The 115343-nt window shown below is 41.3% G+C and carries 100 protein-coding genes and 1 riboswitch (1 of these 101 running past the window's edge); of the genes, 66 read left to right on the top strand and 34 right to left on the bottom strand.

The window, feature by feature from the left end; all coding sequences use genetic code 11:
* From BLQ57_RS03425 to polA, 3 genes are all read right to left on the bottom strand, one after another.
* Positions 1-1718, bottom strand: partial view of a putative monovalent cation/H+ antiporter subunit A gene (locus BLQ57_RS03425; RefSeq protein ID WP_087937874.1) — the 5' portion only. The gene continues 589 nt to the left of window position 1, outside the view; 1718 of the gene's 2307 nt are visible here — the first part of the coding sequence; the start codon lies at positions 1716-1718; the stop codon falls past the left edge of the window.
* Positions 1719-2119: 401 nt separating this feature from the next.
* Positions 2120-3493, bottom strand: coding sequence for a DNA repair protein RadA (gene radA / locus BLQ57_RS03420; RefSeq protein ID WP_087937875.1), 1374 nt, complete (start codon positions 3491-3493; stop codon positions 2120-2122).
* A gap of 94 nt (positions 3494-3587) precedes the next feature.
* Positions 3588-6413 (bottom strand): DNA polymerase I, encoded by a 2826-nt coding sequence (polA, locus tag BLQ57_RS03415; RefSeq protein WP_087937876.1) that lies wholly within the window; start codon positions 6411-6413, stop codon positions 3588-3590.
* 149 nt (positions 6414-6562) lie between these two features.
* Between polA and BLQ57_RS03410 the strand changes: the two genes are divergently transcribed.
* Positions 6563-6871 (top strand): hypothetical protein, encoded by a 309-nt coding sequence (locus BLQ57_RS03410; RefSeq protein ID WP_087937974.1) that lies wholly within the window; start codon positions 6563-6565, stop codon positions 6869-6871.
* A gap of 63 nt (positions 6872-6934) precedes the next feature.
* Here BLQ57_RS03410 and BLQ57_RS03405 read toward each other — a convergent pair whose 3' ends face one another.
* Entirely contained in the window at positions 6935-7381 is a 447-nt protein-coding gene (locus tag BLQ57_RS03405) for a hypothetical protein (RefSeq protein ID WP_087937877.1), read from the bottom strand.
* 74 nt (positions 7382-7455) lie between these two features.
* On the opposite strand from BLQ57_RS03405, the gene BLQ57_RS03400 reads away from it, so the two are divergent.
* On the top strand, positions 7456-9132 hold the full coding sequence (locus BLQ57_RS03400) for an amidase family protein (RefSeq protein WP_087937878.1): 1677 nt from the start codon (positions 7456-7458) through the stop codon (positions 9130-9132).
* A 69-nt stretch (positions 9133-9201) separates the two neighbouring features.
* On the opposite strand, the gene BLQ57_RS03395 is transcribed toward BLQ57_RS03400, so the two are convergent.
* Together BLQ57_RS03395 and gpmI are read right to left on the bottom strand one after the other, a co-directional pair.
* The gene (locus BLQ57_RS03395) at positions 9202-9768 is read right to left on the bottom strand and encodes a hypothetical protein (RefSeq protein ID WP_087937879.1); all 567 of its coding nucleotides are present in this window, start codon (positions 9766-9768) and stop codon (positions 9202-9204) included.
* Positions 9768-11291, bottom strand: a complete 1524-nt coding sequence (gene gpmI / locus BLQ57_RS03390) for a 2,3-bisphosphoglycerate-independent phosphoglycerate mutase (RefSeq protein ID WP_087937880.1) — start codon at positions 11289-11291, stop codon at positions 9768-9770. The genes BLQ57_RS03395 and gpmI overlap by 1 nt, the downstream gene beginning before the upstream one ends.
* Before the next feature lie 153 nt (positions 11292-11444).
* On the opposite strand from gpmI, the gene BLQ57_RS03385 reads away from it, so the two are divergent.
* Positions 11445-11810, top strand: coding sequence for a DUF4783 domain-containing protein (locus BLQ57_RS03385; protein WP_169712697.1), 366 nt, complete (start codon positions 11445-11447; stop codon positions 11808-11810).
* Positions 11811-11862: 52 nt separating this feature from the next.
* Complete coding sequence (gene nadC, locus BLQ57_RS03380) at positions 11863-12720, top strand: carboxylating nicotinate-nucleotide diphosphorylase (RefSeq protein WP_087937882.1); 858 nt, start codon at positions 11863-11865, stop codon at positions 12718-12720.
* On the opposite strand, the gene corA is transcribed toward nadC, so the two are convergent.
* Both corA and queG read right to left on the bottom strand, forming a co-directional pair.
* Positions 12717-13823 (bottom strand): magnesium/cobalt transporter CorA, encoded by a 1107-nt coding sequence (gene corA, locus BLQ57_RS03375; protein ID WP_087937883.1) that lies wholly within the window; start codon positions 13821-13823, stop codon positions 12717-12719. The two genes, nadC and corA, sit on opposite strands and share 4 nt — an antisense overlap.
* Positions 13824-13827: 4 nt before the next feature.
* Positions 13828-14772 carry a tRNA epoxyqueuosine(34) reductase QueG gene (gene queG, locus BLQ57_RS03370; protein ID WP_087937975.1) on the bottom strand — a complete coding sequence of 315 codons (945 nt, stop codon included), beginning with the start codon at positions 14770-14772 and terminating at the stop codon, positions 13828-13830.
* A gap of 92 nt (positions 14773-14864) precedes the next feature.
* Between queG and BLQ57_RS03365 the strand changes: the two genes are divergently transcribed.
* Together BLQ57_RS03365 and BLQ57_RS03360 are read left to right on the top strand one after the other, a co-directional pair.
* Positions 14865-15122, top strand: coding sequence for a DUF6364 family protein (locus BLQ57_RS03365; RefSeq protein ID WP_087937884.1), 258 nt, complete (start codon positions 14865-14867; stop codon positions 15120-15122).
* A complete protein-coding gene (locus BLQ57_RS03360) occupies positions 15115-15525 on the top strand; it encodes a type II toxin-antitoxin system VapC family toxin (protein WP_087937885.1) in 411 nt (136 codons plus the stop codon). The genes BLQ57_RS03365 and BLQ57_RS03360 overlap by 8 nt, the downstream gene beginning before the upstream one ends.
* On the opposite strand, the gene BLQ57_RS03355 is transcribed toward BLQ57_RS03360, so the two are convergent.
* Positions 15526-15756, bottom strand: a complete 231-nt coding sequence (locus BLQ57_RS03355; RefSeq protein WP_087937886.1) for a hypothetical protein — start codon at positions 15754-15756, stop codon at positions 15526-15528. It abuts the gene before it with no gap.
* Between the two features lie 143 nt (positions 15757-15899).
* On the opposite strand from BLQ57_RS03355, the gene BLQ57_RS03350 reads away from it, so the two are divergent.
* The 5 genes from BLQ57_RS03350 (at position 15900) to BLQ57_RS03330 (ending at position 21878) form a co-directional block, all read left to right on the top strand.
* Entirely contained in the window at positions 15900-17000 is a 1101-nt protein-coding gene (locus BLQ57_RS03350) for a vWA domain-containing protein (protein WP_087937887.1), read from the top strand.
* Positions 17001-17008: 8 nt separating this feature from the next.
* Complete coding sequence (locus tag BLQ57_RS03345; RefSeq protein WP_087937888.1) at positions 17009-18532, top strand: P-loop NTPase family protein; 1524 nt, start codon at positions 17009-17011, stop codon at positions 18530-18532.
* Between the two features lie 148 nt (positions 18533-18680).
* Entirely contained in the window at positions 18681-18935 is a 255-nt protein-coding gene (locus tag BLQ57_RS03340; protein WP_087937889.1) for a type II toxin-antitoxin system Phd/YefM family antitoxin, read from the top strand.
* Entirely contained in the window at positions 18932-19189 is a 258-nt protein-coding gene (locus BLQ57_RS03335; protein ID WP_087937890.1) for a Txe/YoeB family addiction module toxin, read from the top strand. The genes BLQ57_RS03340 and BLQ57_RS03335 overlap by 4 nt, the downstream gene beginning before the upstream one ends.
* Positions 19190-19259: 70 nt before the next feature.
* Positions 19260-19356, top strand: a riboswitch (TPP riboswitch).
* A gap of 134 nt (positions 19357-19490) precedes the next feature.
* Positions 19491-21878 carry a TonB-dependent receptor gene (locus BLQ57_RS03330; RefSeq protein ID WP_087937891.1) on the top strand — a complete coding sequence of 796 codons (2388 nt, stop codon included), beginning with the start codon at positions 19491-19493 and terminating at the stop codon, positions 21876-21878.
* A 337-nt stretch (positions 21879-22215) separates the two neighbouring features.
* On the opposite strand, the gene BLQ57_RS03325 is transcribed toward BLQ57_RS03330, so the two are convergent.
* The 3 genes from BLQ57_RS03325 to hflX form a co-directional block, all read right to left on the bottom strand.
* The gene (locus BLQ57_RS03325; RefSeq protein ID WP_139162655.1) at positions 22216-22449 is read right to left on the bottom strand and encodes a hypothetical protein; all 234 of its coding nucleotides are present in this window, start codon (positions 22447-22449) and stop codon (positions 22216-22218) included.
* A gap of 101 nt (positions 22450-22550) precedes the next feature.
* A complete protein-coding gene (locus tag BLQ57_RS03320) occupies positions 22551-23615 on the bottom strand; it encodes a PAS domain-containing sensor histidine kinase (protein ID WP_087937893.1) in 1065 nt (354 codons plus the stop codon).
* 27 nt (positions 23616-23642) lie between these two features.
* Positions 23643-24908, bottom strand: a complete 1266-nt coding sequence (hflX, locus tag BLQ57_RS03315; RefSeq protein ID WP_087937894.1) for a GTPase HflX — start codon at positions 24906-24908, stop codon at positions 23643-23645.
* 186 nt (positions 24909-25094) lie between these two features.
* Here hflX and rfbC point away from each other — a divergent pair, with 186 nt between their 5' ends.
* From rfbC to BLQ57_RS03280, 7 genes are all read left to right on the top strand, one after another.
* Positions 25095-25649 (top strand): dTDP-4-dehydrorhamnose 3,5-epimerase, encoded by a 555-nt coding sequence (rfbC, locus tag BLQ57_RS03310; protein WP_087937895.1) that lies wholly within the window; start codon positions 25095-25097, stop codon positions 25647-25649.
* Complete coding sequence (locus BLQ57_RS03305) at positions 25650-26396, top strand: tyrosine-protein phosphatase (RefSeq protein ID WP_087937896.1); 747 nt, start codon at positions 25650-25652, stop codon at positions 26394-26396.
* Between the two features lie 12 nt (positions 26397-26408).
* Positions 26409-27359: an NAD-dependent epimerase/dehydratase family protein gene (locus BLQ57_RS03300; protein WP_087937897.1), complete on the top strand. Its 951-nt coding sequence runs from the start codon at positions 26409-26411 to the stop codon at positions 27357-27359.
* A 132-nt stretch (positions 27360-27491) separates the two neighbouring features.
* Positions 27492-28907 (top strand): tetratricopeptide repeat protein, encoded by a 1416-nt coding sequence (locus BLQ57_RS03295; RefSeq protein WP_087937898.1) that lies wholly within the window; start codon positions 27492-27494, stop codon positions 28905-28907.
* Positions 28908-28924: 17 nt separating this feature from the next.
* On the top strand, positions 28925-29695 hold the full coding sequence (locus BLQ57_RS03290) for a phosphosulfolactate synthase (protein WP_087937899.1): 771 nt from the start codon (positions 28925-28927) through the stop codon (positions 29693-29695).
* A gap of 59 nt (positions 29696-29754) precedes the next feature.
* Positions 29755-30690, top strand: a complete 936-nt coding sequence (locus BLQ57_RS03285) for a DUF368 domain-containing protein (protein ID WP_087937900.1) — start codon at positions 29755-29757, stop codon at positions 30688-30690.
* Positions 30687-31424: a shikimate dehydrogenase family protein gene (locus tag BLQ57_RS03280; RefSeq protein ID WP_087937901.1), complete on the top strand. Its 738-nt coding sequence runs from the start codon at positions 30687-30689 to the stop codon at positions 31422-31424. The genes BLQ57_RS03285 and BLQ57_RS03280 overlap by 4 nt, the downstream gene beginning before the upstream one ends.
* Before the next feature lie 26 nt (positions 31425-31450).
* On the opposite strand, the gene alr is transcribed toward BLQ57_RS03280, so the two are convergent.
* Positions 31451-32605: an alanine racemase gene (alr, locus tag BLQ57_RS03275; RefSeq protein ID WP_087937902.1), complete on the bottom strand. Its 1155-nt coding sequence runs from the start codon at positions 32603-32605 to the stop codon at positions 31451-31453.
* A gap of 86 nt (positions 32606-32691) precedes the next feature.
* Here alr and BLQ57_RS03270 point away from each other — a divergent pair, with 86 nt between their 5' ends.
* Positions 32692-33270, top strand: a complete 579-nt coding sequence (locus tag BLQ57_RS03270) for a DNA-3-methyladenine glycosylase I (RefSeq protein WP_087937903.1) — start codon at positions 32692-32694, stop codon at positions 33268-33270.
* 23 nt (positions 33271-33293) lie between these two features.
* Here BLQ57_RS03270 and BLQ57_RS03265 read toward each other — a convergent pair whose 3' ends face one another.
* The 4 genes from BLQ57_RS03265 to BLQ57_RS03250 all read right to left on the bottom strand — a co-directional run bounded on the left by BLQ57_RS03265 (position 33294) and on the right by BLQ57_RS03250 (position 38120).
* Positions 33294-33872 carry a hypothetical protein gene (locus BLQ57_RS03265; protein WP_139162654.1) on the bottom strand — a complete coding sequence of 193 codons (579 nt, stop codon included), beginning with the start codon at positions 33870-33872 and terminating at the stop codon, positions 33294-33296.
* 169 nt (positions 33873-34041) lie between these two features.
* Positions 34042-35562, bottom strand: coding sequence for a sodium:proton antiporter (locus BLQ57_RS03260; RefSeq protein WP_087937905.1), 1521 nt, complete (start codon positions 35560-35562; stop codon positions 34042-34044).
* Between the two features lie 184 nt (positions 35563-35746).
* Positions 35747-36973, bottom strand: a complete 1227-nt coding sequence (locus tag BLQ57_RS03255) for a Glu/Leu/Phe/Val dehydrogenase dimerization domain-containing protein (protein ID WP_087937906.1) — start codon at positions 36971-36973, stop codon at positions 35747-35749.
* A gap of 73 nt (positions 36974-37046) precedes the next feature.
* A complete protein-coding gene (locus BLQ57_RS03250; protein WP_087937907.1) occupies positions 37047-38120 on the bottom strand; it encodes an anhydro-N-acetylmuramic acid kinase in 1074 nt (357 codons plus the stop codon).
* A 101-nt stretch (positions 38121-38221) separates the two neighbouring features.
* Between BLQ57_RS03250 and BLQ57_RS03245 the strand changes: the two genes are divergently transcribed.
* The 11 genes from BLQ57_RS03245 to BLQ57_RS03195 all read left to right on the top strand — a co-directional run bounded on the left by BLQ57_RS03245 (position 38222) and on the right by BLQ57_RS03195 (position 48062).
* Positions 38222-38938: a type III pantothenate kinase gene (locus tag BLQ57_RS03245; protein ID WP_087937908.1), complete on the top strand. Its 717-nt coding sequence runs from the start codon at positions 38222-38224 to the stop codon at positions 38936-38938.
* Entirely contained in the window at positions 38928-40211 is a 1284-nt protein-coding gene (locus BLQ57_RS03240) for a BamG family beta-barrel-assembly machinery protein (RefSeq protein ID WP_087937909.1), read from the top strand. Before BLQ57_RS03245 ends, BLQ57_RS03240 begins: the two co-directional genes overlap by 11 nt.
* Positions 40212-40281: 70 nt before the next feature.
* Complete coding sequence (locus BLQ57_RS03235) at positions 40282-41583, top strand: tetratricopeptide repeat protein (RefSeq protein WP_087937910.1); 1302 nt, start codon at positions 40282-40284, stop codon at positions 41581-41583.
* 94 nt (positions 41584-41677) lie between these two features.
* Positions 41678-42214, top strand: a complete 537-nt coding sequence (lptC, locus tag BLQ57_RS03230; RefSeq protein WP_087937911.1) for an LPS export ABC transporter periplasmic protein LptC — start codon at positions 41678-41680, stop codon at positions 42212-42214.
* Positions 42211-42423, top strand: coding sequence for a hypothetical protein (locus BLQ57_RS03225; protein WP_087937912.1), 213 nt, complete (start codon positions 42211-42213; stop codon positions 42421-42423). The genes lptC and BLQ57_RS03225 overlap by 4 nt, the downstream gene beginning before the upstream one ends.
* A gap of 2 nt (positions 42424-42425) precedes the next feature.
* On the top strand, positions 42426-43697 hold the full coding sequence (locus BLQ57_RS03220) for a hemolysin family protein (protein WP_087937913.1): 1272 nt from the start codon (positions 42426-42428) through the stop codon (positions 43695-43697).
* A gap of 95 nt (positions 43698-43792) precedes the next feature.
* The gene (locus BLQ57_RS03215) at positions 43793-45901 is read left to right on the top strand and encodes a peptidylprolyl isomerase (RefSeq protein WP_087937914.1); all 2109 of its coding nucleotides are present in this window, start codon (positions 43793-43795) and stop codon (positions 45899-45901) included.
* A gap of 68 nt (positions 45902-45969) precedes the next feature.
* Positions 45970-46236, top strand: a complete 267-nt coding sequence (locus tag BLQ57_RS03210) for a DUF493 domain-containing protein (RefSeq protein WP_087937915.1) — start codon at positions 45970-45972, stop codon at positions 46234-46236.
* A gap of 11 nt (positions 46237-46247) precedes the next feature.
* Positions 46248-46481 (top strand): 4a-hydroxytetrahydrobiopterin dehydratase, encoded by a 234-nt coding sequence (locus BLQ57_RS03205; protein WP_087937916.1) that lies wholly within the window; start codon positions 46248-46250, stop codon positions 46479-46481.
* Positions 46478-47209, top strand: a complete 732-nt coding sequence (rsmI, locus tag BLQ57_RS03200) for a 16S rRNA (cytidine(1402)-2'-O)-methyltransferase (RefSeq protein WP_087937917.1) — start codon at positions 46478-46480, stop codon at positions 47207-47209. Before BLQ57_RS03205 ends, rsmI begins: the two co-directional genes overlap by 4 nt.
* A gap of 49 nt (positions 47210-47258) precedes the next feature.
* Positions 47259-48062 (top strand): inositol monophosphatase family protein, encoded by an 804-nt coding sequence (locus tag BLQ57_RS03195; RefSeq protein ID WP_087937918.1) that lies wholly within the window; start codon positions 47259-47261, stop codon positions 48060-48062.
* Here BLQ57_RS03195 and BLQ57_RS03190 read toward each other — a convergent pair.
* Positions 48054-48962 carry an AEC family transporter gene (locus BLQ57_RS03190; RefSeq protein WP_087937919.1) on the bottom strand — a complete coding sequence of 303 codons (909 nt, stop codon included), beginning with the start codon at positions 48960-48962 and terminating at the stop codon, positions 48054-48056. The genes BLQ57_RS03195 and BLQ57_RS03190 overlap by 9 nt on opposite strands.
* Positions 48963-49067: 105 nt before the next feature.
* Here BLQ57_RS03190 and BLQ57_RS03185 point away from each other — a divergent pair, with 105 nt between their 5' ends.
* Positions 49068-49295 carry a hypothetical protein gene (locus BLQ57_RS03185; protein ID WP_087937920.1) on the top strand — a complete coding sequence of 76 codons (228 nt, stop codon included), beginning with the start codon at positions 49068-49070 and terminating at the stop codon, positions 49293-49295.
* Positions 49296-49331: 36 nt separating this feature from the next.
* Here BLQ57_RS03185 and BLQ57_RS03180 read toward each other — a convergent pair whose 3' ends face one another.
* The gene (locus tag BLQ57_RS03180) at positions 49332-49703 is read right to left on the bottom strand and encodes a UDP-glucuronosyltransferase (protein ID WP_087937921.1); all 372 of its coding nucleotides are present in this window, start codon (positions 49701-49703) and stop codon (positions 49332-49334) included.
* Positions 49704-49869: 166 nt separating this feature from the next.
* Between BLQ57_RS03180 and BLQ57_RS03175 the strand changes: the two genes are divergently transcribed.
* From BLQ57_RS03175 to rpiB, 3 genes are read left to right on the top strand one after another with little or no spacing between them, the layout of a single operon-like run.
* Positions 49870-51138 (top strand): serine hydroxymethyltransferase, encoded by a 1269-nt coding sequence (locus BLQ57_RS03175; protein ID WP_087937922.1) that lies wholly within the window; start codon positions 49870-49872, stop codon positions 51136-51138.
* Between the two features lie 15 nt (positions 51139-51153).
* The gene (tatC, locus tag BLQ57_RS03170; protein WP_087937923.1) at positions 51154-52011 is read left to right on the top strand and encodes a twin-arginine translocase subunit TatC; all 858 of its coding nucleotides are present in this window, start codon (positions 51154-51156) and stop codon (positions 52009-52011) included.
* An 11-nt stretch (positions 52012-52022) separates the two neighbouring features.
* On the top strand, positions 52023-52460 hold the full coding sequence (rpiB, locus tag BLQ57_RS03165) for a ribose 5-phosphate isomerase B (protein WP_087937924.1): 438 nt from the start codon (positions 52023-52025) through the stop codon (positions 52458-52460).
* Positions 52461-52885: 425 nt separating this feature from the next.
* Here rpiB and BLQ57_RS03160 read toward each other — a convergent pair whose 3' ends face one another.
* Positions 52886-55003 carry a protein-disulfide reductase DsbD family protein gene (locus BLQ57_RS03160; RefSeq protein ID WP_087937925.1) on the bottom strand — a complete coding sequence of 706 codons (2118 nt, stop codon included), beginning with the start codon at positions 55001-55003 and terminating at the stop codon, positions 52886-52888.
* 54 nt (positions 55004-55057) lie between these two features.
* Positions 55058-56446, bottom strand: a complete 1389-nt coding sequence (locus BLQ57_RS03155; RefSeq protein ID WP_087937926.1) for a dipeptidase — start codon at positions 56444-56446, stop codon at positions 55058-55060.
* A 99-nt stretch (positions 56447-56545) separates the two neighbouring features.
* Here BLQ57_RS03155 and BLQ57_RS03150 point away from each other — a divergent pair, with 99 nt between their 5' ends.
* On the top strand, positions 56546-57523 hold the full coding sequence (locus BLQ57_RS03150) for an NADPH:quinone oxidoreductase family protein (RefSeq protein ID WP_087937927.1): 978 nt from the start codon (positions 56546-56548) through the stop codon (positions 57521-57523).
* Positions 57524-57578: 55 nt separating this feature from the next.
* Here the strand turns inward: BLQ57_RS03150 and BLQ57_RS03145 are convergent, their stop codons facing one another.
* The 3 genes from BLQ57_RS03145 to BLQ57_RS03130 all read right to left on the bottom strand — a co-directional run bounded on the left by BLQ57_RS03145 (position 57579) and on the right by BLQ57_RS03130 (position 59412).
* Complete coding sequence (locus BLQ57_RS03145) at positions 57579-58001, bottom strand: organic hydroperoxide resistance protein (protein WP_087937928.1); 423 nt, start codon at positions 57999-58001, stop codon at positions 57579-57581.
* A gap of 5 nt (positions 58002-58006) precedes the next feature.
* Positions 58007-58429, bottom strand: coding sequence for a MarR family winged helix-turn-helix transcriptional regulator (locus BLQ57_RS03140; RefSeq protein WP_087937929.1), 423 nt, complete (start codon positions 58427-58429; stop codon positions 58007-58009).
* Positions 58430-58962: 533 nt separating this feature from the next.
* Positions 58963-59412, bottom strand: a complete 450-nt coding sequence (locus BLQ57_RS03130; protein ID WP_240507732.1) for a DUF6702 family protein — start codon at positions 59410-59412, stop codon at positions 58963-58965.
* A 130-nt stretch (positions 59413-59542) separates the two neighbouring features.
* On the opposite strand from BLQ57_RS03130, the gene BLQ57_RS03125 reads away from it, so the two are divergent.
* From BLQ57_RS03125 to BLQ57_RS03100, 5 genes are all read left to right on the top strand, one after another.
* The gene (locus BLQ57_RS03125; protein ID WP_087937932.1) at positions 59543-60124 is read left to right on the top strand and encodes a HupE/UreJ family protein; all 582 of its coding nucleotides are present in this window, start codon (positions 59543-59545) and stop codon (positions 60122-60124) included.
* Between the two features lie 13 nt (positions 60125-60137).
* Positions 60138-62474: a M1 family metallopeptidase gene (locus tag BLQ57_RS03120; RefSeq protein WP_087937933.1), complete on the top strand. Its 2337-nt coding sequence runs from the start codon at positions 60138-60140 to the stop codon at positions 62472-62474.
* A gap of 349 nt (positions 62475-62823) precedes the next feature.
* Positions 62824-63480, top strand: a complete 657-nt coding sequence (locus BLQ57_RS03115; RefSeq protein ID WP_139162653.1) for a hypothetical protein — start codon at positions 62824-62826, stop codon at positions 63478-63480.
* Between the two features lie 226 nt (positions 63481-63706).
* A complete protein-coding gene (locus BLQ57_RS03110; RefSeq protein WP_092824013.1) occupies positions 63707-64252 on the top strand; it encodes a hypothetical protein in 546 nt (181 codons plus the stop codon).
* 488 nt (positions 64253-64740) lie between these two features.
* Positions 64741-65838, top strand: coding sequence for a DUF4221 family protein (locus BLQ57_RS03100; RefSeq protein WP_087937937.1), 1098 nt, complete (start codon positions 64741-64743; stop codon positions 65836-65838).
* Positions 65839-65853: 15 nt separating this feature from the next.
* Here the strand turns inward: BLQ57_RS03100 and BLQ57_RS03095 are convergent, their stop codons facing one another.
* A complete protein-coding gene (locus BLQ57_RS03095; RefSeq protein ID WP_087937938.1) occupies positions 65854-66963 on the bottom strand; it encodes an amidohydrolase in 1110 nt (369 codons plus the stop codon).
* 1176 nt (positions 66964-68139) lie between these two features.
* Positions 68140-68742, bottom strand: coding sequence for a trimeric intracellular cation channel family protein (locus BLQ57_RS03085; protein WP_087937940.1), 603 nt, complete (start codon positions 68740-68742; stop codon positions 68140-68142).
* Between the two features lie 228 nt (positions 68743-68970).
* Between BLQ57_RS03085 and BLQ57_RS03080 the strand changes: the two genes are divergently transcribed.
* The 5 genes from BLQ57_RS03080 to BLQ57_RS03060 all read left to right on the top strand — a co-directional run bounded on the left by BLQ57_RS03080 (position 68971) and on the right by BLQ57_RS03060 (position 76258).
* Positions 68971-70314, top strand: a complete 1344-nt coding sequence (locus tag BLQ57_RS03080) for a hypothetical protein (protein WP_087937941.1) — start codon at positions 68971-68973, stop codon at positions 70312-70314.
* Positions 70315-70325: 11 nt separating this feature from the next.
* Positions 70326-71912, top strand: coding sequence for a BCCT family transporter (locus BLQ57_RS03075; RefSeq protein ID WP_087937942.1), 1587 nt, complete (start codon positions 70326-70328; stop codon positions 71910-71912).
* Positions 71913-71940: 28 nt separating this feature from the next.
* Positions 71941-72801, top strand: coding sequence for a universal stress protein (locus BLQ57_RS03070; protein ID WP_087937943.1), 861 nt, complete (start codon positions 71941-71943; stop codon positions 72799-72801).
* A gap of 252 nt (positions 72802-73053) precedes the next feature.
* The gene (locus tag BLQ57_RS03065) at positions 73054-73821 is read left to right on the top strand and encodes a hypothetical protein (RefSeq protein ID WP_087937944.1); all 768 of its coding nucleotides are present in this window, start codon (positions 73054-73056) and stop codon (positions 73819-73821) included.
* Positions 73811-76258 (top strand): non-ribosomal peptide synthetase, encoded by a 2448-nt coding sequence (locus BLQ57_RS03060; protein ID WP_087937945.1) that lies wholly within the window; start codon positions 73811-73813, stop codon positions 76256-76258. Before BLQ57_RS03065 ends, BLQ57_RS03060 begins: the two co-directional genes overlap by 11 nt.
* Before the next feature lie 9 nt (positions 76259-76267).
* On the opposite strand, the gene BLQ57_RS03055 is transcribed toward BLQ57_RS03060, so the two are convergent.
* Both BLQ57_RS03055 and BLQ57_RS03050 read right to left on the bottom strand, forming a co-directional pair.
* A complete protein-coding gene (locus BLQ57_RS03055) occupies positions 76268-76888 on the bottom strand; it encodes a class I SAM-dependent methyltransferase (protein ID WP_087937946.1) in 621 nt (206 codons plus the stop codon).
* Positions 76878-77780: a patatin-like phospholipase family protein gene (locus BLQ57_RS03050; RefSeq protein WP_087937947.1), complete on the bottom strand. Its 903-nt coding sequence runs from the start codon at positions 77778-77780 to the stop codon at positions 76878-76880. Before BLQ57_RS03050 ends, BLQ57_RS03055 begins: the two co-directional genes overlap by 11 nt.
* A 106-nt stretch (positions 77781-77886) precedes the next feature.
* Between BLQ57_RS03050 and BLQ57_RS03045 the strand changes: the two genes are divergently transcribed.
* From BLQ57_RS03045 to BLQ57_RS03015, 7 genes are all read left to right on the top strand, one after another.
* Positions 77887-78309 (top strand): VOC family protein, encoded by a 423-nt coding sequence (locus BLQ57_RS03045; RefSeq protein WP_087937948.1) that lies wholly within the window; start codon positions 77887-77889, stop codon positions 78307-78309.
* A gap of 6 nt (positions 78310-78315) precedes the next feature.
* Positions 78316-79380, top strand: coding sequence for an aminotransferase class I/II-fold pyridoxal phosphate-dependent enzyme (locus BLQ57_RS03040; RefSeq protein ID WP_087937949.1), 1065 nt, complete (start codon positions 78316-78318; stop codon positions 79378-79380).
* Entirely contained in the window at positions 79377-80609 is a 1233-nt protein-coding gene (locus BLQ57_RS03035; RefSeq protein WP_087937950.1) for a serine hydrolase, read from the top strand. Before BLQ57_RS03040 ends, BLQ57_RS03035 begins: the two co-directional genes overlap by 4 nt.
* 4 nt (positions 80610-80613) lie before the next feature.
* The gene (locus BLQ57_RS03030; protein WP_087937951.1) at positions 80614-80865 is read left to right on the top strand and encodes a hypothetical protein; all 252 of its coding nucleotides are present in this window, start codon (positions 80614-80616) and stop codon (positions 80863-80865) included.
* A gap of 549 nt (positions 80866-81414) precedes the next feature.
* Complete coding sequence (locus BLQ57_RS03025) at positions 81415-86238, top strand: PAS domain-containing protein (protein ID WP_087937952.1); 4824 nt, start codon at positions 81415-81417, stop codon at positions 86236-86238.
* Between the two features lie 245 nt (positions 86239-86483).
* Positions 86484-86873: a response regulator gene (locus tag BLQ57_RS03020; RefSeq protein ID WP_087937953.1), complete on the top strand. Its 390-nt coding sequence runs from the start codon at positions 86484-86486 to the stop codon at positions 86871-86873.
* A complete protein-coding gene (locus tag BLQ57_RS03015; RefSeq protein ID WP_087937976.1) occupies positions 86873-88066 on the top strand; it encodes a sugar transferase in 1194 nt (397 codons plus the stop codon). Before BLQ57_RS03020 ends, BLQ57_RS03015 begins: the two co-directional genes overlap by 1 nt.
* An 8-nt stretch (positions 88067-88074) precedes the next feature.
* Here the strand turns inward: BLQ57_RS03015 and BLQ57_RS03010 are convergent, their stop codons facing one another.
* Positions 88075-89235, bottom strand: a complete 1161-nt coding sequence (locus tag BLQ57_RS03010; protein ID WP_087937954.1) for a glycosyltransferase family 2 protein — start codon at positions 89233-89235, stop codon at positions 88075-88077.
* Between the two features lie 103 nt (positions 89236-89338).
* Between BLQ57_RS03010 and BLQ57_RS03005 the strand changes: the two genes are divergently transcribed.
* The 10 genes from BLQ57_RS03005 to BLQ57_RS02960 are packed head-to-tail and all read left to right on the top strand — an operon-like array spanning position 89339 to position 101861.
* Complete coding sequence (locus tag BLQ57_RS03005) at positions 89339-90115, top strand: TolC family protein (RefSeq protein WP_169712698.1); 777 nt, start codon at positions 89339-89341, stop codon at positions 90113-90115.
* 6 nt (positions 90116-90121) lie between these two features.
* Complete coding sequence (locus tag BLQ57_RS03000; RefSeq protein WP_139162650.1) at positions 90122-92299, top strand: GumC family protein; 2178 nt, start codon at positions 90122-90124, stop codon at positions 92297-92299.
* Complete coding sequence (locus tag BLQ57_RS02995) at positions 92296-93486, top strand: glycosyltransferase family protein (RefSeq protein ID WP_139162649.1); 1191 nt, start codon at positions 92296-92298, stop codon at positions 93484-93486. The genes BLQ57_RS03000 and BLQ57_RS02995 overlap by 4 nt, the downstream gene beginning before the upstream one ends.
* Positions 93479-94897, top strand: a complete 1419-nt coding sequence (locus BLQ57_RS02990) for an O-antigen ligase family protein (protein WP_240507733.1) — start codon at positions 93479-93481, stop codon at positions 94895-94897. Before BLQ57_RS02995 ends, BLQ57_RS02990 begins: the two co-directional genes overlap by 8 nt.
* On the top strand, positions 94879-96573 hold the full coding sequence (locus BLQ57_RS02985) for a right-handed parallel beta-helix repeat-containing protein (RefSeq protein WP_169712699.1): 1695 nt from the start codon (positions 94879-94881) through the stop codon (positions 96571-96573). Before BLQ57_RS02990 ends, BLQ57_RS02985 begins: the two co-directional genes overlap by 19 nt.
* A 3-nt stretch (positions 96574-96576) precedes the next feature.
* On the top strand, positions 96577-97560 hold the full coding sequence (locus BLQ57_RS02980) for a glycosyltransferase family 2 protein (protein ID WP_087937959.1): 984 nt from the start codon (positions 96577-96579) through the stop codon (positions 97558-97560).
* Position 97561: 1 nt separating this feature from the next.
* Positions 97562-98173 (top strand): acyltransferase, encoded by a 612-nt coding sequence (locus tag BLQ57_RS21600; protein WP_087937960.1) that lies wholly within the window; start codon positions 97562-97564, stop codon positions 98171-98173.
* Positions 98174-98183: 10 nt separating this feature from the next.
* Positions 98184-99389, top strand: coding sequence for a glycosyltransferase family 2 protein (locus tag BLQ57_RS02970; protein WP_087937961.1), 1206 nt, complete (start codon positions 98184-98186; stop codon positions 99387-99389).
* Positions 99386-100519, top strand: coding sequence for a glycosyltransferase family 4 protein (locus BLQ57_RS02965; RefSeq protein WP_087937962.1), 1134 nt, complete (start codon positions 99386-99388; stop codon positions 100517-100519). The genes BLQ57_RS02970 and BLQ57_RS02965 overlap by 4 nt, the downstream gene beginning before the upstream one ends.
* A gap of 1 nt (position 100520) precedes the next feature.
* Entirely contained in the window at positions 100521-101861 is a 1341-nt protein-coding gene (locus tag BLQ57_RS02960; protein WP_087937963.1) for an oligosaccharide flippase family protein, read from the top strand.
* A gap of 54 nt (positions 101862-101915) precedes the next feature.
* Here BLQ57_RS02960 and BLQ57_RS02955 read toward each other — a convergent pair whose 3' ends face one another.
* Positions 101916-103346: a DASH family cryptochrome gene (locus tag BLQ57_RS02955; protein WP_087937978.1), complete on the bottom strand. Its 1431-nt coding sequence runs from the start codon at positions 103344-103346 to the stop codon at positions 101916-101918.
* A gap of 95 nt (positions 103347-103441) precedes the next feature.
* Here BLQ57_RS02955 and BLQ57_RS02950 point away from each other — a divergent pair, with 95 nt between their 5' ends.
* Both BLQ57_RS02950 and BLQ57_RS02945 read left to right on the top strand, forming a co-directional pair.
* Complete coding sequence (locus BLQ57_RS02950; protein ID WP_087937964.1) at positions 103442-104374, top strand: polysaccharide deacetylase family protein; 933 nt, start codon at positions 103442-103444, stop codon at positions 104372-104374.
* 67 nt (positions 104375-104441) lie between these two features.
* Entirely contained in the window at positions 104442-106847 is a 2406-nt protein-coding gene (locus tag BLQ57_RS02945) for an alpha-L-rhamnosidase-related protein (RefSeq protein WP_087937965.1), read from the top strand.
* 152 nt (positions 106848-106999) lie between these two features.
* Here BLQ57_RS02945 and BLQ57_RS02940 read toward each other — a convergent pair whose 3' ends face one another.
* Positions 107000-107365, bottom strand: a complete 366-nt coding sequence (locus tag BLQ57_RS02940; RefSeq protein WP_087937966.1) for a type II toxin-antitoxin system VapC family toxin — start codon at positions 107363-107365, stop codon at positions 107000-107002.
* Positions 107366-107596: a hypothetical protein gene (locus tag BLQ57_RS02935; protein ID WP_087937967.1), complete on the bottom strand. Its 231-nt coding sequence runs from the start codon at positions 107594-107596 to the stop codon at positions 107366-107368. It lies immediately after the preceding gene.
* Between the two features lie 203 nt (positions 107597-107799).
* Between BLQ57_RS02935 and BLQ57_RS02930 the strand changes: the two genes are divergently transcribed.
* Positions 107800-108774: a TlpA family protein disulfide reductase gene (locus BLQ57_RS02930; protein WP_139162648.1), complete on the top strand. Its 975-nt coding sequence runs from the start codon at positions 107800-107802 to the stop codon at positions 108772-108774.
* Between the two features lie 100 nt (positions 108775-108874).
* Here the strand turns inward: BLQ57_RS02930 and BLQ57_RS02925 are convergent, their stop codons facing one another.
* The gene (locus BLQ57_RS02925; protein ID WP_087937969.1) at positions 108875-113827 is read right to left on the bottom strand and encodes a T9SS type A sorting domain-containing protein; all 4953 of its coding nucleotides are present in this window, start codon (positions 113825-113827) and stop codon (positions 108875-108877) included.
* 168 nt (positions 113828-113995) lie between these two features.
* A complete protein-coding gene (locus BLQ57_RS02920; protein WP_087937970.1) occupies positions 113996-115009 on the bottom strand; it encodes a vWA domain-containing protein in 1014 nt (337 codons plus the stop codon).
* A gap of 56 nt (positions 115010-115065) precedes the next feature.
* On the opposite strand from BLQ57_RS02920, the gene BLQ57_RS02915 reads away from it, so the two are divergent.
* Positions 115066-115343: transposase (locus BLQ57_RS02915; protein WP_092824204.1), on the top strand; the 278-nt coding region annotated here is incomplete at its 3' end.

The raw sequence follows: 115343 nt of genomic DNA, 5'->3' as shown, positions 1-115343 counted from the left end.
GTCAAGAACCCAAGAATAGTAATTACATAGTTTCTTAAGTAGCCATTTTGAAAAAATCCAGTCCAGAGTTTAGCAAAAAAGGCAAAAGCTTTTCCAAAGTAAGTGGTCAAGGTTTGAGGACTTAATCCCTCAAATTTTAAAGTCTTCCCAAATAGGGACTCTGATGGTTTTAATTTCCAGTATAAAAGTACTCCCAAGGTAAGTGTCATTAAGCTTAAGCCAAAAATCAAATTGAATCCATGCCAGAGTTTGATTTTAATCTCCGTACTGCCATTGCTCATGCTGCTGAATACTGGCTGAATGAGACTTTGCTCAATCAAACCCGGGAATAGACCAAAAATCAAACCCAAGCCCGCAAGAATCAATGGAGGAACCCACATGGTAAAATGAGGTAGGTGAACCTTTTCAAATTGGGAAGGTAGCCCCCCCGCAAAAGGTTTGTATCCTGCCAATAGGCCAGCAAAGAGAAGACAGACATTGGTGAGAATGGCAGCTCCGGTCAGTACGTATCCCCAATTCCCAAAGTGAAGAGTAGCTTCGTAGATGAGGTCCTTTCCTATAAAGCCAAAGAAGGGGGGAGCTCCAGCATTGGATAAGGCTGCCAATCCTGCTGCAATGGCTACCGGCATCATAACTTTGCGTAGACCCCCAAGTACGGTCACATCCCTAGTACCTGTCTCATGATCTACAATACCTGTCACTAGGAATAGTGTAGCCTTGTAGAGAGCATGGACTAAAATAAACACAGAAGCAGCCAAAAGGGCTTCCTCTGTACCCAAGCCTATTAGAAATACCAGAATTCCCAAAGCCGAAATCGTAGAATAGGCCAAAATACTTTTCATGTCTAATCTAAAAACAGAATGTATCGCAGCGTATAGCATCGTGATGGAACCCACGATGATCAAGGTAGTATTCCATGCTGGAGTGCCACCAAGGAGAGGGGTAAACCTAGCCAAAATGTAAATTCCCGCCTTGACCATGGTGGCCGAATGGAGATATGTACTCACCGGAGTGGGGGCTTTCATAGCTCCAGGTAGCCAAAAGTGGAAGGGAAACTGTGCGGATTTGGTAAAGGCTCCTACAAAAACCAAAGCAATGATCCATCCATAGCTTTCATGACCTCTAATCAACTCTCCATGGGAAAGTAATTCTTGAAAGGAATAGGAATCACCACTAGCTCCTAACAGAAGCATGCCTGCCAAAAGAAATAACCCGCCCATACCTGTAATACTCAGCGCGAGAAGGGCCGAATTCCTTGATTTTGGGTCTTCATTATTAAATCCTATCAAGAAAAATGAACTGATACTAGTCAGTTCCCAAAATATAAAAAGGGTGATGATATTGTCCGAAAGTACCAAACCCAACATGGAGGCCATAAACATACTCAGATAGCCATAAAACCTATCCAAGTAAACATGACCCTTAAGATAGCTGAAGGTGTAAAAAAACACCAAGGCACCTATTCCGGTGATTAAAAGCGCGAATAGTAGTGATAACCCGTCAAGGTGAAAAGAAAGATTGATTCCAAAACTAGGAACCCACTCATACACAAAATCAAGAGCCTCTCCTCGAGAAACCCGAGGTATGAAGCTAAGGAAATAAGCAAACAATCCCAGCGGCAAAAAAGGCATAATGATAGCGCCTTTTCCTTTGATCAGGGAACTGATAAATGGGGTGATCGCGGCAATAATAAAACCAGAAAGTATCGCTATTATCATATTTCAGACCGTTCTTTTTTTGATAGTGAAAAACACAAATAGTGTGTTTGCCCACCTGGCCAAAGCCAAATTTTTAAATGGAGTTTTTCATTCTTTTTTGACCCTAATCCAACCCATAAAGGTGGATTCGACTTAAGTCCCTTCATCACATCACCACGGGCAGCGCATAATTTAAGCCGCTGTTTTGTATGTTTTGATTGCAGAGGGTAGACTTATTTCCAAATTCCTAAAGTACGAAAAAAAGGGCTGACTCACACTAAAAGCTTATAAGCGGTAGACCTCTGTCAAGTTAATTTGACAGGCACACTTTTTTACTTCACCGATTTGAAACAACCAAAAATAAAAGTTTTCCACCTGTAAGACAGGCTTTTGAGGCAGTTGATCTATTGGAATAGAAGAGCTTAAAAAATCTTGGAATACATCTCCTCTAGCTTGCTTAACGCCATTATTTCTATGGTATACTTCTTGAGGTCCAGCCCTTTCACTGCATACTTGGAAACCATTATCTTTTTAAAACCTAGTTTCTCGGCTTCAGCAATTCGGTTTTCGATTCGGGAGACGGCACGGATTTCTCCGCCTAAACCCACCTCCCCGGCAAAACAAATCTGCTCCGAAACCGGGGTGTCTTCATAGCTGGAAATCAAACTTGCACATACCGCCAAGTCCAATCCTGGGTCATCCACGCGGAGTCCTCCTGCCACATTGAGAAAGACATCTTGATTACCCAGTCGCATACCACCACGCTTTTCCAAAACAGCCAAAAGCATATTCAGTCGTTTGGCATCATGGCCTGTACTGCTTCGCTGGGGGGTTCCGTAGGTAGCGGGACTGACCAAAGACTGTATCTCAATCAACAAGGGGCGATTTCCTTCCATCATTGCTCCAATAGCTACTCCATTGAGCACTTCTTCCCGTTGGGTGAGCAGGATTTCAGATGGATTGGCTACCGACCGTAGTCCCTCAGCGCGCATCTCATATATGCCTAATTCGTGAGTCGATCCAAAGCGGTTTTTGGAAGTGCGCAATATCCGATAAGTCAAATGCCGATCACCTTCAAATTGCAAGACGGTATCCACCATGTGCTCTAAGACCTTTGGTCCGGCGATGGAGCCATCCTTGGTGATATGACCGATCAAAAAAACTGGGGTTCCGGTTTCTTTTGCAAACTTCATCAGTTCGGCAGTACATTCTCTAACTTGGGAGACCGAACCCGCTGCTGACTCTACATATTGACTACTCAGGGTCTGAATCGAATCGATGACCAAAAAATCTGGCTTTAGAATTTCCACTTGTTGAAAAATCTGTTGTGTATTGGTTTCTGAAAGCACATAGCAATCAGGGTTTTTGGCACTCATCCGGTCAGCTCGCATTTTAATTTGCGATTCGGATTCTTCGCCCGAGACGTACAAAATCTTTTTTCCGGTCAGTGTCAATGCAATTTGCAGCATCAGGGTAGACTTGCCAATACCTGGTTCTCCCCCGATTAGCACCAAAGATCCCGGTACAATTCCTCCTCCCAAGACCCGGTCGAGTTCTGGATCACCTGTAATCCATCTTGCTTGCTCTTCGTAATTGACCTCAGTGATTTTTTTAGGTGTGCTTGCCTTTTTGGTCCCCGAATTAGACGGCTTCCAATTCCCCTTTCCCCCCTCTTCTTTTTGAATGATTTCCTCCACATAGGTATTCCATTGCCCGCAAGCAGGACATTTTCCTAGCCATTTAGGGCTTTGTGCTCCGCAGTTTTGACAGAAAAAGGAAGTTTTTACTTTGGCCACCTCGATTTTGGATTTTTTGATTTACGATTTACGACACCTATGGATTCTTTGAGACAAAAATCTAATTTCTTGTCTTTTTTTCTTGTCCCTCTTATCAATGTGCCTCAAGCCAATCGTTACCCAAGCCCACCTCTACTTCCACGGGCACAGGGAGCGCTATGGCATTAGACATGAGTCTAGGCACTTCTTTTTTCAAAAGCTCCACTTCATCCTTGTGCGCGTCAAAGACCAATTCATCATGAACTTGTAGGATCATTTTTGATTTCAGATTTTCCTTTTTCATCCAATCATGCACCTGTATCATCGCTACTTTGATCAAATCGGCTGCAGAGCCTTGGATTGGTGCATTGATGGCATTTCGCTCGGCAAACCCTCTCATGGTCATATTCCTGCTATTGATATCTCTCAAATAGCGTCTTCTTCCCAAGATCGTTTCCACATATTCGTCTTTTCGGGCTTTTTCGATAGCTCCATCCATGTAGGCTTTGACTGCAGGAAACTCTTTGAAATACGCATCGATGATTTCTTTGGCCTCTCCTCTTGGAATCGAAAGCCGCTGCGAAAGCCCAAAGGCTGAGATGCCGTAAATAATCCCAAAGTTGGCTGTTTTGGCCTTTCGGCGCATATCTGAAGTGACCTCCTCTAGCGGTACTTGGAAGATTTTTGCCGCTGTGGTGGCGTGAATATCCCGTCCGTTTTTGAAGGCTTCTATCATGGATTTATCCTTAGAGAAAGCGGCCATGATGCGTAATTCAATCTGAGAATAATCCGCTGCTAAAAGCACATGGTTATCATCTCGAGGAACGAACGCCTTTCTGATTTCCCGACCTCTGTCGGTACGAATGGGTATATTTTGAAGGTTGGGATTCACGGAAGATAAGCGACCTGTGGCTGCCACAAACTGATTGTAGGTGGTGTGAATACGACCTGTCTTGGAGTTGATCAAAGCTGGCAGGGCATCCACATAGGTGGACTTGAGCTTGACCATTTGTCGATATTCGAGAATTGCCCGTGCGATTTCATGTTCAGTGGCTAATTTACTTAGGATCTCTTCCCCGGTGGCGTATTGTCCGGTTTTAGTCTTTTTGGCTTTTGGATCCAATTGGAGTTTTTCAAAAAGCACATCTCCCAGTTGCTTTGGTGAAGCAAGGTTAAATCGGACGCCTGCCAATTCATAAACTCGCTTTTCGATCTCTTGACTTTCGGATTCAAGTGATTTGCTAAGTTCGGCAAGACTATTGGTATCTATGCGTACACCCTCAAATTCCATCGCGGTCAATACAGGGATGAGTGGGTTTTCTACTTCATAGAAGAGCTTTTCCAACTCATTCTCTTTGAGCATTGGGTCAAATTTTTCTTTTAACCGCAGTGTAATATCCGCATCCTCAGCGGCATATGCGGTAACAGTATCTTCATCCACATCACGCATATTACCTTGATTTTTGCCTTTTTTTCCGATCAATTCTGTAATGGAGACGGGCTTGTAATTCAGGTATTGCTCAGCCAATACGTCCATCGAATGCTTACCCTCTGGCTCGATGAGGTAATGCGCAAGCATGGTGTCGTAAAGGGCTCCTTTGACGGCTATACCATAATTTTTTAGAATCAATAGATCGTATTTGATGTTTTGACCCACTTTGAGGATCTGCTCATTTTCAAAGAAGGGACGAAGCTGATCTAAAATCTGCTGTGTCTCCTCCTGATCAGCCGGGCAGGGAATGTAGTAGGCTTCGCCACTGAGGTAGGCAAAAGAAAGGCCGACGATTTCGGCATCCATCGCATTTAGAGAGGTAGTCTCTGTATCAAAGCAAACTGCGTCTTGGATCAATAAAAACTCGAGTAACTCCTCGATAGCTTCCTCTCCCTTGATTTTATGGTAATGGTGCAGATGACTGTGAATGGTGTCAGGGATTACCGGCGCAGCAGTCTCAACTGTTTCCTCTTCAAATTCGGGGGCAGAACTCGATGAGTTGGAGGCTGGAGGCTCACCAAAAAGCCCTAATTGTTCATTTTGCTGTATCCCTCCTTTTTTTCCTTCTTCTTTAAACACTCTTTTTGAAAGGGTTCTGAACTCCAATTCGGTAAAAATCGCTCGTAGTTTTTCTTCATCTATCCCATCGTAACGGAGTTCTTCTTCTACAAAGTCTACCGGAACATCAATTTTGATCGTGGCGAGTTCTTTTGACAGCAATCCCTGCTGTGCAAAATTCTCTACATTTTCCTTTTGCTTTCCTTTGAGCTTGTCCGTGTTTTTTACCAATTCCTCCACAGAACCGTATTCTTTGAGCAATTTGGTGGCAGTTTTGGCACCAATTCCCGGGATGCCGGGAATATTATCCACTGCATCTCCCATCAGCCCAAGGATATCCCGCACTTGATCTACCCGCTCGATATCCCATTTGGCGCAAACTTCCTTGACTCCCATGACATCGACTGCATTACCCATAAAGGCAGGCTTGTATAAGAAAATATGATCATCCACGAGTTGTCCGTAATCTTTGTCCGGCGTCATCATGTAGACAGTAAATGACTCCCTTTCGGCTTTCTTGGCGATCGTTCCGATGATATCATCCGCTTCAAATCCATCCAGCTCCAAAAGCGGAATATTAAACGCCTTGACAATCTCCTTGACCCAGGGAATAGAAATGGTGATGTCTTCAGGTTGCTCCTGACGATTGGCTTTGTAAGCTTCAAACTGCTCATGTCTAAAAGTCGGAGCCGAAGTATCAAAAGCCACTGCGATATGAGAGGGTTTTTCCTTGGTCAGGACCTCCATCAGCGTATTAGTAAAGCCAAGCATGACCCCGGTATTTAGTCCCTTGGAATTAATCCGGGGATTTTTGCTAAAAGCAAAGTGGGCCCTGTATATCAGAGCCATGGCATCAAGTAAGAAAAGTTTATTTGGCTGTTTTAGTGTCATTATCGAGGGATTTTCTTAACTTATACAAGTCAAATGAAGGCGACTAAGTTACAAAAAATCCCCGTCCACCATCTCAAATTTTCTGATGGAATGGGCTTTTGGCTTCTTATTTGACAGAAGTTGACTTAACAACCAAAATTCACACATCTATGAAAAAACTGTTTTTTATTGCAGCTCTATTCCTTTCCTCTCAGTTTCTTCTAGCCGCTCCTGATGGAACCGGTAAAGATTCGAAGAAAGAAGAATTGACTCCTGAGCAAGTCGAAGCGCTAGAAAGAATCGAAAATCGTGTGGAGGAAATCCGTGCGATGGATTTTTCCGAAATGTCACGTGTTGAAAAAAAGGAAATCCGTGCAGAATTAAAGACTTTAAAAGCTGAAGCAAAGGCAAACAACAATGGAATTTATATTTCCACAGGTGCTATTATCATCATCCTTTTGCTCATTCTGATTCTTTAATTATAAATCTCCTTTTGTTATTTTAAGGCAAGCCGAAATTCCCGGCTTGCTTTTTTTTATAACTCATCCTTCTTCCAGTTCATTTTTATTTAAGTAAGCTTTCACCTGAAGCCCCCTGAGAAATACGACAATCAATGGAATCAACCATAGAATTTCATTGAAAATCAAATGAAAACCAGTACGCTTATTCCAGCCTAAGTCGGGTAAAAAGCCCAGTCCAAACCAAATGGCTAAAATAATTTTTCCCGCAATCCCCGCGATAATCAAATAGACCCAAGAGACGGGATAAAAGGCCGAAACAAAAATCAAAAACCCTATCAAAAGCCCCAAAGCTCCGTACCAATGGGCCGGCAATCCAGAAATCAACTCCGCATCCATGGAAAGCCAAAGTAGTAGCGGATCTCCAAACCATCTGAAAAATGCCGACCAAGCGATGGTGTACATTCCCGTCAAAAGCAATAATCCGCGGAAGTACATAGGGAAAATGGGGAAGTCAGGTTTTTGATCCATGGACGGTTTGATTTTTTTAAGCTAATTAAACACCTTCGGTGCTTGCATGTTTGTGCATAATACAAAACTATACTATGGAAAGAAAAAATCACCTACGCTCCATGACCTTATTTGCCCTTGGAGCAGCCTCTTGCATTGCTTTGGGTTTTAGTTTGGGGAAAATGAACGGAGAAATCACCCCCGCCTCCATCGATGGTGCCTCCGACCTAATCGGTTTGTCTTTTAATCCTGCCGAAAAGGACAGCATGATCAATACCCTTAAAAACCAATTGAATAACATCGAAAATTCAAGAAAAGTCCAGTTGGATAATTCGGTGTCGCCTGCTTTGGTATTCAACCCTCTTCCCAGAGGTTTCCAGCCGGAGCTGAGACAAAGCCCCCTGGATTTTGGAATATCGGAATCCATCCCTCTCCCTACTCGTGAGGCAGATATTGCGTATTCCCCTGTCCACCAGCTTGCGGGATGGATCAAAAGCCGAAAACTCAGTTCTGAGCGATTGACGCAGATCTATCTTGACCGGATCAAAACCTACTCTGATACACTCCAGGCTCTAATCACACTGATGGAAAAAGAGGCTTTAGAAAAAGCGAGATTGATGGATGCAGAATTGGCTTCAGGACGCTATAGAGGACCACTTCATGGCATCCCATATGGGATCAAGGATTTGTTGGCAGTAAAAGGCACCAAGACCACCTGGGGAGCGATGCCCTATAAGGATCAAGAAATCGACGAAACGGCTCAAATCGTCACGCAATTAGATGACGCAGGAGCGGTTTTGGTAGGCAAGTTTACTCTTGGAGCTTTAGCCATGGGAGATGTATGGTACGGAGGAGTGACCAAAAATCCTTGGAATCTGGAGCAGGGTTCTAGTGGTTCTTCCGCAGGTTCGGCTTCGGCTGTTTCCGCAGGTTTGGTGCCTTTTGCCATAGGAACCGAAACCCTCGGATCCATCGTTTCACCCTCCACAAGAAATGGAGTGACGGGCCTACGTCCTACTTATGGGCGAGTGAGCAAGCATGGGGCCATGGCATTGAGCTGGTCTATGGACAAAATTGGTCCGATCTCTCGCTCGGCTTTGGATAATGCCATCGTCCTATCAGTGATCAATGGCAAAGATGAAAAAGATGCTAGCTCTATCGAAGCGGCCTTTAATTTTGATGCCAAAAAAGATCCAAAATCCTTGAAAGTAGGATATTTCAAATCCTTTTTCGAAGGAGAGCGCGTTTCTGAAAATGATAAAAATGTCATCTCTACGCTTCAATCCTTAGGGATAGAATTACATCCTTTGGAATTGAAGACCTCCATCTCAGCAGGACCAATTGTAATGATGTTGATGGTAGAGGGAGCGGCTGCATTTGACGAGCTCACCCGATTGGGTTGGGATGATCAGCTAGTAGCTCAAGGACGAAATGCCTGGCCTAATTTATTTCGTGCAGCTCGATTTATTCCTGCCGTAGAATACGTCAACTTAAGTCGTCAGCGGACGATTTTAATTGAGGAAATGAATAAATTAATGAAGGATTATGACGTCATCGTGACTCCTAGCTATGCAGGTCAGCAGCTTCAAATTACCAACCTCACTGGCCACCCTGCACTCTGCATGCCCAATGGCTTTGCAAGCAACGGCAGCCCTACTTCCATCACCTTACTCGGAAATCTCTTCGAAGAGAATAAACTTCTTCTTTTAGGAGACTTTATTCAAAAAAATACAGATTGGCAGGCCAAAAGACCTCCGATGTTTGATAAATAATACTTCACCTAATTAAAAAAATCCCTGTCAAATTTTATTTTGACAGGGATTTTTATTGGAGATACAGGCTTATTTGATCACTCCTTGAATCTTCATATTGTTGGCTTTGAGAAACCAAATCTTCTGAGTGCTTTCTATGGAGTAGTGGTCGATGGTCTTGTTTCGGTTGTTGAAATAGACAGCGCCATTGGTATAAGAGGTGTAGAATGGACTCTCCTTCGCTGTTTTGAAGCTAATCCAAACTGGTCTATCGTCCACTATACGCACCTGAATCTCTTTTATAGCAGACTTTTCTTCCGGTTTGAGACGGTGAATCAAAATATCGCGATCCACTTCGGTGGTGTAGGAGTTGAGATAAGAAGAGCGATTGATATCCGCCCGGAAAAAAGCGTCAAATTCATCCTTCCATTGCTCCCGGGTCAAGTTGACCTCAGTCTTATTAATTTCTCCATTGACACGAGTGGTTTTGGTGACTTTTACCCCCTCTAGTTTTTCTATTTCCTGCTCGAGAAGCCCCTTCATATCATAATAAGGCAAAACTTCTAAGTCACTTGGACTGGAGATTCCAGGTGCATTTTCACAGGAAACAAGAATACTGAAAACAAGAAATAATAAGATTAATCGATGACTAGCCATTAACTCAATAGTATTTCACCTGTCATATCTTCTGGGATTCCAATACCCATTAATTTCAAGATGGTGGGTGCCAAATCCCCTAGTTTTCCGTCTTTAATGGTCAATTGATCCTGCTTATCCACCATGATACAAGGCACCAAATTGGTGGTATGTGCGGTGTTGGGCGTACCATCTTCGTTGATCATCATATCACTGTTGCCATGGTCAGCGATGACGATGATAGTGTAGTCGTTTTCGAGTGCGGTACCGATTACATTTTCAGCACATTTATCTACTGCCTCACAGGCTTTGACTGCAGCGTCAAAATCCCCCGTATGACCCACCATGTCTGCATTTGCAAAATTGAGACAGATGAAATCAGCAGACTTTCTTTTCAATTCGGAGTTGATTTTTACTGCTATTTCAAAAGCACTCATTTCAGGTTTTAGGTCGTAAGTGGCCACCTTCGGTGATGGGCATAGAATCCGGGTTTCTCCCTCAAACTCTCTTTCTCTCCCTCCGGAAAAGAAAAAAGTCACATGAGGGTATTTTTCAGTCTCGGCTATTCGAATTTGCTTCTTATTGGCACGCTCGAGTACCTCTCCTAGGGTATTGTGGAGATTATCTTTTTCAAATAGTACTTTTACACCTTTGAATGTCTCGTCGTAATTGGTAAATGTGATATACTCAAGCGACAATTTCTTCATATTGTAGTCTTCAAAATCACGCTGTGTTAGCACTTGAGTGATTTCCCTGCCTCTGTCAGTTCTGAAATTGAAGCAAATAACCAAATCGCCTTCCTGAATAGTCGCGATAGGTTTGTTATCAGCACCTACATGGATGATAGGACGGATAAATTCGTCAGTGACATTGTTATCATAGGACTTTTTGATGGCCATCAAGAGATTTTTTGACTTTTCTCCTTCACCATTTACTAGGGCATCGTATGCAAGTTTGACACGTTCCCAGCGATTATCTCGATCCATGGCATAGTATCTTCCTACTACGGATGCGATTTGTCCAACGGAGGTTTTCAGGTGATTTTGTAGATCTTCCAAGTAGTGTACTCCCCCTTTGGGATCGGTATCTCTTCCATCCATGAAGGCATGGATATAGACATTTTCTAAGCCATGAAACTTAGCTGCATCGCAAAGTCCCTTAAGGTGATTAATATGGGCATGTACACCTCCATCAGAAACCAATCCTATGAAATGTACCTTCTTCTTACTTTCCTTGGCTTTGGCAAAGCCTTCTTTCAAAACAGGATGCTCATTGAGTTCCCCATTTTTGACTGCCAGATTGATTTTGACCAGATCTTGGTAAACAACCCTACCGGCGCCAATATTCATATGGCCCACTTCGGAATTGCCCATCTGCCCTTCGGGAAGACCTACCGCCAACCCTGAAGCATCCAGCTTAGCATGTGGATATTTGCCATACAAACTGTCAATAAACGGCGTTTTAGCTTTGTCAATAGCTGATACAGCTGGGTTGGTGGCAAGACCCCAGCCATCTAAAATCATTAAAAGTACTTTCTTATCCATGTCGCAAATATATTACTTTTCCATGCAATCCCGCTTGGATGGAATTTTTGAGAAAATCAAAAATAAGCCAAAAATGCATTTGAAAACATAAAATTTGGCTTAGTATTTGCCAAAACCAGCCCGATGTTGGTTTTTAATTTCATATTGTCTTTCATGCTCTTTATGCATGTTTTTACCGTCGAGCCAGCGACTAAGGATACGATTGACCCTATTATATTGGCCATAGACAGTGGCTCGAGCAGTGACCTTTCTCGGTATTTGGATACTAGTATTTCGCTGAATATTAATGGGCAAAAGGGTGATTACTCTAAAAACCAAGCGGAACTGGTCCTCAAGGATTTTTTTAAGAAAAACCCTCCCCTCCATTTTTCCTTGGTATTTCGTAGTGAAAACAACCCAAGCCTGAGTTCCTATATCGGTGATTACCAAAGTGGTCAGGCCGTTTACAAAGTTTTCATCAAAATCAATCAGCAGGACAATACCCCAAGAGTTTATAGTTTGGGATTCGTTAAAGTCTGAGTATTTTCAAAAAAAGAATCCTGTTCCTGTCTGCATTCCCTATTTTTGCAGGATGAAACCTTCCTATTTGACAGAAGAATCCCTCGATCAATTTATTCAAGCCGCAATTGCAGAGGACATTGGTCCCGGAGACTACTCTTCTTTGGCCTCTATTCCCTCGGATAAAATGGGGAAAGCCCGATTACTTATCAAAAGCGAAGGAATCATAGCAGGGGTGCAAATGGCGGAGCGAATTTTTAAAACTTTTGACGAAAGACTGTCAATTGATGTCTTAAAAAAAGACGGGGAGTCCATCAAGCATGGAGATATCGCATTGATTGTCTCCGGTCCTTCGGTATCTATTTTATCAGCAGAGCGATTGGTGCTGAATTGCATGCAGCGGATGAGCGGGATTGCTTCTTACACACATCGATTAACCCAAAAAATCATTCATACAAAAGCCCGGCTAATGGATACCCGAAAAACCACACCCAATTTCCGGCTGATGGAGAAATGGGCGGTACATATCGGAGGAGGCGTCAATCACCGCTTCGCACTGTATGATATGATTATGTTGAAGGACAATCATGTAGATTTTGCTGGAGGTATTCAGGATGCTGTGAAAAATACCCAAAAATATCTTTTTGAAAACAAGCTTAACTTGAAAATCGAGGTTGAAACCCGCAATCTTCAAGAGGTGCAGGAAGTCTTGGAAGTCGGGGGAGTGGATTACATCATGCTGGATAATATGGATTATGCCACCATGAAACAAGCTGTTGCACTAGTCGATGGCAAAATGAGCATCGAAGCCTCAGGGGGGATAACCGAAGAAACATTAGCAGAAGTCGCTGAATGCGGGGTGGACTTTATTTCCATGGGGGCCTTGACCTATGGGGCAAAGGCGCTAGATATGAGTCTCAAAGCCTTTTAAATCCATTTTTTCCATCGGAAAAAGCCCAACATTCCCACAATAGCGACTCCCATCGCTCCCAAAACATAAAAATATCCATAGCGCATGGTGAGTTCGGGCATGTATTCAAAATTCATCCCATATACCCCCGCCACAAAACTCAAGGGGATAAAAATGGTGGAAATGATCGTCAATACTTTCATTACATTATTCATGCGATTGGAGAGACTGTTCATGTAAAGATCTAATACCCCGGAAGACATATCCCGAAACACTTCCATGGTCTCGATCACCTGAATCGTATTTTCATACAAATCCCGGATAAAAGGGCGGACTTCGGGTGAGATTTTATGCTCAGCATATTTGTCAAAAGAGCCGATGACTTCGCGAAGTGGATAGACTGAACGACGCAGGTCCATCATTTCTTTTCGTTGCAGGTAAAGCGCATTGAGTGTTTCGTTTCCCGGCTCCAGCATGGCTTGCTGCTCTAGGTTTTCGATACGCTCCCCGATATGTTCCATCACCGTGAAATAATTATCAATCACCGCATCCAGCAATGCATAAAGTAAATAGTCTGTTCCTCTTTGGCGGATGGCCCTTTTGGGATCCAACAATCTATCTCTGACAAACTGAAATACATCTCCTTCTTTTTCTTGAAAAGTGATCAGAATATTTTTTTCCATCAAAAAGCTCACCTGCTCCTCCATAATAGGGGATTCTGGAGAATTACATTGTATCATTTTTATCGTCGCAAAAATATACTCGTCAAAGACCTCCATTTTAGGTCGCTGCTCCACACTGAGGATGTCTTCAAGGGTCAATTTATGGATGCCGAAAAGCTTACCAAGCTCCTCCAGCAAGGTAATGTCATGAAGTCCGACTACATCAATCCAAATGACTTTCTTCTGTAAATCGAGGTGTTTTTGAAGGGCTCTAAGTTCGATTCGCTCCTCCTGAATCTCCGCTTCATCATAGGTGATTAAATTGATAAATACCTGCTCCTGCTTCTGGTCTCCGGTGAAAACCAAAGCAGCAGGAGGCAAACCCACTTTATGGGCAGGTCTTTTTTTTCTTTTGGTTTTAAAAAGTTTTTGGAACTGCTTCAAAGCGGATTTCTGCGGCATAAGCTCAGGACTTGTTTGATGCAATAAATTGGAGATTTCTTTTCAGTCCAGCAAATTTGGTGCGCTTTACCGCTGATTTTTTAAAGACTTTTCGGAAGGTCTCCTCCGTCATTTCAACCCAGTCCTTTTTGGAAAAACCCTGCAGGTCCGGCGGCGGAGCAAAAGCAGGCTCCTGATGCGGCCGGGAAAATCGGTTCCATGGACATACATCCTGACAAATATCACAGCCAAAAGCCCAATTTTCCATTTTCCCTTGAAATTCATCTGGAATAGCATCTTTCAGCTCGATTGTCAAATATGAAATACAGCGACTTCCATCCACTACTCCCGGTTGGACGATGGCATCCGTAGGGCAGGCATCGATACAAGCCGTGCAAGTGCCGCAATAGTCTTTTGCTAGGGGAGAGTCAGGCTCTACTTTCAGGTCGATGATCAATTCCGCTAAAAAGAAAAAGCTGCCCATTTCCCTATTCAATAACAGACTATTTTTTCCGATCCAGCCTAATCCGGCTTTTTGAGCCCACTGTCGCTCCATGACGGGAGCAGAATCTACAAAAGCTCGTCCCTCAATTTCCCCGATTTTTTCCCTGAGTATTTCTAAAAAAGTTTTAAGCTTTTCTTTGATGACAAAGTGATAATCCTCTCCATAGGCATATTTGGCGAGTTTGATATCCTCAGGATTTTCAGGAAGCTTTTTATGAGGATAATAATTATAAATGAGCGAAACCACTGTTTGGGCTCCCGTAACCAATTTGGTCGGATCCAATCGCTTGTCAAAATGATTGGCCAGATAAGCCATCTTGCCCTGGTAGTTTCGATTCAGCCACTCTTCCAAGCGCGGGGCTTCCTCTTCTAAAAATTCCGCTTTAGCAATCCCGCAAAAGTCAAAGCCTAGCTGTGCTGCGGTGGATTTTATGAGTTGGGCGTTTTTTTCTGAAGGACTGAGCATCATCTTTGAAATTAATGGGATTCTTTCTTTTTAAGATTAAATCAATCTTTTTTCTAAAAAAGCACGTATATTTATTTTAAACACGTGTAAAAATGAAAACCAAGCTGACACTCACCGTCGAAAAAGAAATAGTAGAGCGTGCAAAGACCATTGCAGCAAATAGAGGGGTTTCGCTTTCAAAAATGTTTGAGGAGGTTTTTTCCAAAGAAGATCCAGAAATTGAACAAACGGAGGCTCAAAAAACAGCTATTTCACTTTTAAAAAAATTAGAGTCTACGAAACCCATACCAAGTCTAAAAGAGTCTGACAAAGAGCTTCGAAGACGTTATTTGTTAGAAAAGTATGGTTAAGATATACTTAGATACTAATGTCGTCATTGATCTTTTAGCAAAAAGAGAACCCTTTTATGAGGATGCTAAATCTTTTCTTTTGCTTGTACAGAATGAATTAGCTCTTCTATTTATTGCTGAAATCAGTTTAGGAAATCTATTCTACCTTGCTTTTGAAGTTTATAAGATTCCACAATCAAGAGAAGTTTTAGATAAGTTTTTTTCAGTCTGTAAAGTAATCTCAGGAGGGGAGGATGTAGTTCGAAAATCTTTAAATTCCAATTTTAAAGACAAGGAAGATGGTTTGCAATATTACACAGCACTTGCCCATAATATGGATTTCTTCATAACAAGAAATAAAAAAGACTTTAAAGGTGATATCCAAATTCCTGTATATACCCCGAAGGAATTTTTTGGACCCTAATCAATCTTCCTCTCTCCTCAAATAAGGTCTATCCTGATACCATTGCTCTTCAAAAGTCTCATCGATCTGAACCGGTGCAATCAAAACCGACCACACCATCCACATGACCAAAAATGGTCCGGCTAGAAAAAGTAACCAAATCAAAGGTAAGGCAACATTCAACTGAATCAGGGTGACGAAGATGATCAAAGCCCCCGTCACAAACCCTACAGCAAATTCATACTTTTTCATCTTTTTCGTGTTTTTGTTCACTAATCAAAACTCCTATCCCCTTCACTTTGTTATGAAATCAATTATTACGAGAATAGGCTGACATTCAACCTTCTTGGAATTTAATTGTCTTGCTTATTGAATCTTTTATCTTGCATCTACCCATGAAAGGCTTCCGCTTTACACAATACATACCGCCCCAAGACCCTGAGAAAAACACCTTTGAGAATCTACTCAACATCTTCCTCCAACTCGTCACTATGACTGGTGGAGATGCGGCAGAAGCGCTTAGTTGGCTGACCAACCTGGACAAGCGCTACAATCTCACAAATCCCAATTACGGCATCGGGGACTTTATCGAAGATCTCAAATCGAAGGGCTATCTCACCGAGGAAAATCAAAAAGGCGAATTCAAAATCACGGGAAAAGCAGAGCAAACGATTCGAAAGTCAGCCTTGGAAGAAATCTTCGGCAAACTCAAACGCGGAAAATCCGGTCAGCACAAGACCACCCACTCCGGACAAGGAGAAGAGCGAGGAAGTGACCGCAGGGCTTATGAATTTGGAGACAATCTGGATCAAATCGCACTAACAGATTCCCTTCGAAATGCACAGGCCAATCATGGGTTTTCGGGAGATTACCTCTTGACAGAAAATGATCTTGAAATCGTAGAAAATGAATATCGCTCACAGACCTCCACGGTGCTGATGATTGATATTTCACACTCCATGATTTTATATGGGGAAGACCGAATTACCCCTGCCAAGAAAGTTGCCATGGCTCTGGCCGAATTGATCAAAACTCGCTATCCAAAAGATACCTTGGATGTGATTGTCTTTGGGAATGATGCTTGGCAGATTGAAATTAAGGATTTGCCTTACCTTCAGGTCGGACCCTATCACACCAATACCGTGGCTGGATTGGAGCTAGCGATGGATCTACTCCGCAGGAGAAAAAATCCCAACAAACAGATCTTTATGATCACGGACGGAAAGCCTACTTGCCTAAAAGTGGGAATCAAATATTACAAAAATGCTTTTGGCATAGACAGCAAAATCCTGAGCGAAACACTCAAGCTCGCAGCCCAATGCCGCAAGCTTAAAATTCCCGTGACCACTTTTATGATTGCTTCAGACCCCTATTTGAAGGAATTTGTCAAAGAATTTACCCAAGTCAATAATGGAAACGCCTATTACAGTTCGCTCAAAGGACTCGGCGATTTGATTTTTGAAGACTATAGAAGAAACCGAACCAAACGCTTTTAAACAAACGCATGGACTACCAAAAACTTACCGGAAAAGAACTCAAACAAATCCGGACTCTCGGACAGCTCAAAGCCGCTGGCTACGAACCCAAATCTATTAAGGAAGAACTCCGGGATAATCTAATTGCTAAAATCAAGCAGAAAGAAAATGTATTCGAGGGCATCTGGGGCTACGAGGATACGGTGATTCCCGATATCGAGCGGGCGATTCTCTCTCGACACAATATCAATCTGCTCGGTCTGCGCGGTCAGGCCAAAACCCGAATCGCACGGATGATGACGCAGCTATTGGATGAATACGTGCCCGTGGTTTATGGAGCCGAACTCAATGATGATCCGCTGCAGCCGCTGACTTCCTATGCTCGAAATCTCATCGAAGAGCGGGGAGATGATTCTCCCATTATTTGGTGGCATAGGAATGATAGGTATACTGAAAAACTCGCTACACCCGATGTTTCCGTAGCCGACTTGATCGGTGATGTGGATCCAATCAAAGCTGCTACAATGAAGCTCAGCTACAATGACGAGCGGGTGATTCACTATGGATTGGTCCCAAGATCTCATCGCTCGATATTTGTCATCAATGAGTTGCCTGATTTGCAGGCCCGTATTCAGGTGGCCTTGTTTAATATTTTGCAGGAAGGCGATATTCAGATACGAGGATTCAAATTGAGGCTTCCGCTTGATATTCAGTTTGTCTTCACTGCCAACCCGGAAGACTATACCAACCGCGGCAGTATCGTGACTCCCCTCAAGGATAGGATTGAAAGTCAGATCATCACCCACTATCCGAAATCCATCGAGATCGGTAAAAAAATCACAGCTCAAGAGGCCAACTTAGTCGGTAAGCCTGTGGAAAATATTCATGTCCCCGAACTGATGAAGGATCTGATCGAGCAGATTGCTATCGAGGCGAGAGATTCTGAATACGTGGATGAAAAGTCGGGAGTTTCTGCCCGTTTGACCATTTCGGCTTTCGAAAATCTGATTTCGGCAGCGGAAAGAAGACTTTATCTAAATGGTGAAGAAAATACCACCGTTAGAATAGCGGATCTGATCGGGGTGATTCCAGCCATTACCGGAAAGGTCGAATTGGTCTATGAAGGTGAACAAGAGGGCGCTGGTCTTGTAGCTTATAACTTGATCGGAAAAGCCATTCGCTCACAGTTTGTCAACTATTTCCCCTCACCCGAGTCAAAGAAGAAAGCCAAAGAAGGCAATCCCTATGTGATTCCTTTGGCTTGGTTTGGAGAAGGAAATGAGCTGGATATTTTGGCTTCACAATCTGACAAAGCATACAAGCAGGCTCTTCATGAAGTCCCTGGACTGGAGGAGGTTGTCACTGCTACGGTGAAAAATCTCCCTGAAAAGGAAAAAGAATTCTTTATGGAATTTGCCCTGCATGGATTAGCCGAATATTCCCAACTTAGTAAAAATTTACTAGACACCGGATTGCAGTTTAAGGATCTCTTCAGCTCCATGTTCAATATGGGTCCTGGTGAAGAAGACGATTTTGAAGAGGATGATTTGTAAAAATCCTAAATCCCATGTTACCAATGTGAGTGTCTAACTCACATTTTTGTGAAAAAAGGGGCGAAAGCCTCTTTTTTCAGATCTAAAAATTTTTTGATAACATTTCTTTAATTTTTTATGTACATATTTGTGTACAAAATTTATCTCTATGCTCACTACTACATTATCAGATTTTCGAAAAGATATCAAGCGTTATTTTGATCAAATTTCCCAAAACTTTGAGACACTAATTATCAACAGAGGCAAGGATAGCGGAATTGTGATCATGTCATTAGCCGAATACAATTCCCTGAAAGCCACCCATCATGAACTTTCCTCTAAAACAAATGAAGAGCGTCTCGATTCAGCTATTCAAAAGTTAAAATCCGGAAAATCATTCGAGAAACAACTGCTTGAAGAATGAAATACGTATTCGTTGAAGAATCTTGGGAGGACTATCTCTATTGGCAAAAAACCGACAAAAAGAAACTGAAAAGAATCAACGAGCTCTTAAAAGATATTTCCAGACATCCTTTTGAAGGAATTGGAAAACCAGAACCATTAAAATTCAAATATTCAGGATTTTGGTCAAGAAGAATAGACCAAGAACATCGATTAATCTATCAGGTAAAAGATGATGAAATTCTAATTGCAAAGTGTAGATTTCATTACGATTGATTCTAAAAAAAAGCTAGAAAAGACTTAAATGACTTTTTTTGCTTTCCAACTTTTCCCTCCTACCTTTGTCGCAGATCATAAGGGGTGCCCTAAAATTACGGGCTGAGATCATACCCATATTACCTGATCCGGGTAGTGCCGGCGAAGGGAAATGAGCAAGCAGAGTAATCGTACAAAAAATCAGAAATGGTACCGCCTGAGTTTTTGGATTTTGCTTTTGCAAAACGGGTAAACAATCACGGATGACTTCCCCTAAGTTCTCCCATGTTTCACTCAATCACCCGCAAGGGATTTTATCAACATGAAAAATTTATGGCTAAGTCTGGCTTTATGCCTGACTTTTACCGCTGCTTTTTCTCAGCAGCAACTCAAGGGAAAAGTGGTGGATCAATCGACCAATTCTCCGCTCATAGGAGCCGCTATTTGGGCCGAAGGCACAGGAAGAGGAACCGTGACAGATACCGAAGGAAAATTTATCCTCGCTAGATTACCGGAAGGAAAATTGACGGTTAAAGCATCTTATTTGGGCTATGAGTCTGTTTCCCAAGAAATCACTTTGCCCTATGCTGACGAACTCGTATTCAGCCTAGAAAGTAAAGACTTTCTCTCAGAGGAATTTATTGTGTCAGCGACTCGAGCTTCAGAAAGTACCCCGACGACCTTCAAAACCATAGACAAATCTGAGCTAGCGAAGCGAAATTTGGGGCAGGATATTCCAATTTTGCTGAATTTCACCCCATCGGTGGTTTCGCATTCGGATGCAGGAGCGGGCGTGGGATACACCGGTCTTCGGATTCGAGGTTCCGATCAAACCCGCATCAATGCCACCATCAATGGTATTCCACTCAATGATGCAGAGTCTCATGGTGTATTTTGGGTTAATATGCCAGATTTTGCAAGCTCCGTAGAGAACGTGCAAATCCAGCGTGGCGTAGGGACTTCTACTAATGGAGCGGCTACTTTCGGTGCCAGTCTCAACTTTCAAACCGATACCCGTCGAGATGAGGCCTATGCAGAAGTCAACAATGGCTTCGGGTCCTTCAATACCTGGAGACATACAGTCAAAGCAGGCACTGGATTACTTAACAATCGTTTTGCAGTAGATGCGCGGCTTTCGAAAATCACCTCTGATGGTTTCGTGGATCGGGCATTTTCTGACCTCAGCAGCTGGTTTGTTTCCGGTGGGTATTACGGAGAAAAAAGTGTCATCAAGTTGGTCGCATTCTCCGGAAAGGAACAAACTTATCAATCCTGGTGGGGGCTTCCCGAAGACAAATTGGAAAATGACCGAACTTGGAACTACTACACCTATGATAATGAAACGGACAATTATCAGCAGGATCATTACCAGTTGATCTACACTGGACAAGTTGGCAGTAACTGGAAAACTAACCTCGCACTTCACTACACCTATGGTCGCGGATATTACGAGCAGTTTCGGGAAGACGATGACTTTGCCAGCTACAATCTTCCGGATGTGACCATTGGGGAAGAAGTGATAGCTAGCTCGGATATTATCCGAAGAAGGTGGTTGGATAATGATTTCTACGGTTTCGTTGGCTCTGTCAATTACATCTCTGACAATGGCAAATTGGACTGGATCATCGGTGGAGGCGCCAATCGCTACGATGGCGGACATTTTGGGGAAGTCATCTGGGCTCGATTTGCGGGAAATACAAATATTCGTGATCGCTACTATGACAACAATGCCATCAAAGACGATCGAAATATCTACACCAAGGCCACTTATGAAATCAGTCCGGGATTGAATGTTTTCGGAGATCTTCAAGTGAGAGGGATCAATTATTCTTTTGAAGGAGTCAATGATGATCAGCGGGTAGTCAACGGACAGGAAAACTATACCTTCTTCAATCCGAAATTTGGTTTTTCTTACGAAAAAGGGAATCGTACCTATTATGCGAGCTATGCTGTGGCCAACCGTGAACCCACCCGGTCTGATTTTACAGATAATCCCATCACAGAAGTCCCTCGGCCTGAGCGACTGAATAACATAGAGGCAGGAGTACGGGCACGAAGCGGAGACTTCACCTACAATGCTAACTTCTACTACATGGACTACAAGGATCAATTAATTCTCACAGGACAAATCAACAATGTGGGAGCCTATATCCGAGAAAATGTAGCCTCTTCCTACCGTGCAGGAATAGAATTGGACGGGGCCTATCAGCTTTCTCCCGTTTGGACCTTGGGTGGAAATATCGCCTTCAGCCAAAATAAAATCGCTGAATTCACCGAATACATCGACGATTATTCTGTAGAAGAATTTCAGCAAGAGATCTTTACCTACACGGATACAGACATTGCGTTTTCTCCCAATGTGGTCGGATCGGCGATTATCGAATTTAACCCGACCAAAAACCTTTCCGTAAACTGGCTGAGCAAGTACGTAGGGAGACAGTTTCTCGATAATACTTCGAATGAGAACCGCTCTCTTGACGCTTTCTTCACCAACGACCTGAGAATCAGCTATTCGGCTCAACCGCGCTACTTCAAAGGGCTGGAAGTCAATCTGTTGATTAACAACATATTCAATGAGCTCTACGAGCCCAATGGCTATACATTCAGCTATTTTGTGCCGGGCGGAAATGGACGTGAACTCGTGACCGAAAACTTCTACTATCCTCAAGCAGGGACCAATTTTCTTTTGGGGGTAAGTATGAAATTTTAAAAAGATAAAAGCCACAGATTCACGAATTTTTCATCCGTTAATCTGTGGCTTTTTTCTATACAATACTCTTTCTTTTGCGAAAGCAAGTTCTCAAGACAGCTTAAACCCATTTCGAATTATTTCCAAAGCTGTTATCGTGTCCTTCTCCCTTGAATAATCAAACACCATAAATTTTTCCCTATTGACCAGTAAGACGCATTTATAAACAGTTACTTCCCATGAAAGTGTTGGGCTGATTCCGTTTGGAGTATTGGTTTCAATGTAGGTTTGGTGAATCAATTCTGCATTTTCAATCTCTGGAAGACTTTGCCACTTTCCCCTCTTGATCCAAAAAATGCTATGATATTTTTTTTAGTTTGTGGGCTTCAAAATCTATGATAACTCCACCATAAGTGGAAATAATAATTACCCCTAAGGCTAAGGGAATCCCGCTTACTAACAAGACTTTGCTAAAAGCAGTCTCTACTTCTACAAAAAAAGGAATGGTGAACACCATCAGTCCGGCCAAGATCAGAATACCGCCAAGTTTTTGTAATCCGTTTTTTCTATTGATATAATGAAAATGCCTCAAGATCCCTAGGTTTAGGCTTGCCAAGTAAAGCAAATAATTACAATCCGTCTAGCTCTAACATTTCTTTCGATCTACTTTTCAAAACCACTCCTAGCATTATTTCAAAAAGTAATCGTAAACGTGCTTCCCTTCCCAATTTCGCTCTCTACCTGAATCTTCCCACCGGCACTGGATATATGCTTTGAAATAAGATAGAGACCGATTCCTTTACTGTCTGGATGCTGATGAAAAGTCTGATTTTTCCCAAATAACTTCCCTTCCACTTGAGCAAGGTCCATTCCTTGCCCATTGTCCTTTACCGAAAGAACTGTTCTTCCTTTTAGCCGATCAGTTTTAATTTTGACCTGAGGAGTAATTCCCTCTTGCCGGTACTTGATCGAATTGCTGATCAGGTTCAAAAATATACTTTCCAGATAGAGTCTATTGTAATGGATTTCGGGAGATTGTGTAAAATCAGCCTCCAAGATTGCTTCAGACGATTGGATGAGCGGCTGAATAGCTACCAAGACCTGATGAAATACTTCTGAGAAGTTGAGTAGCTCCTCTTTTGTGCTTGAATTGTCTTTTTCGGCAATTAAATGGAGGTACTTGTTGAGGTTTTCTTTCAGTCCAAGAGTTGATCGTTTGATTAATTGAATCAAATCAGCCGTTTCCTGATCTTCGATTTTATCCAGATCAAGCAGTTCAAAAACTGAAAGTATACTGGAAACTGGCGCTCTGAGATCATGTGCCGTGATGTAGGTAAGTTGGCGAAGCTCTTCGTTTTTTTCCGAGAGAGATTTCAAAAGGTCTTCTCGTTTGGTTTCGAGTTTTTTCTTTTGTGTGACTTCTTTGGCTATGGCAAAAACTACCTCTTGATCAGGAATAGGCCAAGAAGTCCAGGAAAGCCAGACCGTTTTACCGGATTTGGTCAGGTAGCGATTTTCAAAATTGATCAGGGGCTTGGCCGCTTGGAGATTTTTCCTCTTTACCTGAGTAATGGGCCGGTCCTCTGGATGAATAAACTCATTGATCGGTCTGCTGTAAAGTTCTTCTTCCGAATACTCCAATAATTGACAAACGGAGGGATTGATTTTTTTAAAATATCCATCATAGCCAGCGACACAGACCAAGTCTGGGGTGAGGTCAAAAAACCTTTCATACGAGAAGCTACTTTTTGGATTCATAAGTAGTGTAGCATGGTGATTTTCGGCTTAGGAATCTAGATCTTTTTCCTCAAAAATCACCGTCTGATCCTCTAGGTAATGGGGATAAATTTTTAGATGTTGTTTTTTTACTTCTTCGGTCAGCCGCTTTCTAAACTCTTCTACATTCTCTCCAGATCCAGCAGCCATAAATACAGGCTTGAGGCCAGTCTTCTTTTCATAGGCTTCTGACAAAGCATCAAAATCTTTATAATCTGCCTCCTGGAGATCTATTTCGGACATTTCCATGATCTTTTCCTCGGAGGGCATAGTCTCTACCAAATCGATTTTATTAAAAACCAAAAGCACTGGCTTATCGCCCGCTTTGATTTCCCGGAGCGTCTCCGTCACTACTCCGATGTGATCTTCAAAATTAGGATGAGAAATATCCACCACATGCACGAGCAGATCAGCCTCGCGGATCTCATCGAGCGTGGATTTAAAGGATTCGATCAGGTGAGTAGGGAGCTTGCGGATAAATCCCACGGTATCTGATAGCAAAAATGGGATGTTTTCTAGGACTACTTTTCGTACCGTGGAGTCCACTGTGGCAAACAATTTATTTTCAGCCAAAATATCAGTTTTGGTGATCAGGTTCATTAGGGTACTTTTGCCGACATTAGTATATCCGACTAGCGCCACACGGACGATTCCTTTTCTGCCTTTTCGCTGGGTGACGCCTTGTTTTTCGATTTCCCTTAACTTTTGCTTGAGCAGGGTAATTTTATTCCTGATGTCTCGCTTATCGGTTTCGATTTCCTTTTCACCTGCACCACCACGGGTAGAGGTACCCCCTCGCTGTCGCTCCAAGTGCGTCCACATCCGAGTAAGTCGGGGGAGCAAATACTGGAATCGAGCTAGTTCTACTTGTGTTTTAGCTTGGGCAGTTTGAGCCCGATTGAGAAAAATATCCAAAATCAACAGAGATCGATCATAGACCTTGACTTTGAGTTCGTTTTCTAGATTCTTCATTTGTGAAGGGGAAAGGTCGTCGTCAAAAATGACCATATCGACTTCAAAATGCTCTACATAGGCCAGGATTTCTTCCAGTTTTCCCTTGCCTACAAAAGTCCGGATATCGGGTTTTTCCATCCGTTGGGTGAAGCGATAGACAGCCTTGACCCCTAAAGTTTCAGTCAAAAAAGCCAATTCATCCAAGTGCTCTGCTGTTTCTTGTTCGCTTTGATTTTGCCTGATCAGGCTGACGAGGACAGCAGTTTCTTGTTTGGGTGCAGTATCGTGTAATTTTTGGAGCTTTCGCGAAAATTTACTCATGGAAGTGCTTTGGTTTCATTCTCAGAAGGTAAGAATCAATAGAATAGTTTCATTTTTTCAAGATATCCTTGAAGCCTTGATTCTCAACCTGAAGGATACAAAGTTCGTTATATTTCCTCATAATTGATTAGGATAGTGTAATTGCTAGTGGTTATTTTACAAATTAATCCAGAAAACCATTCTTTCATGGCACTAATCACAGAAACTGCTTTATCCGGTGTACTCGAGATCCAACCCAGAATTTTCAGAGATGAGCGAGGTTATTTCTTCGAATCTTTTCGGGCAGATTGGTTGCGGTCCTTTGGTGTAGAAAACGATTGGGTACAGGATAATCAGTCTTTCTCCCAGAAAGGCACTGTCAGAGGACTGCACTTTCAACGAGCACCTTATGCTCAAGCCAAACTTGTACGCGTCATTCAAGGTAAAGTATGGGACGTCGCCGTAGACCTTCGCAAAGGATCAGCTACTTATGGACAATCTTTTGCTGCCATGCTGGATTCTGAAAAAAATAATCTTCTTTATATTCCAACAGGCTTTGCTCATGGCTTTTCTGTCCTAGAAGATGCTATATTTGCTTACAAGTGCTCCAATTATTATCACCAAGCCAGCGAGGGAGGCATCAAATGGGATGACCCTCAATTAGCAATCGACTGGCAAGTGGAGCAAGCGATTATTTCTGCCAAGGATCAATCTTGGCCAAGCTTAAAAGAATTTACCGAAACTAGTGGAGGAGGATTATAAATGGGCATTTTAGACCTATTTAAACGTAAACCTGAGGAAATCGAAGCGCTAGATCTAAGTTGGATCCAGGCGGATATGCACTCGCATCTCATACCGGGAATCGATGATGGCTCCAAATCCATGGAGGAATCACTTCAACTCATCCGTAGGCTGTCTGACTATGGGCTGAAGAAATTGATTACCACCCCCCATATCATGTCGGAATACTATCGAAATACTCCCGAAATCATCGGAATGGGGCTTGAGGATCTAAGAAAAGCCGTCAAAAACGAGGGGATTCCCATTGAGATCGATGCAGCGGCGGAGTACTACATGGATGAAATCTTTCTGGATAAGGTCAAAAACGGCGAAAAACTACTGACTTTTGGAGATCAGTACATCTTGGTCGAGACAGGCTTTATCAATCGACCTCAGATGTTGTTGGAAATATTTTTTCATCTGGAAATGGCGGGCTATAAACCCGTTTTTGCACATCCAGAGCGCTATCAATACCTTCATGCGGACAAAGCTTTTCTTCAGGATTTGCTTGATAGGAATGTAATTCTACAGATTAATTTACTCTCCTTGACCGGGTTTTATTCTAAGCAGGTAAAGGACTTTGCAGAGCAGCTCTTGGAAAAGGGAAATGTTCAGTTTTTTGGAACAGACTGCCATAATAGCCGTTATCTCGATATGTTGGAAATGCTTCCCAAAACCAAAGTCTATGATCGTATACGAGAGCAAAAATGGAATAACACGGACCTTTGATCTTGCTATAGGATGAAAATTCTCATCACGGGCATCACGGGACTTTTTGGTAGCTATTTGGCTAAGGAGTTTTCGGATATTGGGGAGATTCATGGCCTCAAGAGGCCGGAGTCTTCCGATCGTCTGATTCCCAATGATCTCACAGTCATCTGGCATGAAGGCGATCTCTCGGATATGGAGTCCTTAGAAGCCGCACTTCAGGATGCAGACTTGGTGATCCACTCCGCAGGCAAAGTATCTTTTGACCCCAGGGATAAAGACTCACTTTTTGAAATCAACGTCACAGGGACCACTAATCTGGTCAACGCCATGCTTAATGTGGGGGTAAAAAAACTCATTCATGTCTCTTCTGTATCGGCTATCGGACGGAGCTCAGAGCAAAAACTGCTAGATGAAAACTATAAATGGACCGAGTCACCTCTAAATACGGATTATGCTGTTTCCAAATATTGGGCTGAGCTGGAAGTTTGGAGAGGAGAACAGGAAGGGTTGGATGTGCTAATTGTTAACCCTTCGGTGATTTTGGGGAAAGTATCAGATGACAGGAGTAGCACTGCTTTATACCATTATGTTTTGGAAGAAAACCGCTACTATCCTCTCGGTGACTTGAATTATATAGATATCAGAGACGCAGTAGCTCTTACCAAGCAGCTGTATCAAAAAAATCAATGGGGAGAGCGATTTATTATCAGTGCAGGATCGATTCCCTATCGGGAATTTTTTAAGCAAATGGCGGAAAGTTTTGGGAAGAAAGCTCCCACTGTCCACGCATCTCCTTGGATGCTAAAACTGGCAGTCCTTTTTGCAGGTGTAATGAGAGGTCTTGGCCTCAGCAAAAATCCATTGAACAAAAAAACGGCGATGATTTCTTCCCAGAAAATCAACTATACTAATGCTAAAGTCCAAAATATATTGAATTTTCAGTACCGAAGCCTAAAGGATACCTTTTCTTGGGCCAAATAAACTTATTTTGAAAAAGGTTCGTTAACCACAGTCCGAATAAAAATTATACAGCCTTTTGGTAAAAAAAATTGGCACTGTCCGATTTAAGAATAAAATTTATTCGGTACCTTAAGTTAACCTTAACGCAAGCGAATGACCGGAGATCACGATCACGATTGGGAAAACGACAAAAAGCTGGTGGAACGCTTCGAAAATTCCCTCAAGTCTAATCTTGACCTTTATTTTGATGAGGAAGAACTGGAAGATATCATCCGGTTTTACTTTGATCAGCAGAAGTTTCTAAAAGCGCTTCGGGCCGCCGAATTTGCACTGGAGAAATTTCCCTTCTCTGTAGAAATCAAATTGCTCAAAGCTCAATGCCTCATCTTCAACGATGAGCTGGAAGAAGGACTCGAAATACTCGAAAGTATCAATACCATTTCTCCCAATAATGAGGAAATCATTCTTGCACTGGCCAATGCTTTTATTTTGGCAGGAAATCCTCAGGAAGGAATCGAGCTTTTGGAAAATTTTCTCCCATTAGCCGATGACAGAGCCGAGGTTTTTTATTCCTTGGGTAATCTATTTCGCGCCAAAGGCGACAATAAAAAAGCCAGTCACTATTTCAAAGAATCGGTAAAAATCAAAATCAATCACGAAGATGCCCTCTTCCAGTTGGCTATGATTACGGAAGAAGAAGGGAATTTTGATGAAATCTTGGAATTTTATCAGGAATTTATCGACCAGGATCCTTACAGCGCAGGGGCTTGGTATAATCTCGGGGTGGTTTACAATCGGCTGGGAAGATTTGAGGAGGCGATCAAAGCCTATGATTACGCCATTTTGATAGATGACACCTTTGCTTCAGCGTACTTCAATCTGGGCAATGCGCTGATGAATACCAATCAGTACGAACTCGCACTGGAAGCCTATCAAAATACCATCAATTGCGAAGGAGCCAATGCGGAAAACTGCTGCTACATGGGAGCTGCCTATGAAAAACTGGGCAAAATAGACGATGCCTTCAAGTATTTTAAGAAGTCCGCCAAGTTTGATGAAGAATACGACGATGCCTGGTTTGGACTGGGGATGTGCATGCTAAAGAAGAGTAAATTCTTTGAAGCCATCCATTATTTTAAGAAAGCACTCAAGCTCAGCGAAGAAAACCCCAACTACTGGGTGGGACTCGCTGATGCGGAGTTTAATCTTGGAAACCTACAGGCGAGCTCAGAGGCCTACGAGGAAGCGATTAATCTCGAACCGGGAATCATGGAAACGTATGTGAATCTTTCGGTGATATACTTTGATCAAAACCGATTTGAAGAAGCGATCGATGTGATTCAGGAGGGAATAGACGAGCTCCCTGAGGAAGCAGAGCTTTATTATCGCATGGTCGTTTACCAGATCAAAATGGGCAAATACAAGGAAGCATTTACATTTTTAGAAAATGCCTTAACTTTGGACTTTGATCGGCATACAGTGTTGTATGAGTTAATGCCCGAGCTCCAGAAGCAAAAGGCCATCTACAAGCTGATCGCCCAGTATAGAGATGAGAATCTCAAGCCTTAAATTTTAAAACCAAGCAAATGAATTATGTGCTAAAGAATATCCCTGTAAGGACTGAAAAGCCTCGCAATACGGGATTTACGATGGCGATGGACAAAGGACTCAGCATCAGAGCTGTAGAAGACTTTGTAGACAGCTGTTCGGATTACGTGGATATTGTCAAATTAGGATGGGCTACCTCCTATGTGACCAAAAACCTTTCTCAAAAAATCGCTATCTACAAAGAAGCTGGAATTCCTGTTTATTTAGGGGGTACTTTGTTTGAAGCTTTTATCGTCAGAGGTCAATTTGACGACTATAGAAAAGTATTGGATAAATATGATTTGAGCTTTGCTGAGGTTTCTGACGGATCCATTTCGTTGAATCACGATAAAAAATGTGAATACATCTCCACTTTGGCACAGCAGGTCACGGTGCTTTCGGAAGTAGGATCCAAAGATGCTGCAAAAATTATCCCTCCCTACAAGTGGATAGAACAGATGCAAACCGAGCTTCAAGCCGGAGCCTGGAAAGTAATCGGTGAAGCAAGAGAGGGAGGAAATGTCGGACTTTTTAGAGATTCTGGAGAAGTAAGACAGGGATTGGTAGAGGAGATTTTGACTCAGGTACCTGAAGAAAAAATCATCTGGGAAGCCCCTATCAAATCTCAGCAAGTATGGTTTATCAAGCTTCTAGGAGCGAATGTCAACTTGGGAAATATCAGTCCTTCGGAAGTCATTCCTTTGGAAACTATCCGACTCGGCCTCAGAGGAGATACTTTCGATCACTTTCTCGGCGAAATCAAACTTTAAATTAGCTCATCAAAAAGAAGGCTGATCGAATCCCCATTTGGTCAGCCTTTATTTTTACCATGAAATCACTTCAACACTATTTTCTCAATTACCTACGAGGAATGGCCATGGGTGCCGCCGACATTGTGCCAGGGGTATCAGGGGGGTCTATTGCCTTGATCACAGGCATCTATCAGGAGCTTCTCGAGAGTATCAACTCCTTCAATAAAGCCACCTTTCAATTACTCCTTAAAATGGAGTGGAAAAAATTTTACCGGGCAGTAAATGGCAATTTCCTACTAAGCCTAGTCTTGGGGATTTTGACAAGTGTTTTTACACTTTCCAAGCTGATCACCTATTTGATGGAGGCCCATCCTATTCCACTTTGGTCCTTTTTCTGCGGATTGATCCTTGTCAGTGCATTTATTATTCTCAGGGAGATCAAGCGCTGGCACCTTGGGGTAGTCGTTTCTGTGATAGCAGGTACGCTTATCGCCTGGTGGATCACTGATTTGCCGCCGACCTCTTCTCCTGAAGCTTTATGGTTCACTTTTGTAGCAGGAGCTATTGCGATCTGTGCGATGATTTTACCGGGAATCAGCGGGAGTTTTATTCTTTTGATATTAGGCAAATACGAGCAGGTAATGCAAGCCTTGTCCGAGCGCGACATTCTTACTTTGGGAGTCTTTGCTTTGGGTTGCGTGGTAGGAATATTATCCTTTAGCAGATTAATCTCCTGGCTTCTACGACGACTATTTTCCACTACGATTGGCTTATTGTCGGGATTTATGATAGGGTCCATCAATAAACTTTGGCCTTGGAAAATTGTCACTCAGTACCGTACCTCTTCCTCAGGTGAAGAGAAACCTTTCCTAACCGAAAACCTCCTTCCCGAAGCCTATTGGGAGCAGGTGGGTCAAGAGCCTATGATTGGGTGGGCGATTTTTGGGTTTTTGGGAGGAATTATCCTCGTCCTTGGAATTGATTTATTAGCGGCTTATTTTAAAAAATCATGAGAAAATTCGGTTTAATAGGCTATCCCTTGGGTCATTCTTTTTCCAAAAAATATTTCACAGCGAAATTTCAAAAGGAGCAAATCCGAAACTGTCAATTTGAGCTCTATGAAATTCCTGAAATCTCAGCTTTTGAGGATATTGTAATCCAGAACCCAGAGTTGGAAGGACTTTCGGTGACTATCCCCCACAAAGAATCTGTCATCCCCCTATTAGACCAACTGGACCCGGCTTGTGAAAAAATAGGAGCTGTAAATTGTATCCGAATCAAAAATGGAATCAAAACAGGCTTCAACACAGATTATATTGGGTTTAAAAATTCTCTCCAAAACTGGCTCGGTAGCACGCTTCCTTCAGCGCTTGTGCTGGGAACCGGAGGAGCAAGTAAGGCCGTAAAGCAGTCCTTGGAGGATTTGGGAATAAGCTACCTCTCCGTCTCTAGAAGACCGGGAAAAAACCAGCTTACCTATGAAGAACTCTGGCAGAACCCGGAGATACTGAAAAATCATCATTTACTGATCAATACCACACCTTTGGGTACTTATCCTGAAGTGGAGGCAATGGCCAATATTCCCTTGGAGCAATTGTCGGAACACCATCTTGTCTATGACTTGGTTTACAATCCACCGGTTACCCGATTGATGCGGGAGTGCTTAAATCGGGGAGGGAAGGCAAAGAATGGCCAAGACATGCTGGAACTCCAAGCTGAGGCGGCTTGGAAAATCTGGAATGAATAGGCTCAATTAATTCTGAGTTTACACCGTCAAGAAATAATTTTTCTGGGGATATCTTTAGGAAGACGAGTCAGCATTTCATAATTGACCTGTTGTGTAGACTCAGAAAAAGAGGCCACTGTGATTTCTTTTTTGCCCTGCTTTCCAATCATCACCACTTCATCTCCTGCTTTGACTCCCTTTACCTTGCTGATGTCCACAGCAATTGCATTCATGGTGACAGTACCCACTACCTGACAAAACTGCCCTCCGATAAGCACCTGGCCGGAATTGGAAAGTAATCGACTATACCCATGACCATAGCCTACAGGTACAATAGCCAGCCTCATGTCCTGCAGAGCCATGTAGCTATTTCCATAACCAATAAACTGACCCATTGCTACTTTTTTGAGGCTCATGACGGTACTTTTCCATGTGATTAGGCGTTTCAGAGGGTTTTTATTGGCATTTTCAAGGTCTTTTAGCTTCGCAAAATAAGTTTCTTTAGTAGGCCAAAACCCATATCCTGCGATACCAATTCTCACCATGTCCATGATAGTTTCAGGGAAAATCAAGGTAGCTGCTGAGCAGGCAGTATGGTAGCGATTGAAAAACAGGTAATGCTCAGACAAATAATTTTTGAAATCGTAATAGGCTGAAATTTGATTTTTTACTCTTACAAAATTACTCACACTTTCAGCCCCAGCATAGTGCGTACAGAGTCCTTCTAATATCACATGATCTTTGGCAGCTTGTAGCATCTCGACTAATCGCTCGCGATCCTCCCATTCAAATCCGGTGCGGTGAAAGCCCGTCTCCAACTCGATATGAATTTTTGCAGCTTTACCGATCTTTTTTGAAACTTCCACTGTTTTTTCAAGCCGCTCAAAATCAAACACATAAAAACTGATTTCTGACTGAATCAGTGCCTCTAGTTCCTCATGATAAAGCATGCCTAGAATCATGATCTCAGCGTTTTTGTTGGAGTGCTTCTTGACTAGCCATGCCTCATCTGAACTGAAAGTGCTAAAGTGCCTTACCCCTGCTCCCTCGGCGATATGCACCATCTCGGCTATCCCATGACCATAGGCATTTCCTTTGACCACAGCAGAAATAGTTGGTTTGGGACCGATCTCCGAGCGGATATAGCGGATATTTTGCCGATAAGCTTTGGCACTGATTTCTAAAAAAGAAGTAGCGATCATATTGATTCTTTTGCGAGGTCAAAAATTAAAGGAGCCTAGCCCCAATTCCCAATTCTTTTCTACATTTATTCAAAACTTTTAAAAAAATGGACAAACTAGCTCTTAATCGCTGCCCTTGGTGCTTGGGTTTTCCCCAATACATCGAATATCACGATAAGGAATGGGGAGTTCCTGTCTATGATGACCTCACGCATTTTGAATTTTTGATTTTGGAAAGTGCCCAAGCGGGTCTGAGTTGGGCGACGATTTTGAAAAAAAGGGAGGGCTACCGCAAGGCCTTTGCTGATTTTGATTATAAGCAAGTGGCGGAGTTTCCGGATAGCTATGTGGAGGAACTGCTACAGGACCCGGGGATTATCCGAAATAAATTGAAAATCAAAGCCGCCATCAATAACGCCAAGCGGTTCATGGAAATTCAGACTGAATTTGGATCGTTCTCGGATTATATCTGGTCTTTTGTCGGGGGCAAACCTATCCAAAATCAGCTTCAAAGCCTGCAGGATGCACCCGCCACTTCTCCTGAATCAGATCGATTGGCCAAGGACCTGAAGAAAAGAGGATTTAAATTTTTGGGAAGTACCACACTATACGCTCACATGCAAGCTACCGGCTTAGTCAATGATCATTTGGTAAATTGCTTTCGGTTCTCAGAAGTTAAGGAATAATCCGATCCTTTTATCCTGGCCATTTACCTTGCAAAGAGATTAATTTCATCAAAATAGACTTTCCCCAGAGTCAAATCGGGCACAAATAAACGAACCTGAATTTTTTCCGCATCTTTTGGAAAATTCTCCAAAGTAGCCTTCAATAGAAACCAATCAAAATCACCTTGAAAAAGCTGTTCATTGGTGGCGAAAGCATTTCTACTCTCGCTATTTTCAAAGGGAAAGACCTTTATCCCAATATGCACTCTGCCTCCAGCAGTCAAGTCTACGACATCTTCCCCCTTCACGAAGGCCATCAGCTCCAAGGTACTTCCAGGTGCGGGCATGGGTCCGGTGTAAGTTTGAGTCCAGGTGGCAGCATTGGCAGTGGATCTCTCCTTATTTTCTACGAATAGGGATCGATTGCCCGTAAGAAAAACTTCCCGACTAACCCCAAATTGAATTTCATTGGGGATCAACGGAGCCCAAGGAAAAACATTATCTGAATAAAGCGATAAGTTAGGATTCAAAAGTAATTGACTTCCTCTTGGTGCAAATTCTTCCTCTTCGCAGGAAACGAATAGCAAGGTGACCAACACAAGAAAAATAGTTTTAAACCGCATGCCCCTAGTCTTAAGTGATACACTAAGGTACTTTTTTTCAAGCAATTAGTTTATTCCTAATGTCAATTTAAATAAGCTCAAGTTCCTTCCGCAAGAGAAATATTATAATCAAAAACCGATCTGCTTATTTGTAAACAGACCGGTTTCCTGTAAGATTTAGATGAAGTTTTTATACAAAAGCGAAGAACACCAACCAAACGATAAATAAAAGCGGTAGCAAAATCGGTAAGGAGAAGCGGATAATGTAACCAAAGAAAGAAGGCATTTTGATCCCGCTTTGCTCAGCGATAGATTTCACCATAAAGTTTGGTCCATTTCCGATATAAGTCATCGCTCCAAAGAAAACCGAAGCGATCGCTATTGCCATCAGCTCAAAGGCCGAATCATGAAAACCATCTGCAGCAAACTGTCTCACTTCCTCAATATTATTAATGGAGGCACCTTTGGAGGCCATGGCTGCTGCTAAGAAGTTTAAGTAGGTTGGGGCATTATCCAAAAATCCTGAAAGAATACCTGTGCCCCAATACAATGTATTGTGCGTGATCAGAGCAGCTCCATCCGGAGATTTGGCAAAATTACCTACTAGCTCCAAGGCAGGCATCATCGTGCCAAAAATACCGATGAAAATGAAAGCCACTTCCCTGATTGGCTCGAAGTTAAATTCATTTCCTTTGATCGCCCGCTGATCGGCAAATCTAAAAGAAAGGTAAGCCACGCTCAACATAATGATTTCTCGAAGAAAGGAAAACTTCTGTCCATCATAGACAATGGCAGGCACCCATTCGATTACATTGGGGTCCAAGAATACAGAGCAAATGACGATAAATAGCCAGCCGAAATTCTTCACACCGATCAAAGAGAACTTATTCGTGTAGGTAGTCTCTTCCAATTCGGAATCATCTCCTGCACGGCCAAATTTCCTATCAACAAAATAGAAGGCGATAGCCAAAGCGGTCAGTGCAAAAATCCAAGCAGGCCAGTTGTGCTCCAGCGTCCAGAAGAATGGAATTCCCTTCAGAAAACCAAGGAATAGAGGAGGATCTCCGATCGGAGTCAAAGAGCCTCCAATATTACTTACCATAAAGATGAAAAAGATGATATGGTAAGCCTGAATATTGCCTTTGTTGAGTCGGATGAAGGGCCGGATCAAAAGCATAGATGCTCCCGTGGTACCGATCAAATTTGAAATTAAAGCGCCGATAATCAAGAGGGTTACATTAGCCATCGGAGTAGCCTTTTTATCTATCTCGATCAGAATTCCACCCGAAGCAATGTATAAAGATGCCAGCAGGGCTATAAATTGCACATACTCCGCCAATGCATGGACCGGACCGTGTACATTTCCCAGGACAAAAAGGTAGTAAAGCACCACAAGTATAGCTAGGCCAACAGCGATTTTAGGGTAGTTGTGATGCCAAAAGTGCTCATAAAACAGAGGCCCCGTGGCAATCATCAGCAGCAAGGCGACAAAAGGTATAACCAGCCAAGTGGGCGGTACATGATGTTCTTCCTCCCCATGCTCCTCTGCGGCATGAACTTCTGTCGCGTCATGAGTTTCTTCTTGAGAATCAGCTTGCGCTAAATAAGTCACCGAAGGAGTAGTAGCACTAGCATATACAGCTACAGATTGAAAGCCGGAAAAAATAAAGATTCCGAAAAGCAAGGATAAGCCAAGTATATAGTTCTTCATAGGTTTAATAGGGGTATGCTGGGGAGTTCTTTTCGGTCAATTTAAGCAAATATTTGAAGCCTAGAAATCTGTAAGGTGAAATGCTAAACTACAGATTTTGTAAGAAATTGCCACAACCAGAAAAAGGAAGCCCGGCGGATTTAATCAAAAATTAACTCCTGCCGGGCAAAGCTTTCTAATGGTTTTACACGAGTTGACCCAAAGCTATTTTAAAGGAGCTTTCAGCCAGTTTAGTTTTTCCGGGATTTTCTTCAAATGTACTTTTCAGTGCCTTGGCTATCGTATCACTGACATCGTTGAAGATCGCCTCATCGGTGACGATGGCTTGATCGCTCATCAGGTAGGCAAAGACTCTAGCCATACCACAGTTGGCAATAAAATCAGGGATCACCGATATCTGCTGATCGGTCCAGACCCCGATCGGCCCAAAGAATATCTCAGGATCTGCAAAAGGGACATTGGCTCCACATGAGATGACCTCCAGTCCTGCTTTGACCATTCGCTCGGATTGCTCTCGGGTAATCAAGCGGGAAGCTGCGGCAGGAATAAAGATTTCTGAATTCAAATCCCAAACCCGCTCATTGATTTCTTCAAAGGGGATCAGATTATCAGCAGCCAATTTATTTCCTATTCTATTCACAAAGAGTGTTCTGACCTCATCCAAAGTAAAACCCTCTTCATTGATCAGACCACCTTCTCTATCAATAATACCAACGATTTTTACCCCTTCTACAGCAAGAAAACAAGCAGCCGCAGCGCCGACATTTCCCCAGCCTTGGATCACAGCACGTTTCTCTTTAATATTTCCTCCCCATAGCTGATAATAGTGGCGAACGGCCTCAGCTACGCCGTAGCCTGTAATCATATCGGCTACGGTATATTTCTTATCTCCGTTAGGGGTGAATTTTGGGTCTTCTAAAACCTTAGAAACTCCTTGCCGCAATTGACCTATTTTCCGGATTTTCTCCGGCTCCGTAGCATGGAAGTGACCATTGACTATGCCTTCTTGGGGGTGCCAAATACCATAAGACTCCGTGATAGGAATCACTTCATGGATTTCATCTACATTCATGTCCCCTCCTGTGCCGTAGTAATTTTTGAGCAAAGGAGTGACGGCCTTATACCATCGCTTGAGGACTTCTTCTTTTCGTGGATCACTGGGATCAAAATTGATTCCTGACTTGGCGCCTCCTATGGCTGGACCAGAAACGGTGAATTTTACTTCCATCGTTTTGGCGAGGGATTCCACTTCTCTTTTATCCAGCCCCTTTCTCATGCGAGTACCTCCGCCTGCAGCTCCTCCTCGTAGGGAGTTGATAACTACCCATCCCTCTGCTTCTGATTCAGAATCAGACCACTCAAAAATGATCTCCGGTTGTTTGTTTTCAAATTTTTTTAATAATTCCTGCATCTATCATTTGGGTTTATATGCTGCGCAAAAATAGAAAAATATCCAGCCCTTTCCAGAATGATTTTTTGGATGGTCAATGATACCAGACTCCTCCGCAGGAGTCTTGACTTGCTCCTGTGACTGAAGCAAGGCAATTGGTCTCTTCTCTCATTCTGAGCACTCCTAAAAAAGCAAAGATGAGCGCTTCTTTAAATTCAATCAGTTCCTTTGATGCAGGCAGTAGATTCCAGTTCCCATGCAAATGCTCATCTAGACGCTCGATGAAGTATTGATTATAGGCTCCGCCTCCTGTGATCAAGACCGAAGGCTTTTCGTTTACTTGATGGTTTTGGATGATTTGACTTAGCTGATAGGCATAGTGCTCGATCAAGGTGGCCAATTTATCCTGAGGAGAGTTTCTTGATTTTTTTATCAATGGTAAAAAAGTCTCTTCCATATCTTCCCTCCCCAAGGACTTGGCCTGATTGAGTTGATAGAAAGGCAATTGGTTGAGTAAGTCCAAGAACTCCTGATTTACTGTACCTGATCTAGCCCAGTTGCCTCGATCATCGTAGGGAGCCCCGAGTGTCTCTGCCAAGGGATTGAGCAGTAGATTAAAAGGTGAGCAATCAAACGCAAGTCGTTGCCCTTTTTGAGCCATGCTGATATTAGCTATACCTCCGAGATTGACACAGAAGTCGCTTTCCGGGAAAAGCAGCTCATCTCCTATTGGTACCAAGGGAGCGCCCTGTCCTCCCAGTTGGATATCCAGCATCCTGAAGTCATTGATCACCGGCAGACCGGAGGCCACCCGAAGTGCCCAGCCATTTCCGATTTGAAGGCTAAGACCCTTCGTAGGTTGATGGAAAACGGTGTGACCGTGAGAGCAAACGGCTAGAGGCTCTATCTGATTCGTTTGGCAAAATTCCCGGACCTTTTCCCCCATCCACTTACCAAAATCTACATCTAAAAGAGCCAGGTCCAATGCCGAAAGCAGGTGAGAATCTAAGAGACGATCCTTCAAATGACCCGGAAATGAAACAGTACTGGTGTGAAGAAACTCAAAACTCCAGTTTTCATCTTTGGAAAACTGGCAGTATGCCAAGTCCAAACCATCTCCTGAAGTCCCGGACATCAGTCCGATCACGGGATACAAAGTGGTGCTCATGGGTTAATGTTTGTTAAGTAAAGGATTTATAAAGATAATTTTAGATGGGATAAAAAGCCTGCTTTTTTGAATTACTTAATTTGCGAAGTCGAATTCAGAATATGAAAAACCTGATCATTGATATTGGAAACACTCGAATCAAGACTGCGGTCTTTGAAAGCGGCACTTTGCTGGAAGAGTGGGCCTATGAACAACTGGCCGATGCAGAACTGCTTTGGGCTTCTCTTGAATTTGATCAGGTGCTAATCTCTTCGGTTCGGTATTCAGAAAAAGAACTTCGGCAGCGATTGGCTTTTGATTTTCTTTTTCTCAATCATCAGACACGCATTCCTATCGCCAATGCCTATGCCACCCCTCAGAGCCTAGGATTGGATCGTATCGCGGCAGCGATCGGTGCTTGGGAGCTTTCGGGACAGCGTGAAGTATTGGCGATCGATCTGGGAAGTTGTGTGACCTATGAGTTGGTAGATGATAATCAGACCTATCGAGGAGGCGCAATCAGCCCCGGACTTCGGATGAGAGCGAGAGCAATGCATGAGTTTACCGCCAACCTTCCCTTGGTGAAGGTAGATGAGGCTCCTCAGAACTTTACAGGAGACTCTACGCAGACCTGTATGAAATCAGGCATTTGGTATGGGATTCAGCTGGAGATTCTAGGCCAAATCCAATATTATCAGAAAAAATATCCAGAAATAAAGGTCTTTGTTTGTGGCGGAGACGCTCAATCTTTTGATTCATTGGCAAAAGACCACATATTTGTAGTCCCAAATTTGGTCCTATACGGATTAAATTGCATTCTAAACCACAATGTTGAGTAAAATCAAATGGCATCTGTTGGGTGTTTGCTGCACCCTTTTCTTATTTTCTGAAGCGAAGGCACAGCTTAGCGCTTCCACCTATTCTGCACTAGGAGTAGGTGAATTTAACTATTCAGGGCTGACCCAAAATCAAGCAATGGGAGGTCTTGGAATCAGTTTTGGCACCGGCTGGAGTGCCAATGTCGTCAATCCCGCCCTTCAGACCAGAAATACAATTTTTAATTTTCAGACTGCGCTTAACTACAAGCGAATCAATGCTTCCAATGGTCAGGAAACTTCTGACGTAGATGGTGGAGGACTGTCTTACATCGCCTTATCACTTCCCTTCAAGCCGGGAAAATTTGCCGTTGGAATGGGCTTGAATCAAGTTTCCTCAGTAAACTATGACTTACAAATCAATAGTCTCGCCAATGGCGGTGAGTTTAACTCAACCAACAACATCATTGGAGACGGGGGAATATCAGAAGCCTACTTAAGCACCGGGTTCTTACTTGCCAAAAATTTAAGCTTGGGAATCCATGCCTCATACTTATTTGGGTCTACGATTCGCACCAATCGTCTTTCTATTTTTGATGAAAATGGCACACAGGTAGGTGGCACTTCAGAATATTATGAAAGATTAACAGTTAGCGATGTCGCCCTCAAAGCAGGCGCTCATTACTACTTCCAAATGGGTGAATCTAGCAACCTACATTTGGGTGCCATTTATCAGCATTTTGGGGAGGTTAATGGAAAAGCCTTTGCCAAACTGGCAGCATTTGGCCAAGCTAGCGACCCCGATACGGATGGTGACCTAATTGCAAACGATGAAAAGGGAAACATCTATATACCAAATCGTTACGGATTCGGCGTGAGTTATGAAAAAATCAACAAATACGTTGTTGGATTGGAGGGTCAATATCAGGATTTTGGAGATTTCAGGGATTTCTTGGGCAATCCTTTACAGTTGAGAGAGACAGTCAAATTAGGTCTGGGATTCCAGATGGTACCTGACTTTGCATCTGTGGATAGTAGGATAAAGCGATCCACTTTTCGCTTTGGATTAGAGTATATCAAGACTCCCTACTACCTCAACCAGACCAATATCAATGACCTTGGCATCAACTTTGGAGCCTCGATTCCTGTTAACCAATTATCTTTAATGAATCTTGCTGTCAAAGTGGGACAAAGAGGAACCACCTCCGCAGGACTGATTAGAGAGAATTATGTGAACTTCACCTTTGGATTTTCGCTTAATGATAATAGTTGGTTCTACAAACAAGTATTTCAATAAAACATCTGAAGCAGCGCTTGTAGCTGATTGAAAGAGAAGAGCAATTAAACCGAATTAAACAGTCAAAACCATGAAAATTAAATCCACCTTTCTGGGGCTTTCTGCCTTGCTTCTCGCCGGAATGGTTCAGGCACAGACCTTCAACTGGCCTGCCGACCAAGCCCAAGAGGCAAAAGCAAGAGAGTACAATGCAGCATACACTGACTACATGAAAGCCGACCAGTTTATTGAAGCTACTAAGCCACTTCATTGGCTATTGGTCAATGTACCTGAGCTGAATGAGTCAATTTACATCAATGGAGTAACAGTCTATAAAGGTGCTGCAGATGCTACTACCGATGAAGCCCAAAAACGAGTCTATCAAGATTCGGTAATGGCCATCTATGACAAGAGAGAAGCAATCTACGACAATGCAGCGAAGTGGATAGAAAATAAAGCTTACTACGGTTATGGATTTTACAAAGGAACCAAGGAAAAGCTTGGCGAGGTAGTTTCTGATTTTGAGCGGGCATTGGAAATCAACGGAAGTCTTTCCTTGATTGATCTTTATTCTGCGTATTTCGATGCGGTTTACAGACACAATGCGTACAATAAAGCTTATCAGCCTGAGGAAGTCTTAGCTATCTATGATAGAATTCAGATAGACTTGGACAAAGCTGAAGCTGAAGGTAGTGACGTCTCAAGAGCAAAAAGCACAACGGAGACCATCTTAGTAGCAATGGAGTTAATTGATTGCGATTTTATCGAGAATACCATGGGCCCTAAGTTGGCAGCAGATCCGACTAATGAAGCTTTGGCACAGCAGATATTCAAATATTCTGTTCAATATAAGTGCTATTCTTCACAGGCTTTCCTGACTGCCTTAGAGCTCATCGACTCCAATAGTCCTACATTCTCTACTTCACAAGTAAGAGCCATGCGCTACATGCAGAACAAAGACTATGAAAAAGCACAGCCTGTGCTGGAGAAAGCTTTGGAACTAGCAGAAAATAATACACAAAAAGCTGAGATCTATATGGAACTGGCTAAAGTGCATGCTAACCTTGGTCGTAAATCAGACGCTAGAAATGCCGCAAGACAAGCTGCTTCTCTAGATGAAGAGCAAGTTAAAGAAGCCTACTCTATGATCGCTGGAATGTATATGAACTCCTTCAATGACTGCAGAGGCGGAGAGTCAAGAGCAAAAGATTACTCTATCTATATTGCTGCTTACAATGCTTATCAGCGTGCAGGAGATTCTCAAGGAATGGCAAGTGCTAGATCTAGATTCCCGTCTAAGGAAGAGCTATTTACTGAAGGTCTTCAGGTAGGAAGCACCATCAATACAGGATGCTGGATCGGTGAAACCGTGACTCTTGCCACTAGAGACTAATCTAGAAGTATAATATTTAACAAAAGAGGCAGTCTGTTTGGCTGCCTCTTTTGTTTTATCAGTAGCCGTCTTTTCTTATTATATTTGCAGTCTTATGAGAAAGATTCTTCTTGCGCTTGTTGCGATTGCAATGCTTGCCTCCTGTAGGGAGGATGTGGATGCCAATGCTCTTCAAGTCTATGAGGGACCTGTAAACATTGGCGTGAATATCCATGTGGTGCATTCTGATTCTGCGATCGTTCGCTCCGAGATTAGGGCTGCGAGACAGCTTGAATATCTGAATGGAAACATGGAGTTTCCTGATGGAATTTTGATCGAATTTTACAATGTGGACGGCACACTTGGAACGACACTTAAGGCTGATCGTGGCTATTTTGACAAGGAAAAAAACCTCTACCGAGGAGAAGGAAATGTGCAGGTAGACAATAATGAGGAAGATCAGCATTTACAAAGTGAAGAGCTCTTCTGGGATCCTACCAAAAAGCTGATTTATACAGATACCTTTGTCACCATCCGAGATAATGAAGTACTACTAAACGGAACGGGAATGGTAGCTGACGAAAGCTTTACCAATTATTCGATGAAAAACATAAGAGACAGTAGGACGATACTACCAGGAGAGGATTTATGAAATTAGCAGACGCACTTATTTTATCTTTGGCTTTAGCACTGATTATCATCGGAATTCATCAGACGATGACCGCAGGAATTGGTTTTTCCTACTCGATTTTTATGTTTGCTGTGGCCTTACTTTTCTGGTTTCAATATCGCCGTACCAGGGCCCCAGAAAAGCCCGAAAAAAAATCTCCTCCATCAATCAAAAAGAGTAAAAAACGCTAAGCATGGAAACTACTTATTTGATCTATGTGATCATTACCCTGCTCTTTTCGGCCTTCTTTTCAGGAATTGAGATCGCTTATATCTCTTCTAATAAGCTGCAGATAGAGCTACAGAGCAAGCATGGTCAGTTCAGCGGTAAAATTCTTAGCAGCTTCGTACAGCATCCGGGTCAGTTTATCGGCACTACCTTGATGGGAAATACCATCTCTTTGGTACTTTACGGTATTTTCATGGCTTTTTTATTAGAGACCCCGCTTCAAAATTGGCTTCCGGAAAGTCTGAGCAATGAAGCTGTGATTTTGATATTGCAGACACTCATATCTACTATTTTGGTTTTGATTACAGCTGAGTTTGTGCCCAAGAGTCTTTTTATGCTCAATCCAAACTCAATGTTGAGCTTTTTTGCCATTCCTTTCCTAATGATATACTACCTAATGTATCCGATAGTGTGGGCTGTAGTGGGACTTTCACGGTTTTTTATTACCAAGATTCTTAGGCTGGACTACAACGAGGATAAGCCCGTTTTCACAGTGACAGACCTGAATAGTTTTATTCAGAATCATATGAATCAAGCTAAATCCGCTGGACAAGCGGAGATTGATACCAAGATTTTTGACAATGCAGTAGAATTTAAAACCGTAAGAGTACGGGAATGCATGATCCCCCGAACCGATATCGTGGCCGTAGAAATAGAGGACAGCATCGAAGAGTTGAAGGAGATTTTTGCTGAAAGTGGTCATTCCAAAATCATTGTTTACAGAGAGACCATAGACGATGTGATTGGCTACTGTCATCAGTTGGAGTTATTCAAAAAGCCCAAAAGCATAGAAGAAATCCTGACACCCATTATCATTGCTCCTGAGTCCGCTTTGGCCAACGAGCTATTGATTGAGTTTATTCAGGAGCGCAAAAGCTTAGCCTTAGTAGTGGATGAATTTGGGGGCACCAGTGGAATCGTCTCCATGGAAGACATCATCGAGGAGATCTTTGGAGAGATCGAAGACGAATACGACAATGACGATCTGATCGAGCAAAAAATCGGAGATCAGGAATATCTCCTGAGTGCCAGACATGAAATCGATTATTTAAATGATAAATATAATTGGGATTTGCCGATTGGAGATTTTGAAACTCTTTCCGGATTAATCCTTTCCTACAAGGAAAATCTTCCCAAAAAAGGGGAGTCCGTGACAATAGAGCAGTATACCTTCACGGTGGTGGCCAAGCAGGACCATCGAATTGACTCAGTAAGATTGAAAATCCATTCAGCATAGTAGCATCTAGGCAAGCGTATGATTCAGAATATATTTTGAATTTCGTTTCTAATGCTATTATTTTGCGACACTTCTAAAAAAGCGTAGAAACAATAATGGCGTTAATTAAACAAATAAGACAGCGGACAGGTCTCGCAATCGGTGTGATTGCCGGCGGGTTGATTTTATTCCTATTGGGAGGTGATCTCCTAAGTCCCAATTCATCCCTCCTCAACTCAAGCCAAAATGTGGTCGGTGAGATTGCAGGGGAAGACATCAGCTATGAAGAATATGTAGCCAAGATCGAAGAGTTTCGAATAGCTTTTCAGCAGCGAACGGGCAGAGCCCCTGCAGAAGTAGAAATGGTTTCTGTAAGAGAGCAAGCTTGGCAAGCCATGATTGTGGAGAAAGTATTTCAAGAGGAATACGATAAATTGGGATTGACTATTTCTTCAGCAGAGTTAGTGGACATGGTTCAGGGCAAAAACATAGTACCTGAGCTTCGGCAGCAACTCATAAATCCACAGACTGGTCAGTTTGACAAAAATCAGTTGATTTCTTTTCTTCAGTCTCTTGAGACAGCAGATCCTGCGCAGCAAGCTTTCTGGGCAGAGCAAGAGCAGCTTTTTGCCCAGTCTCGATTGAGAGTGAAATACGACAACCTTTTGGCTACCTCCGAATATGCTTCCTCAGCTGAAGCTAAAATGGAATACAAGGCAGCCAACTCCATCGCGGAAGCTTCTGTGCTACATATTCCATACAGTGCAATAGCACCTTCTGAGGTAGAAGTTACCGAGGCTGAGCTCAGAGACTACCTGAGCAAAAACAAAGAAAAATTTCAGCGAGGAGCTTTTGCCAATATAGAGTATGTTAATTTTAGCATTTTGCCGAGTAGTGAAGATTCTGCTCAGGTGATCTCTACCATCCAACAATTGACAGAAGAACTTAGATCTACAGATCAGGATTCTGCTTTTGTGTCTAGAAATTCAGAAGTACGCCCAGCATTCCTTACAGTAGGACCAGGTCAGGAGCTACCAGCAAATCTTGTCTCCAATGTAGATGAGGTGATTGAGGGTGAAACTTACGGTCCTTTTGTGACTGCTAACTCCGCCTATGTTTCCTATAAGATTTCTGACAAGTATGAAGGCACTCCTCGCATGAGAGCTTCTCATATTTTATTCAGCACAGAAGGTATGGACGATGCCGCTAAAGCTGAAACCAAAGCACAGGCAGAGGAAGTTTTGGCTGGATTGAAGTCAGGAGATGATTTTGCACAGGCTGCTCTGCAGTATGGCCAAGATGGAACCTCCCAGCAGGGTGGAGATTTGGGATGGTATGCTCAGGAAGAGTTTGTTCAGGAGTTTGCTGATGCCACTTTTGCAAGAAGAAGCACTGGTTTGCTACCTAATTTGGTAGAGACGGAATATGGATTTCATATTATTGAGGTGACATCACTTCCTCAGACAGAATACACTAAGGTGGCGGTGTTACAGTTAGATTTGATCGCCTCTGATGCTACACGAAATGAGGCATTCAGAAATGCCGATACGTTTGCCGCAGAGTCAGGAAACAGAAATGAATTTACCGAAAATGCCATTGAAGGAAACTACCGAGTGCTTCAGGCAAATGATGTAGATCCTTCTTCTAGAAATCTCAATAATCTCACAAATGCTCGTGAAATCATCCGTTGGGCTTTTTCTGAAGCTTCTCAGGGGGAAGTTTCTGAGGTTTTTGAATTGGATAATGCCTACATCGTAGCTTCTCTAGTAAGCAAAAAAGAAGAAGGTGATGTGACACTGGAAGATGTCCGTGAACAGGTAGAAACTCAGGTTAAAAACGATAAGCGAGCGAAATTAATCATGGAGGCGATTGCCGGCAAAGCTTCTCTGGAAGACATGAAATCAGTCTATCCAGATGATGCTTCTATCAATGAAATTCCTGATTTGAAATTAAGCTCAGCGGTATTACCGGGTATTGGTTTTGCTCCTAAAGCCATTGGGTCTGTGTTTGGCTTGTCCGAAGGGCAAATCTCAAAACCTGTACAAGAAGATATTGGTGTCATTGTAGCTCGACTCAACGCGATCACCGCTGCCGCCGAAATTGGTGACTATACTGCTTATCAGGCTCAACTCACACAAGGTGCTGCTCAGCGGACTTCCTATCAGATCATGATGGCATTGCAAGATTTGGCGGATGTCAAGGACTACCGTTACAAATTCTTCTAAGAAAATTTGGAACCCATGTCGATTGACATGGGTTCTTTGTTTGTATTCCATGATAAGAAGAACCGAGAATGCAAAAGAAATTCAACAAAGAAACATTCAAAGAAAAACTGGAAGCAAATGGACAATTTCCTATGCTTTACATGTTTAAATTTATCGTTCCCAATGGACAGGAAGATCAAGTAGAAGCTATTTTTCCAAAAAACGAAGTATTGCTAAAGCCCAGTTCGGGTGGGAAATACATCAGCACAACTATTCAGGTAATGGTCGAAAGCGCAGATGAAGTGATCAACTACTACGAGCAGGCCGCGTCCATAGAGGGAGTGATCTCACTTTAAATTCAAAAACCATGTGGAAAGAAGAAGACAATAAGCTTAAAAAATCATTCAAATTCGAAGATTTTCAGGAGGCTTTCGCCTTTATGACTCGTGTGGCTTTTTTGGCTGAGACGCAGCAGCATCATCCCAATTGGAGTAATGTCTACAATACCGTCGAGATCGAGCTTACCACTCATGACGAGGGAAATACCATCACAGAAAAAGATCGTAAACTGGCCAAAGCGATAGATGCCATTAATGCATGATTGAAAAGGGTGTAAATCTGTATTTGGTGCCGACTCCCATCGGAAACCTTAAAGACATCACCCTTCGTGCATTAGAGGTGCTGAAATCTGTGAATGTAATTTTAGCAGAGGATACCAGGACTACCGGAATTCTTTTGAAGCATTTAGAAATCACGAATTCCCTTCAGTCCTATCATATTTTTAATGAGCACAAAGCTGCAGAGAAGCTTGTGGAACGAATGAAAAGAGGTGAGGTTTTTGCCTTAGTCTCCGACGCAGGGACGCCCGCTATTTCTGATCCAGGATTTTTGTTGGTAAGAGAAGTGATCGCGGCAGGACTAGAGGTGCAGACCTTGCCTGGCCCGACCGCATTTGTGCCTGCCCTTGTCAACTCTGCCCTGCCCAATGACCGTTTCGTGTTCGAAGGCTTTTTACCCCATAAAAAGGGGCGAAAAACAAGAATAGAGGCATTGATAGAAGAAAGCCGGACGATGGTTTTTTACGAATCTCCTCACCGCCTTCTAAAAACTCTGGAACAGCTCGCCGAAGCCTTTGGCGCTGATCGACAAGCCTGCGTCTCCAGAGAGCTTACCAAACTTCACGAAGAGAATGTAAGAGGTGCTTTGTCAGAATTAATCGAATACTATCAATCCAATCCCTTGAAAGGGGAAATCGTACTCACCGTCGCAGGAAAAGCCGAGCAGAAAGAAAGCCGTGAGGAAAAGCGTGCGGCGAAATATGGAAAATAATAGTGCGATTTAAGCAGTTAGTTTTATTTTTGGAGAATAAGCAATAAACATGAAAGAATTAGAGCTAAAAAGACTTTTAGGGCAAACCCAAGAAATTGCCAAATCGGTGGGCGCATTTATCCGAAAAGAACGGCAGCATTTTGATGTCAAAAATATTGAGCATAAAGGATTTAATGATCTCGTTTCTTATGTGGATAAGGAAGCAGAGCGCCAAATCGTTGAGCAGCTTTCTGTGATTTTTCCCGAGGCTGGATTCATTACCGAAGAAGGAACCAATACCATCCGCTCCGAAGTGTATAATTGGGTCATCGATCCCCTGGACGGCACGACTAATTTTGTACATGGATTGCCGATTTTCTCAGTAAGTATTGCTTTGATGGAAAGAGAAGAGGTGATTCTCGGAGTGGTCTACGAAATCAATCTCCACGAGTGCTTTTATGCCATCAAAGGTGGAGGAGCATTTTGCAACGAAACACCGATTAAAGTAAGTCCTGCTCCTGACCTTTCAGCTTCTCTGATCGCTACTGGTTTTCCCTACTATAATTTTGAATTGATCGATAAATACCTTGCCGCTTTAAAGTCTCTCATGCAGTCCACACATGGACTTCGGCGCTTTGGTTCGGCAGCAGTAGACCTCGCTTATGTGGCTGCAGGTAGAATAGAAGGTTTTTTCGAATACAATCTCAATTCCTATGATGTCGCTGCAGGGTCTTTGATTGTACAGGAAGCAGGAGGCAAAGTGACCGATTTCTTGGGAGAAAAGGATTTTGTGTTTGGTAGGCAAATCTTAGCTACCAACTCTAATATTCATGAGGAATTTTTTCTGGAGCTCAATCGAATCTGGTCAGCCTAAAAGCAAATACCAAACTCCCAAACTCAAGACCGAAATAAGCATCCCCAAACCCGATAAAAGGGCCGCTAATCGGGGAGCAAGATTATAGTTGATTGCGACTATCGAGCCGGTAATCATCGGGGCCATGGCGGACTCCATAACGGTGACTTTGAAGGTCAGGCTATCTGGATCCAAAAAACTTCTGTAGATCAGAAAGACAATGGCAGGAGCCAAGACCAGTCTGTAGGCCAGTCCCAGCCAAAAATAAGTAGATCTCAGATCCGCCTTTTCTACCCCAAAGCGTAAACCTATGGCCAACAAGGCTACAGGTGCCATCGTCCTCCCAATTGCAGCCAAGATAGGTAACAAAAAATCAGGCGTACTCCAGTTCATCAAGCTCATGACCAACGTCCCTATCAAAAATCCAAATGGGGGAAATTTGAGAATTTTCATTGGGATCGCTGCCAAATTCCCTTTCTGATGGCTGTAGAGTGAGCCAAGGATAATCGCCACGGAAGAAACTAGCAAAAAGGATCCTCCTTGATCCATCAGCAGGGCAATAGGAAGGCCCTCTTTACCATACAAGGCCTCAATGATAGGAAAGCCCAAGAAGGAAGTATTTGCCAGTCCTGCCACGATAGAAAGGCAGCCGATGACCTGAGGAGACCAATTTCCTATTTTGCCCAAAACCGAGAAGAAAAGCCAAGAAACAAAAAAGGTGAGCCAGGCTGCTGAAATAGGAATCAACAAATCCCAGCCCGGCTGAATCTGTGGGATATACAGAAGGGCTAGTGCAGGTAAGACTAAATTAAACAGATAGGAGTTTACCCATTTGATAGCCTTTTCCCTTGGGAAGTCTTTTTTCTGCTGTAATATCAAACCTCCAAGGAGGAAAAGAAAAGCGATGAGCGCTCCTGTCATTCGCCCAAGATAGAAAACTGCTTTTTTTTAACATAAAATTAATTTGGCATAATTGTAGTGCTCTGAAAATCAGTATACTTTTGATTTCAAACAGAAACCCAAACTATGAATAAACTCATACCTATTTTCATCAATGGAAAAAAATGGGTGCAGCTTTCCCAACTTTCCAGAGATCAGGAGCGGAAATTCAAATCGTGGCTTCCGGTGAATTGTCTAAAAAAAGTTTTTTTCCAAGGAATGGAGCTTAAAGATTGTGTTGATTTTGAGACCTACGAATATTGGTTTAAAAGCAATCAGATTTCAGGTCAAAAACAAGAGGCCTTTGACATTTGAGCTTAACTTGGTTAAACTTTTTGTCATTTCCAGACCCTAAAGGCCAAAACTCTTTCTTTTCTCTTCAAAATACTTTTCAAGTTCTGGGTAGAAATTACTTTCAGCTTGGGGAATTCCGTCTAAAACCAACTCCATTTTACCCTCCAATTCATCTTGATTGAGTTGCATACCTTCAATCAAAAAAATCAGGTCTTCTAAATTAAGTGGTTCCTCTATTTTGGAAGGATAAAGCAGGTAATCATTTCCATAAAAATCCACCGCCTCCAGATGAATTTTGAAATCCATTTGATGAGCATAGATACTGATTTGCTCTCCCCAGGTAGATTCGGGATAATTCAGTTTTACCAACAAAACTGATGTGATTTCCGCTGAGAAATAGTTGTCCGGCTGAAATTTAAAATCAAGCATGAGACAAATTTACAAAGGACTGACAAGCTTTTCGCAGAACTGATCAAACTTCAAGTTTTTCAATTCCAATCTACATTGGATAATAGGGACTTTCAGGCTATTTTTGAACTTGCTTAGAAAAGTCAAGGCACAATTAAAAATTAATGGCCTTTCAACACCTCAATTTATGAAAAGAGATACGGTAGTATTTGACCTCATCGCCCAAGAAGAAGACAGACAAAAGCGCGGAATCGAGCTGATAGCCTCAGAAAATTTTACCAGCAAACAGGTAATGGAAGCAGCTGGAAGCGTATTGACCAATAAATACGCCGAAGGTTTGCCCAAGAAGCGCTACTATGGAGGTTGTGAAGTAGTAGATGAGATCGAGCAAATCGCCATTGACCGCGCCAAAGAGCTGTTTGGAGCTTCATGGGCCAATGTGCAGCCGCACTCTGGCGCACAAGCCAATGCTGCTGTGATGTTGGCTTGTTTAAAAGCAGGAGATGCTATTCTAGGCTTTGACCTATCTCATGGAGGTCATTTGACACATGGCTCCCCAGTCAATTTTTCAGGGAAATTGTACGATCCCCATTTCTACGGAGTAGAAGAAGAAACAGGAGTGATTGATTATGACAAGGTAGAGGCAAAGGCACTTGAAGTGAAACCCAAAATGATCATTTGTGGGGCTTCGGCCTACTCTAGGGATTGGGATTACGAGCGATTGAGAGACATAGCCGATCAGGTAGAAGCGATTCTTTTGGCGGATATTTCTCATCCTTCCGGCTTAATCGCCCGAGGACTTTTAAATGATCCTCTAGAATTTTGTCATATTGTGACTACTACTACCCATAAGACTTTGCGCGGACCTCGTGGAGGCCTGATTATGATGCGTGAAGATTTTGATAATCCTTGGGGAATCACCACTCCCAAAGGAGAAATACGAAAAATGTCATCTCTTTTAGACATGGGAGTGTTTCCAGGCACTCAGGGAGGTCCTTTGGAGCACATAATCGCTGCCAAAGCGATTGCTTTCCAGGAGGCACTTTCGGACGAATACATGGAGTACATTCTACAGGTTAAGAAAAATGCGGAGGTGATGGCGGCTGAATTTGTCGCCTTGGGTTATCAGTTGATTTCTGGAGGTACAGATAACCATTTGATGCTGATTGACCTTCGAAACAAAGAATTGACGGGTAAACTGGCAGAAGAGACCTTGGGTAAGGTAGATATCACAATCAATAAGAATATGGTGCCTTTTGACACAAAATCGCCTTTTGTCACTTCAGGAATGCGGGTCGGCACTGCTGCCGTCACTACACGAGGATTGAAGGAAGAAGACATGAAAAAAATAGTAGGATACATTGATCAGGCCTTGATGAATCATGCTGATGAATCAGTCCTTTCAAAAATTCGCTCTGAAGTCAATGAGTGGATGGTTCAGTTTCCATTGTATTAAAGCTCTAGCAAACCTGTGGCATTAGACCAATATCAAGAAGAAGAGGAAGGAATGTCCTTTTTGGACCATCTGGAAGCTCTTCGGTTTCATCTTTTACGATCAGTCGCGGCGATCCTGATTTTAAGTGTAATCGCCTTTTTGTCCAAAAGCATCGTGTTTGGAATGGTCATTTTGGGGCCTTCCAAGGTGGATTTCTTTACCTATCGTGTACTTTGTGATATTGGGGATTATTTTGGAATTGCGGCGCTTTGTATAGAAAAGCTCCCTTTTACAATCCAAAGTAGGCAAATGACGGGACAGTTTTCCATGCACATGACTTCTAGTTTTGTGGTCGGATTTGTAGTAGCCTTCCCTTATGTGTTTTGGGAGTTTTGGAGATTTATCAGTCCGGGTCTCTACGACCAAGAAAAAAATGCTGCCAGAGGAGCTGTATTTTTTGTGAGTTTGCTCTTCTTTTTAGGAGCAGGCTTTGGATACTATATCCTTTCGCCACTCTCAATTAATTTCCTTTCCAATTATCAACTTGACCCATCTATCCTAAACGAGTTTGACATCAGTTCGTATGTGACCACTTTAATCATGCTGGTTTTGGCATCAGCCATTATGTTTCAGCTTCCTGTGGTGATTTATTTCCTATCTATGTCGGGTCTGGTGACTTCTTCTATGCTGAAGACTTACCGTAGACATGCTATTGTGGTGATTTTGATCTTGGCAGCTGTGATCACTCCTCCCGATGTCATCAGTCAGCTATTGATAGCTATGCCTATTTTGGTGCTATATGAAGCGGGAATTAACATCGCTAAGCGATTGGAAAAAAAGCGCGCAATTAAGGAAGCTGCTTACGAAAAACAATTTGAAGATAACAAGGATTAAACTCTAGACCCATGGGTAAGAAAATAGCAATTGGCGGCGATCATGCCGGATACGAATACAAAGGTAAATTGATTCAAAAACTGAAAAGTCTAGGTTATGAGGTGAAGGATTTTGGACCCTATTCTGATGCCTCTGTTGATTATCCTGATTTTGTTCATCCTTTGAGTACTGCGGTAGAAAAGAGTGAGTTTGAACTAGGCATTGTGATCTGTGGAAGTGGTAACGGAGTGGCCATCACTGCCAATAAACATCAAGGAATAAGAGCGGCACTTTGCTGGAATGAGGACTTGGCGGCTTTGGCACGTCAGCATAACAATGCTAATGTTTTGGCTCTTCCTGCTCGGTTCATAACCTATGAACTAGCCGAAAAACTGGCCGAAATTTTCTTGACGACCGACTTTGAAGGTGGTAGACATGCCAATAGAGTCGATAAAATTGCTTGTGGGTAAATTGTCCTAGGAACACTAAAGCCACTGTCTATCTGGATTATTCTTATTAGGCAAAGCGCATAAAAAAACTGGATGTCAATTTGGTACCTTCTCCGTAGGGAAAACACCATGATGACATCCAGTTTTAATCTACTTACTGTTCTCTATTTTTAATGGATTAGAACCCAATTCTTAATCCTGCATCGGTCATAAATGCATCCAGGTTGGCTCTGGGTCCACTGATTTCCTGATAACCTCCACTTATGGCTAAAGAATTATAAATCCACTCCTCCCTCGGAGATAATTTGAAATTCAGAAAATTATGGAAGAGATATCGCCTCAATCATCCATGTGGTTAACTCAAATCCAGATATGTGGAATTTTGTCCCAATTGATTTTTAGGGATTTCGAGAGCTTTTTTTGAGGTGTATAATTTGAAAAAGAACTTATTTTCTTTTTTCGAATTCGGCTTTAGCCCCATCCAAGTATTCTACAAATGCCTGAATATCGGTGTCATAAGCCCGTGGCTTTGCAACAAGCTGCTCATCATGATCCAAAATCACGTAATAAGGCTGAGCATTGTTTTGGAACCGGGTGATTTGAAAATCTGCATTTCGCTTACCCATGGTTTTTTTGACTTTTCCATCGTATTCAGAGGTATACCACTCCTCCTCCGGTAGCTCGAGTCGCTCATCGATGTAGAGCGCTACCATCACAAAATCTTCTTTCAAGCGACGTAATACCTCAGGGTCTACCCAAACATTTTCTTCCATTTTACGACAGTTGACACAGCCATGTCCAGTAAAATCCAAGAGCAAAGGTTTATCAGCTTCCTTCGCTGCCCGTAGTGCCTGCTCGTAGTCGAAGTAGCCCTTGATACCGTGGGGGATCTCTAAAATATCAGCATACTTCACCGGTTCGTCAAGGATATAAGTTCCCCCAGCTGCCCCCGAGGAAATCGCCCCCATTTTAAACTGCTGCGTACTCATTGGTGGGAGATAACCACTCAGGTATTTGAGCGGAGCGCCCCAAAGTCCCGGAATCATATAAAGGACAAACATAAAGGTAAACAGCGCTAAAAGCAGACGTGGTACCCCGATGTATTCCAGTTTTGAATCATGCGGCAAGCGGATTTTTCCCAGTAAATACAAACCCAAAGCACCAAAAATCACAATCCAGATAATCAGGAAAATGTCTCGGTCCAAAATTCCCCAGTGATACACCAAATCGGCAATAGAGAGGAACTTGAAGGCCAAAGCCAATTCCAAAAATCCCAGTACGACTTTCACTGAATTGAGCCAACCGCCGGATTTGGGCAGTCTATTCATCCACTCAGGGAAAATGGCAAAAAGGGTAAAGGGAATCGCAAAGGCCAGTGAAAAAGCAAACATACCCAAGATAGGTTTGACCAGTTCACCTCCTGCGGAGGAAATCAGGATCGAACCTACGATAGGTCCTGTACAAGAAAAAGAAACTAATACCAAAGTGAAAGCCATGAAGAAAATTCCTCCTAGCCCCCCTTTTTCGGCTTTGGCATCCACTTTATTCACCAATCCGGATGGGAGCGTAATTTCAAAAAGGCCTAAAAAGGCTAAAGCGAAAAAGATGAAAATCCCGAAGAAAAAGAGATTGGGTAGCCAGTGTGTTGCCAACCAATTGGCAAATTCAGGCCCTTGTATCGCAGCGACCGCAGTGCCGGCGATGGTATAAATACCAATAATGGATAAGCCATAAATAAAAGCCTGTCGGATTCCGGCCGCTCTACTCTGTGCTCTTCCGGTAAAGAAGCTCACTGTCATCGGGATCATTGGAAATACGCAGGGGGTCAATAGCGCTGCCAATCCTGCCAAAAATGCCAAGACCATAAATCCCCATAAACTAATATCTGAATTCCCATCTGCTTCGAAATCAGTGATCGTCTCTGATTCACCGCCAGAAGAAAGAGGCTGATCTTCTGCCTCTGCGAAAAGGGGTGCTGACTCACTAGAATCTTCCGAAACAGCATTTTCAATCTGTGGCGCTTCTTTTGATTCCTCATTTTTGGCTGTAGCTTCCGCAGGAGTTTCTATTTTCGCAGCTTCCTCATTGGCCGAAAAAGAAAACTCAATATCCTCTTCGTAATTGATGCATTGGCCTGTAAGATCAGTACACATCTGATACTCAATAACACCAGTAAATGTCCCGGACTTCTTGATAATCACTTCCTGCTCAAACCTGCCCTCATTCAAAAAGTAAGTAATATCTCCCTCCCAAACTTCATCGTATTTGGTTTTGGCATTAATCTCCCGAAGAGACCCCTGCAACTCAAAGCTCTCCGAATCCTCCAAAACCAAAGTGGTCAGCAGAGGACCCAAGTCCGGGTCAAAGTCCGTCCCGTAGACATACCAACTCGCAGGTATTTTGGCCTCAAAAATCAAAGTGGCTTTTTCACCTGCATTTGGCTTTTCCGGTGATAGACTCACCTTCCACTGCGGAGGAGAAATGATCTGAGCCTCCAACTTGGATGATGTAAGAAGGGTGAATGCAAGTATCAGGCTGAGGACCCACGGAAAGGAAATTTTCATGCTTAGCTTTAGGCTTTTAAGGACAAAGGATTTTTGAATGGGCTTAGTTCCTATTTAGGCCTCACTTAATTTTCTGAAATGACGGAAGAAAGCAGCAATCGTCTCTATTCCTATAAAGTAGTTTTGGACCCCATAATGCTCATTAGGCGAGTGCAAAGCATCGGTATCCAATCCAAACCCGAATAAGATTGGGTCAGAGCCTAATTCTTTTTGGAATAAAGCTACTATTGGAATAGATCCTCCTTCACGAGTCGGAACAGGCCTTTTGCCAAAAGTTTCTTCCATAGCTGCTTCTGCTGCCTGATAGCCTACCGAAGTATCCGAAACTACTGCAGGAGCGCCGCCATGATGGCTTTTTACTTTTACTTTGACTGATGCTGGAGCGATGGATTTGAAATGATCCTCAAATAGCTTGGCGATTTCTTTCCAGTCTTGATCCGGTACCAATCGCATGGATATTTTTGCATAAGCTTTGGATGGAAGTACGGTTTTGGCACCTTCTCCAATGTATCCGCCCCAGATGCCGTTGACATCTAAGGTGGGTCGAATTCCCACTCGCTCGATGGTGGTGTAGCCTTTTTCCCCATGAACTTCATTGATGTCCAACTTGGATTTGTATTCCTCCAAATCAAAAGGAGCTTCATTTAGGCGACTTCTCTGCTCAGCGGTCAACTCTTGCACTTTATCGTAAAACCCAGGGATGGTGATGTGCTCGTTTTCGTCTTTCATCGACGCGATCATATCGCAAAGTACATTGATGGGGTTGGCGACTGCACCCCCGTAAGTTCCAGAGTGTAGGTCCCGGTTGGAACCGGTAACTTCCACTTCCATGTAGGCCATGCCCCGTAATCCTACCGTGATCGAAGGATCTTGCATGGAGATCATGTGTGTATCAGAGATCAAGATGACATCTGACTTGAGTTTTTCTTTGTTTTCGATGACGAATTTATCCAAGTTGTCAGAGCCGACTTCTTCCTCACCTTCGATCATGAATTTCACATTGCAGGGCAATTCTCCTGCTGCCATCATCGCTTCAAAGGCTTTGACGTGCATATAAAACTGACCTTTGTCATCAGCAGAACCCCGTGCAAAAATGGCTCCCTCGGGATGAATCTTCGTTTTCTTAATTACCGGCTCAAAAGGCGGTGAATCCCATAGCTCATAGGGGTCAGCAGGCTGTACATCGTAATGCCCATAAACCAAGACGGTAGGAAGGGCGGGATCAATAATTTTTTCCCCATAAACAATCGGATAGCCGGCTGTCTCACAGATTTCTGCGGTATCTGCTCCTGCATTGATCAGGCTCTCTTTGACAAAATTGGCGGCCTTGAATACCTCGTCTTTGAATTTGGGATCTGCACTGACCGAAGGGATTCTGAGCAGGTCTAGTAGTTCGTTTAAAAAGCGTTCTTTATGGTCTTGGATAAATTGATTGACTGACATTCGATCGTTGTTTTGTTAAAGCGTTCAAAATTATCGCTTTCGCAAGGAAATGCCTATTTTAAGCCGATCTTTTCTTAGTGACATCGATTACAAAAGCCCATGAAAGCCATCATCTGTGAAAAATTTGGATTGCCTGATTCCTTGAAGTTCAAAGAAGTTCCTGATCCACACCTAGCCCCACATCAAGTACTGATCGAGGTGGCGGCTTGCGGGGTCAATTTCCCCGATACGCTTATTATTCAGGGGAAATATCAGTTCAAACCTGATTTACCCTTTTCTCCCGGTGGTGAGGTGGCCGGAAAAGTGATTGGATTGGGAGAAAAGGTGAAAAATCATCAAATCGGGGACTCGGTTTTAGCGCTTTGTGGCTGGGGAGGATTTGCCGAAAAAGTAGCCGTGGATGTGGATAGAATTTTTGCTTTGCCCCAGGGTATCCCAGCAGAAATCGCTGCGACGACACTGTATACCTACGGCACCTCCTTTCATGCGCTGAAAGATCGCGGTCAATTGAAATCCGGGGAAACCTTATTGGTCTTGGGAGCAGCCGGAGGCGTTGGACTTGCAGCCGTGGAGTTGGGAAAGCTGATGGGTGCAAAAATCATCGCTGCTGCTTCTTCTGTAGAAAAGCTCGAATTATGTCGGGAAAAAGGAGCGGACTTCACGATCAATTACGAAAAAGAAGATCTCAAATCCCGTATCAAAGAACTTACCAACGGAAAAGGTGCAGATGTAATCTATGACCCTGTGGGAGGGCCCTATACAGAGCCTGCGCTGAGAGGCATCGCCTGGAAGGGACGTTATTTGGTGGTGGGCTTTGCAAACGGGGAAATCCCGAAAATTCCACTGAATTTGCCCTTATTGAAAGGGGCCTCGATTGTGGGTGTTTTTTGGGGTCAGTTTTCAAAATTGGAAGCGGAAAAAAGCACTGAAAATATACTCCAACTGATGCAATGGATCAGGGAGGGAAAAATCAAACAGCACATTGGCAAGCGCTATCGACTTCATGAGGCGCCGGAAGCTTTACAGACCATGATGGATCGAAAAATGCTAGGAAAAGGGGTGGTTTTGGTGAAATAAAAAGAGGCGGACCTAGATCCGCCTCAATTATTTTTCATGCTTTAAAATCAAACCCCTATTCCACCGCCTTCACGTTCACCTCAATATTCCCGCGCGTGGCTTTAGAATAAGGGCAAACCTCGTGAGCAGCTTCTGCTAATTTTTGGGCATGTTCTAAAGATTCTGCATGAGGGATCTTTACCTCAATATCCACAGCCAAACCAAAACTTCCGGGCCCATAATTTCCCAAGTGTACCTTGGCTTTCACTTCAGAGTCCCGAAGGCTGGTTTTACCTGCCACTGCACCCAAAGCTCCTCCAAAACAAGAAGCATAAGCAGCTGCAAAAAATTGCTCGGGATTGGTTTTTTCTCCATCTCCACCGATCTCCTTAGGCATGGAGACTTCAAAATCCAATTTGCCATCGTCGGTTTTAACATGTCCTTTTCTTCCTCCTGTATTGACAGCTACTGCAGTGTAATCGATATTCAATTTTTCCATAAGTGTTAGTGTGATTTTAGCTTATCTAACAAGTCCTGAAGCGAATGGTTTAAATCCTGCAACTTGGACTCACTTAACAAATCAAACTCAGCGGAGAAATCGTCCATAACCTGGATTACTTTGCTCTGCAATGATTTTCCCGGATAGGTGAGTTCGATCCGGACCTTACGCTCATCTTCCTCGCTTCGGATTCGCATTACATAGTTTTGAGCTTCCAGTTTTTTGAGTAAAGGAGTGAGTGTCCCTGAATCCAGCTCTAGCCGATCCCCGATTTGGTTGACAAAAAGGCCATCCTCATCCCAAAGCACGGAAAGTGTCAGGAATTGGGTATAGGTAAGATCAAAAGGCTTCAACTTTTCTTGAATAGCTTGGATGAGGAGTCTGGAATTGCTGTAGAGCAATCGGGAAAGTGTAGATAAATTGGCCATGAGGCTGCTTTATTGATTTGAAACAATTTAATTTTAAAAATTGAAAAAGAGAATTGATTCCAATAAAAAATTAACATGATTATCCGTAATAACACCAGTAGCCTTATTTCCTTTGCTTATTAGGTTGGAAGACCGATGACGGAAGACCCAGCCTCGGCTGGCAGGCGAAGTTCCCTGAAATTGAACTTCCAGCCTTGTTTTAGGCCGTTCAATCTTCTTACTGGTAAGAAAGCGGATATACATAAAAAATTAATATTCCTGAGATATTTCTTAATGCCAATTTATGAGGAAGATTTCAATCCAATTTTATTCAGGAAAAAATTTCTCTCTGTACTTTGGGCATGGCCCAAAAGTACCAAAAAGCCAGTCGCCGGGAATGCTTCCACCCGCTTGCCAGCCCCTGCCTTGCTGCCAGGACTTACCCCCGCGCTAAAAATACACCCAAAACTTCCTACTAATAATTATTTATCAGGATATGAGAAGTGGAAACCCCATTAATTAAATTTAAAAATAAAAGCTTTGATTAAATCTGCTTAAAACTCCAACTCATCCACTTCCTTTCCTTTTCCCAAAAGCAAGCTGCTAGGACTTCGGCTAGTGCCTTTGTACACGTGAACGATGTTTTGCTGGGTAGTAAAATCATCGATCAAAATACTGTTTTGAACCCGAATTTTGGAATTCCAAGGTTGTGAATTAGACTCCATATAAAACCAAGCGGCGTCCTCTTCGATTTCATAACCCAAGACTCGGAGCTCAAGCGCCTTTCCGTCTATCCACAATTTGTTTTTTTCCAACAAGTATTTTTCAATTTGAGAAAGGAGCTTTTCGGCATCCTGCGGTTCCAAAAAATCGATCTCCTCTTGATAAAATTCCCTCAGACTGACTTCCAAATCGTCCCAAAAGATTTTCTGGGAAATTTCAAATCGTTGGCTTTCTGGGTTTTGTCGGATTTCGGTCAAACTGATGAAAAATGGATGCGCCATGACCATCCATCCCAGACTAATTATGAATATGTAAAACTGTTGCATTTGGAAGTACTCGCTGTGTCTTTTATGGGGATAATCCCGTATAATTGCCGCAATTTACTTCTATTGAAGTATATAATCACCGACCATGAACACATTTGAGCTTTATTTTAAATTAGGTCTTCAGCATATTTTGGATATTCAGGGTTACGATCATATCCTGTTTGTGTTGGCGCTTTGTGCAGTATTTACGGGAAGAGATTGGAAAAAGATTTTAATTCTCGTCACGGCATTCACTATTGGGCATTCCTTAACCTTGGCTTTGGCTACCTTCAAAATCGTCAATATACGCTCGGATGTGATCGAGTTTTTGATTCCGGTGACCATTGCCATTACCGCATTTATGACGATATTGAAACCCCGTCCCACCTCCGGACGCGGGGTCCAACTCAATTATTTCTTCGCCCTGTTTTTTGGATTGATTCATGGATTGGGTTTTTCCAATTACCTCCGAGAGCTCTTGGGAAAAGAAGCGTCGATTTGGCAACCGCTATTGGCTTTTAATCTGGGCCTGGAAGCTGGACAATTAGTCATTGTGGGAGCATTTCTGCTGCTGACCTCCATTTTGGTGGGAATAGCAGGTGTAAACAAGCGGGACTGGGCCTTGGTTGTCTCCTCGATGGTTTTGGGAGTGGCTTTAGTGTTAATGTTAGAAACGAAATTCTGGTAATAAATATAATTCTATGAGAAAATTTGGACTCGCTATCGCTTTGTTTGCGCTGGTTTTGACCGAAGGCTGGTCACAAGCTCGCCGATCGGAGCAAAATCATGCCGAGCGTTTTGAACAACTCGGAACGATGCTTCGCTCTCCAAATGTGTACCGTACCGCTTCGGGTGCTCCGGGACACATGTACTGGCAGCAGCAGGCCAATTACGTGATTGATGTGGAACTCAATGATGACAATCAATCCATCACCGGCTCTCAAACCATTAACTACATCAACAATTCCCCGGATCAACTTACTTACCTATGGGTGCAGCTGGAAGAAAACCAACGAGGCCCAGAGTCTGAGGCGCCTAAGGTTGCCGAAAGCTCCATCAATTCGCGCATGACCATGCGAACCTTGGAAGGCATTCTTTGGGAAAATGAGGAGTTTGGCTACAAGGTGTTGGATGTGAAGGATGAAAATGGAACTGCTCTTCCCGTAGCAGTAAATAAAACCATGATGCGAATTGATCTGCCGCAGCCCTTAAAGGCAGGAGAGACTTTTTCCTTCAAAGTGGACTGGTCCTTCAATATCACAGACAGAATGAGTTACATATCCGGCCGTCCGGGCTATGAGTATTTTCCAGAAGATGGGAATTACCTCTACACCATGGCCGAGTGGTTTCCAAGAATGGCCGTTTACTCCGATTTTGAAGGCTGGCAAAACAAGCAATTTCTTGGAAGAGGTGAATTTGCCTTGACTTTTGGGGATTATGAAGTCCGAATTACCGTTCCGGCCGATCACATGGTGGGGGCTACCGGAGTTTTGCAAAATCCGGAAGAGGTACTTTCCGCCACCGAACTGGAGCGATGGAACAAAGCCAAGCAAACCTATGACAATCCGGTCATCATCCGGACTCAGGCAGAAGCCGAAAAACTGGAAAAAGGAAAATCAACAGAAAAGAAAACCTGGATTTTCAAAGCCGAAAATGTACGTGATTTCGCTTGGACTTCTTCCAGAAAATTCATCTGGGATGCCATGGCCGTGAAGCAAGGTGAAAAAGACGTAATGGCCATGTCTTATTATGCCAAAGAAGGCAATCCGCTTTGGGAGCAATACTCCACACGAGTAGTGGCCCATACGATCAAATCCTATTCTGAAAAAATCTTTGACTACCCTTACCCAACCGCTATTTCAGTAGAAGGAAGCAATGGAATGGAATACCCGATGATTTGCTTCAACTATGGTCGTCCCGACAAAGACGGCACCTATTCGGAAGCGGTGAAATACGGAATGATATCAGTCATCATTCATGAAGTAGGGCATAACTTCTTCCCGATGATCGTCAACTCCGACGAGCGTCAGTGGACTTGGATGGATGAGGGTTTGAATACCTTTATGCAGTTTATGGCTGAGCAGGAATGGGATCGAGATTATCCTTCCCGTCGTGGGCCCGCCCATAAAATTGTGCCTTACATGAGAAGTGAAAAGCAGTACCTGGAGCCGATCATGACCAATTCGGAAAATATCATTCAATTTGGCCCCAATGCGTATGCCAAGCCGGCAACCGCATTGAATATTTTGCGGGAGACCGTGATGGGAAGAGAGCTGTTTGACTTTGCCTTTAAAGAATACGCAAGAAGATGGATGTTTAAGCATCCTACTCCGGAGGATTTGTTCCGTACGATGGAGGATGCTTCGGCTGTCGATCTGGATTGGTTCTGGAGAGGATGGTTTTACGAGACCGAACCGGTGGATATTGCCATTCAGGATGTAAAATGGTTTAAGTTGGATAATCGAACTCCTGCTGAAAAGAAAGCAGCCGATCGGGCGGAATTTGGGCGAGAGGAAACTTACATCAGTAAGGAGTTTAACAAAGCTGATGTGCCACAGACCGTGTTGGAAGCCGATCCTGCCACGCGTGATTTCTACAATAGCTACGATCGATTTGCGATTACTCCCGAGGATGAGGAAGAATACAAGCAATTTATGGCGAGCTTGACGGATAAAGAGCGAGAGTTGCTCAATTCGGATCTAAATTTCTACGAGCTTACTTTCGAAAATGTAGGCGGCTTGGTTATGCCTTTGATCATTGAATTTCAATATGCCGATGGTACCTCGGAAATCGAGCGGATTCCTGCTGAAATCTGGAAGCTGAATGAAACGCAGGTGACCAAAGTTTTCCCCAAGAAAAAAGAAGTAGTGCAGTTTGTTTTGGATCCTTACCGTGAGACAGCCGATATCGATGAGTCGAGCAACTACTGGCCAAGACAGTATCAGCCTACGCGCTTCGAACTCTTCAAAGGTCGAGGTGGCGCAAGAGGAGCTTCTACAGGAGACAATCCGATGAAGCGGGCACAGAAGAAAAAGTAATTTTCAAGCAGGCCTGTCAGGTCTGCGAAAAATATCCACCCTCCAAGGATCCTGACACCTATCGGGACCCCTTTGGAGGGTTTTGTTTTTTATCCAAAAGTTGACCTTGTTTCCCAAGATGCTGGATAAGGACTTTTCTCCCAATCGGACGATTCAGATCGATAGAAAAGACTGAGGATTTCTTCAAAACCGAAAGAAAACCCCCAAAAAATACCCAGTTCTAGGTATTTTTTGGGACTTTTTTAGCCTTAGGTTTAAGGAGTTAAAAATTTAAACTTTATGAAAACAGCATACAGCAAACAGCAAACATTTTCTTCTAATTTGTACAGTTTTTTTGATCTTTTACAAATTGACCTCTTGTGTTCCATTTGAAGATGATATAAAAGAAATATCAATAACAGAAAGTTCAGTTAATGAAATTTTAAAAAAGTATGATTTCCAATTGGAGGATATCAGAACCAATGAAAGCAGTGGGATAAAAATAGTTAGTCTCGCAGAATTAGAGTCGGTTATCCAAGTTCTTAAAGAAAAAAAATTGGATGAAACAGTTTTAAGAAATGTATTGGATAGGAATAATTTAGAATCTATTCCCATCATCAAGTCTTCAGAAGCCTCTTTTTTTATAGAAGACAGGTTAAAAACCCAAGAATTTAAGATTAGGTGTTTGGAGAATTGGAGGAATGTTTATGGAAGAATTGGCATTAGTTCACAGACCTACATTGATATTTCATTTCAAACAGGAAATGGAGATGGACTGATTTCAAACTTTGATGCTTCACTTGGTGGATTAACTTTTATGACTGCCTTAGGAAAAAACACCTTTAATAATGAACAATATGCGTCAAGTTCAAACAATTATCAATATTCAGGAATTTACACCTACTCAATTCGATATGTTCTATTTGTTGAAGGAGTAGGAGATATTTGGACAAGTGAAATAAGAAATGTTCGGATAAGAGTTGATGGATGTACTGGTCAAGTTTCCTATACTGAAATTATCCCTTAAATTTTTAATTTATGAAATTGCTCAAATTCTTAAGTTACGATATAGAGATGCCGAATTCAGGGATTCTAGCCTGGCAAATTTTTGGGGTTTTGTTTATTGGTTTAATTATTTATTTAGTGCTTAGAAGAAGAAAAAAATCTTAAGCCGATTTCTTAAGCGCTGCGAGCCAATGAGGAAATTTTAGAGACCTCGGTCTTTTGGTTAAATGTTGAAATATCAAACACGTATGATTGTAAACAAAAAACTTGTCTTTTTGATCCTCCTTTTGCTGGGAATTTCTGGGTTATCTAATGCCCAAACCGAAAAAGAACTCCGCCTAAATATCATAAATCCTGGGATTGCTTGGGAAAACCCTATCGGAATAAAAACAACGATAGAATACAATATCGGAATTGGATATAATTACTCTTATCCAGATTTAAATACCATCTATGGTGAACCAGGTTTTCAGGGCCAGATTGCGCCATTTGTGGATATCCAAGGCAGGAGGTATTACAATCTTGACCGAGTGGAAAGCGGGAAGCGGAAAAGTAAAAAATTTCTGGCATTACGCTACTTGTTCTATGGTCCTCGAATTGCCGGAAATGTAAGAACAAACGAAAATTACAGCATGGCCATAGGTCCGACCTGGGGATTCAAGAGAAATTATGAACGATGGACTCTACTGGGAAGTTTAGGACCAGTTTATTATTTTGATTTAACGGGTTCTAGGGGTATCTTACCTATATTTTTCGAGATTAACTTCGGGTATCGCTTAAAAGGGAATCTTTAAAATAGGAGTTTAATAAATCAAAGGTCAGAATATCCCACTCGGGAATGTTCTGGCCTTTTTTATGAAAGTTTACCAAGAATACCCAAAAACCTCCAACCCCGTCTCAATCAATTCATCCGGGAAATCATAGCTTCCTTCGTGGAGCTGGGGGCATCTTTCTCCGGCTCCCAAGCCAAATAAAAAAGAAGGGCAATGCTGGCTAAACAGTCAAAAATCTTCAAATCAGCGAAATGGCCTGTCCTTTTTAACAAATCCAACGCGCCCCATAAAATGGGATTGAGTATTTGCATTTTTCGGCCAAGGAAAAAATTAAACAAATAATTTGGAAATGTGGGGGAGATAAAAGAATTTAAAGTATAGTTTAAATCCGATGCCAAAGTTGAGCTCGCTTAATTTACCTGAATCATGATATTTAAGACGGTATTATTTTAACTATAAAATGAGGCTGTTGTATTTACTATGACAGCCTCCACCTTTATTTTACTCCAATGAAAAATCAATTAGTCCTTTCTCTTATTTTATTAATGCTTGGATGTAAGCAGGACAATCAAACTCTACCTCAAAATTTAGATAGCTCTGAATTTTCCATTCCAATTCCCGATCATTTCTCAAATGCTTATGTGGTCTCTTCAGATAATGCAGGGAATTTATTTGGGGGATATTTTTTGCAAAACAATTCATTGGATATGATTGATCTGGAAAAGGCTGAAATTGTCGGACAGATTAAGATGCAATCATCAATTTCGGAAGTTGTAACTCAAGGCGGTGGAATTACACTTTTAGAAGATGGGTTTATGTATAAAACCCATAATCGGATTTTTTATTTTCCAGAAAATCAAAATGAACCTTCAAGATCCTACTCATTGGATGATGAAATTTTATTTAATGGAAAATCTTATTTCAATGGAGTCAAAGGAATTATCTCTGTATTAAATGATATTCCTCCTATTTCGATTTTTCAGGATAAAATGGTTTTGCCTTTATTTCACACCACCAAACCTTTTCACTTTGCAGGAATTTATCTTTTGGATAAAGATTTTGAAGTATCAAAAGTTATCCCTATTGATCTAGGAGAAAAGCTAAGGGAACAAATGATTTTATTTGAGGGGCTTCATCATCCTCAAATTTCTACAGACCAGGATTTTGTTTTCATATCGTTTCCATTTTCTAGTAAGGTTATTATAATCGACCCTGAAAGTGGAGAAATGTCTATAAAATCCACTCCAGGAAAATATGTAAGTGATCAAATTGATCCTTCAAATTTTACGAAGGGAGAATATAAGGCTCGATCAATTCGATATTCTGCCCAATTCTGGGATTTAGTTTGGGATCCTTATCGAAAAGTTTTCTACCGAATTGAAAAAGAAGAGCATTTTGATGAAAATGGGGAGCGAGTTAATACAAGAAGAGGAGATCACTGGATTAATATCATCGATAGCAATTGGAAGGCTTTGGGACATTTTAAGCTTCCCAATGATCATTTTTCAAGGCCTTACATTACTGAAAAAGGGATTTATTTTCAGCGCGCGAATTCCGACAATGAAACTGAATTACGTTTTGCTTTTTATTCTTCGTTACCAATATGAATGACTAAAAGGAGACTATAATTCTATTATCTCCCAAAACATCCCTACTCCCGTCTCAATCAATTCATCCGGGAAATCGTAGCTTCCTTCGTGGAGCTGAGGACAATTTTCTCCGGCTCCCAAGCCAAATAAAAAAGAAGGGCAATGCTGGCTAAACAGTCCAAAGTCCTCTGACCAGTTAAAGGGTTCGGGTTTGTCTACGGTAGAAAGCGCCAATTTCTCTGAAGCAGTTTTTACCAAACTGTACAATTCCGGGTCATTGTGCGAAACGGCAAATTTCTCGACAAATTCTACCTCCAATTTCAAGCGCTCCTGGTTTGCTATTTTTTGAGCCAAGGCTTGTGCCTTTTCAATTAGTAAATCCAAATCTTCCTGATCAAAGGCTCTCAGGGTCATACCTAAGCTGCCCTTGCCTGCACTCGTCCCAAAGGCCAAACTTCCCAGTTCAGCATGGATGAGCGTGAGCAAGGAAAAGCCGGGAATTTCTTTGGGTAATTGGGGTAGCTGCTGCATCAGTTGTGCAAGGGCTTGAGCAGGATTGATTCCGGCATCGGGATGGGCAGAATGGGAGGTTTTCCCAGTGAAATGCAGTCGCATTCCGGTACTTCCCGCGGCAAATGTTCCTTTTCGCAGCACCATCTGATGAAGCGGAAAACCAGGTAAATTGTGCAGGGCAAAGGCATAATCGGGCCTGATTTCCTCAAAGCGGGAGTCGTTTAAAATTGCCTGAGCTCCTTCTCCTGTTTCCTCTGCAGGCTGAAAGAGAAGCACCACTTCTCCACTCTCCGGCCGCTTCTGGGATAGTTTTTCTCCCAAGCCACAGATGATCGCCATGTGGCCATCATGCCCACATAAATGACCTTTACCGGAAACTTGGCTTTGGTGATTGCTTTCCTTTAGATCGGCTATGGGAAGCGCATCGAGCTCACAGCGAAACAGCAATCGTTTGCCGGGTTTTTTCCCTTGGAATACAAAAGCTAATCCTGTTCCACCGAGCTTTTCAAGGATTTGATCCGGATGTAAGGGTTTAAAAAAATCTAAAATCCGCTGAGCGGTTTCGGTTTCTTCCAAAGCTATTTCTGGATGTTGGTGTAGGGTATGTCGGAGTTTGATCAAGGAATTCATGATATCAAAGTTGGGTTTTGGACTTAGCTATTCGAAATCTATTTTTCCCATTGGGTATTTCTATTGTGTAATTAGCAGCAATATCGTTAAGGATTTTTCACTCAGAGCATTAAAGAGGCAAAGAATTCTCCAACCCGTTAATTTATTTTCTTAAAATTAAAATCTTTGGTTCTACCCTTAATTTAATGAGAAGACAAGTTTTGTCCGCAATTTTATTTTGATGAAGTTATGAATGAATAGGTTAGTCTTTCCGCTCAGAAAATGACATTAACCCTTTTTGTTTTGCTTTATCAGTCGGGGCAAGTGAGGTATGAAAATGATTTGGCCTAAACTGAAAAGCTTGGCCTGATCTTAAGCTTTTTAAATCTTTTTTCCCTTGATACTTTTGAAGACTCCTCCTTCGGCGGACAGGCAAAAAGTATCCAAAAGTCTTGGCCCCGTTCTTTTCTTTCCGCTGGTGACGCTTTCTACATGTTAAAACCTAGTGCACAGCGGAATTTTGTCCTACTTTGCCACCCTAAAAATGAGTCCGTCCCTCAAACCGGCCCAAGCCTAAAAATGCCCACTGGGCATTTTCTTTACGACTTGTCCTCTCGATACCTCGCGAGCCAAGTCATTTTCTTAACGGGTTTGCAAAGCACTCCAAAACCGAAAATCCCGAAGGGCCCCATAACCGAAAGATTCCAGTCCAATTCAAACTATTACGTTGGTAGAATGATTTGCTACCGATTTTAATAGAGGTCTTTTCAGTAAAGTCGTGGTAGTACCAAATCTTTTTAGATTTTGCCTTCTGAGTCTTAGACTTAATTATATGAAGGTAAAATCTGCTAAGAATAATGGCATTGATCGAATCAAAGAGGCTATCTCATAAATAGCTCTAATATCAGCCTGACCCTTCGACCCCATGCCTACCTCAGAGTGACTAGATTCGAAGGCCATTTCTATCGTTTTGGCCCATATTTCGATTTGGAGATGATCGTATCTCAAGTGCTCAAGGTGACAAACTTCACTTTTGAGACAGCCCAGATTTGATGTCCTTTCCCTACTGATCTGCACTGATTCGGTAAGTCGCGTCATTTATGTGACAAAAAATCAGCGAATATCTGTGCTATTCATTTGCATATATCCGTGGGAGAATTTCTTTTTCCTCCCAGGCTCCTTCGCAGGCAATAGCCCTCAATCCAACCTCGGTAAACTCAATTTATACTTCATCGCTATCAGTCGAATCGAAATCACCGTAGAAATCGACAGCAGCAAATTCCACTCCCTTCCCAAACCAAAATAATTTAGAACCAAGTACAAAATTGCACCAGCCAAACAAGCGGAGGCATAAATCTCCTTTCGGAACAAAATTGGAATTTCATTGGTCAGCGTGTCCCGAATGACTCCCCCCATCACTGCGGTAAACATCCCCATAATCGCCGCAATCTCCGGCCTCACTCCCAAACTCAAGGCCTTTTCTACCCCCAAAACCGTAAAAAAACCGATCCCTAAGGTATCAAAGAGAAAGAAAGTCTTTCGCAACCGACTCAAAAAACCAGGGAAAACAAAGGCGGCCAAAATCCCCAATAAAATCGCATAAAGAAAATAAATATCCCCAATCCACACCAAAGGATGAGCATCCAGTAAGACATCCCTAAGCGTACCTCCACCTATGGCGGTAATAAAACCGGTAAAGCCTGCCCCAAATAAATCGTGCTCTCGTTCCCTCACCGCCAAAGCACCTGAGATGGCAAAAACAAAAGTTCCGATGAGTTCTAAAGCGTATTGCAGGGCCATGATTAAATTTTTTCAAAGGTCTTGTTATTCATCAATTAAAACGTCATTAAACGTTAATAAAAGTCCTTTTTCTTAGAATTTTTACTTGTAAAAGCTCGTAAACTGTGTGGAAAATTCGTTTTTACAATCAATTTTCTGCTCATTTTAATTTCATTTTTAAATTGAAAGTTATACCTTAAAATTTCGGGTAAAACATCACCTCTCTTTTGGAAAGTTAAAAATTAACCAATGAGAAGACTCTACCACCATCTTTTTTTTCATTTTATTTTAATAAGTATTCCGATTTTGTCCATAGGTTCTACCTTGGATTCAATCAATCGGGAATCGCCTCTCAACTACCTTTTCAACAAAGATTATGGCACTTCCAAAGCTACCTTAGAATTTGCCAACTTTGCTGCCCAAGAAACCAAAAAGGATACCTCTTGGCTAAAAATCGGGGGAGCGCTTCGTCTCAATACCATTTACACGCATTTCGAAGGTCAAACTTTCCCATTGGGTACCGAACTACGAAATGACTGGACCTGGGATACCTGGCGGATCAACGTAGACTCTTACAGTGATGGCCTTCAGCTCTCATTCGAATACCGTTTTTATCCCACTTTCAACACCCACTTTTTGAAATATGGCTGGATCGGCTACCGATTTAATCCCAGTACTAATTTACAGTTTGGTATTACCCAAGTTCCCTTTGGATTGCTGACCTATGCCTCTCACAGTTGGTGGTTTACTACACCCTACTATGTAGGGCTGGAAGATGACCATCAGATCGGATTTAATTTCACCAAAGAATACGAAGGCTGGCGCTTCAATCTCGCTTATTTTCTACTTTCCGAGCCCCGAGGAACCAACGAACTCAGCTTTGGGGTACCCGCCTCTGCGCGCTATTCTTATGATGTGGTGCCTGTTCCAGGTAATACCAATATCGAACGAAGACAACTTAACCTGAGGGCGGCCAAATTACTCAAATCAGGAGAAATCGGACTATCGCTCCAAACTCACGAAGTGTACAATCAGCAAACCACCCATACCGGAAGGCAATTTGCCGGAGCAGTTCATTATGAAAATAATTGGGGTCGATGGAATCTAAAAACCCAAGCGCTCTACTACAATTTCAAAGATGTCAGGGATGATGCGGATACGCCATTGAGCTTCGTACAAATGGGTGCTTATGGCTTTGGTACTTACGATGTCGCAGCTGAAGCCGCTATGTATACAGTGGGGATTTCTTATGACATTCCTGTAAGTTGGGGACCTGTACGAAACATTCAAGTGTACACTGACTACACCTACATGGAGAAATTTGGGGAAATTGAGCTCAACGGCACTACACAACGATTTGCTCCTACACATATGCTAGTACCTGGCGCCCTTGTCAGTGCTGGAAAAATCTTTTGCTATTTTGATATTGCTCAAGGGAGAAACCAACCTTGGATAAGTGATATTTTCGGAGGAAACGCATTGGGAACTGGTCGCGGGGTCAATTACCAAGAGCCTATCAGCTCCACTAATCCTATTTCAGATAAAGCCGCTTGGAATACCCGATTGAATATTAATCTCGGCTATTATTTCTAAACCTAAGAATTATGAAAAATAAATACATCGATATTCATCCACCAGTTTTCTGGCCCGCTACGATTTTGATCGTTCTCTTTATTGGCATCACCCTATGGGTGGGAGAACCCATGGAGGAGATTTTTGGAAATATGAAAACGTTCATCACCGATAAAACAGGATGGTTGTTTATTCTAGTGGTCAACGTATTCATTATTTTTTGTATCTATGTAGGTTTCAGCAAATATGGAACCATCAAACTCGGCGGAAAAGATGCCGAAACTGAGTTTTCTACTCCGGCATGGTTTGCAATGTTATTCAGCGCAGGAATGGGCATCGGTTTGCTTTTCTGGGGGGTAGCTGAGCCTGTTAGTCACTATGCAAATTCACCTATTTCAGAGGATTATAGTGCCGAAGCGGCCCAAAATGCCATGAATTTGACCTTCCTCCACTGGGGCTTTCACGCATGGGCCATTTATACTGTAGTGGCCCTTTCCTTGGCATTTTTTGCCTATAACCGCAAGCTCCCTTTAACCATTCGCTCTGTGTTTTACCCTCTCCTAGGAGATCGAATCAATGGGTGGATAGGTGATGTTATTGACGTATTTGCAGTTTTAGCCACACTCTTCGGATTGGCCACTTCCCTCGGATTAGGGGTGCAGCAAGTGAGTGGTGGACTTTTCTATCTTTTCGAAATCCCCAATACCGTCACCACTCAAGTCCTCTTAATTGCAGGAATTACTCTTATCGCGACCATATCGGTGGTCTCAGGAATCGATAAGGGAGTGAAGTTTCTCAGCGAATGGAATGTTCGAATTGCTGCCATATTATTGATTTTTGTCCTGATCTTTGGTCCGACACTTTTCATTATGAGAGGCTTTATCCAAAATGTAGGCAACTACATGAATAATTTTATTGAAGTCTCCACTTGGACGGAGGCCATCCGAGACAAAGGATGGCAGGGCGATTGGACGGTTTTTTACTGGGCTTGGTGGATTTCATGGTCTCCTTTTGTCGGGATGTTTATCGCTCGCGTCTCTAAAGGACGTACGATCCGGGAGTTTGTTCTTGGAGTTTTGCTAATTCCAGCCCTTTTGACCTTCCTTTGGATGACGGCAATGGGAGGTTCTGCGATATACTTGGACATGCAGTCTGGCAATCATGACCTTGCCAATGCTATCGTGGCAGATGCCTCTACCGCATTATTTGTCTTCATTCAGGAATTTCCCCTGAGTATGGTTGGCTCGATCATCGGTTTGTTTTTGGTGACCTCGTTTTTTGTGACTTCTTCAGACTCCGGATCCCTGGTAATTGACAATATAACCTCTGGAGGAAAACTGGACTCTCCAGTCCCGCAACGGGTATTTTGGGCCACTGCGGAAGGGGCAGTTGCGGCTGCTTTACTGATTGGGGGAGGATTAGGCGCCTTGCAGACAGCTTCCATCACGACAGGTTTGCCCTTTTTGTTTATTCTTGTCTTGATGATGTATTCACTGAACAAAGGATTAAAATCCGAATATCTCAAAATGACTCAGCTGGAAAAAGAACCAGATAAAAAGCGCTACGAAAAGAAACTGGAAGACACCTTGATCAAAAAACAAGGGACTAAAAAAGAATAGTCTTTTTTTAAACCAAACTGAAATACCAATGAAGAATCTAAATAAAATTGCGCTAGCCGCAGATTTAACAGAAATGGATGAAATGATGCTTCATTTCATCAAAGGATACGATTCACTCTTTGATTTTGAAGAACTGCACCTGATCCATCAGATTGAAATAGAGGAGCTCTCCTCTGAGTTTGAAGCCATGCTCGCCCAAAAAAACCAAAGCTTGGAAGAGCTTATCCGAGAGGAACTCCAATCTAAAATCGATTCGGTTTTTGGAGAAAATAAATCCACTATCCATATCTATATTCAGCCTCAACCTGACTTCAGTGCGCTAGTCAACTGGATCAATAAAAGTAAATTTGATCTCTTCTTTCTGGGGAAAAAGAAAGGGCTTGAAGGCTCAGGAATTTTCAGTAGCAAAATGGTCAGACTCCTGCGCTGCAATTTGATCCTTGTGCCAGAGACCGCCAAACCAACCATCACGAAGACGATCGTTCCTATTGACTTTTCATCCTACACAGGAAAAGTACTTGAAATGTCAGGCCACATCTCAAAAACCACGGGGACCGAACTCCTGCCCATCCACATCCTTAAAATCGGGATACACTATTTCCCCTTTGTAGGGAATGAGAAGTCAATCAGAAAAAGCTTGGAAAAGGAGGCCTTGGGCAAGTATGAGAAGCTGAAGAAAAAAGCTAATATCGAGGCCAGTTTGAGTATGTATCTAGCAGAAGGGAATTCAATCGGAAACGCCATTTACAAACATACCAGAGAACTCAAAGGAGACTTGATCGTCATCTCCAAAAAAGGAAAATCCGATGATTCAGATTTGTTGTTGGGAAGTGTGGCAGAAAACCTCATCGCCAATGATAAAAATGTGACCGTCTTGATAATTCAATAATAGAATTAATTATGGGATTATAATTTGTTCAAGAAATCACAGCTCAAATAAGCTTTGATGAAAAAGTGGCGTTCTCTAATGGTACGAGGCCTTATTGATCACAATTTTAAAAAATTAAAAGCTCTACACTTCAATCTGGAGTAGACTGGCATTTTACTAAAACATACCAGCACTACTTTATTTTTAAGGGCCTTAGGGAAGATGCTTTTTATCCATTAAATTTCAAAAAATTCCCCTAGCTATTAGCCTTAAATGAACACCCTGCTGCATTACGACCTCTTGCGACTCGAGGCTTTTCAACAAAATCCTGAAATCCAAAACGCTATTGCCATCAACCAATGTGGTGAACTGACTTTACTAAAGTTTAAGCCTATCAATTATTTCAATTATTGTATTGGGAAAATTGAAAGTACCCAAGTGATTGATTATGTGGAAGAATTTTATGCGGATATCCATCAAAAAAATCATCAAGTAATTATTGATTCGAAGGATTTGTTATCCTTAGATATCATCAAAAAGTTTCCAAAATATAAACAGCGGGAGACTATCTGCATCATGACCCTATCGCCTGAAGAAGAGCCTATAAGCCCTCAAGAAAATACTATTCAGTTAAAACTAGTTTCGGAAAAAGATATCGCTGAGTTTGCTTGGCTTTATCTCAACTGTTTTGATGCTGAAAATCGCCATGAAGAGTCCGTGGTTGAAAACTTTAGATTGAAATTAAAAGCCCCTGGTTTGGAGTTCTATTTTATTATGGTCGATGGAGTTCCCGTGGGCATTACAGGCTTATATTTTCATCCTGAATTCACCGTTCTTTCTGTAGGGGCTATTCAGGAAAAATATAGATTTCAGGGCTATCATAAGTCAGCTCTCTCTGATCGTATCAAAAGGGCCAAAACTCAGAATCCAGAAAAGCCGATTTATTCTTGGGCATACAAAAACAGCATAAGCCACCAAAACATGATAAAGTCCGGCTTAAAATTGTCCCAGGAGTTTCTAGCATTCCAACATGCTGGATAGAATTCATTTTCACGCAAGCTCCTCTCCAAATCAACTTGCTATCAAGTCAGAAAGTGGTGATATAACCTATCAGAAGTTGTATCAAAGGGCAAGCGATGTGGCAAATCACTTGAAGTCACTGGGCCTCTATAATTCTTGCATCGGGATCAATCTCCCCAGTAAAACGGAAGAAATAATCGCTTGCTTGGGAGTTTTACTTTCAGAAAATTACTTTTTCTTCCTTCCTAAAAGTCTTCAGTCAAATTGGCAAGAGCATGTCCCCGTTAAATTTCTGATAAGTAATATTAAAAACGCTGCTGTCGACAGTATCGATCTAAAGGATATCCCTTTCGAAGCTTCTGAGTCCATAGATGCTTGGAGGGAAAAAGTCACCCTTCCGGATCGCTTGTTTTGTGTATATGCAACATCGGGAAGCTCCGGGTCATCAAAATATGTGATCCATGATTACGCTTCCATTATAGAAGACAGCTATCGTCAGGTCTCCGAAAATCAAATCTCTGCCTCAGATACACTAGATTTCATTTTTGCTTCCTCATTTAGTTCATCTTTGGCAAGTATTTTTCCTGCTTTGATCTCCGGAGCGAGTATTGCCGTGGTGGATTTAAAACCTGAAAACCTTAAAGAAATACCTCTTTTTTGGAAAAGCCGACAAATCAGTTTTGCTACACTTACTAGTTCCTCATTTAGAATTCTCGCGGCCATTTATCAGGATGAACTCATAAAATACACTCAATCCATCCGGTTTCTGTGCCTTGCTGGTGAACGAATCATGCCTTCTGATTTAGAGATTTTTAGGAAATTTTTTCCGAAAAACGCAGTACTTCAGCTCGCCTATGCCAGTACCGAGGCGCGAACTATCTCAGAAATTAAAATCTCCTATTTACAGAATTTTCCAAAAATCAATGAAGGCATACCCGTCAAAAACAAATCCTTGACAGTGGTAGATGCCAATGGAAATCCATGTCAACCCGGTGAACCAGGAGAACTGACAGTCAGCTCTACCTACATAAGTTTAGGCTATTTTGAAAATAAAGAGATCAATTATCATCCCAAGGTGGGGGATAAACGCATATTTCGGACGGGAGATTTCGGTCTTATCTCTTCGGATGGTTTTGTTTCGGTGATTGGCAGGACAAATTCCCGTCAAAAAGTAAATGGAAAATGGGTTGATCTGCAGCAGATGGAAACTCAATTACAAGATCTGTTCAAAGCCAAATCCTGTAAAGTTTTGCTTTCCAAGGACGAAAATGGTTTGGAGTATTTAATCGCTTGTTTGGAGGTAGAGCAAATGGAAGCCGATGAGCAATTCTACACCAAAACACAAAAACTAAAGGGTCTTGAAGTGGTGCCCAGAAGTTATTTGCAAGTACTACACTACCCATTGAATACTCATGGAAAAATTAATCAAGAGGAGATTGTGTCCTTATCAAAAAAGAGGGATATCCAATCTATACAGAGTCAGATTACAGATCCAATTCTGCAAGGGGTTCATACTATTTGGTGCAAAAACCTAGGGATTCCAATCACTAACTTAGAAGCTGATTTTTTCTCTGATCTAGGGGGAAGTTCACTTTTGAGTGTATTGGTGGTCGAAGAGCTTTCTGCCCATTTTAACCAAGAGATTGAAACGCATGCCATTTTTCAATACAGAAGCCTCCGAAAACTTGCAGATCACATTAGGGGAAATGAGCCACTTAGCCTTCCCTGCTTGCATTGGATTAGTGCTGAGGTAAAGGATTCCCTGCCCTTTTTATTCTTAATTGAAACCGGCCATTATTTCTCCTTTCAGAATTTTCTGGAAAAGAAAGAAGTACACCAATCCTTCAACTTAGCCTATCTAAGAATCAATCAGTTTAAAATTCTAGAGGGCTTTAGTGCAGAAAAAATCATTCTCGAATTAGTTGATCTTTTGGCTCCATATCCAAATCCCATTCTGTTGGGTAACAGCTTTAATGGATATTTGGCTGCCAAGCTACAAGAACAAACCGGAGGTGCAATCATCGCCATAGATTCCCCTTTTTACCAAAATGCCCCAATTCTTAAAATCCCTTTAAAAAACCGATTACTACCAATCCTATATCGCTTTAGAAACCTCCCTCTGAAAGAATCATTGATTCAGGTCTCCGGATTATTAATTGGCTATGGAAAGAAAAAACTCTCAAAGGAAAAATCACAAAGCCCTTTTGAAAATAGTATTCAGGCCTTTGTTTCCCAGTGTGAGACACCAAGGGCAATATCGGCCATGCTATACTTTTACGCTACAGGTTCTGCCATGACTTCGAAAAAAGACATCCGAAGTTGGCAGGAAATCACAAAAACTAGCTTTTCACTGGCAGAAATCAAGGGAGATCATCTTGATGCACTATCTGAAGCAAACAGTGCGTTTTTTACCAATAAAATCCTTGAATTTATCCATCAACTCAAAGCGAAAGAATAACAGCACAAATTATTCTCCTACTTTTCTTAGCAAAAAAACTCCCATTTCACGCTGATCAAGTACCAAGACCGTTTTGGGTGCTTCGACAAACTCAAAACCCATCTGAATTAACAGCTCCAGTTCTTTTGTTTGTAAAACGAAACGTTCCGATTCATCTGGCAGCAAGTATTTTCCAGCTCCCAAATCTTGGGATTTTTCCAATATCCCTCCAAAACCCGTACACATTCGAAACCAAAAAATTCCCCCTGGCTTCAGTACCCGATGAATCTCTCGCGTCATCTGCCAAAAGTTATCCACAGTCTCTGCAAAATGAAGCACTGCTGAGCAAATCACCGCATCAAAGGCCTGATTGTGGAAAGGTATTTCTTCCAATCTTCCTAGCTGAAACCGATGCGTATCATAATTTGGATCAAGACTTTTGGCCTGATATCGACAGTATTGAATAGCCAAATCATTGGGGTCTATTCCAAAGATCGAGTAACCTTGATTGATGAAGTAAACTGTGTTTCTACCTTCTCCACAACCCGCATCGAGAATTTTCATCTCCTTAGTGAATCGACCCTTCAGGATCTGATCCAAAAGGTAGTTATCCACATTGCCCAATAGCCGATTTAACTCATCAATTTCCATTTTCCAATTGTTCTAATGCTTTTCGGGCTTTAATGCGACCAATCTCTATCATCTCCGCAGCCCGATAAAACTCCAATGTTCCGGCTTGTTTTCGAGCCACTTTGATTTGAACATCTACGGCATGCTTATCCAGAAGCAACTCACAAAACCTATCCTGAAGTAAATCGAAAGATCGCTTGACCAGATTCAAGGTAGAATAACTGATGTCCTTTTCGGCGGGTTTTTCTTCAGGAAAATATTGACTCATTTTATTTTTGTAGTCTATCATCCAAGCTGGTAGACTATTCATGAATCGATTCCCCTTTGCATCCTTTTTAGGCGGAGAAATAAACTCGACATCCAAACCATTCACATCGACCACCATGAGTAAATCCTCCGGATCATGGCGAATCAATGAAATTGGAATAGGGTTCAATACCCCACCATCTATCAACGTTTTCTTTCCTACTTGAGCTGGCAAAAAAACCGAAGGGATACTTCCTGAAGCTCTGATGGCTTGGTACAAGCTGCCTTTTTTAAAAATATGTTCTTCACCCGAGTGCACATCCACCGCATTGCAAGAAAATGGAATGGAAAAGTCCTCAATCTGACAGTCAGGAACGACTTTTTTTAATGCCGAATAGACTTTTTCTCCTTTAATAAATCCTCGACTGGAAAAGGTAAAATCCATCAACGAAAATACATCTACGCGATCCAAATGACAGATCCAGTTTTTAAATTCCGTCAATTTACCCGCTGCATACATACCGCCCACAAGTGCACCTGCCGAACAGCCGGCTATTTGGCTGATTTGATAGCCTCGCTCCTCCAGCTCCTCAATCACTCCCACATGCGCCAAGCCCCTTGCTCCACCACTGCTTAAAACCAATGAAACTTTCTGCTTTTTTGCCATATCTTTAGGGTAGAAAAATTGCTGTCTAATCCATAATACTTACGGTTAGTTTAACTTTATACCGTAAGAATAAAGATCTTTAAATCACACAACGAAAGTAAACAATATGAGTCAATTTAAACCCTTCCATCTAGCTTTCCCAATTCGGGATATCGAAGAAACCCGCAAATTCTATGGAGACCTCTTAGGATGTGACATCGGAAGAAGTACGGATAAGTGGATCGATTTTAATTTCTTCGGACATCAACTTTCAGCTCATATCAAGCCAGAGGAATTGGCCCAAGCCAAAACCAATGCTGTAGATGGTAAAAATGTACCTGTTCGCCACTTTGGCGCTATTCTTCCTTGGGATGAATGGCATGAGTTAGCAGATAAACTGAAAGCTCACGGGATCGAGTTTGTCATCGAACCTTACATCCGTTTCCAAGGTGAAGTGGGTGAGCAGGCCACCATGTTTTTCCTTGACCCATGCGGAAACGCACTGGAGTTCAAATCCTTCCAAGACGAATCCCAAATTTTTGCAAAGTAATCCTGATTGAAAAATCATTATCTAAATACCGGAATCGGCCGTATGGTCGAAATAGAGGGAAAAGAATACCTTTATTTCAGCGGTACGTCCTATTTGGGGATTGCTCAAGATGTAGATTTCTTGGACGTTTTGGCGAATAATGTCTTTGAGTGGGGCGCCAATTTTGGGCAAAGCCGAAATAATAATATCCGACTGGAGATCTTTGAAGAATTTGAGGAGTTTTTTGCTTTAAATGCCGGAGCGGCATCTGCTGCCGTTTTGAGCTCGGGCTATTTGGCTGGAATAGCAGCTTGGAAAAGCTTGATTCAAGGCACAGATCAAATTTGGATTGCCCCGGATGCACATAGTGCTATTATTCCGGATGGGTATAAAGCAGACACACAATTAGATTTTATTCAATGGAAAAAAGATTGTCAGCGACGGTCTGAGGACCTTTTTCCACAAAAAATCCTACTCATCGGCAATGCAATAGATCCACTGAGCATAAATATTCACGATTATCACTGGGTCAGAGAAATCGCCGAAAAACATGAACTGAGCCTCTTGATTGACGATTCCCATGCTTTCGGGGTAGTCGGAAAAGAAATATTTGGCACTTATTCCCATTGGGATGATCCCAAAATTAACCTGGTGGTATCGGGTTCCTTGGGCAAAGCACTAGGCCTACCTGCGGGTATTATTTTGAGCAATGGGGAGCAAATAGGAAAAATAAAAGATACAGCTCTTTTCGGCGGAGCATCTCCAGGTTCACCAGCCCACTTGCAGACTTTTATAGAAATGCAGCATCGCTATGAAGAGACCCAACATTTGCTCGAAAAAAACTGCATTTTATTTGAAAAGGGTATCCGAAACTTAAACCATATAAATGGCAGGCCGGATTATCCTGTTTTCCGTTTTCATCCCGACGAATGGGTGGAGCAATTGGAAAGAGCAGGTATAATCTGTTCGAGTTTTCCTTATCCCACGGAGCTAAGTCCTAGGGTAAACCGGCTCGTGCTTTCTGCCTATCATGAAAAAAGCGATATTGAATACCTCATTGATATTTTACAAGATTTAGCCAAGCAATCATGAGACAGTTACCTATACTAATTCTATTTTCATCCTTCATTTTTGCCTGTTCTCAACAAGAGACAGCACCCTTTGAAACAGGCTTAGATAATTATCCAGTATTGAAAAATGTATTGGATAGTGCGGATACCTATCAGGTTCAGATTCTCTTTACCCGAATAGATCGGAATGAACACATGAATCCATTGATGGAAACGTATTCATTCAACCTAGACGATGAGCGATACTTTTATCCTGCCTCCACCGTAAAGTTACCTGTAGCCATTTTAGCGTTGGAATGGCTGGAGGAGCAAAATGTGGATAACTTGACGCTAGATACTCCGATGTTGACGGATTCAGTTCGTCCATCGCAAGTGCCTGCCTATGTGGATAACTCATCTTTGGACTCACTTCCAAGCATAGGACATTACATCAAAAAGATTCTTTTGGTTTCTGATAATGACGCCTACAATCGACTCTATGAGCTTCTAGGTCAAGACTATATCAATCAAAAGCTGGCCGAAAAAGGTCTCAATCATACGATTATCAATCATCGCCTGAGCTTTCCGGCTGACGAAATCGAAAACCGTTATTTCAACCCAATCCGTTTTGTGGATAAGTCAGGAGAAATACTTTTGGAAATACCCGAAAGGCAAACGGAAACCATCTATTCTAATCCTGAGCGACCGTACATTGGTAGGGCCTATTATGCCGCCGATTCTTTGATTGAGACAGGGATGGAGTTCACCTTCAAAAATAAGTTTGCTTTATCAGATTTGCATGGAGTTTTGCAGCGGATAGTTTTTCCACAGGCTTTTTTGGAATCGGAGCGCTTTACACTAAACGAATCTCACAGGGAATTCATATTAAAATACATGAGTATGCTTCCGGCTGAGTCGGATTATCCCAAATATGAAGGACCGGACTATTACGATAGCTACTCCAAGTTTTTCAAATTTGGAAGAGACAAAAACCCGATTCCAGACCAATTCCGAATTTTCAACAAAACCGGTTGGGCCTATGGGCATTTGATCGATGGAAGCTATTTTGTGGATTATGAAAACGGAGTAGAGTTTTTCGTATCAGCCGCGATCTACACCAATAGTAATCAAACCCTCAATGACAATACTTACGAAACCGAAGAAATCGGATTGCCTTTTTTTGCCGAATTGGGCGAGTACCTGTATCAGCTGGAGTTGAATAGAAAAAAGGTATTGAGGCCGGATTTTGAAGGGTTGAAATTTGAGTATTGAAAAGATGAAGTTATTTATTATCTATCTCAAAAAGAATTGGGCTTGGGGATTAGTTTTTGCCATTCCACTGATCTTTTGGGAAAAAGGCTATGTCTATCCTGAACTGCGTTTTGAATTTGATTTTTTGGAAGAAAAAAGCACCTATTTCATGCTGCTGTTTTATTGGGCATTTTGGACTTTTACCCAGTATTTTATCTGGAAGCCAGGAAACCTTTATCAAAAGAAAAATGAGACTATTGAGAAGAATAAAATGTAGAGTTATCCTCGTATAACCAAAATTATTGCTGTAGACGTTTTGGCGGGTAATTTTTTTCAAGCTTTATTTCATGGCGTCATCGCCGGTGCATAGGTGAGTAAAAAGCAGGGGTTTGACTGTAATTTTCTTCGATCTTATGAAATCTAAATTAAGTTTTTGTTTAATATCATCTTCTGGTCCATCATCAATTAGTTCATTTTTTGGAGAGACAATCCCAGAATTATTTGAAAAAATGAGTGAAAGGTTTAGGCCAAAAAACTAGATTTAAATTTTCATAAGTAGTCCAAGCAAGTCAATTTATAAAATTTTAGCTTACAATGGAATAAGATTAATTCACAATTAAATTGCCGATATTTTCACAAAAAAAATCCATTTGCTTTCGATTAATTTGTAAAAAAACCCGATATATTCAAGATAGATGAATACACAAAAATCACCTTATCCCATTTTCTGTGCTTTTTTTAAAGCTTAGTCCAAAGAATTGTTGATTGGATGGTGAAAAAATTGAACCGACACCAGATTTAAGAAAAATTTCAATACGTTATTTTTATGTCAAGTAAGAAACAAACTAGCAATGAATCCCAAAAAACTGTAAGATCGGCCACGGATGAAGATATTGATTTCTTATTAGACTTAGCATTAGAGCTATGCAGATCTTCTATTACCTGGATATATTATTTTGACCACCAGAAACAAAGAATTAAATCTAAAAATGAGGCACACCATGACCTCCTGTCAAAGTTGCCAGTCCTTTTTCATGAAATTCTCCGAGAAGGTGAAATAGAAAATATCACGGAGGATCTTCGTTTTGAAAAGCATTTTACCTACTTAAAGGATCTAAGAATAGGTTCTTACTTCAGCATACCTCTACAAAGCAAAACGGGTGATGTGTTAGGTGTCTTTTCAATGGTTAGTGAAAAGCCAAGAAGGCTGAGTAACCGGCAGAAAAAACATTTTTATGGTCTTTCTAGGCAAATTATAAACTTGCTGGAGTTAGGCAATAGAAATAATGAGGCCTCGATAATATCCGCAGATAATCAGCTGTTTGGTAGTAGCAAAGGCGGAGTATTTTATAGTTGTGGTGATTCTGCAAGTAGAAATGTCAGTTCTGTTTCTGATTCCATAAGGGAATTGACAGGATACAGCAAAGAGGAATTTATTAAAGACCCTTCAAGAGGTCTGAATTCGCTTATCTATGAGGAAGATTTAAAAAGGGTAGAAAAAGAGCTGCAAAACAGTATCAAAACTCAGCAAGGGTGGAGCTTAACCTACCGGATAAAGACTTCCGACAGGTCAATAAAATGGATAAAAGATATTGGAACCTTCAAAGCAAGTGAAAAACAAAGTGCTTTGGAGGGTTTCCTTTTGGACATTACCCATGAGATAGAGAAGGATGAATTTTATCAGACGGTATTTGACTACTCAGATAGTATTATTTGTATTCATCGGAAAGATGGTCAGCTTACGCATTTCAATAAAGCTGCCGCTGATTCTCTTGGGTATGACATGGAAAAGGATCAGATCGATTCCATCTATCAATTTATCAGGGATGAAGATGCCAAATACATGGATTACTACTTTGAAGAGTTAAGAAAAAATTCAAAGCTTGCCATTACTCTTCGCCTGAAATCTAAAAATAACGCATCCGTTTATTGGGCTTGCCGTGTAGCCAAAATTGATATCTCAAACCAGGATAGTTATTTGATCAGTGCATGGGACATTAGCAACCGAATTAGGACTGAAAAAAAACTACAAGAATCAGAAAATCTATTCAAAATAATCTCGGAAAACCTCTCTGATGTACTCTACATATACGAACCAGCTACAAATTATTACGAATATATCAGTCCAAACACAAAAGAAGTAATCGGCGTAGAAAGAGATTATTTTACTTCAAAAAACACCTTCATAGAAGATTTTGTGCTTGAAGACTACAAGGATCATTGTAAAACCCTCAAAAATAACTTGATTAAGGGAGAAGGGTATTTATACGAATTCCCCATAAAGATAAATAATACGGTTAGGTGGCTTAATGAATCCTTACACCCCGTCAAGAATACTAATACATCGAATCTCAAATTTGCAGGAAGAGTCACAAACATTACCCAGCGAAAAAGAGACTATATAGAACTAGCGAACACTAAAAGTATTCTTGAAGAAACTGGCAGGATTGCTTCCGTGGGAGCCTGGTCCTACGATATTTATTCTGGTGAAGCTTTTTGGTCAAAAGTGACTAGAGAAATTCACGAATGTCAAGAAGATTTTATCCCAAATATTGAGAATGGATTAGCTTTCTATACTGTAGGACCTAATCGAGATTTGGTAAAGAAAAAGTTTGAAAGTTTAGTCCAAGATGGAAAACCCTTTGACGTTGAAGCAGAAATAATTTCAGAAAAAGGGAATAAGAAGTGGGTGAGGGTCGTAGGAAAGCCTGAATTTTTAAACGGATCGGTCCATAAGGTGACAGGTATCTTTCAAGATATTACTAACAGAAAGCAACGGACAGCCGAACTCGAAAGGAATAGATTGATACTAAAAAGTATCTTTAATGAACTATCAGATGTGATTTGGTCATTTAGTTACCCTGATTTCAAATTACTATTTGTAAGCCCATCCTACCAAACCTTGACAGGATTTTCCATTAGTAATTCGGACAAAATTGCACTTGAATGGAGGAAATTAATTCATCCCGATGATGTCGCTAATTTTCCAAAAATCAAGAAAGTATTAAAAAAAGATGACGGGTACACCCTGATTTATCGAATTATAACAAGGAGTAAGGAAATAAAATGGGTGAGAGATAGCGGAAGAATGATTTACAATGAGGATGGTGTGGCTATAAGAGTAGATGGAAAAATCACGGATATTTCGAAAGAGATCAGCATTCAAGATTCGATGAATTCTCAACTCAAGCTACAAAATATCCTGATGAGGATTGCTACCGACTACATCAACTTAGGTGTTCATGAAAGCCAAGAGGAAATAAAAAACTCGCTTAAGCTTATTGGAGAATTTGCCGATGTGGACCGAGCCTATATTTTTGATTATGATTGGGAAAAAGGGACCTGCTCCAATACCTTCGAGTGGTGCGCACAGGGAATAAACCCAGAAATAGAAAACCTTCAAGATGTACCGCTAGAATATGTGCCACAATGGGTAGAAACACATCGCAGGAAGGAGTTTATGTACATAGAGAATGTTAATTCTCTTGAAGATGACGAACTCAAGGAAATCCTTTCCCAGCAAAGTATACAGTCACTTATAGCAATTCCTATATTTTTTGAGGATCAAATCTATGGCTTTGTAGGTTTTGATTATGTTAGGGTGGTACGTGATCTTTCTGAACAGGAAGTAGCACTATTATTACTATTTGCTAAAATCTTAGCAAATCTTAAAAACAGAACTGTTCTTGAACGAGATCTAATCCAAGAAAAAGAAAGGGCCGAACTAAATAGCAAATATAAGTCAGAGTTTCTTGCCAACATGAGTCATGAAATCCGTACTCCTCTGAATGGTGTAATTGGATTTACGGATTTACTGCTTAAAACTCATCTGAATGCGATCCAGAGACAATATGCCGAAAATGTAAATATTTCCGGAAAATCTCTGTTAGGAATCATATCAGACATTCTTGATTTCTCCAAAATTGAAGCCGGTAAATTAGAATTAGACCTAATTGATCACAGTATCCATGAAATTATAAACTCTGCAATTGACATCACGAAATTTGCGGCAACGCAAAAGCAATTAGAGCTCATCTGTGACGCTCCCCCTACTTTACCATCTATCATAAATCTAGATCCGGTAAGACTTAAGCAAGTTTTAATCAATCTACTCGGCAATGCTGTAAAATTCACGGAACGAGGCGAAGTCGAACTTAAAGTAGCATTTAAAAAAATCTCCGAAAATAGAGGTTTCTTATCATTTGCTATTCGAGATACGGGAATAGGCATTAGCGAAGAGCAGCAAAAGAAGCTATTTAATGCATTTTCTCAGGCGGATAGCTCCACAGTGAGGAAATATGGAGGCACAGGTCTCGGCTTGACAATTTCTAATCTTTTGGTTAACAAAATGGGTGGAGACATTAAGTTGGAAAGTTCTCCTGGTATGGGTTCCGTTTTTAGCTTTGAGTTTGAAACAAGTTATAAAGAATTGAATGGGGTCACAAAGCCTAAAATTTCTTATAAAAAAGTTCTTCTTCTTGATGATAACGAGAGAAACATAACTGTATTGGAAGAAAACCTAAAGTTTTGGAAGGTCCCATTTGTCAGCACTACTAGTCCTACAAGTGCCTTGGAAATTTTAAAGGAAGACAAGGACATAGACCTTGCTATTATTGATTACCACATGCCCATCATGGATGGTGTGGAATTTATTATCAAAACCAGAAATGAGTTGAACATCAATAAAGAGATACTCAAAATTATTTTACTTCATTCTTCAATGGAAAGCGACTCATTACAAAATATTTTCAGTCAATTTGGCGTGTCGCACGGCCTTTTGAAACCAGTTAAGTCTGATGAACTCTATTACTTTCTTGCCAATGAAGAAGTAGAGGTGCCTGCAAGTAAAAGTGGGCCTTCTGATGAAAAGTCAAATTATACATCGGAAAATATTTATAACATATTAGTTGCTGAGGATATCATTATAAATATGGTTTTAATCAAAACCCTAATTCAACAAAAACTGCCCAAAGCAACTATTTTTGAATGCAACAATGGAGAAATTGCTGTAAAAACCTATAAAGGCCATCCCATTGATTTAATTTTTATGGATGTACAAATGCCAGTAATGGATGGATTGACCGCTACTCGCAAAATAAGGGAATTCGAAACTATCTCCGGAAATAAAACCCCTATAGTCGCACTAACTGCAGGAGCACTAGTTGAAGAAAAAGAAAAATGCTTAAATGCCGGAATGGATGAATTTTTAGTAAAACCTGTGCAATCAGAAATCCTCAACAAAATAATCGAAAAATACTTGTTTAGGATCGAAGAAAAAGAAGAGGTTTCCCCTAGTCCAACGAAAGATGAAATCTCGGTCTTTGACAAAAATCAACTCTTTGAGCTAATCAATTATGATATGGCATTATTTAAAAGTCTCATGGAGGCTTCTTTGAGTCTAGAATCTCAAATCAACAACCTCACTGATGCCGCAAAGCGATTGGATAAAGATGCAATTAAAAGCGTAGCACATGGCATAAAAGGAAGCTGCCAATCCATGTACTTCCTAGCTTTGTTAGAAGTAGTGCGAGAGCTAGAGCTTGAGGTATTAAACTTGCAAGAAAAAGAAATCAACGAAAAAATCAATATTGCCCAGTCTCGATGGGAAGATTTGAAAGCAGTCATTTTATTAGAAATTGAAAAAATTTAACTAACCAGACAATGCTAAAAACTCTTTTTTTAAGAAATCTCTAATTAATGAAAGTTTATAGTTTCAAAAATAATGCGTGAAAATCTCAGTTTTAAAAATAAAATTCATACTCTTCCCTTGGAAGATTTTATGAAAAGCTCAAAAATTTTTTTTATCAGTCATACGGCTCAAAAAAAACCAATTTTTTATAGATTTAATATTAAGTATTCGGATCTTTAGCGAAGTTAAAACCAACTAGCAGTACCATGTCAAAAAAAACGATACTTTTAATAGATGATCAACCGGTTATGGGGATCTTGCTGAAAAGCAAATTAGAAAACGATTTTAATGTAGAGATCAAACACAACGGTCAGGAAGCTATCACATGGATAATGGAAGGTAATATTCCAGATGGAGTAGTCTTAGATTTAAACATGCCCGAAATGAATGGTGTTGAGTTTATTCGTGAGGTCAGAAAGTTTAATTACTTCGATAAGGTCCCCCTGATTGTATTATCCGGAGAAGAAGGGGTCAATTCAAGAATAGAGGCCTTTCAGGAGGGTGCTGATGACTTTTTAATAAAGCCCTTTAATCCGGCTGAACTAACCGTCCGGATCAATCGGTTTTTTGATAGGTATAATTTTCATCAGAAATGATTTTACAAAAACTTGTCCTAGTCAAGCCTGGCTACGCACTCACCAAAGTAGCCAAAGAAAATCTGGAAGAATCATTCGAGATAGAAATCGTCAATGATATTTTTTCCTTCACCCAATTAATAAAAAATAAAACTTCGATTAGCGCTGTAACCTTTTTTGGCAATCTTAAGGATGAGGAATTTATCAATTCCATAAGAAAAGTAAAACCATATGCTATCAGAGATGCCTATTTGATCTTTGTAGTGACAGACCTGCTAGACTCAGAAGACAGAAAAACTGCGATAAAAGAAGGAATCAGTGGTGTTTTTTTGACCAAAGATCTGCAAACCAAAGAGGTTTTACCTCAACTCCAAAAGATAATAGAAAACCCGCCATTGAGAGGGTTTACCGAAAAAACAAATAGAGAGAAATCGGTTTTCACCAAACACAAAACACCATTGTGGAAGAGAGCCTTTGACATTTTAGTGTCAGGTACAATCATCATTCTCATTTCTCCTATTTTACTACTTGTAGCACTTGCTATCAGACTAGAGTCAAAGGGCCCTATATTTTACAAGTCGAGAAGAGTAGGTACAGGCTGGGATATTATAGAGTTTTATAAATTTAGGTCAATGGTGCCTGACGCTGACAAAAAACTCAAGGACCTGAGTCACCTGAATCAATATGCGACAAAAACAGAAGCTAAAATAGCCGATACAAGCAATTCATTCATTCGTTGTGAGACCTGCGAGAAATACAATCAATCCTGCGAAAGTCCTCTATTCAGTGAGACTGGTGATAAGGTGTGCGAACTCACTTACAAAAGCATGAAAAAAGAAAGTGATAGTGCTTTTTTCAAGCTGACTGACGACCCAAGAATTACCAAGTTGGGTAAGTTTTTACGAAATTCAAGCATCGACGAATTACCCCAGCTATTTAATGTTTTGAAAGGGGATATGTCTATTGTAGGCAATAGACCTCTTCCCATATATGAGGCAGAGAAACTGACTACTGATCAGTTTTCTAAGCGTTTTATGGCTCCTGCAGGAATCACCGGCTTGTGGCAGGTGACAAAAAGAGGAAAAGGCGGTCCCATGTCAGAAGAAGAACGAATCAGCTTAGACAATGAATATGCAGATAAGTTCAGCCTATTTATGGATATCAAGATTCTCTTGATGACCATTCCTGCATTGTTTCAGAAAGAAAACGTATAGGTATTCCATTAATCCTCATTCGCTCTTTTTGCCCTTTCCCATGTTACTGCTTGGCTATTACTGAGCCATCTAAATAATCCCCTTATTGCGGAATAATTCATCACATTAAGGTAAAATGGTAGGAAGAATCCCGGAATGGGGACAGATCTATTCTGTAATAAATACCCAAGAAATGATAAAAAGTAAAAAAGGTATTGACCTATAAGTAAAGTAAGAAAAAGAGGGTTTTCTAGAGGCAGTAAGTGATTTAGCACAAAAACCAAAATCATCAAAAAGGGTGTGACAGTCCACCTGAGAACCCTATGACTGATATATTGGAATGTCAATTTCCAATCGTGAAATGGGTTGATAGCCTTTGGTAGCCTAGAAATAGATTGCCAGCCTCCCGCTGCAATTCGGATCTTTCGTTTTGTCTCTTCTTCGACATTCGAGCTAGCATATTCAGAAGCACGCGCTTCAGGTACATATTTGACCAAGTATCCCTTTTCAGCAATCTTCATTGTAAGCATAAAATCATCTAAAATAGTGTTGTCCGGCAAAAACTCAAAGAGGGTTTTTCTGTAGCTCATAAGCTCACCAGCTCCTCCTACTACTGTATAAAAAAAGGAATCATACTTTTTCAAAAAAGACTCATATTTCCAATACATTCCTTCGCCTACACTACTTGCAGAATCCTCAGGATCTGATAAGATATACTTCTCACCGGTCACAGCGCCTACCCGGTTGTCAGCATAGGGCTGAACAATATTAAGAAGAGCTTCTTTGTTCAGCACAGTATTTCCATCACAAAAGACCAAAATATCTCCTTCTGAATAGCTGACCGCTCGCTTCATGGCAGCAAGTTTTCCCTTTCGCTCAGGGGAGAATAAGGTGAGAATCTGATCATACTTCATGGGTATTTGCTCGGAACCGTCACTCGATCCATCACATACGAAAATCAACTGAAGTAATTCCTTTGGGTATTCAAGGTCAAAAGTGTTCTTAATTTTTTCTTCTAGTGCCTTTCCCTCATTAAAGCAAGGAACAATCAGGGTAACTGAAAGCAACTCCTTCTGATGATAAACTACCTTATGTCGACCTGAGAGCCGCACAAGTATGAAAATGATAATCGCATATCCGATATAGGTATACATTATTATCAATATAGAAATCAGAAATATGGTTTTCATAGTTTATAAAGGTTAACTAATGACTAGTGGTGATTCTAAACTTAAAAGTATGGTTTTTTTTTCCTTAAATTTAACCCTAGATCAGGATTTTAATGTCAAAAACATGAACAAGCGAAATAGAAATAAAACCTCAGTAAGTCTACTTGATGGAGTACGGTTTTTTTGTGTATTCTGCCTAGTTCAAGTCATTTTCGCAATAGATAGCACTGCCCAAGAAGGCCTAAACCTAGATTTTAAAAGGCCATTTGAAGAGCAACTTATCCCGCTTGACGATATTATAAATGCTGCAATAGAGTATAGCCCGACACTTTTTTATCAAGATGCCTTAATCGAAAAGGGAAAATACCAAATAGAGCTTACCAAAAGACTATGGCAGAACAACATTTTTGGCTTTGGGAATTATTCCGGTGGAGATCAGAGGATATTGACTGGTGATGTATTCAATCCTGATGGAGTGTCTACTTCTTCTATTACCAATGGCTACAGGTTGGGATTACAGGTGAATATTCCCTTATTTGAATTCATAGGTAGATCCTCAAGAATTAAAGTTCATGAAGAAGAGCAAAAAGCTACGGTCTTCAAAAAAGAAGAAATGGAACTGGAAATCAAGCAAATGGTAATCCAAGAATACTTTAGACTAGTAGGCGCTTTTGAAAATCTCAAAATTCGTAGTGAAGGACAAGAAGCGATAAAAACTCATTATTTGGTCGCCGAACAGGAATTTAAAGATGGCATCATTCCAATAGGTGAGTTGTCCCGTGTGACAGATGTGATGTCGCAGTCACGTGCTTATTATGAGCAAGCAAAATTTGAATTCCTTGAAAGAATCTATAATCTAGCAGCCTACACAGGTAAGCAGCCCTCCGACCTTTTAAAATAATCCAAGGTGACTCTAATAAGAATACTTAAACTACTCGCCAATAATCTGGTAATCCTCATTTTGTTTCCGATATCGGTGGCTGTTATTGTTTTTTTCCTAAATCAAAACAAGCCTCAGGAGTACCAGTCTGGAATGATCCTGAATACTGGTATTGCTTCTGGATTTAACCTCTCGAGTCTCAATAGTAATCGGATCGACTACTTTGCGGTCAACAATGCTTTTGACAATCTCACGGCAATCATTCAAAGTAGGGAGACTTTGGAGGAGCTGGCAATTAATTTGTTATCCAGTCATATTGCTGAAAATGATGAATACAAAGAATACATTACTGCGGAGACTTATTCAAATTTAAAAAATGAATTATTGGGTCCTGACCTTTATGAAGAACTAGTTTCGCTCCGAACCAAAGAGAAAATTAGAGCAAGGCTAGAGGAGATGTATTATGATATAGAGTTTAACAAGGTCAAGGAGGTCATTCAAAAAAAATCCACCCACTATAATATCGATGGAATTAGAGGTGATCTACAAATTACCAGAAAGGCCTCTAGCGATATGTTGGAGGTAATTTATAAATCCAGTGATCCCGGAGTATGTTTTCAAACACTTGATCTATTAGCAAAGATTTTTATCAAGAAGTACAGTGCAAGTCGAAATTATGAAGCAGGTGGGATTATCGACTATTTTTTCGAAGAGCTTGAAAAAGCCAAAAATAAGCTAAACACTGCTGAGGAAAATCTGAAAAACTATTCTCAACAAAATCAAATAATAAACTACGAAGAGCAAACAAAATTTATCGCTGAAGCAAAAGAAGAATTAGAAAGGGACATCTATCGAACCCGAATGGATATAGAGTCTTCAGAGTCTGCATTGAAAGAAATAAATCAAAAACTTGACAATCAAGGCAGAAGATACCTCAATAGTGAGAGTATATTGGAATCTAGAAAGAAATTATCTGATTTAAATACCGAAATCACTTCATTGAGCATAAGAAGTCAAGAAGACTATAAGGAAAGGCTCGACTCCATCCTGGTAGTCCAAGACAATCTAAGAGAAACGATTGCCCAAAACGCAAAAGATTTCTACACGAGCAATTACTCATCTGAAGTAATTCCAAGGCTTACTATCCTATCAGAATTCCTCAAGCATACACTAGATCTTGATATGGGTAAAGCTAGACTTCAAGTTCTGCAAGAACACAGGGAATATTTCGACAAACTTTTTGACGAATTTGCACCGGTTGGATTCAATCTGAGTAAAATGGAAAGAGAAATCCAAATCGCTGAGCAAGAATACCTTTCTATCCTGCATGGATTAAATCAAGCCAAGATTCAAAAGAGTAATTCAGAATTGTTTGGTAATTTAGAATTACTAGACAGGCCATTCTTTCCAATCAACCCTAAGAGTTCCAAAACCCTACTTTTAGTAGTCGGAGGTGCATTTGTATCCTTATTTTTTGTGCTTGCGGTAATCTTTGGAAAAGAATTCCTGAATCGAGCCATAAGATCTCCTACCCTTATTCATAGCTACACTGGATTAGACTTAGTAGGGGCACTGCCTCATGAGATTAAAAACAAGAAAATAGACAAGACCAAGCTGAATAATAAACTGCAAAATTTATTGGTCAATAATCTGGCGATAGCTTTGAAAGGAAGCCCAAGCCCTCCAATGATCTTTTTGATAGCTACTCGCAGTCAAAATAATCTGGCTAAATCTGGATTATTTGTGGCTGAAAGCCTTCAAAAAATAAATGACCAACTCGTGTATTACTACTTTCTTGATGACCACAATAAGGCAGAGCACTTAACGATAAAAGAAGGCTCCTCCAAGGTGATTTTACAAGAATATGATCCAAAAAGCCAAGATATTTTAGAGGATATCCACAGTCAACAAGCAAAGAACTTCGGAATGGTGATTCAAGTGCCAGAGTTTGAAAACTCGATACTTTACAAGTTATCCAACTTGGATCCTTCCTGTATTATCCTAATTGTAAATGCCAATCAAGGCTGGGGATTTCATGATAAGACTACTCTAAACTTGATTAAAAAAATATTTTCTGATACCTCCATTTATGTCTTTGGTGCGGATATGGACCCGGAATTTATGGAAGAAATTATATCAGAAGTACCTAAAGAAAGGAGCAACCTTAGAAAATGGACCAAATCCTTGATTACATTAAATAAGTGAAACAAAAAGCAACGCTACTCTGTATTTCCATGACTCCTTGGCATGGGGACTATCTTAAATCTACTGTCGAATTGATGAAACAAGCTTCTTCGACAGTAGACGTGATCTTTTTGGATTACCAATTCACCTGGAAAGATATACTAATAGGTATCCTTAAGCCAAGTAGCAATATTCCTTGGAAAAATGCGCTTGGGATTAAGCATAGATTGCAAAAAATCAAAGTCTCAGAGCATCAGAGTGTGCAGTTAATTACCCCTTTTCCCATAATTCCCTCTTTTTGGATTGGAAATAGAATCCTTTTTGGGTGGGTAAATCGAATAAATCAATTCTTGGTCTTATCCAATCTACGAAGCTTTTTGGCCCATAAGGAAATAGTGCCGGACTGTATTTTGACCGCATTCAATCCTTTTATGGGATTGGGGATAACAAGATATTTTCCAAATAAACCTCATTTCTATTATTGCTATGACGAAATCGGAGCAGCACATTGGCTGAAAAATCACGGAGAATATTTAGAAAAAAAACTCATCCAAGAAGTAAATGCTTCTATTTTCACCTCTAACTTTTTACAACAAAAAAAAACATCCTCTCATCAACCTTCCCATGTTGTCACCAATGGAGTAGACCTCAAGAATTTTAAACCTTTTGCAAAGAATTGTCCAAATACTTTACCCCTTAAAAAAGTAGGCTATTTAGGCAGCATTGATGATAGACTTGATGTCAACCTACTCAAAGAAGTAATGAATAGTAACCCCTCCTTTGAGCTTCATTTTGTAGGAAGAGTAGTCCATCAAGAAGTTGCCGAAGAATTAAAAAGCATAAGGCAAACTTTTCTAGCCCCTCCCGTAGCAATAGATGAGGTCCCTCGAGTGATGGCATCCTTAGATGCCGGAATCATTCCTTATGTAAAGAATGAATTTACTGAAGCTATTTATCCACTCAAAATCAATGAATATTTGGCCATTGGACTACCGGTTCTCATGACGCCTTTTGCATTATTGAATGAATTTGAAGGCGAAGTAAAAGTAAGTGGGGAAGCTGTCGTCTTTAAAAGTTTACTTGAGGAGCTTTTAGCATCCGACTCGGAAGAGAAAATCCACAAACGACAAAAGCTAGCAGATCAAAACTCTTGGGCAAACAAATCTCGGGAGCTTTTAGCTATTCTAAACCTAGCTGAAAATGGATAAAGCTTATAGACTATTTGATTCTGTTAAAAACTCCCTTGGACTACTTTCCTGGGTTGCTTTGGTCTTGGTTTTTAGTTTGTTAATTTATCAATTTGAGCTGATCGGCCTTGGGTTAATTTTTGTTATTCCTCCGATTGTGGTAGTGATGTGGATTATTTATGTCTACCCATTATCCGCTCTTTATTTAGCCATGTTGATTTCATTTCCGGGAAATGGATTGACTAGATATATTCCAGTGCCCTTTGGCTTGCTCATTGATGCACTATTGTTTGGAGGCATTATTTTAGCATTATTGAAGAGTACTTCTGAGGAAAAAAACGCTCTTAAGAATATCCCTATCTACTTTTTTGTGGCATGGTTTATATACACCACTTTTCAGCTATTAAATCCTGAGGCGGTGAGTAAAGCCGCTTGGTTCTATGCGATAAGAGGAACCTCCTTCAATTTTTTATTCATTTTAGTGATTGCATTTATTTATGTAAAGGACAAAAAACACCTCAACATATTCCTTTATACCTGGCTTTTTTGGTCTGTATTAGCGGCAATTTGGGGAATGAAGCAAAAAATGATTGGTTTAGATGGTGCGGAAAATGCTTGGTTGGCAGCTGGCAATGCTTCGACTCATTTACTTCATGGTAAGCTCCGAGTTTTCTCTTTTTACTCTGATGCTGGCCAATATGGAGCGGCTATGGCCCATGCTGCGTTGGTTTTCATGATTATCGCTATAGGTCCGGGTAAATGGAAGCAGAAAATAATTTTTGGACTCGGAGGCTTACTATGCCTATATGCCATGGCTATCTCCGGGACTCGAGGTGCCCTTTTTATCCCAGCTGGAGGAGGTTTGATTTACCTTATCGTCAACAAAAACTTCAAGTTGCTCATAGTAGGACTGCTTATGGGCGCCAGTGTATTTGGAGTTTTAAAGTATACCTACATAGGACAAGGCAACTATGAGATTCAAAGACTCAGAAGTGCACTTGACCCAAATGATGCTTCGCTCAACGTCCGTAAAGAGAATCAACAAAAATTAGCAGGCTATTTAGCGAGTAGACCACTGGGTGGGGGTATAGGCTCTTCTGGATATTTCGGTTTGAGATTTAGCCCAAATACATTTCTCGCACAAACCCCAACCGATAGCTGGTATGTAAGGATCTGGGCAGAAACGGGTATTGTGGGGCTTTACCTACATCTAGCTTCAATCTTAGCTATCATTGGGGCGGGTTTTTGGAAAATATTTTCAATGCGAGATCCAGAGCTCCGTAATATCATGGGGGCATTTTTGGCCGGTTTCACAGGGGTTGCCTTAGCTAGCTACGGAAATTCCATCCTAGGACAGTTTCCAACCATCATGGTGAGTATGATTTCTATTGTAATGATATGGAAAGGAGAGGCATGGGACCAGAAAAAATAACTTATTTAACTAGAGCCAGGCCTAATCCCCCAAATTCTATAGGAATAAAATTTACCGTTTTGACTCTATTGTTACTTTCAGTTTCGGCAATAGTTAGTTCTGCAAAAAACTTTTATGTAAACCCGGATTCTACCAAAACAACCATTATAGAACCGGAGGCATTTCAAAATTTAGAAGCAGGAGACACAATTTTTCTTGTAGCTGGTAAGTATAAGCAAATCCTCATCAAGAATATAAAGGGAACTCCACCAGATCCTATCATTATCACCAATAGTGGCAGATTGGTTCATATTACTGACGGGCCTACCTACGGTATAGCAATCAGAAAAAGCAGTAATCTTGTACTGACAGGTAATCCTCTGTCAGAATTAGCTCTGAGAATAACTGATATCAGTAATGGAAACGGGATTTCTGTGGAAGACTTTTCTTCTGATGTAGAGATTTCCGGCATAGAAATAAGAAATGTAAACAAGAGTGGGATCATGATAAAGTCTGACCCCTCCTGCCAAATAAACAGTCCCGATCGAAGCAATTTTATCCTTAAAAATATATCCATCCACCATAACCTAATTTATCAAACAGGAGACGAAGGCTTTTACATTGGAAGCTCCTTCTATGGCGGTGTCACTCTTGACTGCAGCGGCCAGGTAATTACCAAACTCCCACATATTATCGAAAATTTAAGTGTCTATAAGAACACTTTAATCAAGACCGGCAAAGATGCTATACAAATAAGCTCCATTCCAGAGGGTAGTGAGGTTTTTGAAAACTCTATTTGGTTTGACAGTGAACAACAGAGCAATCAGCAAATGAGCGGAATTTTTATTGGAGGAGGAGCGAAATCCACCATTTATAATAACTTTATAAAAGATGGCAGTGGCAGTGGGATAGAAGTCTTGGGTAAACCGGGAACGCTAATTTTTAACAATATTATCATCAACCCAGGAAAGAGCTATAAACCCGAATTAGCCCCTAACAATTTTGCAAAACATGGCATATATGTCAAAAATGCTCTCAATGAACCAAGTTTTAGTATACAAATTCTAAACAACACTATACTGAATCCGAAAACAAACGGAATAACTGTTGACAGTCCACTTAATAATCCAAGCCAAATAAGAAATAATGCGATCATCAACCCTGGGGTGTATCCTTTGACTCGGAGCAGGTCTTTTATTTTTATTGAACAGTCCCAAGAAGATGTAAGCATTCTTACCAATTATATGGGATTAAATTCAAATAGCCTTTTTCAAGTTAAAGATGATTTTGACTATTACCCCGCTTCTGATTCTCCACTTATCAATGCTGGAAGCGAGACTTTGGTACCAGACATTACATTTGATTTTTTAAACATGCCCAGACCCATGAACAACCAAATGGATATTGGAGCGGTAGAATATCAGGAATTGATTGAAGCAGTCGATGAACCAATCGTACTTAATTTATTCCCTAACCCTACCAACGAGGTACTCAATTTGGTATTCAGTCACCAAGCACTTGATCAGATCGAAATATCACTCTATAGCTTGGAAGGCAAGCAGTTAACCGTACCTTTTAACAAGACAGACACAACTTTATTTTACACCTTTGAACTCCAAAGTTTACCTAGGGGGGCATATAAAGTAGTGGTTAAAATAAATGATTCTATTTATTCGAAAACTTTTATCAAACGCTAGAATATGTTAGCCACCTCTCCACTTGTCAGTATTATTACAGTCAACTTCAACCAGACGGAGTTTACCCTAGAGCTCTTAGCATCCCTAAGTCAAATCAGCTACTCCAATATCGAAGTAATAGTTGTGGACAATGCTTCAAAAGAAAATCCAGAATCACAAATTTTAAAAAAATTTCCCAATACCCTATTTATTCATAGCAAAGAAAACCTTGGGTTTGCCGGAGGAAATAATTTGGGAATAGCACAAGCAAAAGGAAAGTATCTTCTTTTTTTGAACAATGACACAGAAGTGGAAAAGGGATTTTTAGAGCCATTAGTAGAATTTTTTGAAAAAAACCCCAAAGCAGGAGCGGCCTCTCCAAAGATAAAATTTTATCAGAGTCCCGATAAGAATGTGATTCAGTGGGGAGGTTCTGCTGGAATAGATGAGTTAACAGTAAGAGGAAAAGTCCGTGGAGCACAGGAAAATGATAGGGGTCAATACGACGATCTATTGCAATGTGAGCTGGTACATGGAGCCGCTATGATGATACCTTTTGATGTAGTCCTTAAGGCAGGCTTGATGCCTGATATTTACTTTCTTTATTATGAAGAGCACGATTGGATCGAAAGAATAAAGCGTCTGGGATATTATATTTACTATATAGGGACCTCCACTGTTTACCATAAAGAATCCATGTCAGTAGGAAAAAACAGTCCACTCAAGACCTACTACTTGAATAGAGGTAGGCTTATTTTCACCCGGCGGAATAGGTCAGGATGGAAAAAATACTTTAGTATTCTCTTTTTTACTTTGGTTTCTTTTCCAAAAAACATCCTAAGCTATTTATTGAAAAAAGAAGATAAACATCTCCATGCATTTTGGGAAGCTTGCATGTGGAATATCAAGTCAGATATGGATATTTATAAAACCCCTGAGCTCAAGCAATCCAAAAATGGATTCTATGAGATAATTAATGATACTTTTCAATCCATAAGGCTATTTTGAAATGATAAGCAGATTTAAAAACATAATTTCAGATAAGCGAAAGCGACAAATCAAAGAAGGCCTACCTGCCGATGGTTTGACGATGAGTGTATTAATTTTTCAGGGAGTCCTAGAAGTACTTCTTGCAAAGTGGTACTTTAGAAATGCTTACAGCTTAGGGAAAATGGTTTCCGTAAAGTATAAGCCTTTCACAGAGATATATGGAAAACTAATCTTGGGTGATCGTGTGAAGCTTTGGTCAAAATTCGATACATGCAAGATCTTGGTCAAAAAAAATGCAACTTTGAGTATTGGGGAGGATTCATTTATCAATGGGGTTCATATTTCTGCGAGTGTTGGCATTACAATCGGTAAAAATGTCCACATTGGTCCCTATACCATCATTATGGACAATGACTTCCACACCATAGGAGACCAAGAGGAGAGCGAAATCAAGGAAGAAATAATCATTGAAGACGAGGTATGGATTGCCATGCGGTGTATGATTATGAAAGGTGTCACGGTAGGCAAAGGAGCGGTAGTGGCATCAGGAGCTATTGTGACCAAAGACGTTCCTCCCTACACAGTAGTGGGCGGTATCCCTGCCAAAGTATTAAAAAATATTGACCATTAATTATTGATATATGGAACTCATCTGGGCAGTATTGACAAGCACAATCGGCAATCTGATATTCATAGTTATTGGTATTCAGGCCATCTATCTTTTAATATTTGCTGTAGCAGGGCTTTTTTATTCCGAAAAAAGAAAACCCGATCAGCCCAAACTTCATAAGTTTATCATTTACATTCCCAGCTACAAGGAAGATGAAGTAATACTGGACACTGCTCAAAAATCCCTGCAAATCGACTACCCCATAGATCTCTACCATGTCGTCATTATTGCAGATTCTCTTAAAAAAGAAACAATAGATCAGCTGAAAACTCTTCCACTACAAGTAGTCGAGGTAAAGTTTGAAAAAAGCACCAAAGCAAAAGCACTCAATAAGGCCCTAGACGTATCTCCTTCAGGATATGATTATGCCATTGTCTTTGATGCAGATAATGTAGCAAAAGAGGACTATTTGAAAGAAATGAATATAGCTTTCACCAGCGGCATTAAGGTCGTCCAAGGCCAAAGAACAGCCAAAAACAAAAATAATGAGCTGGCCATCCTAGATGGAATCAGCGAAGGAATAAACAATCATATTTTTAGAAAAGGACATCGATCCCTTGGTTTAAGTTCTGCTATCATTGGCTCTGCGATGGGGCTGGAATTTAAGCTCTACGAGCGAGTCATGCGACAATTGACCGCGGTAGGGGGATTTGATAAAGAAATGGAGCTATATCTGCTTAAAAACAAAATCAGAGTAGGATATGCGCAAAACGCCATCGTTTACGATGAAAAAATCCAGCAAGCAGCGGTTTTGGAAAATCAGCGTAAACGCTGGCTATCTGCTCAAGTTACCTACCTTAAAAAACATTTTGGTTCGGGAATCACTCAGCTTCTCACAAAAGGAAATATAGATTATTTTGATAAAGTCTTTCAAATGGCAGTTATTCCTAGGGTTATTTTGATAGGAATCTTACCTGTTTTGTGGCTCATATCTTTTATCCATGGAAACGCTCCGGCTCCTTCTTTTTGGTTTGGTATTTTACTTATTGGCTATTTTGCGATTTTGATTAGTATCCCGAGGCAGTTTGTCAATAAGGAACTCTTTTTAGCTATTCTAAAATTGCCCACTTCCATTTTCACCATGTTTAAATTACTATTTAAATTGAAAGGAGCCAATAAGACCTTTATCCACACACCACATGGTACTATTTCTGAAAACAAAGAGGAAAAAAAATGAGAATAGGAATAGAAGCACAGCGGATCTTTAGAAAGAAAAAACATGGTATGGATATCGTTACCATACAGCTGATCAAGTCTCTCCAAAAAATTGATCAGATAAATGACTATTTCATTTTTGTCAATCCCGATGAAGACCCTAAAGCGATCGAAGAGACTGCCAACTTTAAACTCGTAGAATTAAAAAAAAGTCCCTATCCGATTTGGGAACAAAAACACCTCAGAAAAGCAGCCGTTGAATACAAGCTCGATGTCTTGCACTGTACTAGCAATACCGCCCCTACCTCCTGCCCTGTGCCTTTATTACTTACTCTTCACGACATTATCTATCTCGAAAAAATCAATATTTTCTCGGGATCTTGGTATCAGCGGATTGGAAACCTCTATCGCCGATGGAATGTCCCGCGAGTGGTCAAAGAAAGCCATACTATTTTTACAGTCTCCAAATTTGAAAAAGATAAAATAGATCGATACTTTAAGTTTTCCCCTGATAAAGTAAAAGTCACCTACAACGGTGTAGCGAATCACTTTATGCCAAAAGAAAAAGTTGAGGTCAATCAAAAATTAAAGGAGTATGGTCTCCCTGAAAGATACATCCTATTTTTGGGGAATACCGATCCAAAAAAAAACCTACCTGGCGTACTTGAAGCATTAAAAATTTTATCTAGTCGAGAAAAACTGGATTTTGATTTGGTCATGCCAGACTTTGGCGAATCTGAGCTCCAAAAAATATTAGCTGAAATCAAGGCTCCTCACCTCCGAAAACAAATTCATTTGACCGGATACATACCCAATATAGACCTCCCATACATCTACAGTGGAGCAGAAATATTTCTTTACCCCTCTCTTAGAGAAAGTTTTGGATTACCTATTCTAGAATCTATGGCCTGCGGCTGTCCCGTAATTACCTCGACGACTTCTTCCATGCCGGAGGTAGCTAATGATGCAGCCCTGATTATTGACCCATATAAGCCTTTGGAAATAGCTGAAGCAATCGAAAAACTACTTCAAAGCCCCAAACTTAGAAAATCTCTCATCGAAAAAGGTTTTGAACGTGTGCCTCATTTCAGTTTTGATCAAAGCGCTACCATTGTTTTAGAGGCCTACCAAACCGCAGCAGCTTTTAAGTAAAATGTCAAAATCTGGATATTGGCTTAGTAGTGGATTTTACTCCATGCTCCACAGGGGCATTGATTTCTTTGTGGGCTTTTTGGGCTTCATGATCTTGGTTAGAATTTTTTCTAAGGAAGATTTCGGTGTGTGGGTTTTATTTATCACCATTGCCTCCATAGTAGAAATGGCAAGAAATGGCTTCATCCAAAATGGCATGATAAAGTTTGTGGTTGGTAAAGAAAATGAAGAACTGGCAAAAATCCAGATGTCTGCAATTTGGCTAAACACTATTCTTACAGTGCTCATTATTATTTGTCTTTTAACTTCAGCCTCATGGATGGAGTCAACTTTCCAATCCCCTGGCCTAAAATCTCTAATCAACATCCACTGTCTTTTTCTCCCCCTGCTAATCCCACACTCTCATAATCTAATATTGATGCAGGGTACTTTCAATTTTAGATCTTACTTTTTTGCAGGAATTAGTAGAAGTGTCCCTTTTTTCTTGATTGTAGTTTACTTCTACCTCTCAAAGAACTCTCTTACACTTATCCAATTGGCTTGGTATTTCAACCTAGCTTTTGTTTTTGCTTACCTGAGTTCCCAGTACCAAGTGAGACATCAGTTTAGACTAGTATGGGGCTGGCATCAAGAGTGGATTTCAAAGATTTTTCACTTTGGAAAATTTGTATTTGGAACAAATCTTATCTCCATGCTCACAAGTAGTATGGACAAATTTTTATTGGGGGCTTTACTTTCTCCTATACAAGTGGCACTAGCCAATTCGGCAGGCAGAATAATTAATCTCTTGGATATACCTATCAACTCTATATCCTCGATTTCTTTTCCAAAAGCAAGTGAAGCCTCCGATCAAAAAAATTATGTAGAAGTGGCGAGAATTTATGAATTTACTGTCGCCTCTATGTTTAGTTTTAGTCTGATATTCATCTTATTTGCTGTGTTTTTTGCTAAATATATTATTCTAATAATTGCAGGCGAAGATTATCTTGAAGCAGTTCCTTATCTTCAACTGATCTCATTGGTGGCAGTTGTGAAGCCGCTTGATCGTCAGGCAGGAGTCTTTTTGGACGCTATCGGCAAACCGTCCTACAATATGATCTTGGTTTTTGGGACTTTGATTTATGGATTGGGATTATCTTGGTTTTTTATAGATAAGCTAGGGCTCATTGGGGCTGCAATAGGAGTCATTTCAGCTATTGGCCTGACAGCATTGATCAAAATGGTTGTTTTGAATAGATTTTTAGATATCTCCTATAAGAATATTCTAATCCAAACCATAAGAAATTATCCTAAAGCCTACAAATTGGCAATAGCTAGGTTATCCAAGAAGAAAAGTCAATAAAGCTTTAGGGGCAAATGTGAATTGTAAATTGAAGAAAAATTAACCGATTAAAATTTAAAACACCCCTTCCAATTTCACCATAGGCTGTGGATAAGTCTTATCCAATTGGATTCCCTTCTCGTTCAATTTTGATGTGGAAAACTCCCACGGGTACTGAATACCAAACCCTTTTATTTTCGAAATTTCAGGAACCCAAAGCCGCACATAGTCACCATTTTTGTCATAATTTTTCGCCTGACGAAGAATATTGAAATACCGATTTTCCCGAGGATCATTTCCCACGCCACCGACATACATCCAGTTGCCCCAATTGGAGCAGACATCGTAATCGATCAGCTGACTTTCAAAATAACTCGCTCCCCAAGTCCAGTCAATTCCCAAGTCATTGACCAAAAAACTGGCTACATTTTGCCTTCCTCGGTTGGACATAAATCCAGTCAGTTTTAATTCACGCATGTTGGCGTCCACAAAAGGGACTCCTGTCTGCCCCTCACACCAGCGCTGAAAATCAGCACTATCCCTTCTCCAGGAGTCCTTTGTATTTTTGATCCCTCCGATGTGGAAAACTTGATCCCCATGCTTTTTGCAGATGAACCGGAAATAGTCCCGCCAAATCAACTCAAAGACCAACCAATAAGTGCTTTGATTCTTTTTTCGCTCTTTTTCGTATCGTTTTACCTCCTCATATATGACCCGAGGAGAAATACAGCCCAAGGCTAGCCATGGTGAAAATTTGGAACTGTAATCTGCCCCAATCAATCCATTCCGTGTCTCTTTGTAGGATTTCAAATGATCCCCATCCCAAAAATAGGACTGGATTCGCCCAAGCCCGGCGCGCTCTCCACCATCAAACTCCATCACCTTTTCGCGCACGAACCCAGGCTCCTCCAATCCATAGGTTTCCATTTCCGGAACTTCACCACTAATCGGGATCAAGTTTCGGGGAAAATTCAATTTCTTAGGGTGTGGATAACTCGCCCTCACCTCAGAAAGTTTTTCCACATTTTTCCGAAATTGGGTAAAAATCTCGGGCGTTTGATTGATCGGAAAAGGCAAATCATCAATATGATATAAAGTGCTCTGCCAAAAACTCTCTGTTGCGATTCCTTTGGACCAGGATACTTTTTCCAAGGATCGATCTACCCTCCGCTCCTCAGCAGTAACCTCTCTGGAAAAAAAGATAGCATCTGCTTTGAGCCGCTCAGCTAATGTCACAAGTTCTTCCTCCGGCTTTCCTCGAAGCAAAAGAAGGTCTGCTTCCTTTTCCCTCAACTGAGTCCTAAGATCCTCAATCGATTCAAAAAGAAATTTGGCGCGGAAGGCTCCTATTTTCGGAAAGCCTAATTCTGTCTTTTCAAAATGCCTCGGGTCAAAGCAATATACAGGAATGATTTCGGACCCCATTTCGGAGGCTTTGAATAGCGTCTCATTATCCAAAAGACGCAAATCATTTCGAAACCATACAATTATTCTCCTGTACTTCATGCTTGCAAAACAGCCTGTTGATGCATAGTGTTTGGTGGAATTTAAAAATTCATTTTCCTGGAAATTCATTAATTTGACTTCAAATCCAACTTGTCATGAAAAAGCCCCCATTCTTTTTGCTTATCCTGCTAATCATCCCCACTTGGAGTATGGGGCAAACCTTACAAGAAAAATTGGGCTACCCTCCAGACGCCAAGCTTTTGATTATCCACGGTGATGATGTGGGGGTGTCTCATTCTCAAAACCGAGCGACATTTGAGGCGATGAAAAAGGGTTTGGTAACTTCTACAAGTATGATGGTACCCACCGCATGGTCTTCTGAAGTAGCGCAAATGGCAAAGGAAATTGAAAACCCTGATATCGGCATCCACATCACGCTGACCAACGAATGGCTGCATTACAATTGGGGACCAGAAGCTGGCAGAAAAGCAGTGCCCGGGTTGGCTAACTCGGTCGGACACATGTATCCATCTTGTGCCGAAGTCAGCGAATATGCCAGCCCCGAAGAAGTAGAAATGGAGGTTCGAGCACAAATTCAATCTGCTAAAGCCATGGGAATTGACATTACGCACTTGGATTCTCACATGGGTTGTATGTTTTTTGGTAGGCCAGAATATTTTCGAGTCTATGTCAAGCTCGCTTTGGAAAATAATATTCCGGCCATGATCAACCGGGAATTGTATCAAGGGCTAATTCGGCCTAATCCCGACCTATTTACGGGAATGAATGTGGATAAACTCCCAATCATTGATCAGATCATCATGGCAGATGAAGAAGCTTATGAAAAGGGAATGGAGAAATTTTATACAGAAGCCTTGGAAAACCTTCCTTCCGGTGTCCATGTACTATTGATCCATTTGGCCTTTGATGACGTGGAAATGAATGCCGTGACAGCAGGACATGATTCCTTTCATGCACCATGGAGACAGCAGGATTATGATTTCTTTACCAGCGAAAAAGCCAAAAGATTAATTGAAGAAAATAATATCAAACTGATTACTTGGCGGGAAATAGGAAAGGTTTTGTGAGAAAATCAATCTAAGCCCTAGAACTTGAAAATCACTTCCATTAACTTCTATCAAAATTTGAAAACCGATGATTAAGAAGCCATACCTTTTTATACTACTGATGGGAATGCTTTATTCTTGCCAGCAAAATTCCGATTCCTACTCGACTATTTTCGAGGAAATTCAAGATATGCAAGGGCTCATCGGAAAAGAAACCTACTTGTCTTCCCCTTTTGTGGCCGCCGGAGACCGATTGTATTTGGTCGGACATCAGGATGGCAGTTTTCCCGATTTGGGCTGGCATGTAGAAGGTGAAATGGGAGGGATTTGGTTGCATCCAATTAAATTGATGGATGGCTTTTCGGCTGAATTATCCTTTGATGGACAGGCTCAATGCCTCGAAAATGCCCAAACTTTCACCAACTATCCCATCAGCAATGTGATCAACTATGAAGAGATAGCCAAAGGACTGAATGTGGAGCGCCTTCATTTTGTGCCGGATGGGCGAGAAGGTATGGTGGTTTTGTACCGCTTTGAAAATAATGGAGCGTTTGAGTCTAATTTTGACTTCGCTTGGAATGCTCAAGTAGATTTAAGGCCTGTCTGGCTGGGAGAAGAAAATGGAATGAACGATGAGGAAGATCAAATTTCCTTCAATGAATTGACAGGAACTTTTACTGCCAAGGATGAAGGAAATGATTGGTACACCACTTGGGGAACCGAGGCCGGCATTCCTATTAGTCCTCGGGAATCCGTTTGTGCCTTTGAGTCCAAAGGAAAAGGAGCATCTGCTACCTTTGCAGTAAATATTGCGATTCCAGCGAATTCCGAATTGGTGGTGCCCATTTTTATTGCAGGATCAACTGAAAGTGAACTCAAAGCCATGGAAACCATAGCTGATTTGCGAGAAAATTTTGTCAGTGACTGGTACGAAAAAAAATCAAGATATAGGGACATTTTCGAAAAATCCCAAATCGACATTCCAGACAAGCAACTCCAAAAAGCCTACGAATGGACCAAATACAATACCGATTGGTTGGTGCGGGAAGTGCCCGGGATGGGTCGTGGTTTTGGAGCCGGATTGCCTGATTATCCCTGGTTTTTTGGAGTGGATAGCGAGTACACGATTCAAGGTTTGATCGCCACCGGCAGAAAAGACTTGGTGTATAGTACGATGGAATTGATCCACAATCTTTCCGAAAAAACCAACGGCAACGGCCGCATCATCCACGAGGCCTCCACCAATGGAGTCGTATTCAACCCCGGGAATATTAATGAAACTCCTCAGTGGGTTTCGACAATTTGGGAAGTCTATCGCTGGACAGGGGATCGGGAGTTTTTGGAAAAGTATTTTCCGGCTGTGGAAAAAGGGCTGAAATGGCTATTGGAAGAAAACGACGAAGACGGAAATTTGCTGGCCGACGGCTATGGCATGATGGAAATCCATGGACTGGAATCCGAGATGATCGATGTGGCAGCTTACAGCTACAAAGCCTTTGCAGATGCAGCAAAAATGGCTGAAATTCTGGGAAAAACAGACCTTTCAGAAAGTTATCAACAGACAGCCGAAGCCCTTGCAGACAAGATCAACAGCGAATTTTGGGTGGAAGAGTTTGGAAGTTATGCTGATTTTATCGGCACAACTGAAGAGGCACTTCACTTGATCGATGGGGCGATTATTCGAGCCGATACCTTGGATAAACCCTGGGCGGTGGCTGAATTGAAAGCGACCAAAGAAAAGTTATCCACATTGCCCAAAGACCAAAAACAGGGCTTTGTACTCTACCATAACTGGGTGGTCAACACTCCGATGGAGGTAGGGATATCCGATGTGGATAAAGCTAAAATTGCCTTGATGACCGCCCGGAAGTATACTAACCCATTTGGCACTTTTGTGACGGGAATCGATCGGGATGAGAGCGCCGAATCGGAAGAGGGTTCATTTTCTGGAAGTAAGGTCTTTTCCTACACCGGTGCGGTCATGACTTTGCCAACAGGAGTTTCCGCCATTGGAGAAAACAACTATGGAAATCCCGATGCAGCCTTGGATTATTTGCAGCGGATGACTCGAAGTTTCGGCTTTGCGCTGCCGGGATCGATATATGAGGTTTCTCCTGATTACGGGATGTTTACTCAAGCTTGGAATCTATACAGCTATGCCGTGCCGATCGTGACCCAATTTTTTGGTATTCAACCTGATGCTGGAAATAAAGTTATCCACATCCGCCCTCAGATGCCCAGCAATTGGGAAAATGCCTCGATCCAAAACGTACAAATCGGGGAAAATGAAATTTCCTTAAACTATCAAAAATCTGGAAATCAATTGATCCTCGAAGTCGAGCAAAGCCAGAAGAAGTGGGGGCTTTCGATCGAAATTCCAGAGAGCTATTCACAGGTCAAAATTTTGGGCAAAGAAGTGAGTTCAGATACTCAAAACGGCTACCGAAGAATCTTGATGACGGGAGCGAAAGTGCGTGTTGAAGGAAAACAATGAACAATGGGCAAACTTAATTTGCAGTGTTGAAGGATAAAAAATTATCAAATTTCTTCTTTTGCTTAATACCAAAAGTAGATGTTTATATCATTACTTTAATTCTATTTCGGAATTCAATTCAGCTTTAAGCCAAAAGGAACAACTTTACCAATTTAAATCAACGGATTGTTTAACTTAATCTCTTTTATCCAATCAAAATCTTTTGTATTGGCAGTTATAAGTTCCAACTTGTAATCGATTGCTGTAGCAGCGATTAAGGCATCTCCCAAAGTCATCTTTCTTTTTTGACGAAGTTTTATAGCAGACTCAACAATTGAGTTTGAAATTTGAATAATGGGCAAAGCATCGAAAAGCTTTATAAATCCATTTAATTCGTTCTGAGATAGTTTGGAATATCCTAGCACTTCGATTTTACTTATTACAGAACAAAAAATTGATTTTCCTTTCAAAATTTCTCTCACCTGTTGGAAGCTTGGAGACAGGGAATAAATAATAATATTGCTGTCCAGTAAAATCATCTAAAACGGAAGCGCTCTTTCTTCTCTAATTTCCTGTTGCCAAGAAACTGGATCTTTAATCGACTTTATTGGGTGATTTTTGGAAAGTTGATCCAGAAGATCACCAATGTTTTTTGACTCAATTTGTTGAGCAGTCTCGAGTTTGATAGATGCAGATTCACCTTTCAACAAATCGAGAATTTTTTCAACCAGTTCCTGTTTATTTGTCTCTATGGTGATTTTTAAATCCATATGAAAACCCTTTTTATAAAGTTAGATTAATTTACTTAAAAACCGAAATTTCCTAAAACTGGTTTATTTGATGGTTATTATTGTCCTTGACTTGGGATGAAAGTGACAAGTATTTTTCAAAAAATTCTAAGCTTTTTAGATACTGCCCTTTAATTCAAAACCCAAATCCCGAAATTTCCGTGAATACTAAAAATTCTTTTCTTATGCGCATTGCTTTGGCTTTTCTTCTTTCTTTTGGTATTTCATTTTCTTCTTTCTCACAAACCCAGCTTAAAGGCAAACTCGAGGCTGAGTTTTCAGGGAATCAATTTTTACGTATTCAACACGGAGAAGAGGTTTTTGATATTTTTGGAGAAAGGTATGATTTTGTAAACATCGATTCACTCCCCGGACCAAAAACCCTTACCATGTATTACATTTCCACCAAAGGAAAAATCCATTCAAGTAAAATATTTTGGCTGGAAAAAGGGGAATACACGCTCACTGGAAAAGTAAATGATCCCGATACATGGACGCTAAGTCCCGAGCATCCCTTCACCGCTCTCCAATCAGAAATCACGACAGCTGAAAGTGAAATTAAGAAGGAACTGATTGCTAAAAATCTGGATAAACTGGTAGGGATTCGAATGTTGAATTCCTTTAAGCAAATTTTTAGCGATGAAGAATTAATGAATTTGCTTTCTGAAATCCCCAATGAGTTTGAAGAATCTTGGGAAATCGACGAGGTCAAGACTTATCTCAGTTTGAATACCATGGCTCGTGCCCAAATCGGTGAATTGGCACCCGAATTTACCTTGGAAAGCAAAGCGGGTTCGGATTTTTCACTAAGTGATCAAAAAGGAAAATACGTGCTGTTGGATTTTTCTTTTACAGGATGTGCAGGTTGCGTAAAGGCTTTACCAGAACTCATCGAACTGCAGCGTGAATTAGCTGACCAAGTGGAGTTTGTCACCATCTGGAATGACCGAACCCGGAGAACTTGGTTGGAAATCCAAAAAGATCACAAATCCCAGATGAATTGGACCAGTCTCTGGGATAGAAACAGCCTAGCGACCAAACTCTTTGAGATCGAAATTTTCCCCTCTTTTGTCCTGATTAATCCCGAGGGAGAGGTGCAGAGCATCTGGAATGGCTACAGCAAGGGAAAATTGAGGAGAAAATTGGGGAGGGAGATTTAGGTGATTTTCAATCAACAAATTGAATAATGAACTTGGTCATTGAAAATTGAAAAAGCCAGCCCCTATTGGAACTGGCTTTTTGAATTCAAGAAGCTTATTTCTATTTTTTGATCAGTCGCCCGGTCATGAAGAAGTCACCCATTTGAACTTGAATCGTATACAGTCCCGGTGCAATTCCCATCAAGTCCAAAGTCTGCACAAATGTCTCTTCCCGCATAAACTGATCGGAAATCACCAAGCGTCCCGTTGCATCGAAGACCCTCAAACTTACTTGTGCTGGCTGATCCAACTCCACCAAAATCTGAGTCTGATTCTCTGCCGGATTCGGGAAGATCAAGAATTCACCGAATTTCAACTCCTCGGTGAGGGTAATCTCTCTCGAGATGGTCTGACCGGCCCGGTCGGTGCTGGAAACTTGGAATTTAAGAATAGCTGGCACAGGTCCACCTTTCCAAATCAGTTGATTTTCTCTCAACTCCAACTGATCATGCGCTTCCAACTCATACAGATGGATATCATCCGCCGGATCAATAGTTTTGAGATCGGCTACTTTCGTTCCTGCTTTCAATTCCATTGCAAACTTGGAATTGATGGCCAAAATATCCTTTGCCAAAGGCTTTTCTTTTACCAACACTTGGATCTGCGCGGCCTCATCCAGTTCAAACCAGTCATTTTCAGACAACTTAGCATTCAGGATATACAGGCCTGGGGTTAGCGGTTCATAGCCAGCTTCATCCAAAATCAGTGGAATCTGTCTTCCGTCAAACCAGTCCCCACTTTGCTGATCCAATTCTTTTTGAACGGTTTCAATTGGCGTATTCCAGTCGACGGTGATAAGGTCGGAGAGGATGCGTTTTGAACTCTTCTTTATTTTGGGAGCCGAGCGCGAGATTTTAACTGTAGCTTTAGCAGTATTTCCACTGGCATCAGCAATGTTGATCGAAACATCATATTTCCCTGAATTCGTGGTTAGGGTTCCTGCAGGGATAGACTGTTCGTAGAAAACAATTTCACAATTATCTACCGCAAAGCTGGAGAAATCAGGAATAACATATTCTTCTCCCTCTGCCAATGTCAGACTAATACTTTTCGGCAAATCAATGAAACTTGGGCTTATTCGGTCTCTTACTGTGACATTTGCAGTTGCCGAACTTGCATTTCCTCCAAGATCAATTGCCGTTACTTCCACTTCCACCACTCCAATATCATTACAGGTAAATTCGGACTGGCTTAGAACCCAATTGACAATGCTGCAGTTATCCTTACTTCCCTGATCAAAACTAGAAGCAGAAAGAGTAGCGCTACCACTTTCATCTAAATCGATTGTGATATCTTTTAATGAGAGCTCCGGTGGAGTTTGATCTAGCACGCTTACCAAAGCAACTCCAGATGCAGCATTCCCATTTTCATCGATTACCGTCAATGTTACTTCTATTGGTTGACCTACATCGTTGCAGGAGAAATTAGTCCTACTCAAACTCAAGCTAAGATTTTCCGGTAGGGTCAAATTATCTGTGGATCCATTATCTACTTCAGCAGGAGATAAAGTTCCCTGGCCATTCGATCCTAAAATCACATTCACATTTTGCGTTCTTACCACAGGTGGAGTAAGATCCTCTTCTGGATTCAATGGGCCTGTGATGGTGATCAGTTGAATTTGCGAAGTGCTGTTTCCATTTCCATCATCAAAATTCCAAGTAACTGTATATTCTCCCACTTCAGTAAAAGTGATTGGATCAACTGTAGTTCCAAGAAGATTTCCAGCGCAATTATCGGTTGCCGAAGGTGCTTCAACAGTGGCAGATAGTTCGGCAGTAATAATTGGAAGCTCAGCTACATCTGGAACGGGAGGTGTGGAGTCTTCAATGATTATGGTTTGGGATTGACTGGATGTGTTTCCATTCTCACTATCATAGGTCCATGTGATAGTAAATGTACCCTGTTCAAAATAGCTCGTTGGGTCGGTTGTAATTCCTAAAATTTCATCCCCAGAGCAACCATCCAAAGCAATAGGTGCCTGAATCTCCTCGATTGAGCATGATGCAGTAAGTATCGGCAGTTCATCCACTACCGGAACAGGAGGCCCACCTTGAACAATAGTAATCCTTACCGTGTAATCGATTCTTGCTCCAAGCGGGTCTCTGGCATACCAATTGACCAAGTAAACCCCATTTCCTTGATCATCCGTGGGTTCGAAAACTGGCTGCCCATCAAGTTGAACAAATATGGGGAAGCAAAGAGATCCAGGCTGAGGAACCTGCGCAAAGAAGGATTGCTGGATTTCTTCCTCTGTTGGACAAGTCAGAGTCTGATCCAAAGCTCCCTCTTCAGTAATCCAGAATGGTCCTTCATCAGCCTGGAATATAACCCGTTGAGTTTGAGAGCTGGTATTTCCGTTCCCATCATCATAGGTCCAAGTGACGGTATAATCCCCCGTTTCAGTGAATGTCAAGGCTCGATCTGCTTGTCCCTGGATGGTTCCCTTACAGGCATCCGTGGCTGTAGGACTTCCGATTTCAATGAAACATGTAGCCTCAATCGTCGGTAATTCTTCTACATCTGGAACTGGAGCAGTAATGTCTTCAAGAATAATCGATTGGTCTTGGGAAATACTATTTCCATCACTGTCGGTGTAGGTCCAAGTGATGGTCGTTAATCCTTGGGTAGTAATAGGGAATATAGATAAATCAGTCTCTCCTTGAATGATTCCGTCTTCTACATCATTGGCCGTTGGAATAATCAAATCTTCAAAAACCACCTGACAATCCCCAATCACATCTGTAAGGCTTTCTTGTGAAAGAATAGGCTTATTTACCTCAATAATCTGACTTTCCCCAAGTACTCGGGCGATTCTTCCCCTACCGATATTTCCATAGCTGGTAAATGAACCAGCAATCAAAATATTCTCGTCCTCTTGGACCTGAATCGTATTTACCCCTGTTGAACTTGTTCCTATTTCATTAGCAAATTCTGGATCTAATAATCCTTCTGATGTCAGCTTGGCAAAATAATTCACTCTTGTTCCGTTATAGTTGAAAAAGTCCCCTCCGATATAAATAGTCCCATCTTCTTGCCCTTGAATTGCTCTTACGGCTCCTTCCGCTCCTAGTTGAGGATCAAATGAAGTGTCTAGTGACCCGTTCGGGTTGAGTCTTGCAATTCGATTTCTCGAAATCCCATTATAGGAAACAAAGAATCCTCCAATTAATATTTTGCCATCCGGCTGTAAATCCAAGGATAAAACAGTTGTACTTGCACCCAATCCAACCTCAAAAGATGTATCCAAACTTCCGTCCGAATTTAATCTCGCAAGGTAATTTCTAGGAGCCCCATCAACCGAAGTAAAAAAACCACTGATTAAAATTTTTCCATCAGGCTGAACCAAAAAGCTGACGATTCCAGAATTAGGACCCTCGCCTGTATCAAATGTAGGATCAAAAGTACCATCACTATTTAGTCTTACGATATATTTCACCGGAACACCACCGTATTGAGTAAAAAGCCCTGCTATAAGAACTTTTCCGTTTGGTAGTTCAACAACTTGATTAACTGTATTGTTAGGACCAATTCCAGGGTCGAAGTTATTGTCTAAGGTACCGTCCGGATTAAATCGGGCAATTCGATTTCTGGGCACTCCATTCACATTTAAAAATAGTCCACCGATATAGGTTTTTTGATTCAAGCCCTCATCAAGACTAAAAACCAAATTATCTGGCCCGGGCCCAGAATTGAAATTTAAATCTAATTCTCCGGTGGGAGTTAGTCTGGCTAACCGATTAATGGTATTTCCTTTGTAAGAGGTGAAATCCCCACCAATAAGAATATTTCCATTTGAAAGTAACTTCATCGCCCTTATTTGATTGTTAGCACCAGACTCTGGATTAAATTGCGATTTTAAGGTTCCCTCTGAATCGATCAGAGCAAGGCCTCTGGAAGTTGGTCCATTGTAAGAATTAAAGCCTCCGGCTAAGAATATGTCTCCATTTTGAAGAAAGCTAAATGTACGAGCGGGTCCATTCGTTCCTGTACCTGAGTCAAAGGACTCATCGAGGGAGCCATCACTATTCAAGCGAGCCAACCCAATTTTGGAAACTCCATTGATAACCGAAAATGAACCAGAAACCAGTATTTTGGAATCGGGCTGTGCCTGAATATTCCATACTTGAAAGTTTGCACCACTTGAATTATAAGTATTATCAAAACTTCCATCCGAATTTATTCTAGCCAGGCGATTTGCTGTTTGCCCATTATAACTTGTAAAGTCTCCTCCAAAGACGATTTTGCCATCTGCCTGTAGAATAGCAGTTCGAACCAAAGAATTGGCTCCCGATCCAGGATTAAAAGAACCATCCAACCTTCCCTCAGGAGTAATTCGTGCTACTCGGTTTCGCGAGACTCCGTCTACTTGGAAAAATGCGCCAAAAACAAGAATATGGCCATCAGGTTGGCGGATTATTTTTTGAATTGATCCATTAAAAGTCAGAAACTGATTAAAAAAGAAATTAATAGAACCTACTGATGTAAGCGCAACAAAATTACTTCTTGGTTCTCCGTTGTATGATTGGAAACTTCCCCCGACAAAAATACTTCCTCCTTGCACGGAAATTGTATTAACTGAGCCAAGAACCCCTGAGCCCGGATTAAAAGATTCATCCAAACTTCCATCGGAATTGAGTCTGGCGATCCGATTACGAGAAACTCCATTGTAGGAGGTAAAATCACCTCCAATCAAAATCTTACCATCATCCTGGAGTTCCATAGCAAAAATAGGAAGATTTGCCCCAGAACCGGGGTCAAAGGAATAATCAACCCTGCCTTCCGGAGTTAGTCGGGCAATAAAATTTCTAGCTGTTCCATTGACAACTCTAAACTCCCCGGCAATAAGAATATTGCCATCGGGCTGGATTGCAGAGGCTCTTACCGTACCATTCGTTCCTTCTCCAAACCCCACTCCATCCGCATTAAAACTCAAATCCAATTCCCCAGCATTTTGAGCTTGGAGAATACTACAGCTTATCAAAAAGCCGAATAGAACTAGTAAAAATCTTTTCATAAGACCTGCTTTTAAAGTGAATTATTCTTTTTACATGCAAGTACCCTTACTTCAAAAGCAAAAAAGTGCCTGCAAGATGAAGATGCAGACACTTTTGAAGATCTAGAATCGAGAATTAGAATTCGGCGGGTTTGGGGGAGAAGGTGGTAGAGTAGTAGATAAGATCCTTTAGTTTACTCTTTCTGTATTAAATAAAAATCTATACTCAATTGGCTTTGAAAGTGCAGAATTACTTGTATTATAGGTGAAATCATATACTGTTGCAATGTTATTCGAAAACCTGACAAAAACATCATTTAAGTCATCGATACTTGTAGGAAAAGAATAATCTCCATTTACTGAAATGTTCTGTAAAGCTATTCTATTTACACTGCCTTGATTTCCTTCGAAGCCAATTGTAAACGTCGAAATATCTCGTTCTTTCATCTTATTTATAATATTTTCAGGGGATTGATTTAAAGGATTAAATTGAAAGTTATTAAGCCCATCTGTGAAGACCAAAATACCCTTACCTTTAGCTTTTGAATCGCCCAGTTTATCAATTGCCAATTCTATAGCTTCATATAATGAAGTCTCTGGTCTCCTCTCCAAAATATAATTACCAATGTCTGGAGATGAATATATTTGTTCAGTTGAAATGAATGAGTTTAAATCAAATGAATTAGAAGTAAAGCCAGAACCTAAAGCCCCTCTAGAAAATTTAATTACGGCGATTCGCAAAGAACTATTGCTTTGAAGGATAGATCTTATTACTTGATTTGCAGAACTTTTAATTTTTTCCAAATTCTCGTTTAAAGAACTGCTAACATCTAATACCAATATAATATCTAAGCTTTTGGAATTGGAAGGAGAAAGCTTATTCTCATCATCAACAACCCAGCACCCATTTTCTTTTTTTTCTGTTGAAAAATTTAAAATTTTAAAGACTTGACGATCCTTCTTTAAAATTACTGCAGGATAAAAAATGTTAAACCGCCCCATTTCTACGCCTATTTGTGGTATTGATTCAATAATCACTTCCTGTGAGGATTTATCCCTTAAAATATTTAATTCAGGTATTCCAGAACCATCATAAAAGTAGTTTGCATAAAGTACCATATTATGTTGAATTGACTCAAGACAGGGGTTATCCTCATCACAATCTTTAAACCAGCAGCAAGATCCTGTTAAGATTGTGAGCATACCCCAAAAATTGGGGCAGTAAATTAAGTTAAAAATTAACCTTTAAATTTACTGTGATGACCACACGAAGAAAATTTACCTCGAAGTTCAAGACCAAGGTGGTTTTGGAACTGTTGAAAGAGCGCTCCTCACTTGCCGAGCTTGCTCAGAAGTATGAACTGGCACCCCAGCAGCTCAGCAACTGGAAACGTGAGTTTCTCAACGGCGCCGAAGAGGTCTTTGAAAAAGGCGGCAGAAACAAGAAAGATCCGGCCGATGAAGAGAAAGACCAATTGCTCAAAACCATTGGCAAGCTTAAAGTTGAGGTTGATTTTTTAAAAGACGCCTTGCGCTA

It is taken from the genome of Algoriphagus faecimaris, from assembly GCF_900101705.1.
Classification (GTDB): Bacteria; Bacteroidota; Bacteroidia; order Cytophagales; family Cyclobacteriaceae; genus Algoriphagus; species Algoriphagus faecimaris.
This window is presented reverse-complemented; position numbering and strand designations above follow the sequence as displayed.

Excerpts from the sequence above, each read along its gene's own strand:
- BLQ57_RS03220 (WP_087937913.1), top strand. The coding sequence starts at position 42,426 with ATGGAAACTACTTATTTGATCTATGTGATCATTACCCTGCTCTTTTCG.
- BLQ57_RS03120 (WP_087937933.1), top strand. The coding sequence starts at position 60,138 with ATGAGAAAATTTGGACTCGCTATCGCTTTGTTTGCGCTGGTTTTGACC.
- hflX (WP_087937894.1), bottom strand. The coding sequence starts at position 24,908 with ATGAGTAAATTTTCGCGAAAGCTCCAAAAATTACACGATACTGCACCC.
- BLQ57_RS03355 (WP_087937886.1), bottom strand. The coding sequence starts at position 15,756 with ATGAAAAAGTATGAATTTGCTGTAGGGTTTGTGACGGGGGCTTTGATC.
- BLQ57_RS03185 (WP_087937920.1), top strand. The coding sequence starts at position 49,068 with ATGAATAAACTCATACCTATTTTCATCAATGGAAAAAAATGGGTGCAG.
- rpiB (WP_087937924.1), top strand. The coding sequence starts at position 52,023 with ATGGGTAAGAAAATAGCAATTGGCGGCGATCATGCCGGATACGAATAC.
- BLQ57_RS02985 (WP_169712699.1), top strand. The coding sequence starts at position 94,879 with ATGGGACCAGAAAAAATAACTTATTTAACTAGAGCCAGGCCTAATCCC.
- BLQ57_RS03035 (WP_087937950.1), top strand. The coding sequence starts at position 79,377 with ATGAGACAGTTACCTATACTAATTCTATTTTCATCCTTCATTTTTGCC.
- BLQ57_RS03140 (WP_087937929.1), bottom strand. The coding sequence starts at position 58,429 with ATGGCCAATTTATCTACACTTTCCCGATTGCTCTACAGCAATTCCAGA.
- BLQ57_RS03195 (WP_087937918.1), top strand. The coding sequence starts at position 47,259 with ATGAAAGAATTAGAGCTAAAAAGACTTTTAGGGCAAACCCAAGAAATT.
- BLQ57_RS03075 (WP_087937942.1), top strand. The coding sequence starts at position 70,326 with ATGAAAAATAAATACATCGATATTCATCCACCAGTTTTCTGGCCCGCT.
- nadC (WP_087937882.1), top strand. The coding sequence starts at position 11,863 with ATGAAACCTTCCTATTTGACAGAAGAATCCCTCGATCAATTTATTCAA.
- BLQ57_RS03050 (WP_087937947.1), bottom strand. The coding sequence starts at position 77,780 with ATGGCAAAAAAGCAGAAAGTTTCATTGGTTTTAAGCAGTGGTGGAGCA.
- BLQ57_RS03335 (WP_087937890.1), top strand. The coding sequence starts at position 18,932 with ATGAAATACGTATTCGTTGAAGAATCTTGGGAGGACTATCTCTATTGG.
- BLQ57_RS02970 (WP_087937961.1), top strand. The coding sequence starts at position 98,184 with ATGGAACTCATCTGGGCAGTATTGACAAGCACAATCGGCAATCTGATA.
- BLQ57_RS03025 (WP_087937952.1), top strand. The coding sequence starts at position 81,415 with ATGTCAAGTAAGAAACAAACTAGCAATGAATCCCAAAAAACTGTAAGA.
- corA (WP_087937883.1), bottom strand. The coding sequence starts at position 13,823 with ATGCCGCAGAAATCCGCTTTGAAGCAGTTCCAAAAACTTTTTAAAACC.
- BLQ57_RS03125 (WP_087937932.1), top strand. The coding sequence starts at position 59,543 with ATGAACACATTTGAGCTTTATTTTAAATTAGGTCTTCAGCATATTTTG.
- BLQ57_RS03330 (WP_087937891.1), top strand. The coding sequence starts at position 19,491 with ATGAAAAATTTATGGCTAAGTCTGGCTTTATGCCTGACTTTTACCGCT.
- BLQ57_RS02920 (WP_087937970.1), bottom strand. The coding sequence starts at position 115,009 with ATGCTCACAATCTTAACAGGATCTTGCTGCTGGTTTAAAGATTGTGAT.
- BLQ57_RS02980 (WP_087937959.1), top strand. The coding sequence starts at position 96,577 with ATGTTAGCCACCTCTCCACTTGTCAGTATTATTACAGTCAACTTCAAC.
- BLQ57_RS03085 (WP_087937940.1), bottom strand. The coding sequence starts at position 68,742 with ATGGCCCTGCAATACGCTTTAGAACTCATCGGAACTTTTGTTTTTGCC.
- gpmI (WP_087937880.1), bottom strand. The coding sequence starts at position 11,291 with ATGGATAAGAAAGTACTTTTAATGATTTTAGATGGCTGGGGTCTTGCC.
- BLQ57_RS03255 (WP_087937906.1), bottom strand. The coding sequence starts at position 36,973 with ATGCAGGAATTATTAAAAAAATTTGAAAACAAACAACCGGAGATCATT.
- BLQ57_RS03080 (WP_087937941.1), top strand. The coding sequence starts at position 68,971 with ATGAGAAGACTCTACCACCATCTTTTTTTTCATTTTATTTTAATAAGT.
- BLQ57_RS03405 (WP_087937877.1), bottom strand. The coding sequence starts at position 7,381 with ATGGATCAAAAACCTGACTTCCCCATTTTCCCTATGTACTTCCGCGGA.
- BLQ57_RS03030 (WP_087937951.1), top strand. The coding sequence starts at position 80,614 with ATGAAGTTATTTATTATCTATCTCAAAAAGAATTGGGCTTGGGGATTA.
- BLQ57_RS03175 (WP_087937922.1), top strand. The coding sequence starts at position 49,870 with ATGAAAAGAGATACGGTAGTATTTGACCTCATCGCCCAAGAAGAAGAC.
- BLQ57_RS03055 (WP_087937946.1), bottom strand. The coding sequence starts at position 76,888 with ATGGAAATTGATGAGTTAAATCGGCTATTGGGCAATGTGGATAACTAC.
- BLQ57_RS02930 (WP_139162648.1), top strand. The coding sequence starts at position 107,800 with ATGCGCATTGCTTTGGCTTTTCTTCTTTCTTTTGGTATTTCATTTTCT.
- BLQ57_RS03340 (WP_087937889.1), top strand. The coding sequence starts at position 18,681 with ATGCTCACTACTACATTATCAGATTTTCGAAAAGATATCAAGCGTTAT.
- queG (WP_087937975.1), bottom strand. The coding sequence starts at position 14,772 with ATGCTCAGTCCTTCAGAAAAAAACGCCCAACTCATAAAATCCACCGCA.
- BLQ57_RS03100 (WP_087937937.1), top strand. The coding sequence starts at position 64,741 with ATGAAAAATCAATTAGTCCTTTCTCTTATTTTATTAATGCTTGGATGT.
- BLQ57_RS03010 (WP_087937954.1), bottom strand. The coding sequence starts at position 89,235 with ATGAAAACCATATTTCTGATTTCTATATTGATAATAATGTATACCTAT.
- BLQ57_RS03385 (WP_169712697.1), top strand. The coding sequence starts at position 11,445 with ATGCTCTTTATGCATGTTTTTACCGTCGAGCCAGCGACTAAGGATACG.
- BLQ57_RS03410 (WP_087937974.1), top strand. The coding sequence starts at position 6,563 with ATGAAAAAACTGTTTTTTATTGCAGCTCTATTCCTTTCCTCTCAGTTT.
- BLQ57_RS03070 (WP_087937943.1), top strand. The coding sequence starts at position 71,941 with ATGAAGAATCTAAATAAAATTGCGCTAGCCGCAGATTTAACAGAAATG.
- BLQ57_RS02990 (WP_240507733.1), top strand. The coding sequence starts at position 93,479 with ATGGATAAAGCTTATAGACTATTTGATTCTGTTAAAAACTCCCTTGGA.
- BLQ57_RS03150 (WP_087937927.1), top strand. The coding sequence starts at position 56,546 with ATGAAAGCCATCATCTGTGAAAAATTTGGATTGCCTGATTCCTTGAAG.
- BLQ57_RS03320 (WP_087937893.1), bottom strand. The coding sequence starts at position 23,615 with ATGAATCCAAAAAGTAGCTTCTCGTATGAAAGGTTTTTTGACCTCACC.
- BLQ57_RS03110 (WP_092824013.1), top strand. The coding sequence starts at position 63,707 with ATGATTGTAAACAAAAAACTTGTCTTTTTGATCCTCCTTTTGCTGGGA.
- BLQ57_RS02940 (WP_087937966.1), bottom strand. The coding sequence starts at position 107,365 with ATGATTTTACTGGACAGCAATATTATTATTTATTCCCTGTCTCCAAGC.
- BLQ57_RS03130 (WP_240507732.1), bottom strand. The coding sequence starts at position 59,412 with ATGGCGCATCCATTTTTCATCAGTTTGACCGAAATCCGACAAAACCCA.
- BLQ57_RS03045 (WP_087937948.1), top strand. The coding sequence starts at position 77,887 with ATGAGTCAATTTAAACCCTTCCATCTAGCTTTCCCAATTCGGGATATC.
- alr (WP_087937902.1), bottom strand. The coding sequence starts at position 32,605 with ATGATCGCTACTTCTTTTTTAGAAATCAGTGCCAAAGCTTATCGGCAA.
- BLQ57_RS03365 (WP_087937884.1), top strand. The coding sequence starts at position 14,865 with ATGAAAACCAAGCTGACACTCACCGTCGAAAAAGAAATAGTAGAGCGT.
- BLQ57_RS03265 (WP_139162654.1), bottom strand. The coding sequence starts at position 33,872 with ATGCGGTTTAAAACTATTTTTCTTGTGTTGGTCACCTTGCTATTCGTT.
- BLQ57_RS03095 (WP_087937938.1), bottom strand. The coding sequence starts at position 66,963 with ATGAATTCCTTGATCAAACTCCGACATACCCTACACCAACATCCAGAA.
- rsmI (WP_087937917.1), top strand. The coding sequence starts at position 46,478 with ATGATTGAAAAGGGTGTAAATCTGTATTTGGTGCCGACTCCCATCGGA.
- BLQ57_RS03065 (WP_087937944.1), top strand. The coding sequence starts at position 73,054 with ATGAACACCCTGCTGCATTACGACCTCTTGCGACTCGAGGCTTTTCAA.
- BLQ57_RS03395 (WP_087937879.1), bottom strand. The coding sequence starts at position 9,768 with ATGGCTAGTCATCGATTAATCTTATTATTTCTTGTTTTCAGTATTCTT.
- BLQ57_RS03245 (WP_087937908.1), top strand. The coding sequence starts at position 38,222 with ATGAAAAACCTGATCATTGATATTGGAAACACTCGAATCAAGACTGCG.
- BLQ57_RS03250 (WP_087937907.1), bottom strand. The coding sequence starts at position 38,120 with ATGAGCACCACTTTGTATCCCGTGATCGGACTGATGTCCGGGACTTCA.
- BLQ57_RS02965 (WP_087937962.1), top strand. The coding sequence starts at position 99,386 with ATGAGAATAGGAATAGAAGCACAGCGGATCTTTAGAAAGAAAAAACAT.
- BLQ57_RS03240 (WP_087937909.1), top strand. The coding sequence starts at position 38,928 with ATGTTGAGTAAAATCAAATGGCATCTGTTGGGTGTTTGCTGCACCCTT.
- BLQ57_RS03285 (WP_087937900.1), top strand. The coding sequence starts at position 29,755 with ATGAAATCACTTCAACACTATTTTCTCAATTACCTACGAGGAATGGCC.
- lptC (WP_087937911.1), top strand. The coding sequence starts at position 41,678 with ATGAGAAAGATTCTTCTTGCGCTTGTTGCGATTGCAATGCTTGCCTCC.
- BLQ57_RS03180 (WP_087937921.1), bottom strand. The coding sequence starts at position 49,703 with ATGCTTGATTTTAAATTTCAGCCGGACAACTATTTCTCAGCGGAAATC.
- BLQ57_RS03360 (WP_087937885.1), top strand. The coding sequence starts at position 15,115 with ATGGTTAAGATATACTTAGATACTAATGTCGTCATTGATCTTTTAGCA.
- rfbC (WP_087937895.1), top strand. The coding sequence starts at position 25,095 with ATGGCACTAATCACAGAAACTGCTTTATCCGGTGTACTCGAGATCCAA.
- BLQ57_RS03260 (WP_087937905.1), bottom strand. The coding sequence starts at position 35,562 with ATGAAGAACTATATACTTGGCTTATCCTTGCTTTTCGGAATCTTTATT.
- BLQ57_RS02935 (WP_087937967.1), bottom strand. The coding sequence starts at position 107,596 with ATGGATTTAAAAATCACCATAGAGACAAATAAACAGGAACTGGTTGAA.
- BLQ57_RS02925 (WP_087937969.1), bottom strand. The coding sequence starts at position 113,827 with ATGAAAAGATTTTTACTAGTTCTATTCGGCTTTTTGATAAGCTGTAGT.
- BLQ57_RS03215 (WP_087937914.1), top strand. The coding sequence starts at position 43,793 with ATGGCGTTAATTAAACAAATAAGACAGCGGACAGGTCTCGCAATCGGT.
- BLQ57_RS21600 (WP_087937960.1), top strand. The coding sequence starts at position 97,562 with ATGATAAGCAGATTTAAAAACATAATTTCAGATAAGCGAAAGCGACAA.
- BLQ57_RS03145 (WP_087937928.1), bottom strand. The coding sequence starts at position 58,001 with ATGGAAAAATTGAATATCGATTACACTGCAGTAGCTGTCAATACAGGA.
- BLQ57_RS03300 (WP_087937897.1), top strand. The coding sequence starts at position 26,409 with ATGAAAATTCTCATCACGGGCATCACGGGACTTTTTGGTAGCTATTTG.
- BLQ57_RS03295 (WP_087937898.1), top strand. The coding sequence starts at position 27,492 with ATGACCGGAGATCACGATCACGATTGGGAAAACGACAAAAAGCTGGTG.
- BLQ57_RS03190 (WP_087937919.1), bottom strand. The coding sequence starts at position 48,962 with ATGACAGGAGCGCTCATCGCTTTTCTTTTCCTCCTTGGAGGTTTGATA.
- BLQ57_RS02960 (WP_087937963.1), top strand. The coding sequence starts at position 100,521 with ATGTCAAAATCTGGATATTGGCTTAGTAGTGGATTTTACTCCATGCTC.
- BLQ57_RS03225 (WP_087937912.1), top strand. The coding sequence starts at position 42,211 with ATGAAATTAGCAGACGCACTTATTTTATCTTTGGCTTTAGCACTGATT.
- BLQ57_RS03350 (WP_087937887.1), top strand. The coding sequence starts at position 15,900 with ATGAAAGGCTTCCGCTTTACACAATACATACCGCCCCAAGACCCTGAG.
- BLQ57_RS02945 (WP_087937965.1), top strand. The coding sequence starts at position 104,442 with ATGATTAAGAAGCCATACCTTTTTATACTACTGATGGGAATGCTTTAT.
- BLQ57_RS02955 (WP_087937978.1), bottom strand. The coding sequence starts at position 103,346 with ATGAAGTACAGGAGAATAATTGTATGGTTTCGAAATGATTTGCGTCTT.
- BLQ57_RS03345 (WP_087937888.1), top strand. The coding sequence starts at position 17,009 with ATGGACTACCAAAAACTTACCGGAAAAGAACTCAAACAAATCCGGACT.
- BLQ57_RS03270 (WP_087937903.1), top strand. The coding sequence starts at position 32,692 with ATGGACAAACTAGCTCTTAATCGCTGCCCTTGGTGCTTGGGTTTTCCC.
- BLQ57_RS03005 (WP_169712698.1), top strand. The coding sequence starts at position 89,339 with ATGAACAAGCGAAATAGAAATAAAACCTCAGTAAGTCTACTTGATGGA.
- BLQ57_RS03020 (WP_087937953.1), top strand. The coding sequence starts at position 86,484 with ATGTCAAAAAAAACGATACTTTTAATAGATGATCAACCGGTTATGGGG.
- BLQ57_RS03290 (WP_087937899.1), top strand. The coding sequence starts at position 28,925 with ATGAATTATGTGCTAAAGAATATCCCTGTAAGGACTGAAAAGCCTCGC.
- BLQ57_RS03210 (WP_087937915.1), top strand. The coding sequence starts at position 45,970 with ATGCAAAAGAAATTCAACAAAGAAACATTCAAAGAAAAACTGGAAGCA.
- BLQ57_RS03060 (WP_087937945.1), top strand. The coding sequence starts at position 73,811 with ATGCTGGATAGAATTCATTTTCACGCAAGCTCCTCTCCAAATCAACTT.
- BLQ57_RS03160 (WP_087937925.1), bottom strand. The coding sequence starts at position 55,003 with ATGAAAATTTCCTTTCCGTGGGTCCTCAGCCTGATACTTGCATTCACC.
- BLQ57_RS03235 (WP_087937910.1), top strand. The coding sequence starts at position 40,282 with ATGAAAATTAAATCCACCTTTCTGGGGCTTTCTGCCTTGCTTCTCGCC.
- BLQ57_RS03280 (WP_087937901.1), top strand. The coding sequence starts at position 30,687 with ATGAGAAAATTCGGTTTAATAGGCTATCCCTTGGGTCATTCTTTTTCC.
- BLQ57_RS02950 (WP_087937964.1), top strand. The coding sequence starts at position 103,442 with ATGAAAAAGCCCCCATTCTTTTTGCTTATCCTGCTAATCATCCCCACT.
- BLQ57_RS03205 (WP_087937916.1), top strand. The coding sequence starts at position 46,248 with ATGTGGAAAGAAGAAGACAATAAGCTTAAAAAATCATTCAAATTCGAA.
- polA (WP_087937876.1), bottom strand. The coding sequence starts at position 6,413 with ATGACACTAAAACAGCCAAATAAACTTTTCTTACTTGATGCCATGGCT.
- BLQ57_RS03155 (WP_087937926.1), bottom strand. The coding sequence starts at position 56,446 with ATGTCAGTCAATCAATTTATCCAAGACCATAAAGAACGCTTTTTAAAC.
- BLQ57_RS03305 (WP_087937896.1), top strand. The coding sequence starts at position 25,650 with ATGGGCATTTTAGACCTATTTAAACGTAAACCTGAGGAAATCGAAGCG.
- BLQ57_RS03400 (WP_087937878.1), top strand. The coding sequence starts at position 7,456 with ATGGAAAGAAAAAATCACCTACGCTCCATGACCTTATTTGCCCTTGGA.